We start from the raw sequence: 115343 nt of genomic DNA, 5'->3' as shown, positions 1-115343 counted from the left end.
AGCAAAAGATAATAAAATTCATGTTGCATTTATTTGGGGATATGCGAGTAAACATGGTAAGTTGATTGATGATTTTTACAAAGATACTAATTTACATTTGCTTGTTGAAAATGGTGATTATAAAGCTATTAAAAACTTATTAGCATATATAAAGAGAAAACATCAAAATAAGCTTAGTGGTATCGTTAATGCTAAAAATGGTTGTGATATTGCTCCATTGCATTTAGCTGCTGGGAATGGGGAATTGGACATAGCAAAACACCTGATCAATGAAGGTGCTAATATTGACGCTAGGGACTGTTTTTACCAAACGCCATTGTACTGGGCTGCTAAGAGTGGAGAGTTAGACATGGTAAAATATCTTGTAAATAAGGGTGCTAGTGTTGGTATTAAAGATAATTATGGCTGGACTGTGTTGTACTGGGCTGTTGAAAGTGAAAGTTTTGATATAGCAGAATACCTTATAAAAGAAAAAGGTATGGGTATTGATGTTAGTGCTAAGTACAGCAATGGCAAAACTATGTTACATGAGGCTATCAGGTTTGCAAAACTAGATGCAATAAAGTACCTGATTGATAAAGGAATTGATATTAATATCAAAAACGGATATGGTGATACTCCATTGCATTGGGCTGCTATCAGGGAAAAAGTTGATGTGGTAAGATATTTTGTAGAACAAGGTGCTGACGTTAACGCTAAAAATAATGAGGGAAAGACAGCATTGGATTATGTAACTGATAATCAAGAGCTTGTGGAGTTGCTTTTAACCCATGATGAAAGTGTTGAAGTAGCTTAAGAGAAAATTATTTATCTGTTTATTTTAACGTCCCAAAAATGTTTAACAAAAGTGTGTCAAACTGAATTTTTAGTTTAACTCAATTTTCAATAGATTTCTTGCATAAACAGGTGTCATCCCAGCTGGAACCCAATATCTGGATTCCAGTGTCACGCGCTGGAATGACATCAACTTTTGAATTCGAGTTATGCAAGAAATCCAACATATTAGGAACGACAATATCAGGTTGAGATGTAGTTCATATGTAAAGGTAACCTCTACTTTTCCTCAGCTTTCTTTCTAGGCTCTGTAAACAAAATTTTAAAGAAGCCATATAGTGTAGCTAGAGACATTTTTAGTCAACTGAGTAATTTTGTTCCTCTAGCCTGAGGTCAAAATAAATTTGAATGGGTTTCCCAGTACGTCAACAAGTGCATGAACTTTAGTCGCAAATCCCCGTCCTCAATTAATTTGACCTGCTAACATTTTGTACACAGAGCCTAGCTCTTTTGCTATTTGCTTGACTTGTTTCTTTACATAGCTTCTAATTTAAATTCTGCTGTCTATTCTCTTTCATTCATAACCTTTTGCAAAACGTTTTTGCTTTCTTCTCTGCTGGTCACTATTGCTTATATAAAGCAAGTACAGTACTGAATGATGTTGCAAGCACTCAGTTCGGCAATATTATCGATTTAAGACGAAGTTAAGATTTCGATTTTTTATTCAAACTCTTCTGAAAGTTTTTATACATATTGAAGACATCTTGATAATTTAGGTGAGTGTAAACTTGAGTAGTTTCAAGGCTTGAGTGGCCAAGCAGCTGTTGTATTGATCTTATGTCAATATCTTCCTGAAGCAAATGAGTAGCAAAACTATGGCGAAATGCATGTGGAGATAAAATTTCTGGTAAGTTTAAAAATCTTCTTATTTTTTGCAAACGATTAGCAACATAAGTTCTTCCCAATTTTTTTCCTCTTACCCCGACAAAAAGATGTCCCGCTTCGTCAAAGTGGGGACAAGCTTTTATATATTTTTGTATACACTTTTTTACTACTGGAAGAATAAATACCTGCCTTTGTTTATCTCCCTTACCTGTTACTATTAAACTTTCATTGCTAATATCACTAACCTTAAGATTCAGTGCTTCAGTGATTCTTAAGCCCGTACCATATAGCAGAACGACAATTGCAATTTCTCTTTTTACCACCCAAGGCTCGCCTAGATCAGGCAATTTCATTTCTTTCAATAGAGTTTCTATGTTAGATATTGAAAGTGCTTTAGGTAGAGTTCTTCTCTGAATTGGCCTTGATAAAGAAAATACCGCTTCATTATTTATTTCATAATTGTTTTTTATATATTTGAAAAAATTTCTGATTACTGACAATGCGCGAGTGTTAGATCTCGCATTTACACCTCTTGCATAACGAGAGGTAAACCAACTTCTCAGTTCAGGTATGCTTAATTTTTCTAAAGAGCCAACATTTACTTCTTCACCAATGTGAGTATTTAGGAAACTTATAAGATCCTTGAGGTCCCTCATGTATGACTCCAAAGTGTTTGGTGAGTAAGACCTGTTGTACTTTAGCCAATCATACCATTTTTCAATGATTGAACCGAGGTCCACAGTTACTTTTTAAAGAAAGCATCGATGCACGCATCCCTAAAGGCTTCATTTATATCAGGATGAGAGTGACAAATTCTGTATATATCCTCTGCTGCTGCACCATATGCCATTGCAACCGCTGCTTCATTGATTAGCGTATCAGCGTATGCTCCTATGATATGTACACCGAGTATTGTATCTGCTTTGCTACAAGTCAGAACTTTCACGAATCCCTCAGCATCGTCAGTGACTTTTGCTCTACCGTTTGCAGCAAATTGACATTTACCAACTTTATACTTTCGACCAGCACTTTTTAGTTCTTCTTCAGTTTTACCGATTGAAGAAACTGCAGGGTGGGTGTAAATGACTGACGGTATGATTTCATAATCAACGTGAGGCAATTGCCTTGCTAGTATCTCTGCAACTGCCACCCCTTCTTCCTCAGCTTTGTGAGCAAGCATTGCTCCACCAATCACATCACCAATAGCAAATATTCCTTTTACGTTGGTTTCATAACTATTGTTGACTTTAATAAAGCCACGACTGTCTTTTTCTATTTTTTCAAGACCCTCAGAGCATGGTTTGCGCCCTGCTGCCACCAATACCTTATCCGCCTCTATAGTGTTTGTTTGATTATCTTTTACAGAGCAAACTTTCACACTCAAAGAGTTACTACTTTGTTTTATTCCCTCAACTTTAGTTCTAAGTAAAAATTTTATTCCTTGTTTTTGTAGACTAGAAAGTAGAGACTTACTTAATTCTCCATCCATTGCTGCAGCGATTCTGTCAAAAAATTCTACTACAGTGACTTCAGACCCTAGCCTCCTCCATACAGAAGACATTTCAAGCCCTATTGCCCCAGCTCCAATTACAACAAGTTTTTTTGGTACTTCAGTTAAAGACAATGCACCAGTTGATGAAATGATATTTTTCTCATCAATATCAATTCCTGGTAGAGAACTAACATCAGAACCAGTTGCAATTACTATATTTTTTGCCTTCAGTACCTTACCTTCAACTGAAACTTCAAGATTGCCTTGATCAAAAGAAGTAATTTTTCCAAGTCCATTGATCTTAGTAATTTTGTAAAGGTTAAACAGATATTCTATGCCTTTTCCAAGCTCCTGAACTCTAGCGTCTTTATAGCCTATCATTTCTCTCAAATCGAGACTTACATCCTTAACTTTTATGCCAAGTTTTGATAGATTATTTTTCGCGCTAGCATACTGATAAGAGGAATGGAGTAATGCTTTTGATGGTATACACCCAACTCGCAAACACGTGCCACCAAAAATGCTATTTTTGTCTATACAAGCAACTTTGAGTCCAAGTTTTGCAGCAGCAATAGCGCATTTGTAACCACCTGGACCACCACCTATAATAATCAAATCATAATCAGTCATAAAAAACAAACCTATTTTCTAAAGAATAAACACCATTTCCTTCAGTCGTTATATACATCTTACCATGGGTAAATACTGGAGCATGAAACACATTACCGGGTATTTTAATTACCCTTCCTGTACTTTCAGATCCAGGAAAAGCAAATATTGAACCTTTATTACTTGTTACCCAAAGCGTATGGGCATACATAATTGGAACAAACAATTGCACATTCTCTATAAAATCAGATGTCCAAACTGTTTTTCCACTTTGTATGTCGATGCCAATTACCTTATTATCTTTAGTCACCATGAAAATTCTTCCGCCTTCTTTTTGTTTCTCTGCAGGAATAAGAGGGCTATAATATGACTCAATGTTTGATATACTTTTTACTTGTAGTGGCCTTGACCATAAAATATTTCCTGAGTTTACGTCAATGCTATAAATATAAGAGTTGCTCGTAGCTATTAAGATATTATCGTGTACTCTAGGTGTAGTAGTTACATCTGTAAGCTGTGTGTCTAAAAGATTTGTAGCTAATTTTTGGCTCCATAGTTTTTTACCTTCTTCATTAAAAGCTATTAACTCTCCATTTGAAAATGGTGCCATTATTTTATCATTAGAGACTGCTGGTGAGATGGAATATAAACCTCGAACCTCATTTATACCATTTTGATAAGCCCAAATGGGTCTGCCATCTTTTATATCAAATACATTTAGATAGTTATCAATAGTCAATGCTACCAACTTATTGTTTATTACTATTGCTTTCCCTCTTGCCGGAGCTCTTAATTCTTTTTCCCATTGAATCTCCCCTGTTTTCGCATCTATTGTGTGTAGAATGTTATCCACTACAAAGAAAACATTTTCTTTGTAGCTCGATAAACTCATATTACCAATTTTTTTCCTACTTGAGAGGTATAATTTCCAATTTATAACTCTTGGGTTATCGATATCAAAGGAATATAAGGTACCGTGCTTGTCTGGTAAAATAACGCTATTTTCTGTAAGTATTGGAGCTACATATCCTTGAGATAATTTTTTATCTACTAAACTTATTCGTTCGCTTGCCATTGTATAGTAACTATACAATAACATTATCATGACAATTATTATTTTCATTATTTAGTGAAAACAAGATTCATTAATATACATACTAGAAACGTAAATCACAACGAAAATGTTCTTAATTGTGGATCAAAAGCATTAACGTAATGTCATACCATTATGTAAAGATTCTCTTACTGTAATAACTTTTATCAAGTATGGACTAAAAGAAATATCTATAGCTCAGACTAACGCTGTCAGTAATATTACCATAATATGAAATGGAAATGTACGCAGCATTTTCACGATGAAAGATATTGTTGTAATGTCATTCATTTAAACTATGCATATCAATTTGAAAAATGTACATTGTCTTATGCTATAGTACCTAAAAATAAATGCTCAACATACAAAATAACGCTTCACTTTGCAGGCAATGGATATTCTTGGCAGTACTTGCTCTTGCTTGTTCTGGACTACTGTCAATAATTGTTATTTTTCTACGATTGCCTTTTATTTCTTCTCTCATTCCTTCTGCACAATATATCTTTGATAATGCACTGGTGATACACGTAAATTTGTCAATTTTGGTATGGATGTGCTCTATAATATCTCTGCTCTTCATCATAAACTTAAAAAACACCAATCATTGGTTTAACTTCTCATGGATTCTCTCAATCCTTTCCATGCTGCTAATGTTTATATCTGCATTTGTTCCAAATACTGAAGTTATCAAAAGTAACTATATACCTGTATTACAAAACAAATTATTTTTACTTGGACTCAGTCTTTTCATTACCAGCATATTGATAAATACAGCTCTAGCCTACATATCAAATAAACAAGACTCATATCTTTCAATCGGACAAATTGGCCTGGTCATTATACTTGTGTCATCATTTCTTTGTGTTGTTTTAGCACATAAAAATATGCCTCCAGGTCTATATCACTCAGACAAGAATTTATTTTATGAATATCTCTTTTGGGGAGGCGGACATTTACTGCAGTTTGCCTTTGCTCAAGCAATGTTTTTAGTTTATTTGATCATACTGAATGCTCGCTATATTAGTCTAAATAAAATTACCATTTTACCACTATTTATAAACACAGTTTTGACCGTAGTTGCACCGTTTATATACTTTATTTATTCGGCGGATAGTGCTGAATTGATACAGTTTTTTACCTGGCATATGAGAATTGCTGGAGCAGTTCTGCCGTGCTTTTTAACAATATTAGTGTATTGCAACATAAAAACTCTGCTCAATGATAAGGGCAATTATCTTCTTCACTCGTTTGTATTGTTCATTTATGGAGGTGTGCTTGGAGTGCTAACTATTGAAGGAAATGTCACTATTCCTGCGCATTATCATGGTTCTGTAGTTGGTATTACTATAGCTTTTATGAATTTTGTCTACTGGCTGTTACCAAAATTGGGCTGTAAAGAAATAAAAAGCTCCATAGTAAGATTACAGATTTATGCATATAGCTTGGGACATTTTCTCCACATTACTGGACTTGTTTGGCTTGGTGGATATGGTGCCTTAAGAAAAGTTGCAGATCTGCCAAGTATTTCATCAATGTTGGCACGTGCTTGTTTTATTACGGGTGGAGCTATATCAGTTATTGGTGGAATGTTATTCGTAATAATTGTGATTTTACATCTTCTTAAAGGCAAGGCTCGTACCAACTAACCCACAGAAACAAAACTAAAAATTTTAGTGTAAAATTACTATATTTACTTTGTACTATGGCTCAAACAACCTGCTTCAAATTTGGAAAGGCAGTGAAATGAAAAAAACTATATCAAGCTACACTGAATTCTTATTTGCTACTCCTTGTGGTTCTTGTGTTCCATTTACTTGAGAGCTAGGTTTCATTATTAAATCACCAGCTAAGAATGCAGATACTGTTGCTATAACAACGATTAACCACATGTCCAATTTATTTGTATGTTCAAGTGTAATATACACTACTAACCCAACAGCAAGACCAGTACTAGCAGTAGCGATATATGTTGCTTTTTCTTTTAGTTGTTTATTTGCTTCATTTTTGGTTTCTAATATTTTCTTTTCTTGCTGTAACTGCTGGATTTGAGTATTTATTTTTTGTTTCAGTTCATTCGACATTTCACTTTTGAGTTCATTTCTTATTTTATCTTTCAATGTAGTTATTGCCTCTTCTGGGCTTTTTTTATCTTTTAATTCCAGCACGTCTTCAAGCAATTCTACTAAGTCTACTTTTGCTGGGTGAGGCACATAGTATGGATTACTTAGAATATCTATAAGCTCTTTTAAGTTATGAAAGTTAAGCATAATAAACCTCAATACTAAAAATTTATTATGTAATACATTAAAAATTATAAGATCAAGAAAAATTTGTATCATAACAAGGCTAAATTAAATGGCAGACATTAAAATTGCTGTATTTGCTCAATTGTGATAACTTAAAGCTTAAAACTGAGAAATATTTATGTTAGAAGAAAAGTATAGCTTTAGGGAAATTGAAGACAAATACAACATATTATGGGAAGGGAGTAAAGTTTATAAATGGAATGGTGAAAAGGATAATACTTTCACTATAGATACGCCTCCACCAACGATATCTGGAAAGTTGCATATTGGTCATATATTTAGCTATTGCCATACGGACTTTATTGCAAGGTTTCAACGTATGCTGGGGAAAGATGTATTTTATCCAATTGGGTTTGATGATAATGGGCTTCCCACTGAAAGGTTAGTTGAGCAGACCTATAAAACCCGTGCAAAAGAAGTTGGCAGAGAAGAATTTATAGAGATGTGCCATGAAGTTATTGAGAAGTCAAAGCAGGAATTCAAGGAATTGTTTAAATCAGTCGGTATTAGTTATGACTGGAATTTAGAGTATCACACAATTAGTAAAGAAGCTGTGGCACTTTCTCAAATGTCATTCATTGATCTATATAATAAAGAGTATGCATACAAAAAAATGCAACCTATTCTTTGGGACCCAGTCGATAAAACTGCAATTGCACAAGCAGAAATAGAGGATAAAGTCTTTGAGTCATTTTTGAACACGATAGTTTTTTCCACTGAAGAAAATGAGCAGATTAAGATTGCAACTACACGGCCTGAGTTGCTTCCAGCATGTGTTGCAGTTTTTTGCCATCCAGAAGATGCACGCTACACTCAGCTGATTGGAAAAATAGCCGTGGTGCCAATAACAGGAGCAAAAGTTCCAATAATAGCTGATGATAAAGTTAAAATAGATAAAGGTACTGGGCTTGTTATGTGCTGTACGTTTGGTGATGAGCTCGACATATATTGGCAGCAAAAGCATGGTCTGCCGATGAAAATTATTATCGATCAGGATGGTAGGATAAGTCTAGATTCAGTGTATGGTAATAATAGATCCCAGTGTCAAGGCACTGGGATGACAAAGGGGAGTGACATTCCAGTGCTTGACACTGGAATCCAGCCATTAGAGGAGACACACGCTCCAGCGCGTGACGCTGGAATCTACGATGAAGTAAATGGCCTAAGAGTTAAAGAAGCAAGAAAGAGAATTATTGAAATCCTAACTGAAAAGGGCCTTTTAATAGAAAGCACTAGCATTTCTCATTCTGTTAAATGTGCTGAAAGATCTGGTGCGCCGCTTGAAATATTACCTACTTATCAATGGTTTGTCAAGACTTTAGAGCAAAAAACTCAAGTATTAGATAAAGTGAGTAAATGTAATTGGCATCCAGAATCTATGCGTAAACGTATAGAGGTGTGGATAGAAGGGCTAAGTTGGGATTGGTGCATCTCAAGACAGCGTTATTTTGGTGTACCATTTCCAGTTTGGTATTCAAAACGTAAGGGAGAAGAAGGCAAAATCATTCTAGCTGAAGTAAAGGATTTACCTGTAGATCCACTCAAAGATTTGCCGAAAGGGTATATTAAAGAAGAAGTTACTTCAGATCAAGATGTGATGGATACTTGGGCAACAAGTGCGATCACTCCTCAATTAAGTGCACTGGCAGTAAACAGTGAGCTCGGTTTACCAAGCCATCGGTATGATAAGATATTTCCTGCAGATCTGCGCAGCCAAAGCCATGAGATAATAAGAACTTGGGCTTTTTATACGATTTTGAAGGCACATTATCATGCAGATTCACTGCCGTGGAAAAATATCATGATTAGTGGTTGGTGTTTGGCTGATGATAAAAAAAAGATGAGTAAATCAAAAGGTAATATCATCACTCCTCATGTAATGCTTCAAACCTATGGAGCTGACGTAGTACGCTATTGGGCAGCAAACTCAAGACTTGGAGTTGACACAGTCTACTCTGAAAATATCTTCAAAATTGGCAAACGACTTGTTACGAAACTTTGGAATGCTAGCAAATTTGTTTCCATGTTTATGGAAAAACATCAAGCATTGAGCATAAATTCCATCAGTGAGACGATGGATAAGTGGATATTGTCCAAATTATATAAAGTGATAGAAAAAACGACGAACAACCTATTACAGTTTGAATACTGCGAAGCTTTGAGCGCAATAGAAGAATTTTTTTGGAAAGATTTTTGTGATAATTACTTAGAGTTAGTTAAAAAACGTGCATATGGAGATGCATTGGACAGCGAGGCAAACATGAGTGCGAAACAGAGTTTGGCATATGTACTCAATATTATTTTGCGGTTATTTGCACCATTTTTGCCATACATTACAGAGGAAATATATCATCAGTTGTATAGTTATAACTCCGTTCACAATAAAAGTAATTGGCCTAACAAGGAAGAACTTATCTATGATAAGTATTCTGAAGAAATGGGAGATAATTTCGTGCAGATATTAAACCTTGTGAGAAAAATAAAAGCAGATAATAACGTATCAGTTAAGCATCTTATACAAAAGTTGATGATAAAAGCGAGTGTAAAAGAGGATGAGTTAAATTATTCTGCTCAGCATGATTTGCAGTCAGTTTGCAATGCTGAAGTGATAGAATGGGTTGAGGGTACAGAAGCAGAGCTTATAACTGAGAATGGAAAATTTACTGTAAGTTTATTGATTGATGTAACTTAGCATTCGTATTACTATACTAATTATTTAGTTGTGAGGTAATAATGATTGGTAATTCATATAATAATAAAATTGAAGAGCAAAAAGATGATTATCATGACTTCATTCAAAGGTTTTTGTTTTTGCTCGGTAAGATAAAAGAAAAGAATAAATCAATTCACACTGCTGTAGCTAGTCTTCACATATTATCTTTTTTAATAAAATACAATGCCAATTTTAATGAAGATGAATTGTATAAAGCCGTTATCCAAGATTTCAATAATGTAAAGGAGGCGAGACTAGAGCTTCAAGATAAGGCTAAAAAAGTATTGAATGGGTATATTGAAAGTGGTGTTGAAACAGTGTCAATATATGGTAGTTGTGCAGAAGTTAAATTGGGAGCTAATAAAAACAAATTCAAAGTCAGTGAGTTTTTGAATAGTAATTTCTGTCAAGATAATGGAATTTCAGGGTTTTCAACTCTGCATAGCAATGGAAAAAATGGAATGCACGGTTTTGTTTCTGAAGAAGGAATAAGGCACTATGTTGTAACTGATAGTGCATACGAAATGACTCTGAATTGGTGTGATGAGGACGGAAAAAAGTGCACTATTATAATTAATATTGATGCTAATGGTATAGAACTTATCGAGCGTAATCGTGTTACTGATGATCAATTGAAAGCAAATAAAGATGTAAAAATAGGTAACTTATTCTTGTATCAAATAAAATTTAGAAATAAGGAGAAAGGCAATCATAAATCATCTGAGATTGTGATAGAAAATAGTAATAGAAATATTAACATTCAAACAACTCAAGAAATTGAGCGTGGCATCAAAAAAGCTCAAATAGGTAGTACTAAAATGCAAGACAAAATTGCACAAGTTGTAGATGAAAGCTTAAACGAAAGAATTAATAAATTGGAAAAAGAAAATACAAGATTAACTGGAAATAATCAAACTATATTAGAACAATTACAGCAAAAAATGAGAGAGGTAGAGGAATTAAATGGAAAGGTAAGGGAAAAAGATGAAGTTTTGGCTGAAGTAACACAAAAACTCAAGCAGCTAAGTGATTCGGTAGAGAGTGAATTTGAGGAGAAAAGAATAGAGAAGGAAAAGTTAAATAAGAAGTTAAGGGAAATGCAAGAAAAGATACAACAGTTAAGTAAAGAAAAGCAAAATTTGGAAGAATATGCTGAAGGTCGAGATGTCAGAGTAAAAAGACTAAAGGATCAAATAAGGAAATCAGAGTACGGACTGGCTGAATCAATGAATGAAAATAAAAGGTTAGAACAAGAACTGAATGATGCTCAAAAAAAGTTAAGTAATAAGGACAATGAAATCCAGAGATTAAAAAATCAATCACATGAATTAGAATCTAAAAAAGTAACAGAATTGATGACATGTTTAGAAAAGAAAGAGAAAAAAATAGCAGAGTTAGAAGCGCAGTTGCAAAAAGAAAGTTCTGAAACTTATGATTTAATACTTAAATCATCGGATTTAGAAGAAGAAAAAAGACGATTACAAGAAAAGTTAAATGAAAAAACTCAAGAAGTGATTAAACTAACTGTAGATTTAGAAGAACTAAGTAAGCAATCGGAAGAGAAAGAAACTAAATATTTCAGTAGGATTAAAGAGTTAGAAAAAATTCTTAATAAAGAAAGAAAAAACAGTGAAGAGTTGGAAAATTATAGCATCAATCTGGAGGAAGAAAGTCAAATTCAACATGAAAAGTACAAAGAGTTACTATTTGAGAAGCATTCTATAAAAGAAGAAATTTCAGATTTGAATGATCAATCTTCATTAGTTCATCAGAATCGTGTGAGCTTAGCACAAGATTTGGCAAAAAACATGATATATTTGTTCAAAGAGAATGTAAGAGAAGGAGATAAAGTGATTATATCGCAGGAAACTGTATTAGAGATTTTGAATAGATTGGAGGAATTAATCAAGAATGTTGGAGTCAGTGATCAAGAAATAAAAGGAGTAATTGAAGAAATATCTGTACAAACTAATGATAGCCTTCCTCCTTCAGATATAAGTAATGGAGATTTATCAGCACTACCAAATAAAGAGCTGGATGAAGCTTCATATTCAGAAGATTTTGGATATTCTAGTAGATGTTCTACTCCTAGATGTTCTACTCCTGTCTGATGCCACCTTGCATTTTGAGTTTAGTTAGAATATCAACTAAAGTTTATCACTGGTAAAATTGTGATAAGTGTTCTCCTCTACAGGTAAGACAATTTTAATCAATATATACAAGACTGCTGCAGTTTTGTGTATAGGTGATGAGCAATTTACTTAATAAATATAATACATTTTATTTTATAGCTAGTTCTCTGGCTACTCTCACGTTACTTACATCTTTAGCGCTTATTAATGTACCTAGTTCTTTAATTCTCGCTTTAGCTGTATTATCTGTTTTGGCTTTTATGATTTTGTATAAAATAATTATTGACACTAGTAAAGTGGAGAAGAAATTTGCTCACAAAGAGCGTGAGTTGACTCAAGAAAAGCACAATTTATACGAGGAAGAAAGAAAATTTGGTCAAAAAATAGAAACTGAGAGGAAATCTTTTCTTAAAGAAAAAAAATCTTTGGAGGAGAAATTAGAAGCAAAAATGATCCATATAATTGGAATAACAGACGAATTAGAAAAAGTAACGAAGGAGAAAGATGAGCTTGCTGCACAAGAAAAAGAACTACTCCATAAAATCTCATATTTGTGTAAACAGTTACAGGAAAAAGAAGCTAATCTAACTGAGAGGAAAAAACTTATAATCGAATTGAAAAGAAAAATAGACAATGATAAATATGAGGAATTATATAAGGAAGTAGAGAAATTATCTAAAGAAAAAGAGGAGTTATCTAAGGAAATAGACAAATTACGTAAAGAGAAACATATACTGTATATGAAAAAAGAAGAATTACATAAAAGAAAAGAAGAACTTTGTGTGAAATTAGATGAATTACAATGTAAATTTAAAGAAATTGATCAGAAAAATAAAAACTTATCTCAAGAGTTAAAAAGGAAATTTGAAGAGCTAGATAAAGCAGACGGTTTAATTAAAAATCAATCTTTTGAGTTAGACAGAATAAGACAAGATTGTAATAACGAAGTGAAAAATTTAAGAAATTCACTTTTAGAGCGAGACAGTCAAATAAAACAACTTCAATATGTGATAGATAAGATAGAAGAATCAATAAGAGAAAATGAAACAATTAAAGATTATAGCAAAAAAATAATATTAGGGGAGACTCAGAAAATAAAATTTATATTAGGGCAGCTTGTGCAATTCAAGCCAATGAAAGGTTCCAAAACATCGGAGGAAACGTCTGATTCTTTACAGGAAGATCTTGGATATGCCAGTCGTTCACCCACTCCGACCAGATTATCGTGTTCAGTGTCTGTACAAAGCATTGCAAGTGGACCAATCCCTGAATATGGATTGTAAAATGCAACAATTACTCTTATTATAAAAAAAATTATACAAGATAATGAACCCAATAATATGCGCACTGGATACACAAGATTTGAATGAAGCCATATCTTGGGCTAATGGTCTGCGTGATAAGGTTGGCATGGTAAAACTTGGGTTAGAATTTTTTGCTGCACATGGTCCTTCTGGAGTGAGAGAAGTTGCAAAATGCAATGTACCAATTTTTTTAGATCTAAAATTGTATGATATTCCAAACACTGTAGCTAGAACAGTTGAAGCAATAAAAGCTCTAGATGTTGAAATGCTAACATTGCATATCAGTGGTGGAACAAAAATGCTTAAAGAAGCACTAAGTATAGTGCAAGGAAAGAAAATAAAGCTAATTGGAGTAACAGTACTAACTAGTATGGGCAATGAAGATCTGAGTGAACTCGGAGTAGCAAGGGAGGCAAAATCACAGGTAATTTTGCTAGCAAAGCTTGCAAAAAAGATTGGACTACATGGAGTAGTTTGCTCTGCACTAGAAGCTCAAGAAGTGCGCCAAGAATGTGGTAAAGACTTTAAAATTATTACTCCAGGAATCCGTATGAATCGAGGTCATGATGATCAAAAAAGGACAGCAACACCAAAAGAAGCAATAAATTCAGGAGCTGATTATATCGTAATTGGCAGACCCATTACAGAGAGTAGCAATCCCGCAAGTAGTGCAGAGTTAATATTGAAATCCCTTACTGATTGAAGCAGGGCAGATAAGGTAGCATAGAGTAAAAGCAACAAACGGTATGTATCCGTTCAGCAGGGTGGCAAAACAAGGTAGACGAGAAAAGATAACTAAATGGGTGTCATCCCAGTGCTTGACACTGTTTACTATGCAAATTGCCACAATGTTCGTACAGCTGTGACTGAAATGATAAAAAGAGGATAATCAAAGGATACCATTTATTGTTTTGGCAAATTTGTACAGCTACGTACTTTATTTGCACATTCTTCTGAACAGATACGCAGCGAAAAAAAATGCTTGACACAAAAAAATGGATGCTGTATAGTGCTAACAATTAAGTATAATATTTACCGTGGTGTAATACTACACTACCTTTTTTTACTTCAACAAGTAATCATTATTATTTTTTTCTCACTACCAAGTAGCTTACGTTCATTTGTATCTACCATGAAGCCAATGCTAGAATCGAGAAAAAAGACCGGTGAATGGCAGGCGCGAGCATTATACATATACAGTTGTATGAACGTTGTTTACCATAAGGGCGCCATCCCAGCACTGGGATCCATATTGTAAACAAGCGTTTGAGTTATACTAAGCTGCCATTCACCGGTCTTTTTTCTGAATGCAGTTTGCATGACAACAAAAAGGTACTGAGATTACTGATAAAGATTACCTTCAAACTACAATACTATTCTAATTTTATTTTTAAAGGAGGCTATTATGTCACTTACTGATATCGCTCACCGTGTTAATGAACTCGCTTCATCATGGGAGCAATTTAAATTAATAAATGATCGCAAACTAAAAGAAATCGAAAGCAAAGGACCTGAGCAGCTATGCAAGATAAATAGTAATATTGATAATTGCAAAGAGCGCTTAGATTTTATTGAAACTTCAGCTCAACGCCCAGAGATTAGCACAGATTTTAATACAGGTGATAAATATTTTTCTGATTATATCCGCAAAGGAATGGAAAACAGGTTATCACACAAAACCCTAAGTGGAGATGACAATGATATTGGAGGGTATTTAGTTACTCCTCACATTGTAAAACGGATAAACAAGCGTATAGCTGATTCATCTCCAATGCGGCAAATATGTTCTAGTCAAAGAATCTCTACTGAAACGCTGGATTATATTATAGAAGATTGTGACCGTGCTGGTGCAGGTTGGAGTGGTGAAACAGTAGAAGATGAAGATGGTGGCTATAAATCCAAATATGATTTTGCAAAAGACACAAGTACACCTAAAATTCAAAAGATTTCCATCACAACTTACGAGCTCTATGCTCAGCCGCAAATATCACAAAAATTGCTCGATGATGCATTTGTCAATGTTGAAAGTTGGCTTGTAGAAAAGGTTGCCGAAACTTTCAGTAAGAAAGAGAATGAAGCCTTCATTAAAGGTGATGGCACTTTTCAACCTAAAGGAATTTTAGCTTACGAAAATGGAAATGGTCATAATAAGATAGAGCAAATTAAAGCTGATAAGCTAGACAGCGATGCCATAATGATATTGTACTACTCTCTAAATGAACATTACTCTAAAAATGCATCATTTTTGATGAACAGAAGTACGTTAAAGGACGTGAGGCTACTAAAATCTGAAACAGGTCAGTATCTTTGGCAGCCGAGTTTATCGCTTGAAACTCCAGATACTTTGATGGGAATACCGGTATATCAATCTGCTGATATGCCACCTACAATGATTGCAGTAGCAGATTTTAAACAAGCTTATAAGATCGTGGATAACAGAGGAATGAGAATATTGAGAGACCCTTATACAAACAAACCTTATGTTAGATTTTTTGTTACTAAGCGTGTCGGTGGGGAGGTTGTCAACACCAGTGCTATTAAATTATTGAAAATTGCAAGCAAGTACTAAAATTTTTATGAAATAGTTGACATATTATACTTTTTATGTAATAATTAAATTATTGTTAATTTAAGGAGTAAAATATGTTAGAAAAAATAAAAAACTTTTTTCAGTCGATTGCAGGAAGAATTGCATCAGTCTGGAAGTGTTTGTTTGGTGGTAAACCAAGTAATGCTAAACAAAATCTATCATCAGAGCAAGGAAAGTTTTCAAGCAAGACATTAACAAAAACTTTGGATAATACAGTTAATCATGAGAAGCCAGTAGCTGCAGATTATTCAATCCATAGCAATGGTGATGACAGTCGAGCTGATATTACGCAATCTAAGGAACATGATAAACCACCTATTATTGCCGGTATTTGTGAAAAAATACCTAATAAAAAGCTGGAACTATTTGTAATGATAAACCATACAGGTGAAGTTTTTGGTGGTGATATAGGTCTTAGTGGTAATCCTGATCTTAATTTGACTGAGATTAGTGATCGTTTAAAAGTATATACTCAATACGTCCAGTCCGAAAAAGAAGAAGTATTCCGTATTACTTGTGATGAACCTAAAGTTGAGAAAAATGGTGTATTCTTGAATATAAAGTCAGTAGTATCTGGGGATAATAAAACTTCGTCTAACGAATTGGCCGCAATGAAGAAGATCTTAGGTCTGAATGAAAAGCAAGCAACCGTTGCCATAACTCAGATACCTAAAGATCCGATTATAGTTCCTAAATCAGAAATTGCTAGTTCTACAACAACACCAGCTGCTAGTAATGGTCTATGTGTTAGTGCATAATAATTGCAGTAAACCCTTCAAAAGGAGCACCTCCTTTGGTGCTCTTTTTTCTTTATAAGTTTTCTCCATAGGAGAAAATTGACTAATTAAACTTTATATATAATAATTAAATTATTAATTTAAGGAGTAAAGTATGTTAAAAAAAATAAAAAACTTTTTTAAATGGATTGCTGATCACACAGGAATTTCATGGATTGCAAGAAAAATTTCATCAGGTTGGAATTGGCTGTTGAGTAGTAAAAAAAATACTACTCAAGAAAATACATCACCAGAAAGACCTTCAAGTGAGAATAAAAATAAAAGTAATACAATTCCAATTGTTAGCACCCCTATGCAAAATGAGACTGAAGAATCTGTATCTAAAACAGATATAAACGTCGAGCCAGCAGAAAATTTTCCAGAAAGATTAAATGATGAACCTAAAGCAGTAGGTGAGATTAAATTTAAGGATAACCAATTCTTTCTTTCATTAAATAAACCTTTAGCAGAAGGAGAGTATACAAATCTCAATCGTCTCAGTGCTCAATCTAGTTCATTGATTAAACTACTTGTATATGTAAAGTGCGGTAAAAATGAATATAAAATCGTTGGTAATGATAATGGCTTGAGTGAGATCAAAAATGTACTTATAGAAGAAGTAACAAAAAAGAATGAAAATGGTGTGTATTTAAATCTTAATAAAATTCAGAGTAAAAAAGATAACACCTACCGTATAGAAGAAATATTAGGATTGGAGAATGGTGTAACAAAGGTTAAAGTAGATGATATATCTAATCAGCCGTTTGAAGGTACAGCGTTGGAGCAGCATAATCTCAATCCTACTACGGCACAACAAGATGAAAAAGGTACAAAACCAAGTCCAACAATTGGAGTACCAGAAGCACAAACACATTGTACCTCTAATCCGAGCAAAGTAGGAAGCGGTATTATTAATTAGTAAACAAATCCTTCACAAAAGAGCACCTCCTTTGGTGCTCTTTTTCTTTATAAGTTTTCTCCATAGGGAAAATTGACAAATTAAATTTTATATATAATAATTAAATTATTAATTTAAGGAGTGGACATGTTAAAAAAAATAAAAAACTTTTTTAAATGGATTGCTGATCACACAGGAATTTCATGGATTGCAAAAAAAGTTTTATCAGGTTGGAATTGGTTATTTAGCAGTAAAGCAAATGCTGCTCAAAAAAATATATCACCAAAGAGACCTTTAGATGAGAATGTAAATAAAAATAATACGTTGCCAAAAACTCTAGATGGTAATCAACTAATACTGCCAAAGCAGATAGATAGACCCAAAGTTTGTCTTGAAGTTATCGATGGTGAACTACTATTAACTATGATAAATAAAAATTATACAATCCTTGAAGAGAAATATAAAAATCCATATCAATATGATGAATTTCATGCATTTGTAAGATGTGACAGTGGAGATTTTCATATTACTGGTCCTTATCGCTCACAGAAAAATATAGGTGGTGAGAGGAAGTCTGTGTCAATAACTTCAGTAAAGAAACAAATTGATGAAGGTTCTGTATTAAGTAATCCATTAGAAATGATACGTGTATTAGGCTTAGGTAAAAACAAAGAGTTCGTTAAAGTGAATAAGATAAATTACAAGCCATTAAAAACAAAAAAAACATCAGTAGTAGGTGGGCTTGAATTTGAAGGGAATAACTTTTGGTTAAATTTGGAAGAGTGTATAAACATTAAGGATTATAAAAGTAGTTTAACCAAGAACGCATATCATCCTAAGTTTCTTGTATATCTAAAGTGTAATAAAGGAGAATATTGCATTACTGGTAGGAGTATTAATTCTCCTGAGTTTGCTAAACATTTAATTGTAGAATCGATAATAGAGAAGAACAAAGATGGGAAGTATATCGATAGCGATAAAATATTAGTTCAAGACAGTATTGAGAATGTGAAAAAAATGTTAGGATTGGAGAATGATGTAACAGAGATTAAAGTGGGTAGTATATCTAATCAGCCATTTGAATCTATAACACCTACTATTACGGCACAACAAGCGGGTGACAATACAACTATTGATCCATTGGCAGTAACAAGAGAATCTTCTACTATCAACATTTTTAACGGAAACTTAGAACTACGTCTTGCAGATGATATTCAACAAAATCTAGAGGATTATAAGCATCCAAGAAACAAAGGTAAATATCGTATGAAAATACACTGCAATAAAAATGATTTTAATATTAATTTTAGTAAAAGAGATAACGATGATGGTTCCGTATCTCTAATTATTAATATACTACAAAAAGATAAACTCCAACTTTTTCATGTATGGAAAATGAAAAAGTCCTTAGAACCTGTACATGATCTCAAGAAAAGGATAAATTAAGAGATAGTGAATATAGATTAGGATATATGAGAAGTTTATACCCAAGCGACATAAGTCGAGAAAAATTCAAGATTATTCTACCAGATCTAGAGTCCTGCAGAAGAAAGACAAAGCCAAGAAAGCTTGATTTATATGAAGTATTCTGTGCAGTATTGTATGTCTTAAAAAGTGGCTGCCAGTGGAGAATGTTGCCACAAGAATTCCCAAGATGGAGAAGTTGTTACGACTACTTTAAAAAATGGAGTGAAAAACCAAGCGAAGACAAAAAAAGTACTTTGGAATGTGTGTTAAAAAAAATTAGTTGGCGTGGTCCGACAAAACAATGGTCAGAAAGAGAAAACCAGTTTCTGTATAATTGATGCTCAGAGCGTAAAAAATGCAGATACTGCTCAAAATAAGGGCTACGACGCTGGTAAAAAGATTTCAGGAATAAAACGCCATATTGCAGTTGATACTGAAGGTTTACCACACGCAATTTATATCACAACAGCAGAAATAACTGACCGTAGCAGTGCTGTAAAAATGATCGAAAATGCAAGAGAAAACCTCTCTGAAGTCCAAAATATACTGGTTGATGCGGGTTATACGGGAGAAAAATTTGCAACTCAAATAAAAGATATTATTGGAGCAACTGTTGAAGTGATAAAGCGCAGCGAATTACACACCTTTGCTGTATTGCCGAAAAGATGGGTTGTTGAGAGATCTTTTGCTTGGTTGGAAAAATGTAGGCGATTGTGGAAAAATTGCGAGCGGAAACTCAATACTAGCCTGCAAATGGTTGTTCTAGCCTTTACTGCTTTACTCCTGAAAAGATTATGAACAGGCTCTTAGGCTTCAAGAAAGGTTCAACATTTGTTGTAATAGATTCTATTGAAAGTTTTAAAGCGCCAACAAATAATGGCGTGCCAAGTTCAGAAACTACTAGTCTGGAAGCAAAGAACGCTAACTGTAATAAATCTCTATTAGTTAATGCACATAAAGAAAAAGATGAGCATAATACTGATGCTAGTCACAAGATAATACAACAAGAGGTTAATAATGAGGATAATGAACAAGAGAAGTTTTATGATGCAGAAAAGGAATTAGATGATGATTTTCATGATGCATTTTTTATTCCAGAAGAAGCAAGATTGAAGTTTTCTCAAGAATTATCTAACTACTTATCAAAAGCAAGAAGCTCAGAAATAAGAAGATTGCTTTGCGATGAAGTAGTACCAAATTCGTTACTTATTCGACTAATAGTTGAAGAAAAGCTTGCGAGTAATAATTGTTCTTGCTAGTTAATTTCATAAAAGAGCATCTTCTTTGTTGCTCTTTTTTTCTTTATAAGTTTTATTCATAGGGAAAATTGACAAATTAAATTTTATATATAATAATTAAATTATTAATTTAAGGAGTAAAGTATGTGGGAAAGTATAAAAAACTTTTTTCAGTCGATTGCTTATCGTACAGGAATCTCATGGATTACAAAAAAAGTTTCATCAGGTTGGAATTGGTTATTTAGCAGTAAAGCAAATGCTGCTCAAAAAAATATATCACCAAAGAGACCTTCAGATGAGAATGTAAATAAAAGTCCAACTGTTAGCACCCCTATGCAAAATGAGACTGAAGAATCTGTATCTAAAACAGATATAAACGTCGAGCCAGCAGAAAATTTTCCAGAAAGATTAAATGATGAACCTAAAGCGGTAGGTGAGATTAAATTTGAGGATAACCAATTCTTTCTTTCATTAAAGAAACCTTTAGCAGAAGGAGAGTATAAAAATCTCAATTGTCTCAGTGCTAAATCTAGTTTATTGAAAAAACTACTTGTATATGTAAAGTGCGGTAAAAATGAATATAAAATCGTTGGTAATGATACGGGCTTTAGTGAGATCAAAAATGTACTTATAGAAGAAGTAACAAAAAAGAATGAAAATGGCGAGTATTTAAATCTTAATAAAATTAAGAGTAAAAAAGATAACGCCTACAATATAAAAGAAATGTTAGGATTGAAAGATGATGTAACAGAGATTAAAGTAGATAGTATTATATCTAATCAGCCGTTTGAAGGTACAGCGTTGGATAAGCATAATCCTATTGCGGCACAACAAGATGAAAAAGGTACAAAACCAAGTCCAACAGTTGAAGTGCCAGAAGCACAAATATCTAATCCGATCAAAGTAAGAAACGGTTATTATTAAAATAAACCCTTCACAAAAGAGCACCTCCTTTGGTGCTCTTTTTTTCTTTATAAGTTTTCTCCATAGGAGAAAATTGACTAATTACAATTTTTCGTATCAATTTTCAATAGATTCATCGATGTATAGCTATAGTTTTATCAGTGTAAGGCTAAATATGCTAAGCTTATAAAGATGACAAAGCTTCAAAAAAAGCCTAACATAGTGGAAAAAGCTTTATGAAAATCAGAGTTGGAGTAATAGGCTGCTTAGGCAGAATGGGTAAGAAAATACTCAATGAATTAATTACGAATACCAAAGTGGAAATAGCAGGTGCTGTTGCTCGCTTGGGCAGTGAGTATATAGGCTTAGATATTGGGCCTATTGTAGGCAATAATTGCAATTTAGGAATCAAAGTTACAAGTTCTATTAGTGAGGTATTTGAATCGTCCGATGTTGTAATAGATTTTACAACTAAAGAATGTATGCTAGACTGCCTTAAGGCGGCCGTGAAATTTAAAAAACCGCTAGTTAGTGGCACAACTGGAATAGAAGGTCTAAATTTAAAAGACTATGCTGCTAAAGTTCCAATATTATGGTCAGCAAATATGAGTATAGGAGTTAATGTGTTGCTGAAATTGGTAAAAGAAGCTGCCAAGCTTTTAGGTAATGAGTATGACGTTGAAATTTGGGAAATGCATCACAATTTAAAAAAGGATTCACCATCTGGAACAGCTATAGAGTTTGGTAAAGCAGTTGCTAACGCTGCAAAAGTGGATTTTGAGCTCAATCAATATTCACATAATAATTCAAATATAAGAGGGAAAGGAGGAATAGGCTTTGCAGTATCTCGTGGAGGTGGAGTAATAGGAGATCACAGTGTCATGTTTGTCAATTCCGATGAACGAGTAGAATTAAATCACAAGGCAATTGATCGTACAACGTTTGCTAGAGGGGCGGTTCAGGCAGCAATATGGTTGTGCGAGAATAAAACTCCAGGACTTTATTCAATGCAGGATTTAGTATGAACGATAAATACGCTTTCGTTAAAAATTTAAATCTTTGGTATGGCTCTAAACAAGTTTTATTCGATATAAATTTGAATATTTGCAAAAAGAAAGTCACAACTTTTATCGGACCTTCTGGGTGCGGTAAATCGACATTTTTGCGTTGTTTTAATCGTATGAATGATTACGTACCTGGATGTAAAGCGACCGGTGAGCTGGTAATCGATGGGCTGGGTAATATATATTCACGTGATATGGATGTTGTATTGCTCAGAGCAAAAGTTGGTATGGTATTTCAAAAACCCAACCCTTTTCCAAAGTCAATATATGATAATGTTGCTTATGGGCCTAAATTGCATGGCATGGTGAAAAATAAGCAAAAATTAGATGAAATAGTAGAAAGTAGTTTAACTAAGGTTGGTTTATGGGAAGAGTTGAAAGATAGATTGCAAGATAGTGCACTAAATTTATCTGGTGGCCAGCAACAAAGATTATGCATTGCTCGTGCAATTGCAGTAAAGCCAACTATTTTATTAATGGATGAACCATGCTCTGCTCTTGATCCAATGGCAACCAACGCAATCGAAAACCTTATACAAGAGTTAAAATTGAGGTTCACCATAATTATGGTAACTCATTCGATGAAGCAAGCTAAAAAATTATCTGACAGCATAGTTTTCTTTTGCAATGGCAAGATTGTTGAATTCGGAAGTACTCAAGAAATCTTTGAAAATGCTCAGTCTCCTTTAACGAAGGAGTATATTCTGGATCATTAGCTTAATAATTGATATTTTAATTTTTTCTATGTATAATTTTATCAAGTTTATTGTGATAGGGGGTTAAAATGTTTAGTACAAGTGAAGCAACAAAAAAGTTGTTTAAAGCTATTGAATTTCAAAATGCTAGTGGTGAAAGAATAACACCTGAGGAAGCTTGGAATCATTTTCAACAAGCATTGAAAGAAGGAGCGAATGTTAATGCTTTTGAAGATGGAATGACACCTTTGATGTGCATTATTTCAGCTTTTGTTACTAGTAATAACGAGGAACATCAATATTTAGAGCTTATGGCTAAGTTGCTTGTACAGCATAAAAAAATTGATGTAAATATTAAAAGCAAGCAAGCTGTTATGGAGAGAAGACCAAAGGAACATGATGGTTATCCAGTTTACGAATTTGAGGAGAGAGAAGTAGTAGATAGGAGTCCATATCTTCGCTGCATATACCTTGACAATTCACAACCTGTTAATGAAGGATTTATACCTCAAAATTATGCTCGTGCAGAGGAGGAAATTAAGACCGGCAAGAAGGAAAAAAATACAGCTCTACACATTGCTTGCAAGTTGGGAAATGTAAACATGATAGAAATATTACTTACACATCCAAATATCAAACCTAATATTAAAAACTATGAAAACAAAAGTCCAAGAAATTGTATTGCAGGACATGTCAAGAAAGCAATAGAACCAGAATTCCTAAAGATAGAAGCAGTCGCTCAAAAAAGGAAACAAACTAATTATGCTTGTGCTTTTTTGTTATCTGGAGTATTTGCTGTTGGTCTATGTTTCGTAGTTGACAACCCAGTTCCACTTGCTGCAACTTCGTTGCTTTTTTTTGCAATAGGATGTGGTTTTCTGTATAGAGCAAATACAGTTATTAATGATGTAAGCTTCTCTCAAGTTATTGTGAACGAACGTGCTAGTGATTTATCTGTTCAGGTAAGGTGTCATTCCAGCACTTGATGCTGGTTTTCATTTAATCTCATTGAATTTAGCATAAGCTCAGTTTACTTGTAAATTTTTCTGGATCCCAGTGTCAGCTACTAGGATGACAGGAGTATGAAATGGGGCTACTTGACCATTTAGTTGTCTTTTCTCGTCTACCTTATTTTATCACTCTGCTGAACAGATACCTTTACTTTTTATGATTTCATTGGCAAGAATACGGCTTTCAAAATCGACACTTATTATGTCGGATAGTGAGTTAATATCAGAGTACTTGTCAAAGTTTTCTATTGTTGATTTTACTACCTCTACTACTTCTAAAAAGCCGATTCGTGACTTCAAAAATTCGTTAACAGCTATCTCATTTGCAGCGTTCAAAACAATACTATTTGTATGTGGAGAAGAAGAATTTAACACTTCCATGCTTAGCTTTAGTGAAGAAAAACATTTGTGGTCTGGTTCTTGAAAGGTCAATTTTTTTTGTTTTGTTAAGTCTAACTTGTAGTTCAAAGTTGATCTTTCTGGCCAAGACAAAGCATATGCAATGGGAATTTCCATATCAGTTTCTGCAAGCACAGCAAAGCTAAACCCATCCTGGTAAACTACAACTCCATGTACTATCGATTCAGGATGCACTACTGCTTCAATTCTATTTGGGCTAATTTTAAACAAATGATGTGCTTCTATTATTTCTAGTGCTTTATTCATCATTGTTGCACTATCAACTGATATTTTCTTTCCCATTTTCCAAGTAGGGTGACTTAGTGCCTGATTTACTGTGATATTTCTTAATTGTTCAAGGCTATAATTTAAAAATGGTCCACCAGAGGCAGTGAGTATAATCTTTTCTACACATTTATCATCATTTTGCAAAACTTGAAAAATTGCGTTGTGTTCAGAGTCGATGGGAATTATTTGTACGCTCCTTTCTTTAGCTTTTTTAAGTAGTAACTTACCACCGCAAACAATACTCTCTTTGTTTGCTAGAGCAATAACTTTAGTACCGCTTTCTATAACCTTTATAACTGGCTCAAGGCCTGCGATGCCAACTATTGCAATAACTGAGAGATCAACGGGTAGAGAAGCAACATTTGCTAGACCTGGAGCACCAACTTCTACTTTGACGTTTGTACCAAGTAGATCTTCTTTTAAATCTTTGTAGAACCTTTCATCAGAAATGGCAGCATATTTTGCATTAAGTAGATTTGCCTGTTGTGCTAGCAGAGCAAAGTTAGAATTGGCACTTAGTGCTTCCACCTGATATTCTTCCTTTCTCTTTAAGAGCAAATCTACAGTCTTTTTTCCAATGCTTCCTGTTGATCCTAAAACTGAAACTTTTTTCACTAATTACAATAAAATCTTCTTAGTTATTTAGTAACCAAGCTCATGATCATCACCAACAGATGGTGAAGGACCAGGTGAAAAAGATTGGCCATGATGATCACCTGCATCATGCATATCATGCAAACCATCAGCACTATGAGCCATTTCATTGCTAGCGTGGGGATAATCATCCGGATGATGCCCCTCATCACCGTAGTCCATACCCATTCCTTCTGATGGCATATCTTCTCCACCTCCACCTGAAAAATATTCAGCAAGACTTTCAAGAAATTTTATGCCAAACATATTACCTGATTTCCCAAATAACGTTACTAGACTGCTACCACTTACCAAACCTTCAAACACATTATTATAAGCAGCAATTGCTCCTTCATGAAAGTTGAACATCCACTTCATTCCATCCACAATTGTTGCAACAGAGTCACTATGACCAAGACCGAAACCACTTTTCTCACTAGCGGCTTCCTGGTGTTGCTGCTGTGCCTGCCATTCTGCAATATTTGGACCTTGTGCTTCACTCATAAACTTTTATTCTAAGCCTTAAGCTATTATTTTACCAAAAACACTGTAAAATATCAATTGTTTAAGAGAGGTTATTATAAAAATAGCTAACACTAAGCTATTTTTATGATTCTGAATACCAAAACATCGATAATGTGCTGTAGTAACAAAGTGATGACTTGAGGTTTAAAACAGCTTCTATTTCTTCTTAGAAGACTGCTCCTCTCTCTTTTCTTTTTATTATATATTATCTTAGTATTAACTTACTCATAAATTATTGACAAGTACTAATAATTTAATTATTATTAATATAATATTAATAATAAGGAAGAAAAATGCTTACTAATGATTTATCTAATAGTAACACACCATCATCAGCTCCGCCACCACCCCCACCCCCACCTCTACCACCTGCAGATTGGAGAGAAAATTGGAAGCCAGCGAAAAATAACGATAAAAATGAAAACACTCTTGGTAGTACTCCATCAAAAACCAGCAATAGCACTCAATTAAAAAGAGGTCGATCTGAGGTTACTAATCCAAATTTGTTTGAAGAGTTGAAAAATAAGATAAAACACAGGAAAGAAGAAGAAAATAATGCGAGTGACAAAACTGCAGATAAAGGAAGCAAGAATAGTATTCATGTTAAGAATCCAGAAATAGCGCTCAATCATAAAGAAGAAGATAATGCGAGTGACAAAACTAAAAATGATAGAAGCAATACTAAACAGGTTATGCCGAAAAAACCTATGACTGAACAACATAATGGTGTACACTCTGATAGTGAAAATCAAAAGTCATCTGTAGCAGAACAAAAAAAGGCAACTGCCTTAAAATATTCAATTGCTATTTTGTTATTGTGTACATCCGGTCCTGTAGCTGGAGTATGCACGTATTTTATCATTTCAGCAGTATTAAGTAGTGCTGCAGTGCCAGTTTCTTCTGCAGTTATTGCTTTTGTTTCTGCATCGGTTATGTTGAGCTTAGCTGCATATCTTATCTATTCATACCTTTCTGCAATAAACAGCGAGAAAGGAGTTGATCCTGGTAGAAAACAATCACAAGATTTACAGAAAGCAAAAGGACTTGAACACAGCAATACTCATACATCATCACTTTCAGTAACGCTTGGAACATCCAGTGCACCAACATCACCTACTCTAAAGAATAATGCTAATAATAAATCCATACCCTCAGGAGGTGGCAAGCAACAAGGAAGTGGAGATTTGATGGCTGATTTGCACGAAAGGCTCAAAAAACGAAGAAAAGCAACTGATGGAGAGGACGACGTACAACAGCAAAACAACGAAGTATGTCAAAACCAATCACAAGATTTACAGAAAGCAAAAGAACTTGAACATAGCAATACTCCTACACCATCATTTCCAGTAATGTCTGGAACACCCAGTGCACCGCCACCACCACCTCCTCCATTGCCACAAAATGCTGCACCACTACCATCTCAGCCTCCTCCTCCTACAGCTTCCAAGTGTACGGAGAAACCTAAGAATTGTGCACCAAAAAATGCTAATGAATCTGAGCATGATCGTTCTGCTCTGTTTGCGCAGATAAGAGAAGGACGTTTTAAGTTGAAACATGTTAACAATAAGGACAACGTACAACAGCCAAGTAACCTGGACGGGGCATTCAATAAAATGTCAGCTATGATCCCACCACCACGGAGTCGTAGTAGTAGTGTATCGAGTAGCAGTAGTGAAGAGTATGAACAAGATTGGAGCGATAATGAAAGTACATATTCAACACCTCTAAACCCTCAACTAGACAATAAAAAAAGAAGGGATAGTTCTGACAGTGGTCATGAATCTGATGATAATGTAAAACCTAAATCCACAACTCCACCACGTTCTACACTAAAGGCAGAGAAGCCACCGATATCGCCTAAGCCTGTTAATTCAAAAACGAAATCTGAAGCTTCTTCTCCAACAAAAACAAATACTGTGGAGCTAGCAAGTAGTGAGATGCAAGAATCGTCTACTGTTTCTGTTCAGGAAATCCGAAAGAGATTTGAATAATAAGGAAATGTCAAGAAAAGCACCATACACTTTCCTTCCTTTTTAAAATAAGTTTACCTAAAGGCCTGATTGTACTAAGATTGCTTAGTACAATCAGATTTATCAAATGCGTTTATCTCAATATTACCTGCCAACTTTAAAAGAAACCCCGGCTGGTGCTGAAATTATTTCTCATCAATATTTGTTACGTGCGGGCTTAATCAAGCAGACAGCATCTGGAATTTATTCTTGGCTGCCGCTTGGTCTTTTGGTACTTAAAAATATTGAAAATATTATCAGAGATGAAATTGGTGCGATTGAAGTGTTGATGCCTTGTGTGCAGCCAGCAAGTCTTTGGCGAGAGTCAGGACGTTACGATGATTACGGCAAAGAAATGCTACGTATTAAAGATAGGCATGAAAGCGATATGCTTTTTGGTCCAACACATGAGGAGGTGGTAACTGATTTGATTAGAAATACGGTAAAAAGTTACAAAGATTTACCACTTTGTTTATATCAAATTCAGTGGAAGTTTCGTGACGAAGTAAGACCTCGTTATGGCGTTATGAGAGGCAGGGAATTTCTGATGAAGGATGCATACAGTTTTGATGTAGATTACGAAGGTGCACTGAATTCATATAATTTGATGTATAAAACTTACATAAAAATCTTCAAACGAATGGGGCTTACTCCAATTGGAGTGAGGGCAGATACAGGACCAATTGGAGGAAATTTAAGTCATGAATTTCATATATTGGCAAACACCGGTGAGAGCACTCTATATTATGACAATAAACTTTTTGAATTACTAGAAAGCGAAGATATTGAAAGCCTGAAGAGCATATATGCAGTTGCAGACGATATGCATGATCCTGAAAGTTGTCCTATAACGCAAGAACAGTTAAATGTTAGCAAGGGTATTGAAATAGGGCATATTTTTTATTTTGGTGATAAATATTCGAAACCTATGAAGGCAAGTGTTACTTCTCAAGATGGAAAAAATGTTAACATGCATATGGGTTCGTATGGTATTGGAGTTTCAAGGCTTGTTGGCGCAATAATAGAAGCTTTCCATGATGATAAAGGAATTATCTGGCCAGAGGCAGTAGCTCCTTTTAAAGTTGGTTTGATCAATTTACAAACAAAAGTAACGGAGGCTGCAGATAAAATATACAAAGCTTTGAAAAGCGATGAAGTGCTTTATGATGATACGGACGAAAGTGTAGGAGTGAAATTTGCCAGAATGGATCTGATAGGCTTGCCGTGGCAAATAATTATTGGAAAGAAAGCAGTAACTTCAAATATAGTTGAAGTAAAAAATAGGGCAACTGGAGAGGTACAGGAAATACAAGTTGAAGAAGCAATAAATCGTTTTAGCGCAAAATGATATACGGTATTGGCACTGACATAGTATATATACCCAGAATATTGAGAATATCACAAAAATACGGGGAAAAATTTCTCAATAAAGTCTATACTAAGAAGGAAATAGAGATAAGCAAAAAATATAATAGCCAAGAAGTAAGAGCAAAATATTTTGCTAAACGCTTTGCTGCAAAGGAAGCTTTTGTTAAAGCGCTAGGCACTGGATTCAGCCAAGGAATTATAATGAAAGATATAGAAATATACAGTACTATCAGGGGAAAACCACATCTTGCTATCACAAAGGATTTCATCTCGAAAGACTACAAGATACACCTTTCTCTAAGTGATGATCAAGATTATGCTACTGCGTTTGTTGTAATTTGCGTTGAGTAGATATTGTTTAGTACATATGATTTCAAAAATTTTTTTGAAATTATACTTTGACCTACACAGATCGACCTTTCTGTGAATCCTGGTTTCTGCTTTCTTCAACTTGTTTTGCAAAAGACGTCTCTTGTGTATTCATATGTTGAAGTGGTTTAGCAATTTCGCGCACAACAGCAGCAACTGCAGTTAAAAACGCCTTGAACAATCCACCTAAAACTCCACCAACTGCTTCTCTACCGTACATACGAGCTTGCTTTTCATTGTCATCAGCAGTTTCCCCTGCCCTCCTTCGTGGATCCATTCTATGAGCAATAACTGAAAACAACACCCCCCTAATTGAAGACTTCACTCGTGCTTTTGCCTTCTGAACATCCCCATCACTTGCTACTTCATGTTTTTCCCTACTATTCATTAGCTCCTTTTGTTGTTGAAAACTTAAGATCTCTTCCATCAGTTGTTTCTTTCTCTTTTCCAGAACTCTTTTCTTGGATTCTGATTTATCGCGAGTGTGCTTTGTGGTTTCAAGTTCTACATCAATATCCTCAGATGCTGCTTGGCTATATAAGGTTTCTATGAGCCTATCTATACTTCGCTTTACTTGCATAGTCCTTTCGTAACTATCTAAATTATCAACTCCTTCATCAATTTGACTTAAAATATCCTCGAAAGGTTTTAAATACTCTTTGCACTGCTCTTCAAGCTGATTTTCATTCTTCAAATTCCTTTCTCTTCTGTCATCGCTATTCTCTTCAACATTATCATCGCCTTCTTCGAAAAGATCCTCATCGTTCATAATTTTTTTTAATTTATTCCCACTTATTATTATTGTATATGAAAAAATTAAATTAACACTAATGAAAAGTGTTCACAACTTCAGCACTGGCTAAAACTACAGTGAAGCTGTCAAAAGTGGCAGGATCATAATATCTCTCATACAATTCAACCGAACACCTGAGTTTTATCTTCTCCTTAGCATTAAAACTAATCTCATAATCATTATTAGAGTTTAACATTGCAGAATTACGCAATAATTCATCAGCCAATACTGAATTTAAAATGCCATTAATTTTTATTGTAATCTTTCTACTTCCAGCACAATCAAGCACTTTTCTCCAGCCAAAAGAGGAAATATCTTTCATCTCCTCTTTGTTATTACGCAAAGTAAACCTTAAGTTTCGTATATTATTCAGCACAACAAAATTATTGTCATGACCTTTAATTTTCAGCTGTAATTTGCTCATCGCTACCTCCTTGTATTAAAATATCAAAATTAATTGTTGAATGTAAAACTTCATCATGCTGATTTATAACACAATTACTTTCCAAAATGGTCTCACTACTAATGCTCTTTACCACCAAGCCAACATGCTTTATAGCAGCAAGCATGCTGCTTATATGATAAGTATATATGTCGCATGAAAATCTTACTTTTGTAGCAAAATTAGATAGCATATGCAGGTTAACATAATTTACTATGCGCAATCTCAGATAAGGAATAGTAACCTGCTTAGGCAGGTAATCATAGATGTTAGTAACATATTTCTTTAAATCAGAGTTTGCTTTTAATGCTGCATAAATACTATCATACAACTCATTTATAATTTGAATTTTTTCCATCTCACAGATACGTTTACGAAGATTGCAATTTGCAGGTACAACAGATGGTATCATCCTAGTGCTTACTGCACGAACATTATCTGTCAAGAAGATGTCATCCCATCCCCAGACACTGGTTCACTTTATAATGATGTCGTTCCAGTAGCTCTTTCTTGTAATCCCAGTACTGGGATCCAGGAATTTTATTAAGTTGGTAAGCATAAAAGTAGCCGTTTTATTTTAAAATACAACGTTTTGATGATCATGAAAAAACTGGATCCCAGTACTGGGATGACATCGAAGGGGCTACTCGGATGACACCATCTGTTGTATCTGCTATTGAATGACAAACAGGAACTACAAAACAACCTTTGGTTCGCGAAATGGAGAATACACCTTCTTTACCTCAGATAAATGGCTACTTACTTCTGATTCACGATTTTTATAGAGAGCAGAAACATGCTGTATAATACCTAGCTTTATTTGCTCAGGAACACTATCATAACCAGCTTCATATACAACATCAGCCCTTATTATGTTCAAATAATTGAAAAATTCAATATAGCTTCCTATATCACTAAAATAATAACTAAGTTTTCTATTCTTATCAGTAGCCAATATTATTTTATTCACAGGACCATAGCTTAAATAGATTCTACGAGGTATATAACCTTCATATGAAACTTGCCACGTTTGCTTTACTAGAGACTTTTCCATATGCCACTGAGCATAATCAGTTGCCATAAAAATAAAACTTGAAATCAACTTATCATCTTGATCATTTTCAATTCGTAAAAAAGATTTAACCTCTCCTAAAGTTACTGGAAAAGATTTAGGCTTAGACTTACGTTGTATATTTATAATTGGATACTTTAGTCTTGTTGACATAACAACCCTCCTTTTCTATATATAGCTAAAATAAGTAAGACTTATCCATAAAAAATCTTACTTATTTTAGTTATCACTTAATATTAAATTGCAGCAGCAACTCTATCGTACAAGTATATTGAGAAGAGAACGTATTAACGCTGTTTCTCCTTTTTTATTGATCAAGTTTACTAAGCCAGATTTTAGTAGATTGACATTCTGAGAATGAATGTTATTGAAAGTGGAGTTTATTTCTTTAGCAAGTAGACTGCGAAATTTCTGCACACTTTCATATGCGATATTTTCAAGTTCATGTGCAAACTTATCTTGAGCTACAGCTGCTATGTCTTCAACTTTCTCATTGAACTCTTCTAGCTTTCTTTCCTTACCTTTAAAATTTTTCGTAAAAGTTTTCATATTAATTGGCCTCAACTATTCTTGTAATTATAATGACAATAAAAAGACTACCGAAGTAAAAAATTAGCACTACAATACTGCAAACAACAGCAGCACACCAAACCGGTTCACTTTATAGCGTAAATTCAAGTATGTCATTCAAGTAGCCCTTTTTTGTCATCCCAGTGCCCAGACACTGGGATCCATGTTGCTCACAAGCAAACTAGCATAGAAAGGTGGTACAACGTTTTCGATGAGATTGCAGAAAGGCTGGATTCCAGCATCAAGTGCTATCTCTATAGGACTCCTCACTAATCAAAAATATTAATAAATTTACTAATTATAAAAAAGGCAAAAGGATCCCCACTTAGTGAGTTTGACCCTATAATAATTTAAACTGGCGCTGTAATAATGTGCTAACGCTTAAAATAAGCGCGTTTTGGCTGAATGTAGAAAAAATAAAAAAGACATGCAGCCGCTATAATTTTATGTAATCCGCCAATAAGTACCTTAAGTTTTTTACTGAATTTTTGTTATTGAGCCTGCAGGTCAAAAACAAGTTTTGAGTCATAAATACCCTTAGTGTCATAATAAGGAAAGCTGGCAATATTTGTCAAGTAGTTTTCTTATCTTTTACAGGCATAATTTACATGCTACAATCAAATTTTCATAACTGGTGAATAAAAATGCAAAGAGATAAAATTAAAGTAGAAATAAAAAAGTTATCACATGGCAAAAGCTTGCCTCTTCCCTGTTATGCAACTATGCAGAGTGCTGGCATGGATCTTTATGCTGCATTGGACGACTCTGTTATTTTAAATCCACTTGAAAGGTTACTTATTCCAACTGGCATTGTAATTGCAATACCAAACGGTTTTGAAGGACAAGTTCGCCCACGTTCTGGGCTTGCTGCAAAACATGGAATCACTGTCTTAAATTCTCCGGGCACTATAGACTCCGATTATCGAGGTGAAGTTAAAGTTTGCCTAATCAATCTAAGTAATCAGCCATATGAAATAAAAAGAGGAGATAGAATTGCACAAATTCTTATCACTCCTGTACCTGAGATAATTTGGAACAACATAGAAGAATTCTATGCAAAAGAAACTGCTCGCAATGAAGGAGGCTTCGGCTCAAGTGGTAGATAATTTATTGTTTATAAGTTGACAATAATAATTCTTTACATACAACTTTAATTAATTTAAATGAGGCAATTATGTTAATTTTTAAAAACCACCGTGGCCAGCTCCACAAAACAAATACTGCACTTTTAGTACTTACTTCTCTGTATGTTATAGGCGCAGCAGTAGCACTTTCATCACCATATTTGATGTCTTCAACTTATATACTTGCTCCACTTGCAGCTTTTGCAGCTACACCACTTGGAATGAGTGTTTTAGCATTTGTTACTGTTGCACTGATTAGTTTAGCAATATATTCCTTCATGAAAAATAATGAAATATCTGAACTTAAAGCTCCGAGAATTGTTGCTGGTAGCTCTCAAAGATACCTGATGTTGCAGGTAACAAATAAAGATCTTGAATTTATTGAAAAGAACTATAAGAACGAAAATGGTGAATATACTATAGATTTTACTAACTCAAAAGGCGAAGTATTCAAAGCTGAGAGTTATGGTCAGATCAGATATATTGGTAATCCTGATCCAATCTTGCTTGGCAACACTAAACTCCTTGATATACATCAGCTATACAAGAAGAAAGGGGATAGTACATTTGAACAGATAAATTGTGGACAGGAGTTAAAAACGTTAGGTTTAAACGTTGAAGAAAATAATGTTCAAGAACTAACCATCGAATTTGTGCCAAGCTCAATTGTTAAGTCACCAAAAGTTGAACACGAAAAGCCAGAAAGATTATTAATCAGCCAAGTATAAAAGGAATAAGTCTTCCCTTCATTTTTTAGTGTTAATGACTTAAACTTATTGTAGAAACTGTCTCAAAAAATAGATATTCACATACTTGTAAGAAATTTGCTAAGGATTTTTATTTAGTCTGACTGCATCCTTTACCTTATCTAACAACCCATTAATAAAGCCAATTTTGTTTGGAGCATCAAGTAAATCAGATGCAATGTTAGTATATTCATTAATAACAATTGGTGCTGGTGTATCAAAATCAATTAACTCACATACTGCAATACGCAAAATAGATAAGCTTATAAGATTTAATCGTGAAAGTGACCAGCTTGGGTGTAAATAAGACTCTATTATTTTATCATATTCTTCACTGCTTTTTATAACCTTACATAACAAGTTTTCTAAGAACTGATGTTCAAATTCTTCACATTCAAATATATCTTTCAACGTACTTATGTAGTCCTTAAGCTCACAATTTTCCAATTTAAAAGTGCTTTTGTTGTAACTTACAAAAATATTTGAATAAGCAATTTGTACAGCAAGAAATCTTGCCGTACTTCTTTTTATGCGCCACTTTTTATCTACTGGTTTTTCCTCCATTATTTTAATTTATTGTGTAGATCTATCATATGCAAAACAGTTGAGGCTGCATGGCCACCAACGTTCTTTTTATTTTTGTCAGCTCTAATTAGTGCTTTATCTTTGCTGTCAGCGGTAATTACGCCCATACCAAGGGGTATTGCATAATGCATAATAACTTCATTTAAGCCTTCGATTACTCCTTTACAAACGTATTTATAATGATCAGTTTCACCGCGAATCACGCACCCAAGAGCTAAATAACCGTCATAATTAGCATTCTTGCTTTTTACTGCAAAGAGAATTGTAGCTGGTATCTCAAATGCACCAGGAACTTCAATTATGTCATAGCTTGCATGACTTTCTTTTAATCTATCGACTGCACCTTCAAGCAAAAGGTTCGCTATTTCGGTATAATAAATTGAATTAACTATTAGTATTTTCGACATTTATCCCGACTTTTCTTGTTAAGAAGAACTTTATTAAGTATTGTTGAACCAGAGTTATAATATTACTAAATATCCAATATATTACCAGGCCGGCAGGAAAAGAAGAAAAAATAAAGACGGAAATGTAAGGTAAAAACTTCATAACATTTACTTGAATATCATCTTTACTGGTTTGATCTTTCTCACTTAGCTTCTGCTGAATTATCATGGTAGCGCCGAAAATTATAGGTAAAATGCCTATAGAAATAGGAAAGTTATAATTAAACAACCCAAATAATGTAAAAATGTTTGTTGGATCAGAAGCTGAAAGATCCTTAATCCATAAATAAAAAGGGGCGTGTCTCATCTCTATAGTAACAAATAATACTTTATACAGAGCAAAAAATACTGGTATTTGTATGAGCATAGGGAAAATGCTCGACATTGGATTTACATTGTTTCTCTTGAACAACGCAATTGTCTCTTTGTGCTGCTTTAAGCTGTCATTTTTGTACAACTCTTTTATACGAGTTAATTCAGGCTGCAGGCTTTTCACCTTGAACATCGAAATATATGATCTATTAGATAAGGGAAGCATCAAAAGTTTGATTACTAAAGTTAGCAATAATATTGCTAAGCCAAAATTTTTCAAAACAAAGTTAAAATATTCAAGCAGTAAAAACACCGGCTTGGTTATAAAATAAAGAACACCAAAATCTACAGCCTTATCAAACAAAGGTATATTGAGAGTGTCTTTATAAGAATCAAGTAAATTCAATTTCTTTGCCCCAGCAAAAAAGTAGTTCAGAGTAGAAACACTTGCACCAGGGAGTATGTGTTTGTAAGGTTTAACAAAATCTACTTGAAACTTATCAATGTTATTAACATTCGTATGCTTAATACTTACATTTATTTGATCAGATTTTTCAGGTATGATAGCTGTAAACCAATATTTATCAGCAAAACCAAACCAACTTTTTTCACTTGTGCTGGCCTTTATTAAACGTTTCTTGGAAATATCCTTATATGTCCACTCCTCTAGTTTATTGTTAAATGCACCTAGTACTCCTTCATGTGATATCCAATAGGATTCGTTAATATTATCACGTTTACGATTGATTTTACCATAGGGAACCAAAACTACATTATCTTTTGTATTGTTTTCAATAATTTGCTCAACTTTAAACATGTAGTTATCGTCAAGGCTAATTTTCATTCTAAATAAAATGCCATTTTCATTATCCCAAAATAAATTGACCTCTTTTTGATTGAGTTTATCTGCTTGCCATACTGTTTTAGAATCTGGAACTTTAATCTTTTCATTCGGATCGAGCCACCCAAATTCTGCGAAATATACATCTTTTGATTCTGCAGGTGACAGTAACACCACTTGTGGAGAAGAAGAACTCGGTTCTAAGTGGTAGTTAGTTAAGATTAAGTCATCAAACCTTGCACCTTTCAGAGAAATTGATCCTTCAAGCATGTTATTGGTTAAATTAACTCTCTGTTCTCTAGTAGAATTAATAATTTCAGAACGATTTTGGTATATCATAGGAGCAAGGTCGTTAGAAGATTCGATATGTTCAATATTTTCAATCGATGGTTGGCTTTGGCTCGTGTTAAGAAAATTATCATAAATAATATGCCATAATACTATAATCAATATAGAAAGAATTGTTGCTAAAATTAAATTTTTTGCTTCTGACATGAAATTAAATCGAACATACCTCCTTAAAGTATATATTAAATATTGTACTAAAACAATAAAATTTACTTATTTTTAATAATAGCTTTTAACGCTAATCTTAAAAATTTACTCTTATGGCTTCAAATTTTAATAATATGAATGCAGCAAAAAATCTAGTTATTTGGCTACTGATAATAGTCATTACTGCAATGTTTATTGATTCACAAGGGGATAAACTAAGCAATAGGTTTCTGAGCACTTTTCTACCGTACAAAGGAAGGGTTCAAAATGGCGGAAGTATTGAATTTACAAAGTCATACGATGGACACTTTTATATTCAAGCTCAAGTCAATGATCGTAATATAACGTTTTTGCTTGATACCGGAGCAACTGATATTGTTCTATCGCAAAAAGATGCGTTACATGCTGGTATTAACTTACAAAACATTCAAGACTTTAAAATATATGAAACTGCAAAAGGTCAAATAAAAGCTGGTGTTGTTCACATCCCTCAAGTTAAAATAGGAAATTTTTTAATTAATGATGTACACGCTAGTGTTAATACTCACTCTATGTCCCATTCATTACTTGGTATGAGCTTTTTGAGATATTTTCATTTCACTATTAGGGATAATAAGCTAATATTATATCGTAGTTAAACGTTCTATACTCTACTTATCAACGCTCTGCAGGTCAATATAGGAGCAGAGATAAATATTGCGGAACAGGTGCCGATTGCAATGCCAAAAGAAATGATTAAGCAGAAGTCTCTGACCACACCTGTACAAATCAGCACTAAAGGAAGAGCAGCAAGAAGAGTAGTACCTGAAGTTAACATAGTACGAAATAGTGTAGAATTAATGCTAGCATCAACTATTTCATCCATTTCTACATCTTTTCTATTTTTTTTATACTCTCGAATCCGATCGTATATAACCACTGAATTATTGATTGAATAGCCAATCACGGTAAGTAGAGCTGCAACTGATGAAATATTAAACTCAATACTCGTTAAGCTGATAAAGCCAAGAGTTAAAATCACATCATGGATCAGTGCCATTATTCCACCAAGTCCACACTGCCAGCTAAATCTAAGCCAAACATAAAAAAATATTCCAATAATTGCAATTAACATGGCTGATATCCCTTCAAATATCTGCGTTGAGCCTATTTGTGGACCAACATAATCTATTTTACGATAAGTTACTAAATTACCTAATTTGCTTTCTAATATACTTTTAACCTTTTTAATTTTATCTTCATCTCCCTCATCTTTAAACCGCACAACTAAGTTATCACCAGCTTTTGAACTCTGTATCGTAAATCCACTCTCTTTTAATATACCGAGAATAGCATCATCCTTGCTTGAAGATTTTATCTCTATCAAAATTCCACCTGTAAAGTCTATACCCAAATTCATTCCACGCAGCATAAAAGTAAGCATTGAAAAAATGATAAGAATAACGCTAACAAGTGCTGTCAAATTTCTATATTTACTAAATCTTATATCAAGATTATCTGGAATAAGTCTAATTGCCATATTTCCTACTTAAATTGTGATTTTATATACTTTTTAAGCAATCGACTAGCTATTTTCTCTTAGCTTATACTAATAATGATCTTTGATTTACTTAATCTACTTGAACAAGATATTTGATCAAAAAAATGAAAACAGCCTGGTTGTCATTAATAAAGTGCTACTTAAACATCTTTTTTAATCGATTGATTTCATCAGCAAATTTTGGGTCAGTTCTTATGAAATTTTCCACTTGTTTGACTGCGTGTATAACAGTAGCATGATCTCTACCACCAAAATTTCTTCCAATATCTGGTAAACTTTTTTGCGTAAACTTCTTTGCGAAATACATAGCTATTTGTCTCGGCCTCGCAAGACTGCGGAGCCTTCTATTAGATTGCATATCTGCAATCTTTATATTGAAAAATTCAGCTATTTTTTTCTGTATTTCTTCTATTGTGATTGACCTATGATTTGACCTAAGAAGATCAATTAGGGTCTCACTAGCTGATTCTACTGTCATGCTTCTTCCAATTAAAGAGGTATGAGCAACCTTATTTAATGCTCCTTCTAGTTCTCTTATATTGGATTTTATATTCCTTGCCAAAAATTCTAGGACATCCTTTGGAACATACATATTCATTCGTTCCACTTTCGCCTGCAATATACCAAGTCTTAATTCAAAAGTTGTTTCATTAATATCTGCAACTAATCCCCAACCAAGTCGTGATTTTATTCTTTCTTCTACTCCATCAAGATCACTAGGAGACCTATCAGCTGATATAACCAATTGTTTATTTTGGTCTATCAATGCATTGAAAGTGTGAAAAAATTCTTCTTGTGTACTATCTTTACCACTGATAAATTGCACATCATCTACCATCAATACATCTACTGATCTAAATTGCTCTTTAAATAACATAATATCTTTGCTCCGCAGCGCCGTAATATATTGATACATAAATTTCTCTGCTGATAAATATACCACTTTTCTTTTTGCTGACGGAGAATTGACTATGTCCCAAGCTATAGCATGCATTAAATGTGTTTTACCAAGTCCCACTCCACCATATAGAAATAAAGGGTTGCTTCCTGATATTGGATCTATAGATTCCGCTACACGCTTTGCCGCTGTAAATGCTAACTCATTTGACTTTCCTACCACAAAATTATCAAAAGTGAATCTGGTATCTAGTGGTGAACCAAGATTATGATTATTTTCCTCTCTATTTTTTAGTATCGTATTAGAATTTGAATTTCTTTCTTCAATTAATTGAATATCAATAGAACATACACTTTGATCTTCGCTTTGCCATAATGACAATATTTTTTCCATGTAGTGAACTGTAATCCACTCCTTTATAAATCTTGTTGGTACAGACAACAAAACTTCTCCATTTCTGTTGCTGATAAATCTTAGTGAACTCAGCCAGCTGTTATATGTTGCTTCTCCATAGAGATTATGGAGATAATTTTGGATTTTTTCCCAAGTAACATTGTGGTCCGTTACTGTAATAATCTGATCAAAAAACATAGTAAAAACCTTAGGGTTAGTTAAGTTCATATACCACACCAAGAAAGAACAATAATCAGAAAGATGCAAGATAATCAATAGCTTACTGTAAGATAAAAAGCTAAACTACTTAATACATATCTAAAATTATGAGGATTTTTTGACGAGTTGTAAAGAGTATAAAAGCACTAAAATTGATCATTTTTTTGAAATAAAAACAATCAATTTGTAAATGTCGCTTGTACCGAGGATTAGAAGTATGTTATTAAAAAATAGTAATATATTATGTATAAATAAGATATTAAATTTACTGATAAATAAGTAAAGTACTTGCATAAATATAGCTGATTTAGTATAAATTTATTGAAGTAAATTTGTGATTATATTAAGTAATTTGAGTCATAATACTGTATTCGGTATTGAACTGGAGTTTTACACTGAGGGAATAAAAAAAGAATATTTATTTCTGAATAGCATCAAAAATAAAATAGCTTCTCTTGGATTTTTTTGTGAGAAAGAGAGTTCTTTAAACCAATACGAGATAAAAAGTGATTGTTATACGAGTCCTGATAATTTAATTATGCATTTTGAGTTAGTAAAAAAATTACTGATTGGAACAGCACAAGAGTTCGATGGTAATGTTTCTTTTAAAGCAAAACCTTATTTGGATAGAGCAGGCAGCGCACTAAATGTACATGTTAGCCTCATGGATTCAAATAATAATAACTTATTTTATGGCAATAAGCAAAAATATAGTGACCACCTGATTCACAGCATAGGTGGATTATGTGCAATGATGAAAAAACATATGTTGTTTTTTGCTCCAAATGATGATTCATATTTAAGATTTCAGTACCCAGATATTCATACTCCAACTACGATTAGTTGGGGAGTGAATAACAGAACTGCTGCGATAAGAATTCCCTATTTTGGCAACGATTCCAAAAGATGCCGCCTAGAGCACCGTGTTCCTGGAGCAGATTGTAACCTTGAAAAAGTACTCACAGCAATAATTGAAGGTATAGTTTTTGGTATAGAGAACAAAATTGCTCCGCCAAATAGAGTGTATGGCATTGCATCTGATCCTCAATATAAGATGGAGAGTTTGATATAGCAACTACCTGTTAAACCCTAACCCATTAAACTCCTTTGAGGTAATTGGCCATTCTAGCACTTTCCTCACATCATTATTTACATTCCCATACTGTAATAGCAAGTCTGCAGCAGATAGTTTCTGCGTACTTTTAGATGATCCAGCCCTATATTGGTAAGGTTGCTCGGTGGCTGCTCAGGAAGTGGATTACCAAGTGCATCCATGTGTTTAGGTAAAGGTTCCATAACAATATTTGTAGCACTAGAAACGAAATGACTATCTGTAGTATCAGCACTTTTAGAAAGTGAATTACCTTTGAAATCCATATGTTTAGGTAGTCCATTTTTCATTTCTTCTTCTGCTCTTTTATTTTTTAATTCTTCTTCTAGCTCAGTTTCAGTTCTTTTTGGTTCTTTTACGGTATCTTTTTCTTCACCTTCATCAACACTGCTATACCCTTCATCTTCTGACATATCATCAGTTTTAACAGACTTAGGTCTTGCTTTATTAAGCAATGAAAGTAATGCGTAAGTAACTGCAGCAGCAGTAACTATAATGGCTATCTTTGCAGCAATGTGAATCATTGTTAAAAATACTAAAGTTGATGAAACACCAACCAACCCAGATACGATCGCTTTATTCTTGCCTTCTATCACACTTAAAACTGCTACCACAATAATCCCTCAAATACCATACTAAAGTCATATTATATAGAAATTTTCTTACGCTTGCAAAACTGTAAAAATTTTAATCATTTACATAAAGCTATATGAGGATTAATTAATATATAATTTATCTTAGCTATAATATGATATAAATACGTATAATGTTTGGCATGAAAAGCTTACTTGTAGAGAGGAATAGAACAGTAATATTATTGCTTATCGTGATTTTTACCTTCGGCTCATACACTTATATAAAGATGCCAAGAGAAAGCAATCCTGATATACAGATTCCTATAATTAGTGTATTTGTCGGGTTTCCTGGTATTTCTGTCGAGGATAGTGAAAAGCTATTAGTGCTTCCTATAGAAAATGAACTAAGATCCATCGAAGGTGTAAAAGAATTGAGAGCTTTTGCAACTAATGATGGTGCTCACATGATAATCGAATTTAGAACAGAGTATAATAATAAAGAAGTGCTCGATAATGTCCGTTCAAAGCTTTTAAACATAAAATCAAAATTACCTATTGAAGCAGAATCTCCGATAATCAATGAAATAGACTTGAGCTTATTTCCGATACTAAACGTTGGCTTGATTGGTAATTTGCCGGAAAGAACTTTAACTGAAATAGCACGCAAACTAAAGAAAGAAATAGAATCTCTGCCAAATGTTCTTAAAGTTGAAGTAGCAGGTATGCGTAAAGAAACAGTGGAAGTTATAATTGAGCCCACAGTTCTAACAAAATATAACATTCAATCAAATGAGATATTTCAAGCTATATCAAACAACAACAGATTGGTAGGAGCCGGATCACTAGAAAATGATACCGGTAAATATTCGATTAAAATATCAGGGTTATTAAAAGACATAGAAGATATTATGAATATTCCTATTAGATCTCAAAGTGATGCAGTTTTGAGAATCAAAGATATAGCAAAAGTATACCTTGGGTTTGAGGATCACCAAGGATTTGCTCGTATTAATGGACTACCTAGCATTGTACTAGAAATTTCAAAACGTAATGGAAAAAACATAATAGACACGGTAAATCAAGTAAAATACTTAATGGACAAAGCAAAAGATCAATTACCTGAAAATTTAAAAGTAGTTTATTTGAATGACCAGTCAAAAAATGTACGTGATGTGCTTGACGACTTGGAAAATGGTATAATATTTGCCGTATTACTAATATTAACCATAATAATGCTCTTTATGGGAACAAGGGCTGCTATTCTTGTTGCACTATCAATACCTGGCTCCTTTCTAATAGGAATAATGGCTCTTTACCTCATGGGTATTACTCTAAATATAGTTGTGCTCTTCAGTTTAATTATGGCAGTTGGCATGCTGGTTGATGATGCAATTGTAATCAGCGAATATGCTGATAGAAAGATGATTTGTGGCATGGATAAAGTAGAAGCCTTTTGCACCTCAGTTCATGATATGTTTTATCCAGTTTTATCATCAACATTGACTAAATTAGCAGTGTTTTTCCCTCTGTTACTCTGGCCCGATACAGTCGGTAAATTTATGCAGTACATACCAATTACAATAATTCTAACTTTAACTGGATCGCTAATTATGGCTTTGGTTTTTATACCAACACTTGGTGCAATATTTGGTAAACCTTCAATAACTTCAAAAAAAGAAATAATAAGAATGAGTGCTATAGAAAGTGGTGAGGTAAAAAATACTGGGCTTATAATAAGAACTTATGTACGTATGTTAGAGAAAGTCTTAGATCACCCCAAAAAATTTGTATGTGTTGTTGTGTTTGTTTTATTTTTGTCTAGTATATTATATTTTACTTTTGGTCCTGGATTAAAGTTCTTTCCGAATGTAGATTCAGATAACATTTTAATCAGCGTTAAAGTAAAAGAAAGCTTATCAGCCAAAGAACGAGATTTGATACTTAAGAAAGTAGAAGAACGTATTTTGGGTGTTGAAAAGGAAATTTATGTTTTTTATGCTCGATCAGGAAAATTTTCAGACAACGTTATTGCCAAAATTCAATTGGAACTTGTAGATTGGCGCTGCAGGCGCAAAGCTACGCAAATACTAAATGATATAAGGAGTAGTGTACAAAACATAAAAGGAGTAATAATTGATGTACAGGAACAAAAGTCAGGACCATCAGCTGACAAGCCAATACAAATTAACTTAAGCGGAAGTGCATCCAACTTGAATTCAGTAGCAGAGAAAATCCTAAAAATTATGGACCAACCTTCATCTGGATTTATAAATATTCAAGATAGTAGATCAGCACCTGAAATAGAGTGGAATATGAATATTGATAAGAGTAAGGCTACAAGCTCTGGAGTAAGTGTTGCAACCATCGGTGATTTTATAAAGATGGTTACAAATGGAGTATTAATTGGAAAATATAGACCAAATAACGCAGATGAAGAAATTGATATTGTACTACGCTTTCCCAGAAAGAATCGCAACATGAAAACTATAGATAACCTTTTTATTAATACAGCAAATGGACCATATTCTATGAGTAGCATAGTGAAATACGTTCCCGAAAAAAAGGCAAATAAACTAAGTAGGATTGATGGATCACGCACAGTAACAATCTCTGCTGACGTTGATACTGGCTATCTTGTTGATGAAAGAGTTAAGTTCATTCAAAATTCGATTACTCAAGACTGTAGTAAAGGAGTAAAGATTGATTTCAAAGGTGATAAGGAAGATCAACAAAAATCAGGAGCATTTTTATTAAAGGCTTTTATATTAGCAATTACATTGATGATATTGGTGCTAGTGGCACAGTTTAACAACATATACTATACATTTATCGTAATGACAGCAGTGTTTTTATCAACAACATGTGTATTTTTCATTTTCTTTCTTATTCAGAAAGTTTTTGTAGTTGTCATGTGTGGAGTGGGGATAATTGCTTTAGCAGGAATTATAGTGAATAATAATATACTATTGCTTGATGCCTTTCATCAGCAAATTAAGGTGCGCAAAAATAACATTAAGCAATGTATAATAAACGCTTCAATTTCTCGCATCAGGCCAATACTACTTACCGTTGCAACTACAGTTCTTGGTTTAATACCGATGATTACTAGGTTAAATATCAGTTTTTTTACGCTACAAATCACATATGATGCTCCATCAAGCCAGTGGTGGGTTGATATTTCAGCAACCATAGCAAGTGGAATATTGGCTGCAACGGTCTTAACTTTATTCTTTACTCCGGCATTGCTTATCATACAAAGACATGAAAAAACTTGACTTAAATTAGCAATCATTTAACATTTAAGATAGCGTTCTTTACCTGTTGAAGCTATAATTATAACTAATTAAATTGGATTTATTTATATGATTGCTAATCGTAAAAGCAGTGTTAAGCAGAAAAGCAACAAGAATAACATAGTTGGAAGCCTTGATGTAATAAAAACAGCGGGAGAGCTCTCACTTCAAAAAGGTTTGGATTTTAATATTATAATAAATGCACTTAAAAGTGCTATCGAAGCAGTAGCTCAACAAAAGTATGGTAGCAAAAGTAAAATTGTAGTTAATATAGATAGAAACACAGGCAAAGTTACCTCATATAGACAACTAAAAGTCATTAATGATGAATCAAATGAAAATGAGTGTGACTTAATTAAGTTGACACAAGCTAAGTTAATAAAAGAAGATGCAAAAGTTGGAGATACTATTAGTGAGTTGATTTCTCTTAACACTGATCTTGTTTCAGCAAGAATTGCCCAGCAAAAGATTTCTGAAATAATCAAAAATGAAGAGTTAAAAAAGCAATATGAGGAATTTAAAGATAAGGTAGGAGAAATGAGGTATGGCATCGTTAAACAAGTAGAATATTCAGATCTTATTATAGACATAAACGGAATTGGAGCATACCTCCCTTTACGAAACTTAATTGGTGGTGAGTCATTTCGTGAAGGCGATAAGGTTAAAGCTTACATACAGGCTGTTAAGCGCTCTGACGATGGACGTCAAATCATTCTTTCTAGGACTCATGAAGGCTTTTTAGAGGCATTGTTGAATCAAGAAGTACCAGAAGTTGCTGACGGATTGATAACAATTAAAGGTATAGCTAGAGACGCTGGTTCAAGATCTAAAGTTGCTGTTTTTTCATCTGATAAGAATATCGATCCAGTAGGTGCTTGCGTTGGAGTTAAAGGAGATAGAATAAAAACTATTATACACGAATTAAACGGTGAAAAAATCGACGTCATACATTACTCATCAGATTTGGGTCAATTTGTTATTAAAGCCATTACTCCTGCAGAAGTATCAAAGGTCATTATTGACGAAAATGAAAATTGTATAGAGTTAATAGTTGCTGAAGATCAATTGAGTTTAGCTATAGGAAAAAAGGGTCAGAATGTAAGATTAGCTTCAGAGCTTGTTGGATGGAAAATTGAGATATTAAGCACTCAGCAAGAATCAGAAAGAAGAAACAAAGAATTTAGTCAATGTTCAGTTTTATTTGCTGAAGCTTTAAACTTAGAAGAGATTATGGGCCAATTATTGGTAACAGAAGGTTTTTCAAGTGTAGAAGATATATCTAACACTTCAATTAAGGAACTTGCTTCAATAGAGGGCTTCAATGAAGATATTGCAAATGAACTTCATAATAGAGCAAATAATTACCTGAAAGCAGAGAATGATAGAAAAATAGAAGAGCTAAAAAATTTAGGTATGGAAGACGATGTAATCAACTTAGCCTTATCAATAGATAATAAAATTGCTCTTAGTAAACATAATATTAAAACTTTAGAGGACATAGCAGATTTATCAAATTATGAGTTTTGTAGCATACTCTCTTCCTCAACTAATAATAAAGACAATCTAAAAGATACAGCAGATTTAATAATCATAGAAGCACGTAAAAAGCTTGGATTAATATAAAAACAATATGAATAATGAAGATATCAGTAATAAAAAATTAACCCTACAAGGCTTAAGCAAGCTTAAATTAGACATTAATTTAAACTCTTTAGATAGTCAAAGTACTGGTACTACAATAGTAAAAAAAAGAAGAAAAATTCATTCTGCAGAAGAATATAGTTTATTTGACGAGAGTAAATTAGGCTCTTTAACTGAAAAAGAACAAATTTCCCGCATTAATGCTGTACAGAATGCTACTTTGCTGAAAGAAAGGAATCAGAGAGAACAAGAAGAGAAAATAAAAAAAGAAGAAAGCAATCAAGAAGCTGAAGATAAAAATGAATCACACTCTGTACCTAAAGAAATAAATAAGGAAGTTTTAAGTAATACTAACTCAGTTGAACAAAAAGAAGATAGTATTGAATATGAGAACAATGATAAAAAGTCTTTTAAAGCTAGCAAAGATATATACTCTAAGCATTCTAAGCTAGTAATTACACAGGCAATAGATGAAAGAAATGAATACCTCCCTGTATTTAAGCAAAAATTTGGTATAAGAAGTAAACAATCAAAGTTTACTAAGGGTAAAAATATATCAAGAGAAGTTATTATACCAGACAAAATAACTATCAGGGAGTTATCTATTCGTATGGCAGAAGATAGCAAGAATGTGCTAAAAATGCTCAAAGAAGAAGTTGGGGAGAGCTATAGAGTAGATGATCTAGTAGATCCAGATATAGCATGCGAAATAGCAAAAAAATTTAATCATACGGCTAAACGAGTAAGTGATGCTGATAAAGAAAAGAATTTACTCTTCATAAGCAACAGAGAAAACTTACCTAAAAGACCAAAACCACCTATCGTTACTTTTATGGGACATGTGGATCATGGTAAAACATCATTGCTTGATGCATTTCGTGAATCCAATGTTGCAGAAAGAGAGTCAGGTGGCATCACTCAACATATAGGTGCTTATCAATTAACGACAAAAAATAAGCAAAAAATTACTTTCATTGATACACCAGGGCATGAGGCGTTTACTGCAATGCGTGCACGTGGTGCCAATATTACTAATATAGTTGTGATAGTAGTTGCAGCTGATGATGGAATCATGAAACAAACAGTTGAAGCAATAAACCATGCAAAAGCAGCAAATGTCTCTATTATAGTTGCCATTAATAAAATTGATAAATCACAACCTGGCGATGTAGAAAGAATAATTAATAGTTTGCCTCAGTATGACCTCATCCCCGAAGAACTTGGTGGTGATGTTATAATTGTGCCAGTATCAGCAAAAAAGAAAATCAACTTAGATAAACTAGAAGAGGCAATTTTATTAATTGCTGAATTAATGACGCTAGAAGGAATAGAGGATTGTCGAGCACTTGGATGGGTAATAGAGTCCAAAATAGATAAAGCTAAAGGAATATCAGCTACATTAATAGTTGAAGAAGGAACATTAAAGATTGGTGACATATTGATAGTTGGTACAACATACAGCAAAGTACGCAGTATGGTTAATCACCTTGGTCAAAGAGAAAAAGCGTCACTACCTTCTACTCCAGTTGAAGTTACTGGTTTAAATGGTGTACCAAATGCTGGAGATAAATTTGTTGTTGTAAACTCTGAAAGGCAGGCTCGTGAAATTGTTGAATACAGGTTAGAATTAATCAAGAAAAAGCAAGAAGATTTAGACGACAGTAATTTAGATATATTCAGTCGTAATGATAGTGAAACAGAAGAACTATCTGTAGTTTTAAAGTGCGATGTCACTGGTTCTATTGAAGCAATATCAAGCTCAATTGATAAGCTTGGTAAAGATCAAGTGAAATTAAATATTCTACACAAAGCAGTAGGAGGAGTAACAGATTCAGATGTGCTGCTTGCAGAAGCATCAAGCGCAGTAATTTTAGCTTTTAATGTAAAAGTGGATTCAAAAATCAGAGAATTAGCAAAACAAAAAGGTATAGAAATACATACTTACAATATAATATATGAGCTTATTGAAGACATGAGGATGTATCTAACTAAAATGTTAAAGCCTGTTACACGAGAGGTTCGTGTTGGTTCTGCATCTGTAAGGCAAATATTTAATTCATCCAAAGCCGGTAATATCATCGGATGTTATGTCACTGATGGAGTTATAAAAAAAGATTCTCTAATTAAGGTAGTACGTGGCAGCAAATTGGTGCATGAAGGAAAGTTAAAAGCACTACGTAGATTTAAAGATGACGTTAAAGAAGTGGGTGTAAATTTTGAATGCGGAATATCGCTAGAGGGTAATATCGATATTAAAGTTGGAGACATTTTGGAAGCTTATCAATTAGTGCAAGAAGAAAGGACGTTATAGTAGTTGAATATGAAAAAGGAAATTAGAAACCTAAAAGTAGCATCGGTATTACATAGGGCAATATCAAAAGTCTTAATGGAAGGTAATGTTCTTAATGAAAAAGTAGTAGTATCTGATGTAAAGCTAAGCAAAGATTTGAAGAAAGCAGATGTATATATTGTGTTATCTTCATTAAACATCCAAAATGATAATGATGATATCAGCACTGTTGTTAATGAAATGAACCAATCTGCATGGTCAATACGTAAATCTATATTGTGTTATGTTGATTTGCGATTTATACCTGAGTTAGTTTTTAAGCCTGATTTAGCATTCGATAATTTTGTCAATGTAAGCAAAATATTACATAATCACACTTAATTAATGTATTTCAACCATTATTTCTCATTAATGAGAATACACAGTTTAACAGGTTTGTGGCTTGTGCTATTTTCTAGCTTAAGCGGCATTCTTTTAGCCTCAACTTCTCTATCGTATCAGGCTCTTTTTCTCCTTGTTTTGTTTACTATAGGTGCATTTTTAATGAGACCCGCAGGGTGCATAATCAATGATATCTTCGATAGAGAAATAGATGCGCACGTTGAACGAACAAAATATAGGCCACTTGCAAGTGGTGCATTAAACATAAAGCAGGCTTTGGCTTTACTTTCACTGTTACTGTCTATTGCCCTGGTAATCTTATTATTAACCAATAAAACTACTCTTATACTTGGAATAATTTCAATGTGCATGATAGTTATCTACCCCTTGCTAAAGCGTTACGTTTGGTGGCCACAATTGTTTTTAGGGTTTACTTTCAACATGGGATCACTCATGGGTTCAGCAGCAATAACAAACCAGATTAGCATAGAATCCTTGCTATTTTATATAGGATGCGTCTTTTGGACGCTTAGTTATGATACTATATACGCTCATCAAGATAAAAAAGATGATGAGAAATTAGGAATGAAATCTACTGCATTATATTTTGGCAATACAACAAAATCTTGGTTGAAAAGATTTTATTTAATATCCTTAATGGCATGGTTGTACGCTGGTATACTATCATCATTAAATAACATCTTTTATATTGCTTTACTTGCCATAGGATTCATATTTCACCACCAACACAAAAATTTCAATCCAGACGATTCTAATCAATGCATGTCCATATTTAAAAATAATTCCCAGATAGGACTCCTGCTCTTTTTCGGTATCCTTTTAGATAGAATTCTAAATTCTACTTTTGTATCCGTTCAGATGCATGGCTAATGTGTAAATATCGAAGCAAAAATGGTGTCATTCCAGTGTCAAGTACTGGGATGACAGGGGATGACACCATTTATTTCTATGGCTGTCTTTTCTATCTTATTTTGTCACCCTGCTGAACGGATTCTACTTTTTAGAACATATCTTGAAAGGAAATCAGGAAGATAATATGATAGGATCAGTAAAAAATATATACCAGGTGATGTAAGTGACAAAGAATGGAAATTTCTTGAGCCAAGAGTTGCACAAGGTGTGGCCAAGAAAGCACAAAATAAGAACAATTATTAATGTTATACAATACATAATGAAAGGTATTTGCCAGTAGAGCAAAAGATTTTCCTCTATGGAAGACAGTGTATGATTATTTTTTTAGGTGGCGTAATAGTCACACATTGGTTGAATGCATACAAAACAAAGGCTAGTGTGCCCATTGATGTTATAAGATCAAATTACCAACCTTTTACTAGATGAAATCAAAAAGCTAAGGAATTAAGCCTTACCTTGATTTATTAAACCTCTATCCTGAATTAAATGACCTTGAACAGAAGTATTACTTAAATAACTTTGAGGCTCTAAGTTTATTTGCTGTTCTTCAACTTCTAATGTACTATCTCTATTGTGTAATATCTGCTCTATTGATTGATTTACTATTAAATCTAGTTCCTTATTAAATACAACCATAAATTTGTTAAACTTCTTTGGACTTAACTTACCTGTTTCTCTATCGTGGCATGCTTGCTCTACATATGAGTTTAAAAATCCTGAAATCTCATTAAACTTACCACCCGTGATTTTTGCAGTAACCTCTTTCTGCATTTCTACACAATCAATATTTAACCGATGCATTGATACCCCACTTTTTAATGCAGCTTGTTCTACTACTTTCTCAAATTCCTCTATAATATTTAATGCATAGCCCTGTGCTTCTAATGGTGATATAGACTGAACTACTGTGGAAATATACTTCTGACCTGTGATTTTCCTTATAAATACATCTAATAAAAGAAGTACACCGTTGTTATCAATACCTTGAACTGTAATAGCTTTAGAAGGTTCCATACTTATAGCTGCCCTTACTATTACCCACAAATATAAATGGACATAAAAATAAAGTATTACAACATTAAAGTTTGCAAACATTGAGGGTAAAAAATGGCAAACAGGAATAATGAATGGGCTGAAAATGAATTTGGAGATGCTGTACTTGGAGATAAAAGGTTAACTGACCGATTAGTAAATATTGCTGATAGTTTTACAAGTTTACCTGAAAGCTCAATCAATCAGGCGTGTGGAAGTTGGTCAGAAGCAAAAGCAGCATATCGTTTTTTTCAAAATGAGAACGTGAAAGAAGGCGATATTCTAGCTTCACACGTTGCTAAAACAGTTGAAAGAACAAAAGCCCATAAAAAAATTTTTGTGATCCAAGATACAAGTTATATTTCATACACAGACCATGAAAAAACAAGTGGATTGGGAGTTATTACAAGAAAACATAGTCAAGGTATTATAATGCATACAGCTCTAGCTGTTAGTATAGAAGGTTTGGTACTAGGGATACTAGATCAAAAAATTTATTCAAGACCTGAAGAATCTGAAAACATAAAAAAAAAGAACAATGACAGTATCCGCATTGAAGATAAAGAGAGTATAAAATGGTTAGAAACTTTAAGCAACACAAACAACATTATTGATTCAACTCAAACTGAGACTATAACTATATGCGATAGAGAAGCAGATATATATGAGTTTTTTGAGCTTGCATATAATCTTAATTCGGCAGTGTTAGTTAGAGCTTCCAAAGATAGGGCAGTAAATAGAAAATCTCGATATCCTGAAAAAGGTGAGCAGAAGTTATGGGAATTTATTAAATCCTCTCATTGTGCAGGTACGGTAAAAGTTGAAGTTCCTGCAAAAGATAATAAGCCAAAAAGAACAGCACATTTGGAAGTTAGATTCGGAAAGTTTATTATGCATCCATCTAAGAATAGTATTAGGCATAAGACAGAAGAATTACTTAAATTACCACACTATGCAGTTTACGTTGTTGAAAAAGACTTTCCTTCTGAAACAAATCCGCTAGAGTGGATGCTTTTAACAAATCTTCCAGTCAATACCTTTGATGAAGCTGTTGAAAAAGTTAGGTGGTATTGTCTTAGATGGAAAATAGAAATATTACATAAAATTTTAAAATCTGGTCTCAAAGTTGAAGAATGTAGGCTTGGAACAGCAGAAAGGTTGATGCGATATTTAACAGTAATGAGTATTATTGCTTGGAGAATTTTCTTTATTACAACAATTGCAAGAACTGATCCAACATTACCGTGTACTACCTTATTAGCCGAAGAAGAATGGAAAGTTCTATATGTAAAAATACATAGAAAACCATGTTCAAATGCAACTCCTACTATAAAAGAAGCTGTTTCATGGATTGCTCAACTTGGAGGACATTTGGCTAGAAAAAATGATCTAGAACCAGGCCCCATTACTATTTGGAAAGGATGGAGACGTCTCTTTGATCTAGCAGAAGGATGGCGACTTGCTCACGAACTTTATATTTGTGGGTAATAGTAAGATAGCTGCCTTAAAAGGAGAAGAAATAAACTGAAAAACACCTTTAACAGTATCTACTGTAGTGTAAGCAAAAATATTGATCCATGAAGATGGCTTGCTTGCTCCGCTTGTAACTCCTATTTTATCATTTTGCAATGAATTTTCATCTTCTTTTACAATACTACGGCGATTATGGACACCTATTGATAGAGAACTGCCTTCCTCTTGTGAGTATCGATGACGCCTATGTCTTATAAAATGTTGTGTAGTTTCTTCATTTTTCCTTATTCTTTCCTCTAGAAGGTTTAGTATTTCTGAGCTGTTTTCTTTACTAAGCGTATTTGCTACGGTTAAAGCTCCTCTAGCATCAACATCATTCTCTTCATCAAGAATGAACTTAGCTATATTTAAATTGCCATAAGCAGCTGCAAAGTGCAAAGATGTCCAACTATCTTTATTTTTAGCGTTAACGTCAGCATGTTTACTTATAAGAAATTTAGCTACTTCTAAATGACTGCTTTTAACAGCCCAATGCAAAGGAGTATTGCCATTATTGTTCTTAGCATCAATATCAGCTCCTTTGTTTATAAGCTCTTCTACTATACTTAACCTACCATAACTTGCAGCCCAGTGTAAAGGGATATTACCATATTTGTTTCTTTCATTAACATTAGCTCCTTCCTTTATGAGCTTTTCTAATACATCTAAATGACTATTTTTAGTAGCCAAGTGCAAAGGAGTATCGCCATTACTGGACTTAGCATTAATATCAGCCCCTTTCTCTATAAGCTTTTCTATTACACTTAAGCTACCATAACCTGCAGCATAGTGCAGAGGGACATTGTCATATTTATTCTTCTCATTAACATTAGCTCCTTTCTCTATAAGCTTTTCTACTATATTGACATTCTGATTAAGAGCAGCCCAGTGCAGAGGAGTAGCGCCATGATTATTCTTAGCATTAACATCAGCCCCTCCCTCTATAAGCTTTTCTACTACCTGTAATTTATCTGCAAGAACAGCTAAATGTAGAGGAGTATTGCCTCTATTGTCCCTGGCATTAACATCATCCCCTTTATTGATAAGATCCGCAACTTGATTAGCATCTCCACTACGTACAGCAGCAAATAATTCATTAATCATTTAACCCTCGATAAAAACCACTCAATTTCAAAGTAAGAAAAAAATCTTTTTCTGAATAAAACAGCTACCTCATAATATAAAGAAAAATATTTTCACTATCATATTTATTGTACATAAAAAATTAATAGCTCAATATACTTTTCATAAAATACTCCATCTCTAAAACTTGTCAATCCCTATTTAGAAGTTTTTTTGATAATCTTTAATGAAAGTTCTTAACGAATTAATACTGACTTAATAGTATATATTACTAAAAATTTAAATAAAACAACCATTCCCAACAACTAAAACCGGCTAGTGAGAGAAGAGTTCGTTTTGGGATGGATTGGTCTGTTGCTGGAACTCAAGAACTGCTGCAAAAGGAAAGCCCCAGTTTTCATAGTAATTATGATATTAAAAAATCACGTTTAAAAATACTTTATACAAGTGAGAAACACCTCTTTTTGTTTTTGCAGCAGGTTTCCATGTATCCCTCTTTAATTAAGAGACTGACTAGCTCCTTGAGTTTGTTCAGTGTTTGGGTGATGAAGATTGCTGTTTACACCCTCGTTTCCAATTGTCTCTACAAACGCCTGTAATTTTAGTTTAGGAGCGTACCTCTTTTCAACATTAAAGTCTACAAAGTAAAATAGTGTATTATTTCGGACTCCTACTCTTTCTTCTTTAAAGTCATTTTTGTGCACCTCAAAAAATCTCTCCATGCCAAAGAATTTCGCCTTTTGAAAATCATATCTATAATGTGTTGATAGAAAATCCACCAATGGTTTATTATTGTGCAGGAAAATTTCTTTTTTTACTTCATCAGCCTTATTAATTAAAATATGTGCATATTCTGGATATAGCTTTTTTAAATTCTCTTCATTATCAAATTCATTACGTACGTTTTCATTTTGCTCCCATATGCCAGCCATTTTATTAACGTCATTTTCCCTCAAAAAGTCATATAGTGACTTATTTCTTTCTTTAATCTTTTTAACTTCTTCTTCACAATTTTTAAGATGCTGTAAATAATTGTTATACCTCTCGGTTGAAGTGGTTATAAATTCATTTTTCTTTTGTAAATTTTCCTCACTTACATATAAGCCAGCAACTTCTAGTCTTGCTATGTGATTTAGTATAACCTCACAAATATCTGTAAAGCCTATTTCAGTAGCCCGATGCAAAGGAGTTTTTTTATTCTTATCTTTTGCATTAATATCTGCTCCTAAGTCTATTAGAACTTTTACTATCTCTGTATAACCCTTTACAGCAGCTATATGCAAAGGAGTTCGTTCATTCTTATCTTTTGCATTAATATCTGCTCCTAAGTCTATTAGAACTTTTACTATCTCTGTATAACCCTTTACAGCAGCTATATGCAAAGGAGTTCGTTCATTCTTATCTTTTGCATTAATATCTGCTCCAGCTTCTATCAATCTCACAATTTCCTTCATATTTAGTGTTCTAACAGCATCCAAAAGTTCTGTTGATTTCGTTTCTTCTAGTTGTGGCATAAATTATCTCTAAAAGTTTGCTTGACTTTTCTTTACTATTCCTAAATAAATTATTACTAATTTAGTATATCTTTTTGTTAAGAATTTAAACGATATATCTACTTTCAGCAGCCAAAATCAAGGGCTGTGAGAAGTGTTTTCTTTGGAATCGTATGGTCTACCACTTGTTCTACGCGAATTTATATCAATTTATTACTTTATTTCTCTGTTTTTTTGAAATTCCCCTCATAAAATTAAATAGCTTACTGTAAAATTATAGTCTTAAGTCCTTGTTTGCAGGTTGTACAGAGACGCTGTTAAATGAAGATATAGGTGACCTATGAGTTAAGTTAACTGTGCTTTTATCTTCAAATTGCAATGCTTCACTTATATTTTTTAATTTTCTTTTTTTAGGTAGTGTATGTTCATCAAATGTCTCTAGGTTTCTTTTATGTGATTGTGTTTTTAAGTATGGAGCTGAGTACACAGTAGATTGAGGTTGATAGCAACAAATACTACTTGGGTAATAATTGTTAGTATAATGGTACAAATCATCGTTGAGTTCAAGTTTCACATTAGCTCCTTGTTCTAAAGAAAAAAGGGACCTAGCGCTGTCGTAGCAATGAAACTTAACATCGTAGTTCTGAGAAATATTATTACTAATATCCTCTAGATTCGTATTAACGTTATTCATTACAAGGTAGCGAACAGTGCTTGAGTGACCATATATATCAGCAAAGTGCAAAGGAGTCGTATGATCTTCATTCTGTAAATTTATATCAGCCCCATGCTCTACGAGGTAGCGAACAATTCCTAGGTAACCATACATAGCAGCAAAATGCAAAGGAGTCATACCATCCTCATCCTGTAAATTTATATCAGCCCCATGCTCTACGAGGTAGCGAACAATTCCTAGGTAACCATACATAGCAGCAAAATGCAAAGGAGTCATACCATCCTCATCCTGTAAATCTACTGTAGCCCCGTACGCTAGAAGGTACTCAAAAATCTCCAAGGAATTATGTTCAACAGCATAGTGCAAATAACCTTTACCTTCTCCATCTTGTAAATTTATACAAATCTCTTCTTCCTCTATAAAGTATCTAACGACCTCTAAGCAATTATTTTCAATAGCATAGTATAAAACAGTACTATCAAACTGAAAATGTTCGTTATCAATAAAATACCTAACTATTTCTAGTCGATTATGGAGAGCAGCACAGTCTAAAAGGGTAAGGCTCGGGTCATCACTTACCTTAAAATTAGCCCCTTTTCCTATAAAGTATTTAACTAACGCTAAATGACCATATATAACAGCATATTCTAAAGGAGTAGATCCATCTTTATCACCGATATTAACAATTTTACTTAATTTACTTAGATCTACATTCTCGAATATAAGCTTAATAACTTCTTCATTATCATCTATGGCCAGAAAATGTAAGATATTCATTCCATAATAATCAGATTCAATAAATTCATTAACTAACTTTTTATATTCACTTGCATAATTCCAAATGGATATGATATGGCTTACATTTTTACAGTTATTATTCATCAATGATGTCATTATTTTTCTTAAAAATTCTTCTTCTCTTTTTTCTTTTCTTTGCTCTAACCTTATAATTTTTTGTACTTCTTGATGAATTTTTGCTATCCCTTTCTCTAATCCAATCAATGAGAACTGATTAAGTAGATCAAGTGCATTCAAAACCCTTTGTTGATTTTCTTTTGATTCCCTCTTGAAAAAAATTTCTTTTGTATTAATTTGATTAGGGTCCAGGTAAGCCATGAATACTAAAATAACATATGCTTGCTGTCCAACATTTTTTTCTTCTTTTATTTTATCAATGTTAACCTTCAAAGCTTTAAAAGATTTTTTATTAACAACTTGTGTCTCCAAAAAATCAGTTTTTGATTGCTGAGCTACTCTATATTCCTCCAGATATTCTCTAATACTAAGACCTTTTTGTTTAATGCATGATGTTGCTGCTTTCAAATCTAATGGAAAACAATTAAACTCTTCTATTAACTCTGATATAGATTTACCTTGTGATTCATCTTCCCCTAAGGCTTTTCGAGTAAATTCCTCGGCTTCTTCTTTTTTTAAATTACCCAACTTTATTTCTTCTATATCTTCTATTTCTTCTTTCCAATTCTTGTTAGGAGAAGTAATTAAAACGTAAGGTTTTTCTCTATTAGAAAAAACAGGAAAGCTTGATGGCAAAAAATTTTCAATCTCCTTATAACTACTAGCATCATCGAAAACAAACAAACTTTTTGTGTCTTGAAGATACTCATATACATCCTCGACAATAGATTTAATGTTTCTCTCTCTCCTTTGCTCACTTTTTCTAGAAATCCCTAACCTTTCAGCCAACCCATGAAATGAATTTGAAAGCTTGTTATATGACGAGGCATCTATCCACATAATCCTTGCCCAAGTACCCTTACGCCTTTCACTAAACCCATAGCCTCTAGCAAGTTCGCTTTTCCCTATTCCAGACTTCCCACTAATTAAGACTACTCGTGACATTTTTACTTCTTGACTACTACTGTGTAACCTTAGGTTCAAATTTTTTACCACCTCTTTTCTTTCAATGAAATTTTCTGGTGTCTTGCCAAAACTATAGGAAAATTGACGCCTATCTTCATCTTGTTTTCTAAGATGTTCTTTTACATCTTCTATATCTTTCCTTTTCACAGGATCTTGTCCATTAATCTCCTTTAATATAAAACGAGCTAATTCTTCTTTTTTTTCATCATTTAAAATATACACATATCCTTCTATGGGTGCTTTAATGGATACATACTTTTGTTTTACCTCTTCCCACTTTCTTAACTCCCATTCAAAGGGAAGCCGATAGCCGTATTTTTCAGCACATCTATATTCCTCTAGATTATGTTCCTCAGAATTATATTGATAATAATTAACAGTTTCATCTTCTTCTTTTTTCTTTATTCCTACCCATTCATACAATTCTGAGGTTACTAAACTTTCACCACCTTGCTCATCTTTTATTTCATATCCAGGACGCGTAAAATATCCTTTCTTTTTTGACTTATCTAGAACAACACCTTGTGTTATAAGATCAACAGAAAAGTCTTGTTCCTCAGAAGTTAAAAGGTAATTCATTGTTCTATGTACAGCATCTATTGCTAACTTCTTAACTCTCCTATGATAAAAAGAGGGATTGATATCTACAACCTTTATGAATGGTTCCTCAAACCTGTGAAAAATTTCTAAGCCAGCTTTTACTAAAATCTCTCTCATTTCAGCTTTGTAGCAAGGTATAATTATTGTAAAAATATTTTTCGCTCTTTTCTTATGCTGTTTTCCTATAACACAATAATTGATACTCTCATTAACTTTAACACTAAATAATTTTAGTGGACTTGCTGGAATAGTATTATTCAAAATAGAATTAAAGCTGGCTGAAACTTTACTTATTTTTTGTATATTTGAATCTGGTTCTGCCTCCTCAAAATATTTAGATAATTTTTCCTCGAATTCTTTAACAAAAGTCTTAACAAAAAAAGTTGCTTTTTCCACTACTTCATTATCTGTAAGACTTATAACATTGGCTGTATCATTCGATGCGCTATACCATACACTACCGCTGCTTATAGATGAAGATCTTGTTACTCCAAGACTCTCTTGACTTGGTCCACACTGAAGTTCTCCACTAGATAATCTATCTTCATGATCAAGACCTCCTTTTGCTCCTATTGTTAACTCATCATCTACATAATCAATTCGATCATCTGCTACTTGTTCTCCTTTATTTCCTTTACCTAACATAAAACCCCCTATATTTTAATATTCATACTTGATTATTTTACCGTAAATCTCTTTTCTGAAGATTGGTTTTAATATCTAATTCATTTGATTCTTATACAGCTGTACTAAACTGCTCTACAAATTTACTGTAGAAACCTCACGGTAACCCCAGGTAACTTTAATTGCTGAGTAACAGTGTGCTTTTCTTTTGACTTCTGACTAAATTAGATATACTCTTAAAAAATCGAGAATTGCTTTCTGAGTGATATACATAATACAATGCATCTAACTCACACCTCATGTTTTCATTACGTTAGACTGCATTGTAGCTAAAAAGATCTAGCAAAGCAAGAATTTTTTTGCATACTTTAGCATCTTATTTTAGTTTTTATTTTAAAACTAAAGCAGCTCAGTTTCATGTACTTTTACTTCTTTATTGACTGTTATTTTTCTTCTTCAATGCACCTGTGAGTAATGATAACGTGGCAGTTAAAGCTTGTAAAGCAATTTTTATATAGCAAGATTCAGCTATTTAATAAAAAGATCGTGGCTAGACCAAAAAATATAAGAGCTGAGAGAATATCAGTTGTTGCTGATGTTAAGATTGAAGACGAAACAGCAGGATCGGATCTTAAACGATGAAGCATTATAGGAATAAAAGTGCCGATAAATGTTGCAATGATCGACATTGCAATCATGGAAACTACGAAAATGATCTCTACTTTTAAACTATGGAACCTTATTGCTAATACTACGAGCGAAATTGTAGATAAAATCACTCCATTTATAAGACCTATTAAAAATTCTTTCATCAGTATTCTTTTTGCATTTTGCTCAGTTAGATATTTTGTTGCGATTGCCCGGATAGTTAGTGTTACTGTTTGGGATCCTGCATTTCCGCTCATCGATGCAATGATTGGCATAATTATTGGCAGTACTATAAAACTTTGTATTACGTTATCGAAAAAGCCAACTACTATAGAACATATTGTTGCAGCTAAGAGGTTAAACAGTAACCAAGGTAGTCTTTTAATTATAGTTTTATGTATAGGGGCATTTATATCAGATTTAGAAGATACACCGCTTATTTTAAGCACATCCTCTTCTGCTTCTTGTTGAACAATTTTGATTACATCTTCAATAAGGATTACACCTATAATTTTACCATTCTTATTTACTACTGGAGCTGATAATAGAGAGTAATCTTTAAATATTCTTGCTACTTCTTCTTGGTCCATTCCAGTTTTAATTATTTTTATATCTTGACTCATTATCTCTTTTATTATTGTTTCTCCTGAGTGAGATATTACCTTATTTAAGTTGAAAATGCCTATGGGTTCTAATTTTGAGTTAATGATGAAAATTTGATAAAATGTTTCTGGTATTTTTTTATAGTTGCGCAAGAATTCCATTAGCTGATTTATCGTCCAATAATATGGAGCTATAACCATATTTTTATGTATCAACCTTCCTGCACTTTCTTCTGGGTATGATAACAATTCCTCTACTAATTTTTGAGTTGCATTGGGTAAGTAGTTAAGTATATTTTCTATAGACTTTCTATCTAAATCTTTCACTATAGCTACTATGTCTTCTATATCAAGAAGCATTAGTAACTTTGCTGTATTTTCTATTCCCAATATTTCTATGATCTCTACTTGTAAATCTGGTACTACATGTACTAAGGCATCACTTAACAAATGTTGATCGAGGATATTAACTAATTTCTCCCTGTGATCATTGATCGAAGTAGATAAAAAATAAGCTAACTGAACGCTATCTATCGTTTTTACAATATTACGAACATTCTCTAATTCTTGATTATCGAGAGACTCTATTAAATCATCAATAGCCTTTTTGTCTAAACCATAATGAGAACTTGTTTTAATATTCATTACTTTACCTTATTTTTTTAATAAATATACACACTTGATTTTATTGAACATTCAAGTATAATAAAATTATTTTGAATTAACTATTATATGGTTAAATTTCTATTTTGTTTGCTGTTATTGTTAGTGATAATAAATATATTAAAGTCTAAAGTATAATGAAAACCCATCCAGAAATCCTTGAATACTTTCAAGGCTTAAATAAAAGTATTTCTCTTATCAGGAGGTGTCTTTGACATAGAAAAATTGAAGTTGCGTCTTGAAGAGCTGGATTCTCAAGCGTCGAATGATAATCTGTGGCAAGATAATCAAAAAGCACAAGAGATTTTAAAAGAACGCTCTAAAATTAAGCATGAAATAGAATCGTTTTCAAAGCTAGAAAGCGATTACAACGATTCTATCAGCTTGATGAAATCTGCTATTGATGAGAATGATGAAGAATTTTTTTCTGAAGTTAAAGGTGAGTTAGTAAAGCTAGAGAAATTAATCAAACTTAAAGAGACAGAATCCTTATTTACTGGTGAAGCAGATAACAATAACTGCTTTTTAGAAATCCACTCAGGAGCCGGTGGAACAGAGAGCAATGATTGGACTGAGATGCTCATGCGCATGTATACAAGATGGGCAGAAATTTATCACAATTTTAAAGTTGAAGTTGTAGAAAAATTAGATGGTGATGCAGTTGGTATAAAATCTACAACAATAAAGATCATCGGAGAAAAAGCTTACGGGTGGGCAAAAAGCGAAAGTGGAGTTCATAGATTGGTTAGAATATCACCATTTGATGCAAATGGTAAACGTCATACCAGTTTTGCAAGTGTAGGAGTAACTCCAGTGATTGAAGATTCAATAGATATTGTTGTGGATGAAAAGGATTTAAAGATCGACACTTACCGTGCTTCTGGAGCAGGTGGTCAGCATGTCAATAAGACTGAAAGCGCGGTACGTATTACGCATATTCCAACAGGCGTTGTAGCTCAATGCCAAAATGGTCGTTCTCAACATAAAAATAAAGATGAAGCACTTAAACTACTTAAAGGACGTTTATATCAAATTGAATTGGAAAAAAAAGAACAGAAAATGGCCGAAGAATATGGCAAGAAATGCGATATAGGTTGGGGCAGTCAGATCAGATCGTATGTTATGCATCCATATCAAATGGTAAAGGATTTAAGGACTGGACATGAAGTTGGCAATATAAATTCCGTTTTTGATGGCAATATAGATTGTTTCATAGTTAGTGTATTGGAGTTAAAATGAGATTTATTAAAAAGCTAAGTTTTATGCTCTGCTAATAAGGGGAAAAGAAAACCAAAATCTATTGAGAAAAATGGAACAATTTTGTGAATATATCTATTATCCAAGTAGCTGATGAAAATGGCAACTCGTTTCTTATGGGCACAAAAATGTAATATGAAGAGAAATCTTCGTACATTAAGTTGTAGCGGTTCTGTCGAATCTATAAATTGTGGTACAAGAAGATCGTTAAACTGGGATTATGGGAGTTATAGAGCAATTAGCATAGCAAAATTCTCAAAAGTAGAAACATTATCATTAGCCCCGATAATTTGTCTTTTTTGAATCATACGAATATTTTCTATGCCGGTAATGGTAATCTTTGCGGAGTGGAAGCTCTTAAAACCAAGCATTGGCTTTATTCGTTTTTTGATAAATCTATGATCTTGTTCGACAATATTATTTAGATATTTTATTTGAAAAACCATGATTCTACAATCTTCAGAAATTTCTGTATTCAAATCATCAAGAGCAGCAGTATTACTGCCGCTTTTATCAATTACTACTTTCTCAGGAAGGTTATTCTCTCTAAAGGCTTTACGAAAGAACGCAAGTGCCGCAGACTTGTCTCTACGAGCACACAACAGAAAGTCTACAGTATTACCAATAGTGCTCTGTATAGATAAACCCATTTGCCGTTTAATTTAACGTAGGTCTCGTCCATTCTCCAGCTACTGCCAACCTGCTTCTTCCTTTTCCTTACCGCTTCATCTATCAGTGGCACAAATCTGATAACCCACCTTTGTAACGTAGCATGATCAATTTTTGCTCCCCTTATACTCAGCATTTCTTCCAAATCTCGATAGCTCAAAGAGAATCTACATTTCATATATACAGATAACATTATTATCTCTGCTGAAAAGCTAAATCCTTTGAAATATGGCAATAATTTTGAACTAATACGAAACATCTTTGCTTTTTTTTTAGATGATCATATCACTTCTTTTCTACTTTCCTACAAATGTTACATACCAGGATTTATAGATGCAACAGAACCAATAGAACTACCGGATTAGTAGACTATAAAGAACTAGAATCAAATATTTTATCATCTATAGCTAACCCAAGAAAGGTTTAGCTATATGGCAAAATTGGTTATAATGGTATAATAAGTAATGAGAAAGAAGAAGATGCCAAGTCCATATAGTGAGGATCTGAAAGAACGTGTTTTCAAAGTAGTCGATAAAAAAACAATGACGATAAAAAAATCAGTCAAATATTCAAAGTGAGCATAAAAACAATATATTTGTGGAGGAAAAGGAAAGAAGAAACAGAAACCATCTTCAGGCTATCACAAAGGATATGGCCATAAGATTAAAGATATGGATAGATTTATCAAATTTCTGGATGGATATTAGAATTGAAAAGATAATTGAAGAATTTTGTAATATGTGTAGAAGCACAGTATATAACTACCTTAGCAAAGTAAACTATACATATAAAAAAACTTTTCTTTATCGAGAAAGAGAAACGCAAAGAGTTCATAAAAAAAGTAGAAGAAAGAAAACTTGATATACATAGATGAGTCTGGAATAGAGGACAATGAATTTTATGAATATGGGTAGTCTCAAAGAGTCAAGAGGTTATTTGCCCAGGGTTTAAAAGAAAGAGGTAAGCATGATTGGAGCACTGAATGAAGGAAAAGTTAAAGCACCATGGATAATGGTTCTGTCGCATCTATAAATCCTGGTATGTAACATTTGTAGGAAAGTAGAAAAGAAGTGATATGATCATCTAAAAAAAAAGCAAAGATGTTTCGTATTAGTTCAAAATTATTGCCATATTTCAAAGGATTTAGCTTTTCAGCAGAGATAATAATGTTATCTGTATATATGAAATGTAGATTCTCTTTGAGCTATCGAGATTTGGAAGAAATGCTGAGTATAAGGGGAGCAAAAATTGATCATGCTACGTTACAAAGGTGGGTTATCAGATTTGTGCCACTGATAGATGAAGCGGTAAGGAAAAGGAAGAAGCAGGTTGGCAGTAGCTGGAGAATGGACGAGACCTACGTTAAATTAAACGGCAAATGGGTTTATCTATACAGAGCACTATTGGTAATACTGTAGACTTTCTGTTGTGTGCTCGTAGAGACAAGTCTGCGGCACTTGCGTTCTTTCGTAAAGCCTTTAGAGAGAATAACCTTCCTGAGAAAGTAGTAATTGATAAAAGCGGCAGTAATACTGCTGCTCTTGATGATTTGAATACAGAAATTTCTGAAGATTGTAGAATCATGGTTTTTCAAATAAAATATCTAAATAATATTGTCGAACAAGATCATAGATTTATCAAAAAACGAATAAAGCCAATGCTTGGTTTTAAGAGCTTCCACTCCGCAAAGATTACCATTACCGGCATAGAAAATATTCGTATGATTCAAAAAAGACAAATTATCGGGGCTAATGATAATGTTTCTACTTTTGAGAATTTTGCTATGCTAATTGCTCTATAACTCCCATAATCCCAGTTTAACGATCTTCTTGTACCACAATTTATAGATTCGACAGAACCGTTCTATTTGCTTGACTCATTTCAAACCTTCATTTTTTATATCAATTTATTACTTTTCTTTTCGGCTTGACACACTTTTTTGAACGTTCCCCACTTTTTCTATCAACTTTTCAAATTCTTCTACAGTTAAGCCTGTTATATTACGAAAATTTCTTGGGTGTTTCTTTATATTGTAGTAACTAAAGCTCATTTTTTTACCTTACTCTATCTGCTTATTCCTCTTCTACCTCTCTCCCATCATTTTATCATTACCTTTTGCAGCAGGTCTATTGATGCATGAGTCTGGAATCTAGGAATTCTGATTATATATTAAGTTAGTAAGTATAAAAGTTATGTAAAAATACAACGTTTTTAGTGAGATTACGGAAAGCCAGCGTCACACGCTGGAATGACATCTTTCTTGGTGGACTCAAACCATAATGTTTGTACGGTTGTGGACTTATAACTAAAGCAATCTAGAAAATTAATGATATTTTATTCCCCGGAGAACGCTCTATTTTGTTTTCCAACTCTAGTTCTAAAAGAGCCATTAGAGCTATGTTGGCAGAAAGTCCGCTTGCTAATATAAGTTCATCTATATCAACAGGTACAGAGTTAATATGATCAACTATAACATATTTTGCCTGTTGCAATTTTTCTTGTTTTTGGTTAACAGCATAGTGCTCAACATTAAATAGGTTTTTTTGCTGCGGAGGTAAACTAAACCTAATACTCTCTATTATGTCATCAGCGGATTCGATAAGCTTAGCACCGTTTTTAATTAAATAATTACTACCACTACAGCGTGAATCTAGAGGGAAACCAGAAACTGCAAATACCTCTCTCCCTTGATTTAAAGCAAAATCTGCTGTTATTAGAGAGCCAGAACGTTTCGATGCTTCAATCACTACAACACCCAGCGATAGACCAGATATAATTCGATTCCTTTGAGGAAAATACTGAGGTTTTGGTTTAGTAGCAAATGGAAGCTCAGTCATTACTAATCCGCCATTTTCAGTAATTTTTTTGTATAGATCAAAATTTTCTCTTGGGTATACTACGTCAATTCCGCTTGCTGTAACAGCAATAGTGGGGTAATTTTTGTATATTACACTGTTTGCTGCAGTATCAATCCCTCTTGCAAGCCCAGAAATTATGATGAAACCAGCTTGGCTTAAATCGAGTGCCAACTTATTGGCAAAATTTCTTCCATTCATTGAAGAATTACGTCCACCGATTATTGCAATTATCTCACGACTTAATAATGATACATCACCAAGTGTAGTTATTACAGGAGGAAAACCAGAGATATTCCTTAAAATGTCAGGGTAATCTGGATCACATGCTGGTGTTATTTTAGCTCCAATTTTTTCTGCATTCTTAATTTCTTCTCGTGCATTTTGAATTCCATAATCCTTGTTAGTCAACTTATTAAGATATTTAAGCACTTCATATAGCGACCCACATGCTCTAAGTATACTAAAGAACTTTACTGGTCCCACAGTTCTAGCCAAGCTTAGCCATATTTCTAATTCTTCGTTATTTAATTTATTTATCTTCATAAAAGGCTTGAATTTCTTATCAATTTAGTGTACCCAAGATAATGTAAATATACAGTGTTTTATGACGCATTTTGTTACAGATAAATGCATAAAATGTAAATATACAGACTGTGTGGAAGTATGTCCAGTTGACTGCTTTTATGAAGGTAAAAATATGCTCGTGATTAACCCAGATGAGTGTATTGATTGTGGAGTGTGTATACCTGAATGTCCAGTAGATGCAATTGTAACTGATGATTCCATAAAAGATATTCTAGAGCTAGATGAAGGCTTACTGAATAATGAACAAAAAATCTTTAAATCATTTTACAATATAAACGTAGAATATTCGCAAAAATGGCCAAACATTACAGCTAAAAAGCAATCCCTAGATACAGCAGAAGAGTATAAAGAAAAAAAGGATAAGACAGCTTATTTTGATGAAAATTTAGGGTCATAGAGTACAAAAATAGACTTACATTTTTTTGATTAAATAGACATTGAATTGTAAGCGTCTATTTCATCTGCCATAGACGATAATTGTGCACTCTCAAAACGGAGATTGTTTGCAATATCTATTAATTTCTCACTAATTTGTGAACGAGGTTCAGGCACTGGAAAGAAAACGTCACATCTAGCCTTGCATAGAGGTTTGTCTGTTTCATTGAACGCCTCTTCACATTTTTTGTGGCAAATATGAGATAGGTTACGTGCCTGAAACGTTAATGAATTCGAGTTTTGTGTAGGTATAACCATAATATACTCCTAAATTAAAAAACTAACGCCACGGTAGCATTTATGTGTTAATAAAATTGTAATATTTATATCAGCATAATTACTTTCCAGATAAGTTTACTTTATTGAAAATTTCAGGAAAATATTGTACAATTACTCATGAACTTTGGTAAAACTTACGGCAAACGCTAATGTATCTTTCAGTAAAAAAACCGGTTCTGTCGCATCTATAAATCCTGGTATGTAACATTTGTAGGAAAGTAGAAAAGAAGTGATATGATCATCTAAAAAAAAAGCAAAGATGTTTCGTATTAGTTCAAAATTATTGCCATATTTCAAAGGATTTAGCTTTTCAGCAGAGATAATAATGTTATCTGTATATATGAAATGTAGATTCTCTTTGAGCTATCGAGATTTGGAAGAAATGCTGAGTATAAGGGGAGCAAAAATTGATCATGCTACGTTACAAAGGTGGGTTATCAGATTTGTGCCACTGATAGATGAAGCGGTAAGGAAAAGGAAGAAGCAGGTTGGCAGTAGCTGGAGAATGGACGAGACCTACGTTAAATTAAACGGCAAATGGGTTTATCTATACAGAGCACTATTGGTAATACTGTAGACTTTCTGTTGTGTGCTCGTAGAGACAAGTCTGCGGCACTTGCGTTCTTTCGTAAAGCCTTTAGAGAGAATAACCTTCCTGAGAAAGTAGTAATTGATAAAAGCGGCAGTAATACTGCTGCTCTTGATGATTTGAATACAGAAATTTCTGAAGATTGTAGAATCATGGTTTTTCAAATAAAATATCTAAATAATATTGTCGAACAAGATCATAGATTTATCAAAAAACGAATAAAGCCAATGCTTGGTTTTAAGAGCTTCCACTCCGCAAAGATTACCATTACCGGCATAGAAAATATTCGTATGATTCAAAAAAGACAAATTATCGGGGCTAATGATAATGTTTCTACTTTTGAGAATTTTGCTATGCTAATTGCTCTATAACTCCCATAATCCCAGTTTAACGATCTTCTTGTACCACAATTTATAGATTCGACAGAACCAAAACCCATACTCACCCAACCTAATCAATTACTTGCAATCTGGATTCCAGTTTTAAGCTACTCGGATGACAGAGAAAGGGCTACTTGCATGAAATGAAAAGGAGCACCGAGCAGATCACTTCTTCACAAAGATCTTATCAGCAACACGCATATCAATTATGCTCCAATTGCTAAAAGTAAAGTCGGTTGTATTTTGCAAGTGGCTTAAATAATCCCATGCGCTATAAGGATTATCTTCAGGCAATTTTACTGTGGAACTGTCATCGAGTATGATATTCCATCTTCTATTTCCTACATAAATACAAGAAGAAATATGATCACTTAATTGAGTTTTTCTCTCTAGTATATCTTTAATGAATTTTAGATTTGATAACGAATTTTGTCCTTTAATTACAACGAGGTTATCTATCGGGTAGTCATTTACGATCACTTTACCTTCAGAATCAATTACTGAAGTTCTGTTATCATCTTTCCAAAGAGCGAAAGGTGTATGTTCATCTACATCAATGTGTAAGGTATTAGGTAAAATTCTATAAATTTTTACATATTTTATCCATTTGCTTACAGATTGTATATTATCTGTTAGTTTTGAGAGTGATACATACATGATAGGTTGCGTTCTATCTACTAAACTTAGAATGTCCTTTTCATTTGTAAATTTGTTTCCAGTAACGGTTACTTTGTCGATTAAAAATCCATTGCTAAGTAATAAGCTCGATAAGCGATTGTTACACCAAGTAAAGTAGTAATTGAATCGATTTGTTATTTTATCAAGTGAACTATAAAGTACTAATGTGAGAAAAAGTGCAGTGATAATAACAAGAGCGCACTTGCGCAAAAAACTTCTTTGGCTTCTAGTAACATTGTTCAACATCGGCTTGATCTCTAATATTCCTGTGGTGTAAACTGTCTTCGACAATAATTTTGACTAATTCATTAAAATCAATTCCTCTTGTCAATTTTGCAATTTCTGGTACTAACGACAATTCAGTAAAGCCAGGATGTGTATTAACCTCAAGCATTTTTAAAGTGTTATTTTGGGGATTATAACGGAAGTCTGAGCGGGAAACAGTTTTACATCCTAAAAATTGATGAACTTTTAACGCGTGTTCCAAGGTTATTCTATATATGTTGTTAGGAATTTCAGCAGGAAATATATGTTCTGCAAATCCATCTGTATACTTTGCTTCATAATCATAGAATTTATTTTTCGGTCGTATTTCCATAGTGCCAATTGCTTCATTCAGTAATACAGCAGTATGTAACTCTATACCCGGTATGTATTCTTCTATGATCATCTTTTCCATTATAGTAGAACTATTATTTTTCAGCTCTAAGTAATCCTCATGTGAGAAAATCATGTGTACTCCAATGCTTGAGCCTTCGTTAATCGGTTTTAAGACGTACGGATAATCAACTTTAATATTATTTTTTAGCACATCTTCTCGACTAATTACATAGCCTCTTGGAGTGTCGATATTAAGAGAATGGAATATATGCTTTGACATCACTTTATTCATAGCAACAGCCGAAGCCATAACTTCTGAGTGTGTATATTTTATACCTAAAATCTCCAGTAAACCTTGAATACAGCCATCTTCACCATAAGGTCCATGTAGGGCAATAAAAGCAAGAGCGGGATTAGTTTTTTTAAGCTTTTGAGCAATGTTGCTATCAACATCTATTTCTATTGCATTATATGAAAGGCTATCAAGCGCCTTCTTTACTGCTTTTCCGCTCATAAGCGATATTTCTCTTTCGCAAGAAAATCCACCACTTAAAATTGCTATATTTGGAACCATAAGCACCCTAATATTTTGCTATATATCATATATAAAAGATACTTTTATCTTCAATAGAAAAAACGCTTTGAAAAATTCCACAGCTGTACAGATATTGAAACTTGCAGATGGTGTCATGCAAACTGGTTCCTTTATGATCAGACACCAGATTGCAAGTAAAACTGGAAGATCTTTTTCAGTAATATTCTTTAAAAATTTAATTTTGTAATCCACTTGATTTCCACTGGTTCTGTCGCATCTATAAATTGTGGTACAAGAAGATCGTTAAACTGGGATTATGGGAGTTATAGAGCAATTAGCATAGCAAAATTCTCAAAAGTAGAAACATTATCATTAGCCCCGATAATTTGTCTTTTTTGAATCATACGAATATTTTCTATGCCGGTAATGGTAATCTTTGCGGAGTGGAAGCTCTTAAAACCAAGCATTGGCTTTATTCGTTTTTTGATAAATCTATGATCTTGTTCGACAATATTATTTAGATATTTTATTTGAAAAACCATGATTCTACAATCTTCAGAAATTTCTGTATTCAAATCATCAAGAGCAGCAGTATTACTGCCGCTTTTATCAATTACTACTTTCTCAGGAAGGTTATTCTCTCTAAAGGCTTTACGAAAGAACGCAAGTGCCGCAGACTTGTCTCTACGAGCACACAACAGAAAGTCTACAGTATTACCAATAGTGCTCTGTATAGATAAACCCATTTGCCGTTTAATTTAACGTAGGTCTCGTCCATTCTCCAGCTACTGCCAACCTGCTTCTTCCTTTTCCTTACCGCTTCATCTATCAGTGGCACAAATCTGATAACCCACCTTTGTAACGTAGCATGATCAATTTTTGCTCCCCTTATACTCAGCATTTCTTCCAAATCTCGATAGCTCAAAGAGAATCTACATTTCATATATACAGATAACATTATTATCTCTGCTGAAAAGCTAAATCCTTTGAAATATGGCAATAATTTTGAACTAATACGAAACATCTTTGCTTTTTTTTTAGATGATCATATCACTTCTTTTCTACTTTCCTACAAATGTTACATACCAGGATTTATAGATGCGACAGAACCGTTGTAGCTGCGCAACGTCTGCCATTGATGATTATTTCACCTACTGTAACTGCTGCTAAAATAAAGCAGTAATAAACCTGTGTTAACAAAGAAATAGGTGAGACAGAAGCAATGCTACCTGCTAGCAGCAGCTGGGAACCATAAGGCAAAATGCCTTTTGTAACGCAAGCAAAAATGTCTAACAAGTATGCACTACGGTATGACGGAATATTATGCTTTTGCGCGAGCCTTTTTGCAATATCGCCACTTAATAAAATAGCAATGGTATTATTAGCAACTAAAACAGTAAACATAGATGCTATGCCCGCTATTACAAATTCAGCTTTAGTTTTTGTGATATTGCTTTCATCGATAAGTTTGTGTAATGCCTTTTGACCCTGCTTGTACATTATATGACTCAATCCGCCAATAAATAGAGCAAATATCACTATCTCGTTTACTTTTTTGAAACCGTCATATATGTCATGAGAGAGTTGAATGATAGTATAGTCAAAAAAAGTCATCCCTAATACACTAGCAACAATTATATTTATAGTTATTGTTACTAAAGTAGTAACTTCAAATAACCCCATGATTATTAAAGAAATATAAGGAATAATCTTTATTACTGATAAATAATCTAAATTTGATGTAGGAATAATTTTTGTACTATCTGCCATAATTGCCAGATAGACAAGCGTTATAATGCTGGCAACAAATGCTACTTTAGAATTCACTTTAAGTTTATCCTTTATCGTGGCCCCCTGTGAAGAAACAGATGCAATAGTAGTGTCAGATATCATTGAAAGATTATCACCAAATACGGCACCTCCAACTACAGTTGCAGTTCCTATTTCAAGACCAAAAGCCCCATTTTTTGCTAAGTTAACAGCTATTGGTACCATTAATACAACAACTCCCATAGACGTACCAATTGCAGTTGATATCTTACTATTACCCACAAATATAAATGGACATAAAAATAAAGTATTACAACATTAAAGTTTGCAAACATTGAGGGTAAAAAATGGCAAACAGGAATAATGAATGGGCTGAAAATGAATTTGGAGATGCTGTACTTGGAGATAAAAGGTTAACTGACCGATTAGTAAATATTGCTGATAGTTTTACAAGTTTACCTGAAAGCTCAATCAATCAGGCGTGTGGAAGTTGGTCAGAAGCAAAAGCAGCATATCGTTTTTTTCAAAATGAGAACGTGAAAGAAGGCGATATTCTAGCTTCACACGTTGCTAAAACAGTTGAAAGAACAAAAGCCCATAAAAAAATTTTTGTGATCCAAGATACAAGTTATATTTCATACACAGACCATGAAAAAACAAGTGGATTGGGAGTTATTACAAGAAAACATAGTCAAGGTATTATAATGCATACAGCTCTAGCTGTTAGTATAGAAGGTTTGGTACTAGGGATACTAGATCAAAAAATTTATTCAAGACCTGAAGAATCTGAAAACATAAAAAAAAAGAACAATGACAGTATCCGCATTGAAGATAAAGAGAGTATAAAATGGTTAGAAACTTTAAGCAACACAAACAACATTATTGATTCAACTCAAACTGAGACTATAACTATATGCGATAGAGAAGCAGATATATATGAGTTTTTTGAGCTTGCATATAATCTTAATTCGGCAGTGTTAGTTAGAGCTTCCAAAGATAGGGCAGTAAATAGAAAATCTCGATATCCTGAAAAAGGTGAGCAGAAGTTATGGGAATTTATTAAATCCTCTCATTGTGCAGGTACGGTAAAAGTTGAAGTTCCTGCAAAAGATAATAAGCCAAAAAGAACAGCACATTTGGAAGTTAGATTCGGAAAGTTTATTATGCATCCATCTAAGAATAGTATTAGGCATAAGACAGAAGAATTACTTAAATTACCACACTATGCAGTTTACGTTGTTGAAAAAGACTTTCCTTCTGAAACAAATCCGCTAGAGTGGATGCTTTTAACAAATCTTCCAGTCAATACCTTTGATGAAGCTGTTGAAAAAGTTAGGTGGTATTGTCTTAGATGGAAAATAGAAATATTACATAAAATTTTAAAATCTGGTCTCAAAGTTGAAGAATGTAGGCTTGGAACAGCAGAAAGGTTGATGCGATATTTAACAGTAATGAGTATTATTGCTTGGAGAATTTTCTTTATTACAACAATTGCAAGAACTGATCCAACATTACCGTGTACTACCTTATTAGCCGAAGAAGAATGGAAAGTTCTATATGTAAAAATACATAGAAAACCATGTTCAAATGCAACTCCTACTATAAAAGAAGCTGTTTCATGGATTGCTCAACTTGGAGGACATTTGGCTAGAAAAAATGATCTAGAACCAGGCCCCATTACTATTTGGAAAGGATGGAGACGTCTCTTTGATCTAGCAGAAGGATGGCGACTTGCTCACGAACTTTATATTTGTGGGTAATAGTAAGAGTTGATATAAAAGCGGAAGCCAAAAATACTCCAGGCAGTAGTAATCTTGCTGGAAGGAATTTGAGAATTAAATCAGCAACAGTATCTGCACTACCAATTGATTGAGTCACCACAGAAAATGCTCCAGAAAATAGAAAAGTTAAACACATAGTAAGGGTGTTTTTATCGCCCATACCCTCGATGACAGTATCGATGTGACGTTGAATTTTACCTGCACTGCATGCAACAGCAAAAAATAGCGCCGGTAGTAGGCAAATTACCGGTGAAACTTGGCGAAGCGGATTATCAATTCCAATAAAGAAAAAATAGACACCACTTCCAAGGTATAAGATTAAAAAAATAACCAAAGGAAAAAAAGCTGTCATTTTACTGCCTTAAAAGCTATGATTATAATCAATTAAGTGATTTCAGGCAAGCTTGATTTTCTGTAAGTTAATAACAGTCCTTTTAGACTCTCAAGTTACGCTATGGAAAATGCGTTGACTATTCTACCATAATATATAGCATCAAAAAATACTCTATAGTATGAGGTAAAGCCATGGTAATGACATATGAACAGTGGAACATAATATTAGGTGTAATTGATCAAGAGGTAAATTTAAGTGAAGACAATGTAATTGAAAGAATAAAAGAGCTATTAAAGGAAGTAAAGATACTAGGGCAAGCAGAAATATTAAGAATGTTAGAAGAGATATCGCATGGATTAGAAGTACCAAGCAAGATTCCAAGAGTACAAGAGACACAAGAGCCATTAAAAAAGAGACTAAAGGTGGTAAATGTACCGCAGACAAAAGAAGAAGCAAAAAAGATACTAAAGGAGTCAAGGGTATCAAATGCTCAACAGATGGTAAAAAGAATGCTAAAAAGGTTAGGTGTACAAGAGACATCAGAAGAATCAAAAGCAGTGGCGCTAGAGGATGTGCTAAATGCACGAAAGATCTCAGAAAAGGTACCAGTGATGCTAGATGTAGGAAAGATATTAGAGACACTAAAGGCACTAAAGAGAGCAAGTAAAAATGTGTATAGAGAGTGGGAGAAAAATAAGTTTGATGTAAATCATTGGTTTAAAGTAGATTGTTTGCATGAACGCTTTTCATACACGTTATTGTATTTAGCTATTGATTTTAAGCTGAACAATTTAATAAATGCTATGCTTAAAGTAAAAGGAATCGATATTAATGCACCAAGTCCGTTTTCCGAATGGACTGCTTTACATTGGGCTGTTGAAGATAGGAACACAGAAGTAGCACGCAAGCTAATAGAAAAAGGGGCAAATGTTAATCAGTTGGATTCATCTCAACGAACTACTTTATATCAGCCAGCTGTAAATGGCGATATAGAAATAACAAAAATCTTAGTAAAAAATAATGCAGATGTTAATGCAGAGGATCTAGCGAGATTGACTGCTTTATATAAGGCTGCCGATAATGGCCATGAAGAAGTAGCAAAGTACTTAATGGAGAATGGAGCAGATGTTAAGAAGAATGGAGCGCTTAAACTTACTCCTTTACATATTGCTGTTGCAAATGTTGATGAAGCAATGGTGAATTGTATAATAAAAAATGATAAGAATATTGTTGAAAATATTGAGATAGTAGATGTATTTGGATGGAGTCCTTTATATTGGGCTGCTGCAAAGAATAATACATTAATATTAGAGATCCTATTACAGGCCACATCACGATATAGAGCAAGTGTTGATATAGAGGATAAGTTAATTGGGCGATCTCCCTTACATATTGCTGCTACGAATGATAATGTGGAAGCAGTAGAGCTCTTAATAAACTATGAAGCAAATGTTAACCATAAGGATGCATGGGGATGGACTCCTTTTAATTGTGCTGCCGCAAAAGGCAATAGAAAAGTAATGAATTATCTAATAGCCCATGGAGCAAGTATTGAGACAAATGATCCACAGAAAATATTACTTTCTATTTGTCCATATAATTATCTAGAAGCAGTAACTACTATAACACAACTTGGAATATGGAAGGATGTGATGAAATTGATGGTAGCTGAGTTTTTACGTTGTGCTGCCGGACATGGTGATACACTAATGGTACATGCTCTATTAGAATCTGGAATAAATGCTAATGCACGTGACGATTTAGAATCAACTGCTTTACATAAAGCTGCCAAAGGTGGCCATGCGGAAGTAGTAAGGACCTTAATTTTATATGGAGCAAATGTTAATGCACAGGATAGCTCAGGGCAATCTCCTTTAGCTTATGCTTTCGAACATAGACACTGGATAGTAGTAATGACTTTACTATGTTATGGCGCAAGTACTTTATTGCCTGATCACTGTGGTGAAACTGTAAGAGATTTAGCTGAACATCAAGGCATAAGTAATCTTCTAGTGGAAGCAGAACAAAGAGCACTAGATATACTTACGCGGCTTAACTTAGAATCAAGTATACTCAGAAACAAAAAATTAATGACAGTGCAACACATAGAATCACATATGTTGAGAGAAATAGAATCACATAATCTATCTATCAGCTTTGAACGTATGATAAGAGATCAAGCTAATCAAATTGAACAATTACAGTATAACGCTAAACTTAATGAAAAAGGAGTAGCATTTATAACTGACCACATTAAATGTGTGCAGTTAGAGACTAACACTAAAGCGTGTTCAGCTGAAATGGATGGAGTAAAAGAACAAATATTACATAGTCCTTGCAGGTGGTCATATCGCACTAAAAATGTTAATGTAAGAAGAGTAACATCTTTAGCTAACGGCATTGAGTGTATGAAGTTAGGGCCTAACACTGAAGCGTGTCAAGGCCCTAGTACTAAAGAGCCTAATACTCACCTCTCTATGATCGAGAAACTATCATTGTTACCACTTTACTCAGCTGTAGGAAAATATGAAGCCGTTATAAATAGTTAAATAATCCTCTAAATTCCAGCACGTAGCACTCGATGCAAGTAGCTGAAACTGAGAAGTACATTAGGTATGTTAGATTTTAGTTTACACAATAAAATTTTTATAAGTAAGATGTCAGAAGGTATCAAAACCATATTAGTAGAAGACAATAATGTTAGGCTCGATAGGTACATTAGAAGAATTTTTCCCAATTTGAAACAATCTGCAATTGAGAAGTCTTTAAGGAAAGGATTAATCAAGGTTGATAATTGCACGGCAAAATCCAGCGATAGGGTAAGCTCTGGGCAAACTATAATGATAAGATACTTAGACTATATTGAGAACACTAATTCTGACTGCAAATATAATGAAAAGTTAGTGAATCTACTAAGAGAGAACATATTATATGAAGACGAATATATACTAGCTATAAACAAACCCGCAGGGGTCATTGTTCAAGGCGGCATAAAGGTAAAAATTAGCATTAGTGATTTACTTGACCAAATAAGAGAGAGAGAAATATTTAAAATTGTTCACAGGCTGGATAGGGATACAAGCGGAGTAATAATATTCGCACGCAATGCCAGCGTTGCCAAATACCTTATGGAAGAATTTAAAGGACGGAGGATAAAAAAAACTTACCTAGCATTAACTTTTGGTATACCGAGCAAAGATAATGGAACAATAGACTATCCGTTGGTGAAAAAATATATTTCAGGGCAAGAAAAAGTAGTCGTTGATGAAGATTCACCTCAAAATGCCACTACGCATTTTTTAATTATAGCAAGGTTAAAACATAATGTTGCTTATTTAAAATTACAACCAATTACTGGCAGAACTCATCAATTACGTGCACATTTAGCTCATATAAATTGTCCTATTCTTGGTGACGGTAAATATGGCGGTAAAAAAGCTTTTATTGATGGAGTAGCAAATCAGATTCACCTACATTCATATTCTTTGTCTTTAAAATTGCCAAATAATAAAGAAGTCACTATTACTGCTCCTGTCCCTAAACATATCGAAAAATCTATTGAAGCGCTATCTTTTGACTAAAGCGATTTCACCAATCAATTTTTTTGTCTTTGGCTTTAATTTGAAGTACAGATATTAGGCTAATCAATGCACAAACAGTAAGGTAAATCCCTGCGGCAAGTTTTGTTTCGGTTTTTTCTATAAGCCACATGCATATCGATGGAGAAAGGCCGCCAAAAATACCTGCAGATATGTTATGTGCGAGGCTAAAGCCGGTGCACCTAACTTTTGTTGGAAATAACTCGCAGGCAAGAGAATTATATATTCCAAAAGATGCACCTATCGGCACACTTATCAACAGAAAAGAGAGCGTGACAATATAGTGGTTATCATTTGATAATAGCGAAAGTACCGGCAAACCAGCGCAAGCTAGAGCTACTAATGTAGGAATCATTACATTTTTTCTTCCAACTTTATCAGACAGTATTGCAAATAGCACTGCGGACGTTCCAAATGTAATTTCAACTATAATCCTTACTACATTTTTAATATCAATACCTGACAGAGTAAGCGCTTTTACAGATATGTTATAAAACATTATTACCGAATAAACGATTGCATTTTGAGCGATACCAAGCCCAATTGCTAATATAAATGCTTTTTTGTAGGTTTTGATTAATTCTAAAAATGGAGAATCAGATAAGCTTCTATTTTGATCATGAATTTTATATGCTAAGCTCTCTTCCATTATATATCTTGTTAAAAAGCCTATTATGCCCATAATGAAGCAGAAATAGAAGGGCAACCTCCAGCCCCAAATTTCATAATTTTCACCTGTAAACTTTTTGCAAATAGCTATCATTACAAAGCATGTGATAGAACCGAGAGCACCACTAAACGCTTTCATGCTCCCTAAGAATCCTAGATTTTTTTTATCGCTTGAATGCTCTATTAAAAAAGCAGAGTTAACACTTGTTTCTCCACCTGCTGCCATTCCTTGTACTATCCTACAAAACAGAAGCAGTATAGGAGAAAATATTCCTATTTCTCTAAAGCTAGGTATAACCGCAATTGCAGTAGACGATATCGAAGCTAATATTACGGAAGTCAGTAAAATTTTCCTCCTGCCATACTTATCTCCAATGTAACCAAAAATAAACGCACCAAGTGGTCTAAATCCAAAGCCAATTGCAAAACTGCCAAGGAATTTGATTTTTTTTATGTAGTCGCTTTCTGATGAAAAAAAAACGTCACTTATTATATGCGTCAAAACTCCAAACAGAGTTATTTCATACCATATAATCATATTGCAGATTATACTTGATAGTATTGCTTTTTGAATATCGCTCATAATTTTTAACTCACTATAATTTAACTTACTAATAACAAGTATTTTTGTCTATAGATTGTAGTTTAGAACTTTGTAACTGTTTTAGTATAAAATTGTTTACAATATGCTCACAAGATATTCATTAAATTTTCACTATTATATTCTATATTCAACATTTATTGTAATTATGAGGTTAGTATGAGTGAAAAAGGTATAGACGTATCTCATTGGAATGGAGAGATTGATTGGTTGAAAGTTGCAAAGGATGAGGTAAGGTTTGCATTTGCCAAAGCAACTGAGGGAGAAACTTTTCAAGACACTAAATTTGGACAAAATTTTCAAAGTATGAAAGATAATAATGTGCAAGCTGGGGCATATCACGTATTTAGGATGACCTCAACACCTGAAGGTCAGTTGAATAACATAGTTAACGAACTTAAAAAAGCTAATTTTGAGCCAGGTACAAATAAGTTAGCTGTTAGTGCTACAACTGGTATTTGCGAAGGAAGAACAACAAAATGTGATGATCCTACAAAACACACTAACACACAGAGAGCCGAAAAACTTCATTCTTTATTGACTCAATTGAATGAAAAAGGATACAGTCCAATTGTATATGCTTCACCAAAAACGTGGAATGATTACTATACACAAGAAGAACATAATTTTTCTCACTACCCATTATGGGTTGCTGATTGGAGAGGAAGATCGGAGCCTGAATTACCTAAAGATTGGAAGGATGCGGGTAAAAACTATACTTATTGGAATTACACCTCTCAAGGAGAAGTAAACGGAATAGAGGGCCAAGTCCCGCTAGACCAAACTTTTTGATATCCTAAAACTATAAAGTAGTGCTAGGGCCTAGCACTACTTTAACAGAATTCAATATTCTTGTTTTTTCCCCACCTAAACTCAAGTTATATACAACTTTATTCAACAACCTTTAAAGACAACTCACGTAAATGCTTATCATCTACTTTAGAAGGAGCGCCCATTAGAACATCTTCTCCTTGCTGATTCATAGGAAAACAGATTACTTCACGAATATTCGGCTCATCTGCAAGTAGCATAACCATTCTATCAACCCCTGGCGCTATTCCACCATGAGGTGGCGCTCCAAACCTGAATGCACGCACAAGCGCGCCAAATTTTGTATCAACTTCCTCTTTACTGTAGCCTGCAATGGCAAAAGCTCTGTACATAATATTCAGTTTGTTATTACGAATTGCTCCACTTGACAGCTCTATTCCATTGCAAACAAGATCATATTGGTAAGCAAGGATATCCAGCGGATCTTTTTCTTCTAAATCTTTCAAGCCACCATGTGGCATAGAGAATGGGTTGTGAAAGAAATCTATTTTTTTGCTCTTATCGTCATATACAAAATATGGAAAATCAATAATCCAACAGAATTTGAAGATATCGTCATCTATTAATCCCAATTCTGAACCTAAAAGAGTGAGCACTTTCCCTGCAATTGTTGCTGCTTCATTTTCCTTATCAGAAGCAAAAAATACACTATCTCCGGGCTTTACATTCGTTATTTCTTTTATGGAATTTAGCCTATTGTCATCGAGGAATTTAGCAATTGGCCCTTTTGCGATGCCATCTTTATCAAACGTTATATATCCAAGACCTTTAGCACCGAATTCTTTTTGCGCATGTTCTATTTTTTTATCAAAAAAACTGCGTGGTTCCTCTGCTGTTTTAGGAGCAGGGATGGCTCTGACTACCATACCTCGCTCGATATTGCTTTTGAAAATATTGAACTCTGAATCACGGAAAATCTCTGTAACATCGCTGATTAATAATGGATTACGCAGATCTGGCTTATCAGATCCATATTTGAGCATTGCTTCTTTGTATGTAATACGTGGAAAATCTTTATCAACTGATTTGCGAGAAAATTTGGCAAACACTTTATATAAGGTAGATTCAATAACCTGAAATATATCTTCTTGAGTTACAAAAGACATTTCAAGATCTAGCTGATAAAACTCCCCAGGAGAACGGTCAGCCCTTGCGTCCTCATCACGAAAACAAGGTGCAATTTGAAAATATTTATCAAACCCTGAAACCATAAGCAACTGCTTAAAAATCTGTGGAGCTTGTGGTAATGCATAGAATTTACCAGGATTTAGTCTGCTTGGCACTAAATAATCACGTGCTCCTTCAGGAGAAGAGGCAGTAAGTATGGGAGTTTGAATATCTAAGAATCCTTGCTCTATCATGAGCCTCCTGAGCTCTGAAATGATCTGTGAACGTAGAATAATGTTATTACGAACCTTTTCACGTCTTAAATCAAGAAAACGATATTTAAATCTCATGTTTTCTGGGTATTCTTGCTCACCGGCGATACTTGCTAATATACTCCTTTCTTCTTTTGCTATTTCTTCATCACAGTGGAACTCAACTTCAGATTCAACTTGTAAATTACTAACTATAACTTCAATTTCTCCTGTGGAAATAGAGCTATTTACCGTATCTTCAGTTCTAGCTTTGACTATTCCTGTGACAGTAATCACACTTTCTGATTTTAAATTCGAAATTTCATCAAAAAAATCTTTATCGTTATTGAATACCAACTGAGTAATCCCATGAAAATCTCTTAAATCAACAAAGATTAGGTTACCATGGTCACGTTTACGGTACAGCCACCCAGAGAGAGTAACTTCCTTTTCTACATCATTCTTCCTTAATTCATTACACTCGTGAGTTTTATAACAGTTCATTTAATTGAAATTTCTAGAATACAAAAAGATTATAAAATAAATTAACCTTTGGGCAAGATAATATCTAAAGATCCTTTACAAGCAATTCTGATTTAGATATACTTTTTTATTATGTGTGTTGAGGTGTATTTATGAACCCTGAAGAATTAAAAGAAATTTTAGCTAAAAATAGAGAGGGTGAATGCTGTAATAAAAGATCTTGTTGATACTGTCACCAAAAATGATTTAGAAAAAGTAAAGTCAATTTTTGAGGAAAATAGTTCCATTATTCGAGATGTTGTCACTGAGGTTAATTCCCAAAGCGGTACAAATTTATTAAAGTGTTCTACTAATAACAAAATGGCCGAATATCTAATAGAAAAGGGTATAAGCTTTAGCGCTGCAGTCACAAAGGCAGTTAAAAGAAGAGATTTAGAGTCAGTAAAATCAATCTGTCAGATTAACAGCTTAATAGCTAAAGATGAGTTATCGCAAAATCCTGAGCCACTAGAATCTGCAACTTATGATCACAAATTTAATGATAAAATTGCAAGGTATTTGATTGAACAAGGTGCAAATCCTAATGCAACTGATCATCTTGGTCGTTACTTACTTCATCTGCAAACTGCACAAGGCAATTTCGAAGGAGCTAAGGCTTTAATAGAAAACGGTGCGGATGTTAACTTAATAAATCAAGAGGTAAAAAGCTATCAGAACTTAATTATTGGTGGTAGTGCGTTAAAGGGTCAAACTGCGTTGAATTTTGCAATTAGAATATATTACAGACATAAAGACATAGACGATCAAAAATCTGATAAAACCTTAAAATTTATAAGTTATTTAATAGAACACAAAGCAAACTTAAATATCAAAGATTGTAATGAGATGGTCCCTTTAGATATTGCTATATTTCATAATTCTCCAAAGATAGTAGAATTATTGATAAAAGCTGGTGCTGATCTTAATGTTGGAAGGAAAAAAGCAGAAGGTGTTTTAAAGTATGCAATTACTGAAGGGCATATAGATATAGGGAAAGCTACAATTCGATATATTTTGGAACATGACTCACACTGGTTAACAACTTCAAATAAACCAGATCTTCTCAATGACCAACAAGAGTTATCAAACTATTGGGATGAATATAAAGCTCAAGTTAAAGAGCTTCATGATATAGTGGAAGATAGAATTGACTTGACTGGTGACGGCTCTACCCGTCCTATAATGAGAACAGTGAGTGGCTTTTTAGATCATGAAAGTAGAAAAAATCTAGTAAAATCATCATTTATATCTAGTGCTGAGGCACCAGAAAATTTTTGTCCGAGAAAGCTGGCTGTTATAAGTGTAGCTGCAATAACTTGCGCTTTAGCATTATATTTTCTTGCTCCATTAATCATTGGGTCTTCTGCTGGAATTGGTACTCAACTAGCATTAGGAGCTGTAGGTGCAGTTGTAGGTGGTGGAATTGGAATCTTGACTAATGTGGCAATCGATCAATGCTACGTTAATTCAGTTACTCAGAAAGCTGACTAAAATTAAAGCGCCATAGATTGCTAAAATCCATAATTGTGGAGTAATATAATGTTACTTTCCTCAAGCCTTTAGCTCCTCAAATACTTCTCTTGCTCTGTTTAAAACAGAATCAGGAAAACCAGCAAGTTTTGCTACATGTATTCCATATGACTCATCTGCAATGCCTTCAATTACTTCATGTAAAAAGATGACTTCTCCTTTCCATTCTTTTATTTTCATACAAAAACATTTCACATTTTCTAAGTATTCACCTACTTTAGTCAATTCATGATAATGAGTTGCAAAAATGGCGCGGCACTTATTTACATTGTGAATATGTTCAATCACTGCCTGTGCAATAGATAATCCATCATACACCCCTGTGCCCCTACCAATTTCATCAAGTATCACCAAGGAACGGTCCGTTGCCTGATTTACTATCGTTGCTGTTTCGATCATCTCTACCATGAAGGTAGAATAACCAGCTGTTATATTATCCGTTGCGCCAACCCTGCTGAATATCTTGTCAATCACTCCTACATGCGCACTCTCTGCTGGCACAAATGACCCCATGTGAGCTAAAACTGCAATGAGAGCGTTTTGCCTCAAGAAAGTGCTTTTTCCAGCCATATTAGGACCAGTAATTAGATGTATACCAGCTAAATTGATGCTATTTGCAATGAATTTATCGTTAACTTCAACCACTGGGTGTCTTCCGCTACAGATATTGAACTCTTTGCTGTCATCAATAATGGGTTTTACGTAATTATTTTGCACTGCAAGCTCTGCAAATGCGGTTCTAATATCAAGTTTTGCCAAAGCATTTGCAGCAAGAGCAATTTTTTCAGATTCTTTAGCGACTTCACTACACAGTTCACTAAAAATTTTCATTTCTAAGCCGATTGCAGCATCACGTGCCGTAAGAATTTTATTTTCTAGTTCTTTCAATTCATTAGTAGTGTAGCGCATGCTATTTGCTAAGCTTTGTCTATGAATAAATATATCCGAAGTTATTTTGTGATTTGCCGACACTTCAACGTAATAACCAAGTATATTGTTGTGTAATATTTTGAGTGCAGCAATGCCAGTTAGGTCGCGATAAGATTCACGGAGCTTAGTTACCAACTTGTTACTGTTGTTCAATATATAAGATAACTCAGATAATTCTGAGTTGTATTTTGGATTGATAAATCCTCCTTCTTTTACGGAACTGAGGTTGTTATCAAGTATAGCGCTGTTTAGAAGCTCGAATAGATCTTTATGATTACCAAGACTTTTATGTATTGTGCTTAGTTCACTCTCGTCACTACTTATCACCTGAACTGGTTCCTTTTCTCTGGTCAAGCACTGGAATGACATCTGAGAGTTAATTTCTGATTTTTCACTTAAACAATAATTATGCAAGGTAGACAGAAACTCAGACAATTCTAAAGTCTTTCCTAGGCCTATTTTCAATAGGTTCATATCCTTTGGTGAACCACGCCCTAGTATTAAGCGCGATAAAGACCTTTCAATATCCGGAATGTTAGATAATATCTCTCGTATTTTTCTGCGTGAATCATGATTATTTACAAAAAATTGAGCGGTGCTGAGCCTCAAATTAATTGCCTTAGAGCAAGCAAGGGGTGAAGCGAGCATTTGTTTGAGCAGGCGTCCACCAGAAGCTGTAACTGTATGATCAATAACTGAAATTAGTGAACCTTTCTTTTCACCAAATTGAGTTGAAAACAACTCAAGATTTCTCCTTGCTGAAGCATCAATAAGCATGAAATTTTGTTGCTTATAGGTTTTTGGGAATTCAAGCCTTGGAATGGAGCCCCTTTGCGTTACTCTGACATATTCAAGCAGTGCACCACACGCCATGATTTCTACTTTGCTGAAATTTCCTATACTCCCAAGTTCCCTGATTTTATAAAACTCGCATAATGTTCTGTGAGATTTACTATACTCAAAAAAGCTCTGTGCGTGTTGCGTAATTGATATTTTATAATTTTTTAAAATCGATCTAATTTTTTCATCCTCAGTGAATTTTTCAGAAATTAATAATTCTCTTGGTGATATACGCAATAAATCACTATCTAGAGCTTTCAAACTCGTTAAAGTGTGAAAAAATTTTCCCGTCGATAATTCAAGCCAACTAATAGCATATTCGTCATTTTGTTCAACTATGGATGCGAGATAATTATTGCTTTTATCCTCCAGTAGTGAATCTTCTATAATTGTACCTGGAGTTACAACTCGCACTACATCACGCTTTACTATGGATTTATAGCCCCTCTTTTTTGCTTCATCAGCAGTTTCTAATTGGTCACAGATTGCTACTTTGAATCCTAAATCTATTAGCTTGTGTAGGTAAGATTCGCTACTGTGTGCTGGCACTCCACACATTGGTATTTCTTGCCCATTTGAATTGCCCCTCTTGGTTAGCACTATATTCAGCAATTTCGCAGCTTTAATAGCATCATCGAAAAACAATTCATAAAAATCGCCCAGTCTATAAAACAATAGATGATCCGTGTATTGAGCTTTCAAATTTAAATATTGCTCCATTACAGGGGTATTTTTTTCTCTTATTAAGTTCATAACATTTTTAAATATGTTAGCAGCAAACCACTTACTCTGGTGTTGGTTATTTTATTATGGATCAATAATTTTTTTTAGCTATAGTACAAAAACAAATAGTTTGAGGTAGAATTATGAAATATGAACGGTTGTTAAAAATATTAAGGACAATAAGTGACTTAAATGAGAACAATATAATCGAAAGGGTAAAAGAGGAATTGGAAAAAGAAGATCCAGACACGTATAAAAAGTGGCAAGATAATGGATTTAACATAAATTATACATTCGATGATCAAAGTACATTGTTACATATAGCTGCTAGAAATGATCTTGTAAAGATAGCAGAGCTTTTAATAAAAAAAGGGGGTAATGTTAATACAGCAGATCAAGATGGATGGAATACTTTACACTTTGCTGCTGCAAGTAGCAGTATAGGAGTGGTAGAGATTCTCATAGCAAACGGGGTTAATGTTAATGTAGCAGATCAAAATGGGTTTACTCCTTTGCATTGTGCTGCTCACAATGAAAATAAAGAGATAGTAGAACTCATATTAGACAAGGGGGCTAATGTTGATGCAGTAAATCAAAATGGGTGTACTCCTTTGCATTGTGCTACTATCAATGGACATGAAGAAATAGTAGAACTCCTATTAGAGAAAAGGGCTAATGTTGACGTAGCGGATGAATACGGGCGTACTCCGTTATGCTGGGCTATTAGAAATGGCTATTCAGAAATAGCAAGAATTCTACTTGAAAACAAAGCAGATCCTTTATTGGGACATAAAAGTTTTAACACATTAAAGCTTTTGATTGAATTAATAAAAAATGATTTTAAGCACTCTAAGAAAGCAGAAGAAACACAGCAACAAGAAGATGATGAATATGAATTGATTAAATACTCGTTGCTACTTCGCAATGACTGCTCCTTAACGGATGTTGTCGAAAGAAGTGCATTTGGCAAGCTGATATCTACGTGGCTTGTTGACATGTCCAACTTAACAGAGAGTCAGAAGGAATTGAATAAAAAATTCTTAAGTACTTTTAAAGACTTTCCACATGTTACTTATAAGGATTATAAGAACGATGTTGAAAAAATTAAAAAATTTTTACTAGATCATAAAAGTAATCAAGATCTAAAAACCATTCTCAACCTTAAAAGAGGAGAATCTAAACTGACAATACTGCATATTCTATCAAGTATGGAATGTAGCAATTCAGAAGAATGCATAGATTTACTGTTGAATTCAGGTGCTGATCCTAATGAAAAGGACGACACAGGAAGGACGCCTTTGCATTATGCTACTCGTTCTGGTCATTGTGATACAATTATCAAATTGCTTCTAAGGAAAGGAGCTAATCTTGATATAAAGGATAAAAAAGGTAAAACCCCAATAGAATTTGCAGTTAATAACCCCCACCTTAATATTAAAGAGTGCTTTTTAACTGATGATGTTATTTATGGAACTTTTCGTAAAAAAACACAAGCTGACTATAATGGAAAAAAGTATTTGCGCAAAAGTGTAAATCTATGGGGGAATGATTTTCTACTAGATGAGCAAGATCCAGATAAATATTTTTGTAAATTAGATGAAGTTCAAGACATAAATCAGCTAGAACAGGTTGTAAATGAAGCTATAAAATCTAGGGTAAGGTTCAATCTTACTTGTGAGGGAAATATATATGAAAATACTTATGAGAATAAGTATAATTTTACAGATTATGTAATAAGAAGAATTAGTGAATTAAAGATTTTTCAAGTTGAAAGGGACATAGAAGTTGCTAGTCGCATAGTATGTAATTTGGTAAAAAGAGGTGCAGTACTTGAAACTCTAAGTAGTATAATTGTAATTGATAAACTAGAGAAGTTTAAAGACCACAAAGCTAATCTGAAAGAAGCACGTAAAAGCTATATACATTATTCTCTAAGGTTTTTGGAAGCTGCAAAAAACGCAACTACTGGTAAGGTAAAAGAGGCAAAAATGGACAACTTCACTTTCTGCTTGAAATACTCAAAGAATAGTATAGTCGAGGTTGCAAAAATCATAAATGGAACAGATGAAAGCACAGAATTTCGAAGAGACGTGATAGCAATCGGTGAAAGCGAGATAGAAATTTTAACGGAAGGTGGGGTAAGAAATTATACTGACCTTATAGGTAATATAGTACTGACTTTTCATACTGATTTGGGAAAAGTAGATGCTAGATTGTATTCTGATGTGCAAGATGAAGGAAAAATTATAGTAGAAGTGAGTAACAAGGAGGAAATATTGGAAAAGTTTAAAAATTATAAAGAAGAGTTAGGTGAGAACTGCTTGCTTGGTGGTTCTTCTGTCTACGACGCTATTAAGCAGGGATATTTTAAAAGGCCTGAGGAAGTAGATTCCATATATCATGTAAGTTCTTCATTAGAAAATATATCTTTATTTCCTATTGTACAACAGAACACAGAGAAAATTCGCTAGCGAGGTTAGTGTTGCTTAGCTTAAGTTTAAATTGCCAAAAAATGCAAACTTTATGATACTGAAGGAACTACTTTTTTGGTAGAAGGCAAAGCAGCAAGGAGCGAGCCAAAAGCGATAAGAAAGGATCCTAGCCAGATTATAGACATTCCAGGTTTATAGTGCACTTTAGCTGCGATTTTGCTCTTACTCTTATCAATCTCTCCAATTACAACATAAATATCAGAAAATAAATTGTGGTAGATACTGCTTTCAACATTTTTCTGACCTTCCGCAAGGTAAAATCTATATTCAGGAGTTACTTCACCTAATATCTTATTATTCAGCAAATTCCTGATATCCATTGTACCCCTCACTGCATGGAAATTTTTTTCTTTTATTAGCTCAATATTTCGTAAAGTAACTTTAAATTTATTGACTGTTATGCTGTCTCCTATTCCCAAGTAGTTTTCTTTTTTCTTCTGCCAACCAACGGAATAAGATATACCAAGCACTAGAATTGCCACTCCAGCATGAGCAAGCATCATTCCATAGTAGGACTTAGAAACTCTTCTTGCTAATAAAATTGATTCACCAAATGCTACCTTAAATAAACAAATTCTTTTACTATATGCTTCTAAAACAAAGATTAATAATGCTATGGAGATGGTAATTGATAGCACAATCATTAGCTCCATGTGAAAGATAAACGGCAAAATAGCTGCAGCACTACAAAATGAAAATCTATATTCACGGAATATTGGCAATAGACTATTTCCCTGCCAACTGCAGTATTGCCCTATCATGGTGAGTACTAGAATAGCTAGTGCAATAGAGTTAAATAAAGAATTGTAATATGGTGCTCCAACTGAAATTAATTCACCGGTTAAATACTCAAGCACTGTAGGGTATAAAGTGCCAACGAACACGATGAAAAAGGCAGTGATGAATAATAAATTGTTCATCAGCATCATCGTAAGGCGTGAAAAGAATCTTCTACCTTCTGTCACTTGAGTAGCAGATTTCTTTTCAGATTCCAATATCGAATACTGGAAAGATGTGTGATTCTTTCTCGTAAACACTACAAATATTACTAAGCTACTGACTGTAATTACACCAAGTAGAGCTAATATATACAGTCCATATCTTGGGTCATCTGCAAACGTGTGCACTGAGGTAAGTATTCCTGAGCGGACTAGAAATGTTCCAGTCACACTCAATATAAAAGTTGTAAGCGTAAGTAAAATAGCGAAATTCCTTAAAGTATTGAAATTTCGTACAACGAGCAACAAATGTGTCAGCGCCACTGCAATTAGCCAAGGCATCAAAGAAACGTTTTCCACTGGATCCCAGAACCAAAATCCACCCCAACCGAGTTCACGATATGCCCACCAGCTACCCAAGCTGATGCCCAAAGTGAGCAGCGACCAAGAAATAAGTACCCAAGGCCTGACAATTTTAGCCCAAACATTTCCTTCAGTATTTAAAATTAATCCAGCTATAGAGAGCGAAAAAGGAATGCTAAATCCAAGGTACCCCAAATATAATACCGGTGGATGAATAGCAAGGCCTATATCCTGCAATATCGGATTAAAACCCAGTCCATCTGTTTCAATGCCTGGCATTTTAGTGAAGGGGCTGGATTCAAGTAAAGTGAACAGTAAAAAACAAAAGCAAATCAAGCCTTGGGTGATAAGAGATATTTTTTTTAATTTACTACCATTAGTTCGTTCTGGTGTCATGCAAGTAGCTGACACTGGAATCCAGTTTTTATTACACTGCCATTTGATGTACTCATTTGCAATTAAATTGTCTGGATCCAAGTAGTCAAGCACTGGGATGACAGAAGGTATATAAATATCCATTAGTAATAAATACATGACAAGCACTAAGGTCCAAAGCAACATAGACCCTTCTTTATTTCCCCAAACACCACAAATCTTATAGATTAAAGGTTTTGTTGTGTGTGAGTGGTAATATACGTTTTCAAGTGAGAAATCATTTTTAATGTGGCAGTAGATCAAAATAGCCATTGATGCTGACACACAAAAAAATATGGCAGAGGAGACGAATCGGTAAGAACTAAACGGTAGAAACAAATACGTTAAAGATAACAAACAGGCTACCAATAACAATATATTCCCAAATTCAGGCATAAGATTCATATAATGATATTACTAATAATAAATTGGGAGTTAAAGTTTTAATATAGGAACAAAGTTAATCTTCAATTATATTAATAGTAAGTAAAAATTAAGCATTAAGCTTTTATACTTTATATTATATAACATTAATATTGTGAGGTAATATTATGGGCACAACTAAGATTAGTGAATTTCTATTCAATATAAAAGGTAAAGTGGCAAAACAACATGCTGAACCAATAATTGAAAAAAATCTCTATACTATTTTAGGATTCAAAGATGTAGAAGATTTAGAACATAAGACAAGTAAGTCCGTTAACAAAAAAATTTGGCAGCTATTTATTGATTGCTTTACAAAGGAAATAGATTATGTAGCAACTAAGCAAGTTGTAAAAAACGTTGTTTGTAATATTGCCAAAAGTGCCCAAGGCAATGCTTTTACTGAAGCTGAAAGCTTAATCTTAAACGAAAAACAAGATAATAAAAAGAGAGAAAGAGCGATTAAAAAAGCTACTAGTATTTTAAAAAAAATCAATCCAGAAAAAGCCTTCAATGAACTTTCAGTAATAAAAAAACAAGCCGAAGATTTTTTACAAACCGATTTTTATAAGGCGCAGAGCAAACCACTGCCAGGATTTGCTACATCTGGTGCACAGCTTTTTGCGGAAACTTTGAAATATATAGAAACACTAGAAAAATTATCAGAAGTTAAAAAGGAAGATTTAACTAAGAGTTTCCTATTAAATTATATTAGTTCACTGAACAAAAAGTATCCTAAATCACAAGGTAAAAGGGAAGATGCTATACGAATACTATCAAGCGATGAGTTGAAGAATTTTTATAATAAAGGTGTAGAGGAAGGAATACTACAACCGCTGGTATCATATAAAGAATGCAGAAATCTGTATGATAAAATGAGCCAAACAAAGGATGAATGTATAATCAAAAAAGAAGAACATGAGAAAGCAAGTAAGTCAATAACCAGTATAATTAGTGACATAAAAAAATGTAGAGAAGCAGTCCTTAGTTGCAAAAATTTTCAGAGCTCCTACATAAAGGAAAAAGCAGAACACCCATTTAGAGGCACCTCATGTCAAAAAATGATTGATATATATCAAGAGAGAATTGCTGGATATCAGGAAAAAATTCGTCAAAACCTAAACCAAATAAGAGCAATATTAAAAGATACGCCGCAAGATGTGGAAAAATTTAAGGAAATAATCAATTGTGTGCATGAAGCAGAGCAGTATGATGAAATTTTTGATTCGGCTTTAATTTGTTTATCGAACATACAGAATAAGCTAGATATTCAACCAGAAAATCCCCTAACAGAACTCAGAGCTTCACAAATCAACGTTGAAATTGAGCTAACTAGGCTCTGTGAACAAAATATTAGAGTAAGCATGTGAGTGCTTCAACAAAATTCAAAAAACCAATAAAGACCTCATAAGTCTTATCAAAATAGGAGATTTCTAATAGTGGCAAATACCATGTATTTCTTTCAATTTGCCACTACCTAAATCACACATTGTCTTCCAGAAGGAAAATTTTTGTTCCACTGGCAACCACCTCATGTATAGCTTTACTTTCATAATAAGAAAAATGGCAAAAGCAATTTTAGATCTACTCTAATAAAAGCCTATTTTCCTTGAAACTAAAATAGCTACTAAATGTGATAATAATATGATCTATTAATTCTATTCCTATGCTTTTGCAAGCTTCTGCAAGCTGTCTAGTGAGAAACATATCGCTACTTGAAGGCTGTATATCTCCACTTGGGTGATTGTGGGATATTACAATCGATGTTGAGCCAATCAAAAGAGCGCGTCTTATGATCTCTCTAACGTAAATAGGAGTTTGATCTACTGTACCAAAGTTCTGCAGATCTTCCGCTATTAGACGATATCTTTTATTCATATAGATGACGCGAAAATTTTCTTTATTAAGGCTTCCTATACTTACTTTTAAATAATCAAGCAAATTTTCCCAGTTATTGATTATAGGTAGGTCCTTTATTTCTTCTCGTGCAGAACGAACAAAAGCCTGTTTCACACAAAAGATAGCAGATATGGCTGCATTATTAACTCCTTCAATATTTTGCAGTGCTTCTAAATCGGCATTAAAAACTTTATTTAAACTGCCCAAATTTTCTATCAAACTCTTTGCTACTGGCTTTACATCGATTCTACTATATGCTGAATATAAAATGTGTTCTAAAATCTCATAATCAAGCAATGATTGTCCGTTATCTAAAATAATTCTCTCTCTTAGGCGCTTTCTATGACCTTTTTTGTAATCTTTCATTATTCATGAATTGCTTATCTCTTATAATAAGAAATTGAATTTTTAAGTAAAATATTTAATAAAACACATGAAGCATAATTGTAAATTTTTGAAGACAGCAAATGAAAGTAGCCCCTCTCTTGTCATCCCCTGCTCCCTCCTTCTTGTCATTCAAGTAGCCTCATCCCAGTGTCCCTTCTATATATCATCCCAGTGCTCCTTCTATGTCATCCCAGTGCTCCTTCTATGTCATCCCAGTGCTCCTTCTATGTCATCCCAGTGCTTGACACTGGTTTCTTACCAACAAAAACCTAGCATAACTTTTGTGCTCAAAAAATTTCCAGCATCAAGTGCTGGCCTGAAGCTTTAGCTGTAAATGTTAAGAAATTTACCAAGCGAAAAAAAAGGCAAAAAAATCCCCGTGTAACGAGTTTTGACCCTATAATAATGTAAATTGGCGCTGTAATAATGTGCTAACGCTTAAAATAAGCGCGTTTTGGCTGAATGTAGAAAAAATAAAAAAGACATGCAGCCGCTATAATTTTTATGTAATTTGCCAATAAATATCTGAGTTTTTTACTGAATTTTTGTTGTTGAACCCGCGCGGATCGAAAACAAGGATAAATACTCTTATTGTCATAATAAGGGGGCTGGCGCAGTTTGTCAAGGAAGTTTTATGCGAGAGATCTATTGAAATGCTCGTGCAAAATCATACTATTAATTAGTACACTATAAATTTAAAATTATAAATATGTTAAGCAAATTAGTAACTTTGCTATTAATTTTTATATTTCCTTTTTACTCATACTCATATCAGTTTAGAACCAAAGCAAAGCAAGCAATTGTCTTAGATTTAGCTTCAGACTCGTTCATTTTTGAACACAATTCCAGGGAAAAAATGGCCCCATCTTCAATGAGTAAGTTAATGACTTTATATGTAGCTTTTGACTATCTAAAAGCTGGAATAATAAAAATGGAAGATAAATTTCGAGTAAGTAGAAAAGCATGGGAAAGGAAAGGCTCTTCTATGTTTTTGAAAGAAGGTCAATTTGTTACGGTAAAAGAACTACTTGAAGGAATTACAATTGCCTCAGGTAATGATGCATGCATAGCGCTAGCCGAGGGTATCGCAGGATCAGAAGAGAATTTTGTTGCTGAAATGAATGAAGTTGCACAAGATTTAAATCTTAATGATAGTCATTTTGTTAACTCAAGCGGGTGGCCAGATGAAAACCATTTTATGAGCGCAAAAGACTTGGTAACACTGGCAAAAAGGATTTTTACTGATTTTCCTGAATACTATGATCTATTCTCTGAACAATATTTGACATATAACGATATTGTACAAAAAAATAAAAATCTTTTACTTTTCCATGATATTGGAGTTGATGGTCTAAAGACAGGTCATACAAGTGCTGGTGGTTATGGAATTATAGTATCTGCAAAACGGAACGATAGGAGAATTTTTGCTGTTGTGAATGGTTTGGACACCGAGAAAGAGCGAATAGAGGAAGCAAAAAGACTAATACAATATTCCTTAAATCATTTTAATACCAAGAAAATATTTGCTAAGGATAGCGTAGTTGAAGAAATAAATATTGTTTATGGAAAAGATAAAAAGGTGCCCGTTACAGTTGCAAACGATGTTACCATAACTTATAACCGCAGATTACATGATAAAATTAAAGTGCGTATTGAGTATAAAGATATGGTACCCGCACCAATTAAAAAAGGTCAAGAAGTGGGCAAAATTTTTGTAGAAATACCTGGTACTGAGCAACAAACTATACCTGTTTATACAGCAAATGATGTGCAGAAATTGAGCTATATAAAAAAAATTTTTAGAAAGTTGTTTTAATCAGCAAATGTAAGTTAAGGAGACCTGAAATACTAATCTACTTTCAACCTCTCAGCATGTAAACTGCGTGGTAAAGATTCCAACTCTTTTGCAGCAGTGAGTTCTTTATTTTTTGCATGTATACCAAGCTTATTGAATTCTCGGGCAGCAGGAAACACTCTTGCCTCAAGCGAACCAGCAGTTTTATTGTAATGATCAACAGCACTTTTTAAGCTTCTGCGTAAATTATCAAAATTTTCGCCCATTGTGCAGATTCGCTCATATAAAATATGGCCTAGTTCACTTATTTTCTTTGCATTTTCAGCTATCATCTCTTGCTTCCATCCATAGGCTACTGCCCTAAGTAGCGCGATTAAAGTGATTGGTGTTGCAATAATTACTTTTTTTTCTATTCCAATTTCTATCAAAGCTGGTTCACATTCTAGTGCTGCACTGAAAACCCCTTCTCCTGTTAAAAAAAGTACCACAAGCTCTGGCGTATTTTCAAATTGGTTCCAATATTCCTTTCTGCCTAGATCATTTATATGTTTTTTTATTGCCAGAGAATGATTCTTCAATTTTTCCTTTTGTATCTGTAAATCATTTTGCGACATAGCATCCATGTAAGAATCAAGTGGTACTTTAGCATCTATTATTATTTGCTTTCCTGATGGCATTTTTATTATCAAATCAGGACGCAACAAATTGTCCTCATTTTTATCAATTACTGAAGCTTGAGTCAAAAAATCGCAATATTCAATCATTCCCGCCATTTCTACTACTCTTTTTAGCTGCATTTCACCCCATTTTCCCCTAATGTGAGGCTTCCTCAGGGCGTTAGCAAGGCTAGAAGTTTGACTCATTAATGCTCCAATTTGCTCCCTTAAACCTTCATAGGCCCCTACCCTCTCCTTCTCTAGGTCACGTATTTCACTATCGAATTTTTCTAACTTTTCTTTTATTGGAGTGACAACTTCGTTGATCGTTGCTTGCCTTTTTTTGAAATCACTTTCTGTTTCTTTTAGCTTACTATCGATTACTTCCTTCGCTAAATTCAGAAAATTATTGTTGTTTACCTGCAAAGCATCAAGAGAGAGAGCTTTAAAAGTGTTTGTAAGCCTCTCCTCTGCTTTTGTCAGTAATTCTATTTCCTTTTTCTTTTCCTCACGCTCTTTTTGTAGAATTACTTCAAGCTCTGCTTTTTTGACTTTCAACCCAACTATCTCTTCATCCTTATTCAGTAAAGTTCGCTTTGCCTCTTGAAGCTCACGCTCTAATTTAAGTTCAAGATTTGCTTTCTCCTCACTTAGCTTTCTATTCTTTTTTACGACGAAAAAGAGAAATAACAGTAAAAAAAGAAAATTTAACCCGAGAACTATAGAATTGAGAAGCATCAGAATACAGAAAAAACCGCACTCACAATACTATCTAATTTTTCTATATATAAAAAAGAAAAAAGAGAATCAAATGAGGTACTCTTTTGTGAAGGATTTGGTTTACTAATTAATAATCGCCTACACTTGGATTAGTGACATAATGTCTTTTTATTAAAAATCTTATATAATAGTTATTTTTATCATATCAAATAGCACATATATTAACAACTCGATTTTACTCTCATTGCTTACTATTTACCACATTACAACACTTACAAACCGGTTATTTCATTAAAAACTTAGCTTCAGCCCAGCCAAAAGCACATACCCGGAGTTATTACTTTCGATTTCAGGTTCTTTGGTACTAAATTTTACAATATCGAAGTAGTATGAAGTGCCAAGAGCTAATGGATATTCAAGACTGAAAGCCTGTGATGTTAATTCGTTTGTACCTTTGCCTACAATATCCCTGCTACTACTAAAATATGTTAAGCTCACTTTACGAGAATCAGAATGATAAGCAACACCTGCATTTATATAATTCATATTACTTGTTTCAGGACTACGTTTCTCACCAGATTTACCGCCATTACCGTACGAAAAAATGCAATCAAGTTCAAAAAGTTTTAGCTTCAAGCCAAAATTCCAGTGTAGCAATTGATTACGGCATTTATAATTTTCAGAAGTACCATCCGAGCAATCAGTTAAATTTTCTCTTGCAAACTCACCAGTAAAAGCAGTAGTAAAATTTATTTCATCTGATAAGCCATTTTTATAGGAAAGACCAGCGGCTATTAGATTGTTATATTGCAAATTATTTTTTCCTGGAACATAACTGAGTCCAAGTTGAAAGTTATAGATTTCAGGAGAAATATAGTTTATCGTTGGTTGTTTTAACTTCAGCTCTAGTCCATTATAGTCGCTGTAAATATTGGGTTTTACCCAAAATACCTCATCTTTATCATACCCAGGATCATTATCTTTTTTTTCATTACCGCGCAAATTTGAGTAATTTGTCCAATGACCATTTATTCCTCCGGCAGCTGTGTAAATTTTTGAAGTGTTAATTAACATACTCTGACTAACTAAACTTCCTTTACCATATTCAATTGATCCAAATTCCTGGTTCTTTATGATAAAATACCACTTCTCCATTTCTAACTTTTCTATGTCTAGTGCCTTTAAGTTTGCAATACCAGAAACTCCTACCTTAACATTAAACCCCAGTTGTGTATTTGGATAAACTTGCTGCAAATAAAGAAAGCGCAGGTCTGAATAGCTTGAGGTCTTGTCTTTTGTAGAGCTAAAAGAATCTTTATTGAAAGCGTAGCCAAATCTTAAATCTACTTTTCCATCTAGTTCTACATAAAACATCTCCTTATCCAGAATTACCCTAGCGTTAGCACTTCCTCCCACAAGTAATGATAAAAATAGTGTGATTAGTAACCTCATAGGTAAGCTTAAATTCTTAATATAAGCTTAACAGAAATAAAAAACAATCCTTATATTGTGTAGAACTTAGATACTACAAACCAATTAATGACAAAAGCGTTTAAGCATTCTTCACACTATGTTTTTGAATTATATTTCCATAAATAATTGATATGCTTGATAGTTTTCGCTTTAATAACTGCTTGTTAATGGAAGAATGTATACGATTAACTATTTTAGATGTGTTATTTGCATCACAGTTCATCAAAATAAAAAGTACCTTATTCTCATCAATACATCCTAAAAAATCATCACTACGGCAATTTTTATAAAAATGTTCTATGATAATTTTTAGTGTATCATTTTCCTTATTACAACTGCTGTTTAAACCTATTATTCCTATAACTGCATTAATTTGATATTCAAAGGCAAAATTCAATATGACATATAACTCCAAAATCGTTGAATCATTGTCTGGTATATCAAACAAGTTGTGTTTTCTATATTTCTTACCCATCAGATATTTATCCCTAAACATTGCTAGCTTATGAAACAGGCTAATGTCACGTATCAATAGCTCATAATTAATCTTGCTATTAGTAAATTGCGTTGTGCGAAAAACTTTTACCTTTGTTTTTATATCTTCTCCTTTAGCGTCGATTAAAGAAAAGCCTATCACTTTTGGCAATATATCGGGCAAATCGCGCCCATCTTCAGTATACTCCAAATAGCTTTTCATATCTTCAGCTGCTCTTGCACTTAAAATATTGATTAACGGCTTATTAAGTAAATTCCCTTCTTCACATTTTAATAAATTCCTTGCTGCTTGATTGAGTCCCAAGATTAACACGTTTTTTTTCTCATTATCCTGAGAAACAGATATCACAGCATCATCTTTCCTTCTTGCCGTTATAAAATCTTCCATGCTTTCATTCTATAAAATGTATTTACCAGTATAATAAAGTTGTATTAAGATTTATTTACCTATTGATATACTTAATCAAGTATAGGCAAGCATAACATAACCAGCTATTTCTAAGTGATGATAAAGGAAGCAAAATTACAAATGTAATTTTGCTTGTTTTCTTTAATACCTTCATCACAACAACTGATTTTGCTGTATTGGATTAGATGGTTGAATATAACCTAAACTACTGTGACACGATTCTTCGTATGACGGTGGTGATGAACACGATTCCTCGTATGAAGGGGTTCTGTCGCATCTATAAATCCTGGTATGTAACATTTGTAGGAAAGTAGAAAAGAAGTGATATGATCATCTAAAAAAAAAGCAAAGATGTTTCGTATTAGTTCAAAATTATTGCCATATTTCAAAGGATTTAGCTTTTCAGCAGAGATAATAATGTTATCTGTATATATGAAATGTAGATTCTCTTTGAGCTATCGAGATTTGGAAGAAATGCTGAGTATAAGGGGAGCAAAAATTGATCATGCTACGTTACAAAGGTGGGTTATCAGATTTGTGCCACTGATAGATGAAGCGGTAAGGAAAAGGAAGAAGCAGGTTGGCAGTAGCTGGAGAATGGACGAGACCTACGTTAAATTAAACGGCAAATGGGTTTATCTATACAGAGCACTATTGGTAATACTGTAGACTTTCTGTTGTGTGCTCGTAGAGACAAGTCTGCGGCACTTGCGTTCTTTCGTAAAGCCTTTAGAGAGAATAACCTTCCTGAGAAAGTAGTAATTGATAAAAGCGGCAGTAATACTGCTGCTCTTGATGATTTGAATACAGAAATTTCTGAAGATTGTAGAATCATGGTTTTTCAAATAAAATATCTAAATAATATTGTCGAACAAGATCATAGATTTATCAAAAAACGAATAAAGCCAATGCTTGGTTTTAAGAGCTTCCACTCCGCAAAGATTACCATTACCGGCATAGAAAATATTCGTATGATTCAAAAAAGACAAATTATCGGGGCTAATGATAATGTTTCTACTTTTGAGAATTTTGCTATGCTAATTGCTCTATAACTCCCATAATCCCAGTTTAACGATCTTCTTGTACCACAATTTATAGATTCGACAGAACCGTATCAATTGCATATGGTGACCATGTTGTGAGATATGCTGAAGTTCAGATAAATGACCTGCTAAGCTTAAGACAACGTATTAAAGCTGAACTGAAAGTTGCAGGTGTGAGACCGAAGAGAAGAATTGTGATTGCGACAAGTAAGGGGATTGACAAAATTGTGTAAAAATGTTATAGTTTAAAATTGGTATTTTCTAGTTAAAATATGGATCAAAGTCAAGAAAGGCTTAATGTTAATGTAAATTTTGAGGGGGAATTTGCTCACTACCTTATAGAAATGGCAAAAGTTCAAAATAGAACTATAGGAGAAGTTGTAAAGGACCTAGTGGAAGAAGAAATTGAAGCAAGCAAATTATCTGAAGAAGATGATGAAATAGATGAAGTAGATATAAAGTTGGCTAAGCTTTCTCTTGAGCGTGATGCTAGAGGTGATGAAGAAATTAGAAGTGAGGATGTAGATTGGAATAGAATATTATCTGCAAAAACAGTCTAAAGGTGGAGATACAAGCTGGGATACGATATTATCTATTCAAAAAGAGTTCTTGAGGAGGACTTTCTTGCATTACCACAAACGATAAGATCTAGAGTGAGAAGAGCTGTAGATAGTCGTCTTGCAACCAACCCTAAAGCAATAGGTAAAGCATTATCGCATGAATTCAAAGGGTATTTTAGGATACGAGTAAGTGATTATCGTGTAATTTATAGGATAAACTACTTAAAACACACAGTAACTATTACTGCAATGGGACATCGGAAGGACATTTATGAACGCAGCCCAGAATAAGCGTTGGTATTTGTGCAAGAGCCTCATGCATAATTTATAAAGTGTTAACAGCCAGACTCTCCAGCAGCTTGCTGTAATTTTTTAATGTCAAATTGCGCAACAAACTGCTGCATAATCAAAGAGGCAAAATGCTATTAAAATCGTTCAAACAACTATTTAGTAAGCCAAAGATAAAAGGCTCAGCGTGGGATGCAGCAGACTCAGGAAGAAGATTTTTTCACTTTCAACCAGAGTTAGGAAGTATAAACAATTTGCTGTCTCAAAGCCTTGAAACTTTACGTAGTAGATCACGTGATATGGTGAGAAAAAATCCTTACGCTGCAAATATAATTGATACGATAGTAAGTAACTCTATTGGAACAGGAATAAAACCACAATCAAAAGCAAGAGATGGAGAATTTCGAAAGAAAGTACAAGGATTGTGGCTGAAATGGACAGATGAAGCAGATAGCTGTGGAATAAGTGATTTTTATGGATTACAAGCTCTAGTATGCAGAAGTATGATAGAGGGAGGAGAGTGTTTTGTACGTTTAAGAACGAGAAAGCTGGAAGATAAATTTTCTGTACCATTACAACTGCAAGTACTTGAGTCTGAACATTTAGATAATAAAACAAATCAAACTTTAGGAAATGGTAATGTAATAAGAAACGGGATTGAGTTCAATAGACTTGGGCAAAGAGAAGCATATTACTTATTTAGAGAACATCCAGGAGAAGGCTCATTTGGAGAATCAGTGAGAGTGCCAGCAAATGATGTTTTACATATCTATAGACCATTAAGACCTGGGCAAATTAGAGGAGAGCCATGGCTTTCGAGTATACTTCTGAAACTTTATGAGCTTGATCAATATGATGATGCAGAGCTGGTGAGAAAGAAAACTGCAGCAATGTTTGCTGGATTTATTACGAGACTCGATCCTGAAGCAAATATTTTAGGAGAAGGCGAAGCAAATGAGCAAGGAGTAGCACTATCAGGTTTAGAGCCAGGAACAATGCAGCTTTTAGACCCAGGAGAAGACATAAAATTTTCAGAACCATCTGATGTTGGTGGAAGTTATGAAGCGTTCATGAGACAGCAGCTGAGAGCTATTGCAATAGGCACAGGAATAACATATGAGCAACTAACAGGAGATTTAACAGGTGTTAATTATTCATCTATTCGTGCAGGGTTAATAGAGTTCAGAAGAAGATGCTCAATGTTGCAGCATAATATTATGGTATATCAGTTTTGCAGACCTATATGGAATAGATGGCTAGAGCTTGCTCTTTTATCTGGAAAACTTTCTACAACAGATGATCAAACGCTGAAAGAAGTAAAATGGATATCTCAAGGGTTTGATTGGGTGGATCCACTGAAAGACCAACAAGCACAACAGATGGCAGTAAGAAATGGATTTAAGAGTCGCTCAGAAGTTGTTTCAGAATTGGGTTACGATGTAGAAGAAATTGATCAAGAAATAGCAGAAGATCAAAAGCGTGCTGATTCTTTCAACCTTCTCTTTGATTCTGATGTCAGGACACAAACAAAATAAATCTCATTTACATTATGAAAATTTTACAAACCAACTGGCTATGTAGGCCGATGATGATAGAGCAAAAAAGCTTTGACCTGTTGTCACTATATAACGGAAAACAACCTATCTTTAAAAATATAAAACATGCAGTAAATCAGAATATAGAAAAAACAGCAGTAATAGCAATACATGGAATTTTGACCAAAAAACCAGGGGCTTTTGACGATTTTCTGGGAATGACATCATATGAGAAAATTCAAGAAGAAATAGAAGAAGCATTATCAAACAAAGATATAGAAACTATTCTGCTTGATATAGATAGCCCCGGAGGAGAGGTAAACGGTATATTTGACCTAGCTGACTTTATTTATGAATCAAGAGCAAAAAAGAGGATAATAGCGATAGCAAATGATGATGCATACTCTGCTGCATATGCTATAGCCTCTAGCGCTGAGAAGGTATTTGTGAGCAGAACTTCTGGTATTGGCAGTATAGGAGTAATAGCAAGTCATATAGATCAAAGTGGGTTTGATGAAAAACAGGGAATAAAATATACCACAGTATTTGCAGGAAGTAGAAAAAATGATTTAAATCCACATGAGCCAATGACGTCTGAAAGTCTGGAAAGCTTACAAAAAGAAGTAGACCGACTATATGAAATGTTTGTGCAGCTAATAGCGAGGAACAGAGGTCTTTCAATTGAAAAGATTCGATCAACGGAAGCAGGGCTATATTTTGGGGAGAAAGCAGTAGAGATAGGTCTTGCAGACGGAATTACAATTCTTTCATCTATTAATAAAAACAGGAGTATTACTATGAATGAACAAACTACAACTGACCTAGAAACTGATAATTTAACTAATAAAATCAAAAATGACAGTTATCATGCTGAAGTTCTTGAATTAATACGTTTATGCAACTTATCACGAATGCCAGAGAAAATAGGAGAATTTATAGAGCAGAATGTTAGCAGCAAACAAGCACAAGAAATATTAATGTCGATACTTGCAGAACGAACAATGAAGACTGAAATTTTAAGCACATTACCACAGAATTCGTCAGAAGATTTAATGATGCAGGTAGCAAGAAGTCGTGCACAATCTGGCATTTAGAATATTCGTAGTATAACAAAAGTAAAAAATAAAGGGGAAAAGCAAAATGAGTACTATAACAGAACAAAATAACCTTGGGGATCTTCTGAAATACGAAGTTTCAAATCTATATTCAAGAGACCAAATAACAGTAGCTAAAGGTCAAAATCTTAAGCTTGGTGCAGTAGTTGCCAAAAAGACGGAAGATGGTTTTATTAGAAAAAGGAGCTAGGATTGATGCCCAAAACAATGATGACTCCACTCCTCTACATCTGGCTGCTCTGAATGGTCATTTGAGCGCAGTAAAAAAACTCTTAGAACCTGTACATGATCTCAAGAAAAGGATAAATTAAGAGATAGTGAATATAGATTAGGATATATGAGAAGTTTATACCCAAGCGACATAAGTCGAGAAAAATTCAAGATTATTCTACCAGATCTAGAGTCCTGCAGAAGAAAGACAAAGCCAAGAAAGCTTGATTTATATGAAGTATTCTGTGCAGTATTGTATGTCTTAAAAAGTGGCTGCCAGTGGAGAATGTTGCCACAAGAATTCCCAAGATGGAGAAGTTGTTACGACTACTTTAAAAAATGGAGTGAAAAACCAAGCGAAGACAAAAAAAGTACTTTGGAATGTGTGTTAAAAAAAATTAGTTGGCGTGGTCCGACAAAACAATGGTCAGAAAGAGAAAACCAGTTTCTGTATAATTGATGCTCAGAGCGTAAAAAATGCAGATACTGCTCAAAATAAGGGCTACGACGCTGGTAAAAAGATTTCAGGAATAAAACGCCATATTGCAGTTGATACTGAAGGTTTACCACACGCAATTTATATCACAACAGCAGAAATAACTGACCGTAGCAGTGCTGTAAAAATGATCGAAAATGCAAGAGAAAACCTCTCTGAAGTCCAAAATATACTGGTTGATGCGGGTTATACGGGAGAAAAATTTGCAACTCAAATAAAAGATATTATTGGAGCAACTGTTGAAGTGATAAAGCGCAGCGAATTACACACCTTTGCTGTATTGCCGAAAAGATGGGTTGTTGAGAGATCTTTTGCTTGGTTGGAAAAATGTAGGCGATTGTGGAAAAATTGCGAGCGGAAACTCAATACTAGCCTGCAAATGGTTGTTCTAGCCTTTACTGCTTTACTCCTGAAAAGATTATGAACAGGCTCTTAGAACCTGTACATGATCTCAAGAAAAGGATAAATTAAGAGATAGTGAATATAGATTAGGATATATGAGAAGTTTATACCCAAGCGACATAAGTCGAGAAAAATTCAAGATTATTCTACCAGATCTAGAGTCCTGCAGAAGAAAGACAAAGCCAAGAAAGCTTGATTTATATGAAGTATTCTGTGCAGTATTGTATGTCTTAAAAAGTGGCTGCCAGTGGAGAATGTTGCCACAAGAATTCCCAAGATGGAGAAGTTGTTACGACTACTTTAAAAAATGGAGTGAAAAACCAAGCGAAGACAAAAAAAGTACTTTGGAATGTGTGTTAAAAAAAATTAGTTGGCGTGGTCCGACAAAACAATGGTCAGAAAGAGAAAACCAGTTTCTGTATAATTGATGCTCAGAGCGTAAAAAATGCAGATACTGCTCAAAATAAGGGCTACGACGCTGGTAAAAAGATTTCAGGAATAAAACGCCATATTGCAGTTGATACTGAAGGTTTACCACACGCAATTTATATCACAACAGCAGAAATAACTGACCGTAGCAGTGCTGTAAAAATGATCGAAAATGCAAGAGAAAACCTCTCTGAAGTCCAAAATATACTGGTTGATGCGGGTTATACGGGAGAAAAATTTGCAACTCAAATAAAAGATATTATTGGAGCAACTGTTGAAGTGATAAAGCGCAGCGAATTACACACCTTTGCTGTATTGCCGAAAAGATGGGTTGTTGAGAGATCTTTTGCTTGGTTGGAAAAATGTAGGCGATTGTGGAAAAATTGCGAGCGGAAACTCAATACTAGCCTGCAAATGGTTGTTCTAGCCTTTACTGCTTTACTCCTGAAAAGATTATGAACAGGCTCTTAGACAAAGGAGCTAGGATCAATGCTAAAAACAATGATGATTGTACTCCTCTACACTTGGCTGCGAGCTATGGTCAGTTAAAAGTAGTAAAAGAGCTTTTAGACAGAGGAGCCAATGTTGATGCTAAGAGTAATGATAGTTATACTTCTTTGCATTTTGCTGCTAAATTTGATCACTTGAATATAGTAAAATATCTCATAAAAGAAGGAGCTGATGTTAATGTTAAAAACAGTGATGGCGACACTCCTCTGAACATAGCTACTAAGCTTAATCGTTTAGATATAATAAAATACTTTAAGTCAGAAGGTGCTCTTCGTAGCCGTCGTAGTATCGAATCTAAAGAATTACCAAAAGAGATTGAAGATTTGCACTACTATTATAATGAGCTTGTATCAGATAATTCATTACAGAGTAATAAGATAGACTATAACAGGGAAAATAATAATCAAGCTGCAAGTGGGGCAAGTAAGCCATCTTCGTGGATAAACTGTTTATTTAGTTGGGTGAAAAGCTCTATGAGTGGGTTATTAGGTTCGAGAGCTACTCTGTCTGAGGAAAAATTAAATACTAAAAGTTCAATATCACAACCGATGGATGTAGATGGTACAATACTATTACTTGATGTGCTGGTTAGAAAGGTCACGGGTCAAAAGTATATTTCCACGGTAGGTCAGTCTATACCACCATTAGAAGCACAGGGCTATGCATTAAATATTACAGAGGGATTTGAGAAAGTAGTAAATCAAGCTGCATTAAGAAGTGGCATATCAATGCATCGATTAAATATTGATTTTGTGGAAATACAGCAAGAAGTTAAAAGAAAAATCATAAGAGGTAAATATAATGAGATTTCAGGAATTTTAAACTCACATATAGAGAAAGCATGTCCTGGCGGAGAAGCTGGTAAATTAAGTCCGAAGAAATTTGACAAACTTATAGCGCAATTTGATAAGGGCCTGCTAAATCAATCAATAGAGCAGATATTACACAACAGAGATGGTAGATTAGAAGTTGATGATACAAAGCAAATGAGTTTAGAGCCTCAAAGTTATTTAAGTAATGCTTCAGTTCACAGCCATTCAAAAGTATCAACTTGTCTTTCTGAGATAGGAGTAACCAAACTTGGAGGTAATATCAATAGGTAGGTTATAATATAAGAGGTGCAGCTATAATATGCCAAGTAGTGGAAAATTTAAAGTGAAGGTAGCCAAAATAATTAGGGATACCAGACCAAGTTTGATGGTCCTAATACTAAAATGGATGAAGTAGACATAAAATGCTAAGTGGTTAATGTGTTTTCCATATTGAACTTACAGCACGTAGCTTTGATATAGAAATTTGGGTAACGTTATGATATTAATTTATATAATTCTATGTGCAATCTTTATAGCTATTTTAGACAGTTCATTAGACTCTTAATTGGGGGTATGTTCGACTTAGGAAAGGTTTTCATAAATGTTGGAGTGAATAAGTAGGAATATTATGTTTTTTCTTTGAGTTGTGAAATTTCAGAATGAGAGAGGCCAGTTGTCTGGGAAATAACATCAATGGGGATATGTGTGATTCATATAAATTGCCATAATTTTTCTTCTCGAGAATACCTAGATGTTTTATTTACGTTTCGGTTTCTACAAGCTCTTATCAAAACCGCTGAATTAAGACGGTAAGCAAGCTCAAAAAAATCATAAATATCTGCTTCTCTATCACATACCGTTATAGTTTCTGTTTGAGTTGAATCTATAATTTCATTTGTTTTCTTTAAACTTTCTAGCCACTTTATGCTTTCTTTATCTTCAATACTAACGTTTCTACAACGTCTTCTTTTTTCTAGCTCTTGGTCTTCTTTAGATATAGATGGTCTCGAGTAAAGCTTTTGGTCTAGTATTCCTAATGTCAAGCCTTCTGTACTAATCGCAAAAGCTGTGTGCATCATAATACCTTTACTTTGTTTTTTTGAAACAACTGCCAATCCTCTTATTTTTTCATGTCCCATATATGAAATGCAACTTGTATCCTGAATCACAAGAATCCTTTTATGAGTTTTTGTTCTTTCAACAGTTTTTGCAATATGCGATGTTAAGATATCACTTCCTTTTACATTCTCATTTTGAAAAAAACGATAAGCTGCTTTTGCTTCTGACCAACTTCCACATGCTTGATTGATTGAACTTTCAGGTAAACTTATTAAACTATCAGCAATATTTACTAATCGATCTGTCAGTCTTTTATCTCCAAGTGCAGCATCCCCCAATTCATTTCTAGCCCATTCATTACCCTTGTTTGCCATTTTTATACCCTCAATATTCACAAACTTTAATATTCTAATCCTTTATTTATAAGTCCATTTACATTTGTGGGTAATAGTAAGGGTATAGGGACATAGCATCGCATGTAGAGGAGATGTATGACCACAAAATATCTGCAGCAGAGATATCAAGTATTACCGACAAATTACTGCCGTTAATCAATGAATGGCGCAGTCGTCCACTGCAATCTGTATATCCAATAGTATTCATGGATGGCATGTTTTTCAAAGTCAAGGAGGACGGGCATTGCGTAAGTAAATGCATGTATAATATATTAGGCATAGATCAAAATGGCAGAAAAGAAGTACTAGGCTTTTATTTAGCCGAAAGTGAAGTTCTGGTTAGGAGTGTTAAATGACCTAAAAGAGAGAGGGGTAGAGGATATTCTGATTGCATGTGTTGATGGTCTAAAAAGTTTTCCTGCGGCTATAAATAGTGTATTTCCCAAAGCAGAAGTACAAATATGTATAGTGCATCAGATAAGAAATTCATTGAAATATGTATCCAGCAAAGATGTGAAAATTTTCATGAATGATTTGAAAAAAATATATCGTGCTTCAAGTAAAGAAATCGCTGAAAATTATTTGCTTGAGCTGGAAGAAAAATGGGGTGAAAAATATCCTTTGGTCATAAAATCGTGGCAAAACAATTGGGAAAATTTGTCTGGTTATTTTAAGTATTCTGGCCCTGTTAGAAGGCTAATTTATACCACCAATCCAATTGAGGGGCTTACTATTACCCACAAATATAAAGTTCGTGAGCAAGTCGCCATCCTTCTGCTAGATCAAAGAGACGTCTCCATCCTTTCCAAATAGTAATGGGGCCTGGTTCTAGATCATTTTTTCTAGCCAAATGTCCTCCAAGTTGAGCAATCCATGAAACAGCTTCTTTTATAGTAGGAGTTGCATTTGAACATGGTTTTCTATGTATTTTTACATATAGAACTTTCCATTCTTCTTCGGCTAATAAGGTAGTACACGGTAATGTTGGATCAGTTCTTGCAATTGTTGTAATAAAGAAAATTCTCCAAGCAATAATACTCATTACTGTTAAATATCGCATCAACCTTTCTGCTGTTCCAAGCCTACATTCTTCAACTTTGAGACCAGATTTTAAAATTTTATGTAATATTTCTATTTTCCATCTAAGACAATACCACCTAACTTTTTCAACAGCTTCATCAAAGGTATTGACTGGAAGATTTGTTAAAAGCATCCACTCTAGCGGATTTGTTTCAGAAGGAAAGTCTTTTTCAACAACGTAAACTGCATAGTGTGGTAATTTAAGTAATTCTTCTGTCTTATGCCTAATACTATTCTTAGATGGATGCATAATAAACTTTCCGAATCTAACTTCCAAATGTGCTGTTCTTTTTGGCTTATTATCTTTTGCAGGAACTTCAACTTTTACCGTACCTGCACAATGAGAGGATTTAATAAATTCCCATAACTTCTGCTCACCTTTTTCAGGATATCGAGATTTTCTATTTACTGCCCTATCTTTGGAAGCTCTAACTAACACTGCCGAATTAAGATTATATGCAAGCTCAAAAAACTCATATATATCTGCTTCTCTATCGCATATAGTTATAGTCTCAGTTTGAGTTGAATCAATAATGTTGTTTGTGTTGCTTAAAGTTTCTAACCATTTTATACTCTCTTTATCTTCAATGCGGATACTGTCATTGTTCTTTTTTTTTATGTTTTCAGATTCTTCAGGTCTTGAATAAATTTTTTGATCTAGTATCCCTAGTACCAAACCTTCTATACTAACAGCTAGAGCTGTATGCATTATAATACCTTGACTATGTTTTCTTGTAATAACTCCCAATCCACTTGTTTTTTCATGGTCTGTGTATGAAATATAACTTGTATCTTGGATCACAAAAATTTTTTTATGGGCTTTTGTTCTTTCAACTGTTTTAGCAACGTGTGAAGCTAGAATATCGCCTTCTTTCACGTTCTCATTTTGAAAAAAACGATATGCTGCTTTTGCTTCTGACCAACTTCCACACGCCTGATTGATTGAGCTTTCAGGTAAACTTGTAAAACTATCAGCAATATTTACTAATCGGTCAGTTAACCTTTTATCTCCAAGTACAGCATCTCCAAATTCATTTTCAGCCCATTCATTATTCCTGTTTGCCATTTTTTACCCTCAATGTTTGCAAACTTTAATGTTGTAATACTTTATTTTTATGTCCATTTATATTTGTGGGTAATAGTAAGATATAAATTGGCATTGGTTTTCTCCGTTTTTAATTCCAAATTTTATGAGTGGCATCTAATCCTGGGCATTGCCAAGCTCTTAGCGTTCTCTCTACGTCCACCTCAAGTCCTGTGGTGAGAAAATTGCTACGTATGTTATAAATTCCCCACTGAATAAATTGACCATAGGTGTACACATCACCTGAAAACGCACCTTCACTAACTTTTGTTCTGGAATATAGATAAGATGATGTATAAAGTAATGTTGCAACTGTTTTTCCTGCTGGAATCTCCACATTACCAGATCCGGCTAACTTGCTATCAGAACTCGTGTATTGGTAAACATTTTTCCATATTATTCTTGAAATACTTGATTTATTAGAATTAGTGTTATCAGGAGTTCCCACAAATAATCCTGCTCCCCCATACTCCGTACTCGAATACGATGATCCGAGAAATTCCATTGTCTTATTTATGTTCACATTGGTTGTATTTTTTACAAATACTACTCCAAGTGCAGCATACGGGTAATAGTATATCTCATCATAACTACCCGAAAAACTTTTTGTGCATAACTCTCCGTAAATAAATGTTCCTTTACTTCCCTCTATAAAACTTAGTTGTCTTGGCCGATAAAAACTAACGTAATCTGTATCGTACGTATGGCTACCTGCTAGTAGTTGTAACATATAGTCAGTTTTTGTTATATCACTACTCCACTTTCCAAGCTCTGTCGTAAAAGTTCCGTGGCCAAAATAATTATTTTTTCTGCCAAGTACACCAAATAAGAAAGGTAATGACCCTGGTTCAACCATGTTGCGCTTTCTTATTTCATTTATAAGAGACGCTTTTAACTGTTCATCCCGAGTTTTTACCTCATTAGAGATGTTTTCAATTCGAGTTTCTATTTCTCCTATAATTGATGAGCCAGGTGGTACATTATTAACAGCACGAAAATCTTCTACTAAACCTTTAAGACCATCTTTATGACTGTTACTAATGCTATTTATTGCTGCAATATTGGCATTCTTTCTCGTATCAAGTAGCGATAAATTTGTTGTTCCTTTTTCATCAATTCTCTTTAATAACTGCTTCTCTGATTCAGAGATCATTGCTAAAGAGCTAGTTTTTTTAGTATCAAGATCAGTTAAGTGTTTTTTTGCACTATCAAGAAGTTCTTTTAGCTTACCATCAGTCATCTGCACAATTTCAGAAACTGAACTTTTATCGACTATTGATTCCAATGCTTTAGCAAGATATGCTAATTGATCTGGAGTACTGTTTGCTACTAAATCCTTAAGTCTTTTTTGTAGTGCATCAATTATCTCTTTTACCTCAGTCATCTGCACAATGTCAGCAATAGCTTTTTTATCTGCTATCAATTCCAGAGATTTTGCAAGATATGCCAGTTGATCAGGTGTGCTGGTTGCTGCTAAATCCTTTATCCTTTGGTATATTGCTTCCTTCATTCCCAAAAATTCAAAAAAGTTTCAAATCTAAATCGTTTAAAATTATTTTTTAGTTGATTATGCTCATCTTCTCTTTCGGTAATATCTTCATCTATTTTCTCAATTGTGGTACGGATACGAACAACATCTTGCACAGCAATGTTTTCTGGATGAGGCAAAGAGTATCCTCTACTTGTTTTATCATCTGACATTCTGCTACGTGACAATGATTCGTAGATTTTTGACTTTAGGACGATAAACAACCGTTCCACTTAAAACCAATTTTGTCCTTGTCTCATTGCCATTAAAGTTTGTCAGTACGTGAGTTCTTTCTACCCAATTTTCCCCAATAGGTTTTCCTGATGTTAAATTTACTAATTGCCAATCCACGTTTTTTTGTACATATGCTTTAACATCTGCAGTGCCAGGTATTATCGCATCATACGTTATGGTGATTTTAGTGTTAGCTCCTGCTGTAATGCTTCTTGTTACATAATCTCCAGACTCTGAAAGATTACCTAGAACTAGCTGTAACCCAGGATATAGCACTGGACTTTTTTCTCGCCCTCCTTTTAGGCTTGCCTTTACTGTTAGCTCTCCAGATAGTCTTTCACGCAGTGCAAGTGGCAAATTATCAGACAAAAAGTTCTCTTTTCCCTCTTCATCTGTTAAGATAAACTCTACATTGGTATCAAATGCTACTTTTTCGACGTTCGTCAAAACAATTAAATCTGAAGTATTGTTTGCAGTAACTTTACCAAGATCAATAACGTGAGAATTTTCAGTAAACTTCGCTGCTAAAAGCCTAAAAGTTAGATCTAAATTTTGATGTGGTGTCCAAGTACTTGCGTTGCTAGATGAAAGTAATACTCCTACTTGATATGGCTGACTTGTTACCCAACGGCTATTTACTGCATCATATTTGCCAAGTTCTGCTATCTTTACTGCAGTACCAGGATCATCAGTAAGCAGTACTATTGCATACTCCTCTCCTGCATGGCAAAACACTGGTGACCACTCTATACGTGTTGCTGTGCCATCTATCTTTATATCTTTTGGCTCAATATAACTTTCAGCAATGACAGTCTGCGAGGGCATGCCCACTGCTGTTTCTCTAATCTGCACAACAACACGTTTTTTGCCGCTATTTGTGAACCATAAATCTAGACCTCCTATGTGCCTACTCTCATTCAGAGTAAATGTTTGCGCTAAAGGATCAACTCTTCTTGCTGCGATAACTCTTCTTCTTTCCTCTATGATAATAGTTTTTTTACCAGTATAAGTTGCTTCTCCATAACTTCCTTTATCCCCGTAAAATTGCACTAATTTAGTGCCTGCTGGAATATTTGCTGGGATTTTTATCTTTCCACTTATTCGTCCTTGATTTTCCACTTTTTTTCTTTTTATTTTTACATAGGTTGGATACTGATGCCGTCAAATCTTACTTCTTTAAGCCTTTCACCTAGCTCAAAACCTTCAATTTTAAAATCTTGTACTGCTTCTCTCATAAATCTTGACAATAGCTCTGTGGTCTCTCTAGTATTAAATTCTCTAGTTACTGGACTGTTCCAATTTGTTTTTACCTCCGTCCAGTGATCAATGTTTTTATTTAGGGTAATTTGTGCTGGTACTGGATCAAAAGCTTGATACGGATTAATTTTTTCTCCTTTAGTCTGTAAAAGCTGCTCCAGTACTGGCTCAAGTTTATACGGCAATAAATAAGGTTCTTTACCTCTTTCAACATCAATAATTTCCACGTCTATCGGTAAAATTAGTTCCTTATTTACTATTGCTGCAGACTGAACAATTCCCTGATCACGCATATCATCATCAAAGAACGAATCTACAAATACTCCTTTTTTGGTGGTAGGTTCTCTTGAATTTGCATCACTGCGTAAACGCTCCTGTGCAACCAGCGCATAAAGATCATTTATTCCTTTTTTCATTGCTTCAAGCTCATTCATCGGTACAGCATGAATAGCATTATTCACTATTTTTACCCCTTCGCCTTTTTTCCACGTCTGATGAATGTAGCAGAGCAAAAGCTGTCCAGAGGGAGCTTTAGGCATCGATGGTCGCCAAGGGTGAGAAATTCCTTTTATTCTCCTTACCACTCCTTTGCTATCGATAGTAATTAAATCAAAGCGTGGCATTTTCCAGGTATAATCAATCAGAACCAAGCTGTTATCAACTGCTCCCCTTACTTTACATCCTTGTTCATTTATATCTTCAGGGCTCACCTGAGTACGACAGCGATAAGTTATTTGATAACTACTTCCAGGCGCTGGTTCTTTCCCTGCCAATGACCAATCAATGTTTCCTGCGTTTAGTTTATAATCTACACTATTTTCATAAATTACATCACCTTGTTTTATTTGAATAATCTCCAGTACTGCAGAGTCAGGTATCGGATCAATGGCTCCTGAATATGAACCGTGAGTAACAGTGATGGTTTTTTGAATGGTGATATCTACTTTCTTGATTTCATTAATTGGAAAATCATTAACTTTTAGCTCCATTACTCTTTGGCTATTTGGCTGAAAAGTATGTGGTTCTGATTCAACTGATTTTATATTCGGATCTTCATCAAAAGAAACACGAATACTATGAGGTAACTCAATCTCATAACCATCAACATGAGCTTTGCCCTCATTAATCACGAATACTTCTTTTCCACCTTCTTTATGTAGAAACATTACCTCTAGGCCATTTACAACGTAGGAACCATTGGCTTCTTTATCATAACGAGCAAGAGCTGTAGTTACTATATTTGCTTGTGGTGGCGGTGAATGTTCTATCAATACTCCATTTTCAATATTGTAAATTGGGTAAAATTCCCCATTTGTAGAGTTAACAGTAACACTCTCTGCTTGATGACCCCAAATGGTGGAAACTTTAAGCCTTGCTGCCCCTACTTCTTGATAATTACGTGTACCAACAGCAGGATCACGAAGATTTTCATCCTCAAGTTCTGTAATGGTAGATTCTACGTAATAAACACCGATACGAACTATAGTATTAAGAGGAATAACAAACTCTTCTTTTTCGACTTTTCTAACTGCTCCACGAAGATAGATTTTTCCTCCTTCAAGTGTAACTTTACCAGTTTCTCTATCTATAATACAATTGCTTCCTGTTATAACATCACCATCACGAAATATTGCATCGCCTATGCCTTTAAGCTTAGAGAGAGCATATTCTTGCGTCTCGTTTAATTCTGCTGACTGTAGACCTCTTCCTGCTAGAAACAAGCTTTTTTCGTATTCTTTGTCAGGATTAAAGCGATTATAATAATTTTTAAGTGTCATTTTTTTCTAAAACGTTACAACGAAGGAAAAAGTCTCTCTTGTAGCAGAAGTCCTGATTAATGGTACTGTATGTTCCAAAATCAATAAAATCCCATGGTCTTCTATATCTTGTGGTTCAAAATACCTTTGTCCAGGAGGCAATGTTTCTTTTACCCTTGTACCAACCATAACTCCTAGTTCCCTTATCACTTGATTTGCTGCATCCGTGAAATCGAAAGTAAATTTAAGGTACAAGTTATTAGTTGGTACATTTAAGGGCCTAAACCTTCCAGAAGGAGTTATAAGTTCGCCATTTTCATCACCTGTGCAGAATAGCACTTCATCCGCAGTACGTCTGCCAAGTTCATTCAAGAGCTTTATAGAATTTATAGGTTCAGGTGGTGTGCTTTGAGTATATTCTACAGTAACTGCACTATTTGCCGTGATAGAGCTATTTTCCGTAAGTTTTATTACACCACTACTGCTATCAACTGTATAGTCAACACTTGACTGATACACTGTTTGTCCTGTAAAAACCCTTACATCTTTAATAGTGTGGTGATCTAGAGCTATTTCATCCTCAACAAAAACTTTTTCGACTTGATGACTACTTTCCCAGCTTGCATCACCACTGCCCCAGGCGAGATGTAGAGACTGCTCTTTTATACTTGCTGCTATTGCTGCTCTTCCTGATTGTGTGAGAATTGACATTTGAAAGTTTGACCCCTGTATTATATATATACACGGTTGCTCAACAATTCGTCCAAACAATATAAAAAAAGTTTAAATAATTTTAAGGCAGCTTTTGAAAATCAACTAAACCATAGAAAAGTAGTGCACCAATACAATATTCCACTGTTTAAATAAGATTTTTGGAAATTAGCCAATCTTTCTAACTAGCTTATATCAATTTTCGTTATTGGGAAGACCAAGGTGAATATATTTTACATTTCAGCAATTCACTGGAAATCAAATCCTCTCTTATTCGATTTTCATCTGTCTTATTTAATTTTAGAGAAGTCTTATTTGATCTATTAATAAAATAACTATTGTCTTATTCTATTTTTCATAATAGACAAATTACTCTTATTTAAATTCTGCAGGGTCTCGAAAGAAGAATTAGTAATAAATCTTTGATTATTCGAGGTTTTTATGAAATCTAAAAATTCTTTTTCAGGCGTTGATCCGATAATTGTTAAATATATAAAGTACTATGCTAGCTGTCTTAATTATACTAACTGTTTTATTGATAGGAGTCTTGAAGATATAGAGCTGGAACTTTTTTGTGAGGTTTGGCCTTGCCTTAGTTTGTATGATAAAACAAGAAGTAGCTTTAATACTTTTGTTGCTAATTTAACTAGACGTCGTGCTCGTAACCTCTTGCGTAACCAACTATGCACTAAACGTCAGATTAACTTTGGTATTGATGATAACATACCAGATTCTAAATATCTTGAAGATGATATAATGGTATACATTGACGTAAAAAATATAATCTCAAAATTACCGAAATCTCATAGAAAACTATGTGAGCTGCTTAAGGTTTCTACTATTACTGAAGCTGCAAAAATAACAGGTATACCAAAAACAACTGTCTACAACATTTTAAGGCAAATACGCGATAAATTTTCATCTTTAAAATGAGATTTGCTCGATAAGTTTTGGACGAATTACCTAG

General features: G+C 33.9%; 87 protein-coding genes and 12 pseudogenes (1 of these 99 cut by a window edge). 54 read left to right on the top strand and 45 right to left on the bottom strand.

Annotated elements, in window-relative coordinates; genetic code table 11:
* Nucleotides 1–796 carry the 3' portion of an ankyrin repeat domain-containing protein gene (locus MJ631_RS02200; RefSeq protein ID WP_214303376.1) on the top strand. 2081 nt of this gene lie to the left of the window's left edge, so only the last 796 of its 2877 coding nucleotides appear in the window; its start codon lies off the left edge, out of view; the stop codon is at nucleotides 794–796.
* A gap of 682 nt (nucleotides 797–1478) precedes the next feature.
* Here the strand turns inward: MJ631_RS02200 and MJ631_RS02195 are convergent.
* The 3 genes from MJ631_RS02195 to MJ631_RS02185 are packed head-to-tail and all read right to left on the bottom strand — an operon-like array spanning nucleotide 1479 to nucleotide 4883.
* On the bottom strand, nucleotides 1479–2399 hold the full coding sequence (locus MJ631_RS02195) for a tyrosine-type recombinase/integrase (RefSeq protein WP_010401376.1): 921 nt from the start codon (nucleotides 2397–2399) through the stop codon (nucleotides 1479–1481).
* 2 nt (nucleotides 2400–2401) lie between these two features.
* Nucleotides 2402–3781 (bottom strand): dihydrolipoyl dehydrogenase, encoded by a 1380-nt coding sequence (gene lpdA, locus MJ631_RS02190; RefSeq protein ID WP_052264753.1) that lies wholly within the window; start codon nucleotides 3779–3781, stop codon nucleotides 2402–2404.
* Nucleotides 3774–4883 (bottom strand): outer membrane protein assembly factor BamB family protein, encoded by a 1110-nt coding sequence (locus MJ631_RS02185; protein WP_214303375.1) that lies wholly within the window; start codon nucleotides 4881–4883, stop codon nucleotides 3774–3776. The genes lpdA and MJ631_RS02185 overlap by 8 nt, the downstream gene beginning before the upstream one ends.
* A 323-nt stretch (nucleotides 4884–5206) precedes the next feature.
* Here MJ631_RS02185 and MJ631_RS02180 point away from each other — a divergent pair, with 323 nt between their 5' ends.
* Nucleotides 5207–6499 (top strand): cbb3-type cytochrome c oxidase subunit I, encoded by a 1293-nt coding sequence (locus MJ631_RS02180; protein ID WP_214303374.1) that lies wholly within the window; start codon nucleotides 5207–5209, stop codon nucleotides 6497–6499.
* Between the two features lie 117 nt (nucleotides 6500–6616).
* Here MJ631_RS02180 and MJ631_RS02175 read toward each other — a convergent pair whose 3' ends face one another.
* The gene (locus tag MJ631_RS02175; RefSeq protein ID WP_007302751.1) at nucleotides 6617–7120 is read right to left on the bottom strand and encodes a hypothetical protein; all 504 of its coding nucleotides are present in this window, start codon (nucleotides 7118–7120) and stop codon (nucleotides 6617–6619) included.
* A 157-nt stretch (nucleotides 7121–7277) separates the two neighbouring features.
* On the opposite strand from MJ631_RS02175, the gene MJ631_RS02170 reads away from it, so the two are divergent.
* The 14 genes and pseudogenes from MJ631_RS02170 (at nucleotide 7278) to MJ631_RS02105 (ending at nucleotide 23925) form a co-directional block, all read left to right on the top strand.
* Entirely contained in the window at nucleotides 7278–9851 is a 2574-nt protein-coding gene (locus MJ631_RS02170) for a valine--tRNA ligase (RefSeq protein WP_214303373.1), read from the top strand.
* Between the two features lie 41 nt (nucleotides 9852–9892).
* A complete protein-coding gene (locus tag MJ631_RS02165; RefSeq protein WP_262986591.1) occupies nucleotides 9893–11983 on the top strand; it encodes a coiled-coil domain-containing protein in 2091 nt (696 codons plus the stop codon).
* 137 nt (nucleotides 11984–12120) lie between these two features.
* Entirely contained in the window at nucleotides 12121–13287 is a 1167-nt protein-coding gene (locus MJ631_RS02160) for a hypothetical protein (protein ID WP_214303371.1), read from the top strand.
* Between the two features lie 43 nt (nucleotides 13288–13330).
* Nucleotides 13331–14011 carry an orotidine-5'-phosphate decarboxylase gene (gene pyrF / locus MJ631_RS02155; protein WP_012481735.1) on the top strand — a complete coding sequence of 227 codons (681 nt, stop codon included), beginning with the start codon at nucleotides 13331–13333 and terminating at the stop codon, nucleotides 14009–14011.
* A gap of 702 nt (nucleotides 14012–14713) precedes the next feature.
* Nucleotides 14714–15877 (top strand): phage major capsid protein, encoded by a 1164-nt coding sequence (locus MJ631_RS02150; protein ID WP_052264865.1) that lies wholly within the window; start codon nucleotides 14714–14716, stop codon nucleotides 15875–15877.
* A gap of 74 nt (nucleotides 15878–15951) precedes the next feature.
* Nucleotides 15952–16656 (top strand): hypothetical protein, encoded by a 705-nt coding sequence (locus tag MJ631_RS02145; protein ID WP_214303370.1) that lies wholly within the window; start codon nucleotides 15952–15954, stop codon nucleotides 16654–16656.
* A 133-nt stretch (nucleotides 16657–16789) separates the two neighbouring features.
* Nucleotides 16790–17593 carry a hypothetical protein gene (locus MJ631_RS02140; protein WP_007302743.1) on the top strand — a complete coding sequence of 268 codons (804 nt, stop codon included), beginning with the start codon at nucleotides 16790–16792 and terminating at the stop codon, nucleotides 17591–17593.
* Between the two features lie 126 nt (nucleotides 17594–17719).
* Nucleotides 17720–18982: pseudogene (locus tag MJ631_RS02135) on the top strand (hypothetical protein); the annotation flags it as partial.
* A 62-nt stretch (nucleotides 18983–19044) separates the two neighbouring features.
* Nucleotides 19045–19837 (top strand): IS5 family transposase gene (locus MJ631_RS02130; protein ID WP_395460333.1). Its coding sequence is split into 2 segments (ribosomal slippage): nucleotides 19045–19308 and nucleotides 19310–19837, totalling 792 coding nucleotides; the frame shifts between segments, so codons are not numbered across the junction.
* Nucleotides 19834–20298, top strand: a pseudogene (locus tag MJ631_RS02125) (hypothetical protein); the annotation flags it as partial. The gene MJ631_RS02130 and the pseudogene MJ631_RS02125, both read left to right, overlap by 4 nt.
* 123 nt (nucleotides 20299–20421) lie before the next feature.
* A complete protein-coding gene (locus tag MJ631_RS02120) occupies nucleotides 20422–21201 on the top strand; it encodes a hypothetical protein (protein WP_019236315.1) in 780 nt (259 codons plus the stop codon).
* A 215-nt stretch (nucleotides 21202–21416) separates the two neighbouring features.
* Nucleotides 21417–22205, top strand: coding sequence for a 4-hydroxy-tetrahydrodipicolinate reductase (gene dapB, locus MJ631_RS02115; RefSeq protein WP_214303368.1), 789 nt, complete (start codon nucleotides 21417–21419; stop codon nucleotides 22203–22205).
* Nucleotides 22202–22960 carry a phosphate ABC transporter ATP-binding protein PstB gene (gene pstB / locus MJ631_RS02110; protein WP_012481738.1) on the top strand — a complete coding sequence of 253 codons (759 nt, stop codon included), beginning with the start codon at nucleotides 22202–22204 and terminating at the stop codon, nucleotides 22958–22960. The genes dapB and pstB overlap by 4 nt, the downstream gene beginning before the upstream one ends.
* Before the next feature lie 68 nt (nucleotides 22961–23028).
* Nucleotides 23029–23925, top strand: coding sequence for an ankyrin repeat domain-containing protein (locus MJ631_RS02105; RefSeq protein ID WP_019236312.1), 897 nt, complete (start codon nucleotides 23029–23031; stop codon nucleotides 23923–23925).
* 150 nt (nucleotides 23926–24075) lie between these two features.
* Here the strand turns inward: MJ631_RS02105 and dxr are convergent, their stop codons facing one another.
* Together dxr and MJ631_RS02095 are read right to left on the bottom strand one after the other, a co-directional pair.
* Entirely contained in the window at nucleotides 24076–25251 is a 1176-nt protein-coding gene (dxr, locus tag MJ631_RS02100) for a 1-deoxy-D-xylulose-5-phosphate reductoisomerase (RefSeq protein WP_214303367.1), read from the bottom strand.
* A 27-nt stretch (nucleotides 25252–25278) separates the two neighbouring features.
* Entirely contained in the window at nucleotides 25279–25773 is a 495-nt protein-coding gene (locus MJ631_RS02095; RefSeq protein ID WP_007302735.1) for a hypothetical protein, read from the bottom strand.
* Between the two features lie 314 nt (nucleotides 25774–26087).
* Between MJ631_RS02095 and MJ631_RS02090 the strand changes: the two genes are divergently transcribed.
* The 3 genes from MJ631_RS02090 (at nucleotide 26088) to MJ631_RS02080 (ending at nucleotide 29522) form a co-directional block, all read left to right on the top strand.
* A complete protein-coding gene (locus MJ631_RS02090) occupies nucleotides 26088–27785 on the top strand; it encodes a WH2 domain-containing protein (RefSeq protein WP_262986587.1) in 1698 nt (565 codons plus the stop codon).
* Nucleotides 27786–27891: 106 nt separating this feature from the next.
* Entirely contained in the window at nucleotides 27892–29151 is a 1260-nt protein-coding gene (gene proS / locus MJ631_RS02085; protein WP_052264936.1) for a proline--tRNA ligase, read from the top strand.
* On the top strand, nucleotides 29148–29522 hold the full coding sequence (locus tag MJ631_RS02080) for a holo-[acyl-carrier-protein] synthase (RefSeq protein WP_010401163.1): 375 nt from the start codon (nucleotides 29148–29150) through the stop codon (nucleotides 29520–29522). The genes proS and MJ631_RS02080 overlap by 4 nt, the downstream gene beginning before the upstream one ends.
* 52 nt (nucleotides 29523–29574) lie before the next feature.
* Here the strand turns inward: MJ631_RS02080 and MJ631_RS02075 are convergent, their stop codons facing one another.
* From MJ631_RS02075 to MJ631_RS02055, 5 genes are all read right to left on the bottom strand, one after another.
* Nucleotides 29575–30309 carry a hypothetical protein gene (locus tag MJ631_RS02075; protein WP_214303365.1) on the bottom strand — a complete coding sequence of 245 codons (735 nt, stop codon included), beginning with the start codon at nucleotides 30307–30309 and terminating at the stop codon, nucleotides 29575–29577.
* A 58-nt stretch (nucleotides 30310–30367) separates the two neighbouring features.
* Nucleotides 30368–30757: a phage tail tube protein gene (locus MJ631_RS02070; protein WP_007302803.1), complete on the bottom strand. Its 390-nt coding sequence runs from the start codon at nucleotides 30755–30757 to the stop codon at nucleotides 30368–30370.
* Nucleotides 30732–31187, bottom strand: coding sequence for a DUF3168 domain-containing protein (locus MJ631_RS02065; protein ID WP_012481716.1), 456 nt, complete (start codon nucleotides 31185–31187; stop codon nucleotides 30732–30734). The genes MJ631_RS02070 and MJ631_RS02065 overlap by 26 nt, the downstream gene beginning before the upstream one ends.
* Before the next feature lie 282 nt (nucleotides 31188–31469).
* Nucleotides 31470–32000: a head-tail connector protein gene (locus tag MJ631_RS02060; protein WP_007302801.1), complete on the bottom strand. Its 531-nt coding sequence runs from the start codon at nucleotides 31998–32000 to the stop codon at nucleotides 31470–31472.
* A 102-nt stretch (nucleotides 32001–32102) separates the two neighbouring features.
* Nucleotides 32103–32396 carry a hypothetical protein gene (locus MJ631_RS02055; protein ID WP_214303364.1) on the bottom strand — a complete coding sequence of 98 codons (294 nt, stop codon included), beginning with the start codon at nucleotides 32394–32396 and terminating at the stop codon, nucleotides 32103–32105.
* Between the two features lie 665 nt (nucleotides 32397–33061).
* On the opposite strand from MJ631_RS02055, the gene dut reads away from it, so the two are divergent.
* Nucleotides 33062–33523, top strand: a complete 462-nt coding sequence (dut, locus tag MJ631_RS02050; RefSeq protein ID WP_007302799.1) for a dUTP diphosphatase — start codon at nucleotides 33062–33064, stop codon at nucleotides 33521–33523.
* A 68-nt stretch (nucleotides 33524–33591) separates the two neighbouring features.
* Nucleotides 33592–34269, top strand: a complete 678-nt coding sequence (locus MJ631_RS02045; RefSeq protein ID WP_214303363.1) for a hypothetical protein — start codon at nucleotides 33592–33594, stop codon at nucleotides 34267–34269.
* 99 nt (nucleotides 34270–34368) lie between these two features.
* Here MJ631_RS02045 and nusB read toward each other — a convergent pair whose 3' ends face one another.
* The 3 genes from nusB to yidC are packed head-to-tail and all read right to left on the bottom strand — an operon-like array spanning nucleotide 34369 to nucleotide 36966.
* A complete protein-coding gene (gene nusB, locus MJ631_RS02040) occupies nucleotides 34369–34851 on the bottom strand; it encodes a transcription antitermination factor NusB (protein WP_006014794.1) in 483 nt (160 codons plus the stop codon).
* Nucleotides 34851–35279 carry a 6,7-dimethyl-8-ribityllumazine synthase gene (locus tag MJ631_RS02035; RefSeq protein WP_052264871.1) on the bottom strand — a complete coding sequence of 143 codons (429 nt, stop codon included), beginning with the start codon at nucleotides 35277–35279 and terminating at the stop codon, nucleotides 34851–34853. Before MJ631_RS02035 ends, nusB begins: the two co-directional genes overlap by 1 nt.
* Nucleotides 35257–36966, bottom strand: coding sequence for a membrane protein insertase YidC (yidC, locus tag MJ631_RS02030; RefSeq protein ID WP_019236304.1), 1710 nt, complete (start codon nucleotides 36964–36966; stop codon nucleotides 35257–35259). The genes MJ631_RS02035 and yidC overlap by 23 nt, the downstream gene beginning before the upstream one ends.
* A gap of 113 nt (nucleotides 36967–37079) precedes the next feature.
* Between yidC and MJ631_RS02025 the strand changes: the two genes are divergently transcribed.
* Nucleotides 37080–37604 (top strand): TIGR02281 family clan AA aspartic protease, encoded by a 525-nt coding sequence (locus tag MJ631_RS02025; RefSeq protein WP_007302795.1) that lies wholly within the window; start codon nucleotides 37080–37082, stop codon nucleotides 37602–37604.
* A 5-nt stretch (nucleotides 37605–37609) separates the two neighbouring features.
* On the opposite strand, the gene secF is transcribed toward MJ631_RS02025, so the two are convergent.
* Complete coding sequence (gene secF, locus MJ631_RS02020; RefSeq protein WP_007302794.1) at nucleotides 37610–38485, bottom strand: protein translocase subunit SecF; 876 nt, start codon at nucleotides 38483–38485, stop codon at nucleotides 37610–37612.
* A gap of 157 nt (nucleotides 38486–38642) precedes the next feature.
* Nucleotides 38643–40025: a chromosomal replication initiator protein DnaA gene (dnaA, locus tag MJ631_RS02015; RefSeq protein ID WP_213863681.1), complete on the bottom strand. Its 1383-nt coding sequence runs from the start codon at nucleotides 40023–40025 to the stop codon at nucleotides 38643–38645.
* A gap of 325 nt (nucleotides 40026–40350) precedes the next feature.
* Between dnaA and MJ631_RS02010 the strand changes: the two genes are divergently transcribed.
* Nucleotides 40351–41088, top strand: coding sequence for a type I glutamate--ammonia ligase (locus MJ631_RS02010; RefSeq protein ID WP_007302792.1), 738 nt, complete (start codon nucleotides 40351–40353; stop codon nucleotides 41086–41088).
* Nucleotides 41089–41091: 3 nt separating this feature from the next.
* Here MJ631_RS02010 and MJ631_RS02005 read toward each other — a convergent pair.
* Nucleotides 41092–41741 (bottom strand): annotated as a pseudogene (locus tag MJ631_RS02005) (hypothetical protein).
* Nucleotides 41742–41902: 161 nt separating this feature from the next.
* Between MJ631_RS02005 and MJ631_RS02000 the strand changes: the two are divergent.
* From MJ631_RS02000 to ubiA, 5 genes are all read left to right on the top strand, one after another.
* Nucleotides 41903–44977 (top strand): efflux RND transporter permease subunit, encoded by a 3075-nt coding sequence (locus tag MJ631_RS02000; RefSeq protein WP_214303362.1) that lies wholly within the window; start codon nucleotides 41903–41905, stop codon nucleotides 44975–44977.
* A gap of 87 nt (nucleotides 44978–45064) precedes the next feature.
* Nucleotides 45065–46618, top strand: coding sequence for a transcription termination factor NusA (gene nusA, locus MJ631_RS01995; RefSeq protein WP_010407241.1), 1554 nt, complete (start codon nucleotides 45065–45067; stop codon nucleotides 46616–46618).
* A 7-nt stretch (nucleotides 46619–46625) separates the two neighbouring features.
* A complete protein-coding gene (infB, locus tag MJ631_RS01990; RefSeq protein WP_052264741.1) occupies nucleotides 46626–48947 on the top strand; it encodes a translation initiation factor IF-2 in 2322 nt (773 codons plus the stop codon).
* A gap of 9 nt (nucleotides 48948–48956) precedes the next feature.
* Complete coding sequence (locus MJ631_RS01985; protein WP_006015187.1) at nucleotides 48957–49307, top strand: ribosome-binding factor A; 351 nt, start codon at nucleotides 48957–48959, stop codon at nucleotides 49305–49307.
* 3 nt (nucleotides 49308–49310) lie between these two features.
* Nucleotides 49311–50198, top strand: coding sequence for a 4-hydroxybenzoate octaprenyltransferase (gene ubiA / locus MJ631_RS01980; RefSeq protein WP_007302787.1), 888 nt, complete (start codon nucleotides 49311–49313; stop codon nucleotides 50196–50198).
* A gap of 486 nt (nucleotides 50199–50684) precedes the next feature.
* Here the strand turns inward: ubiA and MJ631_RS01975 are convergent, their stop codons facing one another.
* Nucleotides 50685–51284, bottom strand: a complete 600-nt coding sequence (locus tag MJ631_RS01975) for a latrotoxin-related protein (RefSeq protein ID WP_262986586.1) — start codon at nucleotides 51282–51284, stop codon at nucleotides 50685–50687.
* A 63-nt stretch (nucleotides 51285–51347) separates the two neighbouring features.
* Between MJ631_RS01975 and MJ631_RS01970 the strand changes: the two genes are divergently transcribed.
* Entirely contained in the window at nucleotides 51348–52760 is a 1413-nt protein-coding gene (locus MJ631_RS01970) for an IS4-like element ISWosp2 family transposase (RefSeq protein ID WP_214303148.1), read from the top strand.
* On the opposite strand, the gene MJ631_RS01965 is transcribed toward MJ631_RS01970, so the two are convergent.
* From MJ631_RS01965 to mgtE, 4 genes are all read right to left on the bottom strand, one after another.
* On the bottom strand, nucleotides 52713–53888 hold the full coding sequence (locus tag MJ631_RS01965) for an ankyrin repeat domain-containing protein (protein ID WP_262986585.1): 1176 nt from the start codon (nucleotides 53886–53888) through the stop codon (nucleotides 52713–52715). The genes MJ631_RS01970 and MJ631_RS01965 overlap by 48 nt on opposite strands.
* 476 nt (nucleotides 53889–54364) lie before the next feature.
* A complete protein-coding gene (locus MJ631_RS01960; RefSeq protein ID WP_262986584.1) occupies nucleotides 54365–55381 on the bottom strand; it encodes an ankyrin repeat domain-containing protein in 1017 nt (338 codons plus the stop codon).
* Nucleotides 55382–55634: 253 nt separating this feature from the next.
* Nucleotides 55635–59162: an ankyrin repeat domain-containing protein gene (locus MJ631_RS01955; protein WP_214303358.1), complete on the bottom strand. Its 3528-nt coding sequence runs from the start codon at nucleotides 59160–59162 to the stop codon at nucleotides 55635–55637.
* Between the two features lie 503 nt (nucleotides 59163–59665).
* Nucleotides 59666–61036, bottom strand: coding sequence for a magnesium transporter (mgtE, locus tag MJ631_RS01950; protein ID WP_007302783.1), 1371 nt, complete (start codon nucleotides 61034–61036; stop codon nucleotides 59666–59668).
* Between the two features lie 155 nt (nucleotides 61037–61191).
* Here mgtE and prfB point away from each other — a divergent pair.
* Nucleotides 61192–62293 (top strand): peptide chain release factor 2 gene (prfB, locus tag MJ631_RS01945; RefSeq protein WP_230440360.1). Its coding sequence is split into 2 segments (ribosomal slippage): nucleotides 61192–61257 and nucleotides 61259–62293, totalling 1101 coding nucleotides; the frame shifts between segments, so codons are not numbered across the junction.
* Nucleotides 62294–62538: 245 nt separating this feature from the next.
* Here the strand turns inward: prfB and MJ631_RS01940 are convergent.
* Nucleotides 62539–63239: pseudogene (locus MJ631_RS01940) on the bottom strand (IS6 family transposase).
* An 841-nt stretch (nucleotides 63240–64080) separates the two neighbouring features.
* Between MJ631_RS01940 and MJ631_RS01935 the strand changes: the two are divergent.
* Nucleotides 64081–64781, top strand: a pseudogene (locus MJ631_RS01935) (IS6 family transposase).
* A 108-nt stretch (nucleotides 64782–64889) separates the two neighbouring features.
* Here the strand turns inward: MJ631_RS01935 and MJ631_RS01930 are convergent.
* Both MJ631_RS01930 and dprA read right to left on the bottom strand, forming a co-directional pair.
* Nucleotides 64890–65030, bottom strand: a complete 141-nt coding sequence (locus tag MJ631_RS01930; RefSeq protein ID WP_019078789.1) for a hypothetical protein — start codon at nucleotides 65028–65030, stop codon at nucleotides 64890–64892.
* A 265-nt stretch (nucleotides 65031–65295) separates the two neighbouring features.
* Entirely contained in the window at nucleotides 65296–66381 is a 1086-nt protein-coding gene (gene dprA, locus MJ631_RS01925) for a DNA-processing protein DprA (RefSeq protein ID WP_007302781.1), read from the bottom strand.
* Between the two features lie 61 nt (nucleotides 66382–66442).
* Here dprA and MJ631_RS01920 point away from each other — a divergent pair, with 61 nt between their 5' ends.
* A complete protein-coding gene (locus MJ631_RS01920) occupies nucleotides 66443–66820 on the top strand; it encodes a ferredoxin family protein (protein ID WP_007302780.1) in 378 nt (125 codons plus the stop codon).
* Nucleotides 66821–67396: 576 nt separating this feature from the next.
* A pseudogene (locus MJ631_RS01915) lies at nucleotides 67397–68097 on the top strand (IS6 family transposase).
* Between the two features lie 174 nt (nucleotides 68098–68271).
* Here the strand turns inward: MJ631_RS01915 and MJ631_RS01910 are convergent.
* The 4 genes and pseudogenes from MJ631_RS01910 to MJ631_RS01895 form a co-directional block, all read right to left on the bottom strand.
* On the bottom strand, nucleotides 68272–69030 hold the full coding sequence (locus MJ631_RS01910; protein ID WP_007302888.1) for a cell division protein FtsQ/DivIB: 759 nt from the start codon (nucleotides 69028–69030) through the stop codon (nucleotides 68272–68274).
* Nucleotides 69011–69964, bottom strand: a complete 954-nt coding sequence (locus MJ631_RS01905) for a D-alanine--D-alanine ligase (protein ID WP_012481821.1) — start codon at nucleotides 69962–69964, stop codon at nucleotides 69011–69013. The genes MJ631_RS01910 and MJ631_RS01905 overlap by 20 nt, the downstream gene beginning before the upstream one ends.
* 278 nt (nucleotides 69965–70242) lie before the next feature.
* Nucleotides 70243–70943 (bottom strand): annotated as a pseudogene (locus MJ631_RS01900) (IS6 family transposase).
* 68 nt (nucleotides 70944–71011) lie between these two features.
* Nucleotides 71012–71977, bottom strand: coding sequence for a Na+/H+ antiporter NhaC family protein (locus MJ631_RS01895; protein ID WP_395460398.1), 966 nt, complete (start codon nucleotides 71975–71977; stop codon nucleotides 71012–71014).
* A 59-nt stretch (nucleotides 71978–72036) separates the two neighbouring features.
* Here MJ631_RS01895 and MJ631_RS01885 point away from each other — a divergent pair, with 59 nt between their 5' ends.
* On the top strand, nucleotides 72037–73449 hold the full coding sequence (locus tag MJ631_RS01885; protein ID WP_214303148.1) for an IS4-like element ISWosp2 family transposase: 1413 nt from the start codon (nucleotides 72037–72039) through the stop codon (nucleotides 73447–73449).
* Between the two features lie 7 nt (nucleotides 73450–73456).
* Here MJ631_RS01885 and MJ631_RS01880 read toward each other — a convergent pair.
* Nucleotides 73457–73822 (bottom strand): annotated as a pseudogene (locus MJ631_RS01880) (Na+/H+ antiporter NhaC family protein); the annotation flags it as partial.
* 173 nt (nucleotides 73823–73995) lie between these two features.
* Between MJ631_RS01880 and MJ631_RS01875 the strand changes: the two are divergent.
* Together MJ631_RS01875 and MJ631_RS01870 are read left to right on the top strand one after the other, a co-directional pair.
* Entirely contained in the window at nucleotides 73996–76353 is a 2358-nt protein-coding gene (locus MJ631_RS01875; RefSeq protein ID WP_149168896.1) for an ankyrin repeat domain-containing protein, read from the top strand.
* Nucleotides 76354–76461: 108 nt separating this feature from the next.
* On the top strand, nucleotides 76462–77385 hold the full coding sequence (locus MJ631_RS01870) for an RluA family pseudouridine synthase (protein ID WP_007302901.1): 924 nt from the start codon (nucleotides 76462–76464) through the stop codon (nucleotides 77383–77385).
* Nucleotides 77386–77392: 7 nt separating this feature from the next.
* Here MJ631_RS01870 and MJ631_RS01865 read toward each other — a convergent pair whose 3' ends face one another.
* Complete coding sequence (locus MJ631_RS01865) at nucleotides 77393–78655, bottom strand: MFS transporter (RefSeq protein ID WP_007302900.1); 1263 nt, start codon at nucleotides 78653–78655, stop codon at nucleotides 77393–77395.
* A gap of 177 nt (nucleotides 78656–78832) precedes the next feature.
* Here MJ631_RS01865 and MJ631_RS01860 point away from each other — a divergent pair, with 177 nt between their 5' ends.
* The gene (locus MJ631_RS01860; protein WP_007302899.1) at nucleotides 78833–79465 is read left to right on the top strand and encodes a glycoside hydrolase family 25 protein; all 633 of its coding nucleotides are present in this window, start codon (nucleotides 78833–78835) and stop codon (nucleotides 79463–79465) included.
* A gap of 98 nt (nucleotides 79466–79563) precedes the next feature.
* Here MJ631_RS01860 and aspS read toward each other — a convergent pair whose 3' ends face one another.
* The gene (gene aspS / locus MJ631_RS01855) at nucleotides 79564–81366 is read right to left on the bottom strand and encodes an aspartate--tRNA ligase (protein WP_214303317.1); all 1803 of its coding nucleotides are present in this window, start codon (nucleotides 81364–81366) and stop codon (nucleotides 79564–79566) included.
* 177 nt (nucleotides 81367–81543) lie between these two features.
* On the opposite strand from aspS, the gene MJ631_RS01850 reads away from it, so the two are divergent.
* Nucleotides 81544–82875 (top strand): ankyrin repeat domain-containing protein, encoded by a 1332-nt coding sequence (locus MJ631_RS01850; RefSeq protein WP_262986582.1) that lies wholly within the window; start codon nucleotides 81544–81546, stop codon nucleotides 82873–82875.
* A 60-nt stretch (nucleotides 82876–82935) separates the two neighbouring features.
* Here the strand turns inward: MJ631_RS01850 and mutS are convergent, their stop codons facing one another.
* Complete coding sequence (mutS, locus tag MJ631_RS01845) at nucleotides 82936–85437, bottom strand: DNA mismatch repair protein MutS (protein ID WP_052264659.1); 2502 nt, start codon at nucleotides 85435–85437, stop codon at nucleotides 82936–82938.
* A gap of 113 nt (nucleotides 85438–85550) precedes the next feature.
* On the opposite strand from mutS, the gene MJ631_RS01840 reads away from it, so the two are divergent.
* Nucleotides 85551–87878, top strand: coding sequence for an ankyrin repeat domain-containing protein (locus tag MJ631_RS01840; RefSeq protein ID WP_052264658.1), 2328 nt, complete (start codon nucleotides 85551–85553; stop codon nucleotides 87876–87878).
* A gap of 50 nt (nucleotides 87879–87928) precedes the next feature.
* Here the strand turns inward: MJ631_RS01840 and MJ631_RS01835 are convergent, their stop codons facing one another.
* Nucleotides 87929–90010 (bottom strand): heme lyase CcmF/NrfE family subunit, encoded by a 2082-nt coding sequence (locus MJ631_RS01835; protein WP_458694724.1) that lies wholly within the window; start codon nucleotides 90008–90010, stop codon nucleotides 87929–87931.
* A gap of 155 nt (nucleotides 90011–90165) precedes the next feature.
* Here MJ631_RS01835 and MJ631_RS01830 point away from each other — a divergent pair, with 155 nt between their 5' ends.
* Complete coding sequence (locus tag MJ631_RS01830; protein ID WP_007302893.1) at nucleotides 90166–91407, top strand: hypothetical protein; 1242 nt, start codon at nucleotides 90166–90168, stop codon at nucleotides 91405–91407.
* Nucleotides 91408–91621: 214 nt separating this feature from the next.
* Here MJ631_RS01830 and radC read toward each other — a convergent pair whose 3' ends face one another.
* Nucleotides 91622–92302: a RadC family protein gene (gene radC, locus MJ631_RS01825; protein ID WP_019078756.1), complete on the bottom strand. Its 681-nt coding sequence runs from the start codon at nucleotides 92300–92302 to the stop codon at nucleotides 91622–91624.
* A 730-nt stretch (nucleotides 92303–93032) separates the two neighbouring features.
* On the opposite strand from radC, the gene MJ631_RS01820 reads away from it, so the two are divergent.
* Complete coding sequence (locus MJ631_RS01820) at nucleotides 93033–94139, top strand: D-alanyl-D-alanine carboxypeptidase family protein (protein ID WP_012482049.1); 1107 nt, start codon at nucleotides 93033–93035, stop codon at nucleotides 94137–94139.
* A gap of 32 nt (nucleotides 94140–94171) precedes the next feature.
* Here MJ631_RS01820 and MJ631_RS01815 read toward each other — a convergent pair whose 3' ends face one another.
* The 3 genes from MJ631_RS01815 to MJ631_RS01805 all read right to left on the bottom strand — a co-directional run bounded on the left by MJ631_RS01815 (nucleotide 94172) and on the right by MJ631_RS01805 (nucleotide 97850).
* A complete protein-coding gene (locus tag MJ631_RS01815; RefSeq protein ID WP_007302846.1) occupies nucleotides 94172–95512 on the bottom strand; it encodes a DNA recombination protein RmuC in 1341 nt (446 codons plus the stop codon).
* 273 nt (nucleotides 95513–95785) lie between these two features.
* Complete coding sequence (locus MJ631_RS01810) at nucleotides 95786–96946, bottom strand: porin (protein ID WP_007302847.1); 1161 nt, start codon at nucleotides 96944–96946, stop codon at nucleotides 95786–95788.
* Nucleotides 96947–97046: 100 nt separating this feature from the next.
* The gene (locus tag MJ631_RS01805; RefSeq protein ID WP_007302848.1) at nucleotides 97047–97850 is read right to left on the bottom strand and encodes a hypothetical protein; all 804 of its coding nucleotides are present in this window, start codon (nucleotides 97848–97850) and stop codon (nucleotides 97047–97049) included.
* A 372-nt stretch (nucleotides 97851–98222) separates the two neighbouring features.
* Between MJ631_RS01805 and MJ631_RS01800 the strand changes: the two are divergent.
* The 11 genes and pseudogenes from MJ631_RS01800 (at nucleotide 98223) to MJ631_RS01760 (ending at nucleotide 105562) form a co-directional block, all read left to right on the top strand.
* Nucleotides 98223–98923: pseudogene (locus MJ631_RS01800) on the top strand (IS6 family transposase).
* A 38-nt stretch (nucleotides 98924–98961) separates the two neighbouring features.
* A complete protein-coding gene (locus tag MJ631_RS07995; protein ID WP_263858715.1) occupies nucleotides 98962–99147 on the top strand; it encodes a hypothetical protein in 186 nt (61 codons plus the stop codon).
* A gap of 39 nt (nucleotides 99148–99186) precedes the next feature.
* Complete coding sequence (locus tag MJ631_RS01795) at nucleotides 99187–99474, top strand: hypothetical protein (protein ID WP_007302904.1); 288 nt, start codon at nucleotides 99187–99189, stop codon at nucleotides 99472–99474.
* 15 nt (nucleotides 99475–99489) lie between these two features.
* Nucleotides 99490–99765: a type II toxin-antitoxin system RelE family toxin gene (locus MJ631_RS01790; RefSeq protein WP_080600785.1), complete on the top strand. Its 276-nt coding sequence runs from the start codon at nucleotides 99490–99492 to the stop codon at nucleotides 99763–99765.
* A 128-nt stretch (nucleotides 99766–99893) separates the two neighbouring features.
* Complete coding sequence (locus MJ631_RS01785; protein ID WP_213863747.1) at nucleotides 99894–101297, top strand: phage portal protein; 1404 nt, start codon at nucleotides 99894–99896, stop codon at nucleotides 101295–101297.
* A 14-nt stretch (nucleotides 101298–101311) separates the two neighbouring features.
* On the top strand, nucleotides 101312–102391 hold the full coding sequence (locus MJ631_RS01780) for a S49 family peptidase (protein ID WP_262986580.1): 1080 nt from the start codon (nucleotides 101312–101314) through the stop codon (nucleotides 102389–102391).
* A 46-nt stretch (nucleotides 102392–102437) separates the two neighbouring features.
* Nucleotides 102438–102590 (top strand): annotated as a pseudogene (locus MJ631_RS01775) (head decoration protein); the annotation flags it as partial.
* The gene (locus MJ631_RS08105) at nucleotides 102577–102723 is read left to right on the top strand and encodes an ankyrin repeat domain-containing protein (protein ID WP_399488955.1); all 147 of its coding nucleotides are present in this window, start codon (nucleotides 102577–102579) and stop codon (nucleotides 102721–102723) included. The pseudogene MJ631_RS01775 and the gene MJ631_RS08105, both read left to right, overlap by 14 nt.
* A 26-nt stretch (nucleotides 102724–102749) precedes the next feature.
* Nucleotides 102750–103542 (top strand): IS5 family transposase gene (locus MJ631_RS01770; RefSeq protein WP_395460333.1). Its coding sequence is split into 2 segments (ribosomal slippage): nucleotides 102750–103013 and nucleotides 103015–103542, totalling 792 coding nucleotides; the frame shifts between segments, so codons are not numbered across the junction.
* Between the two features lie 73 nt (nucleotides 103543–103615).
* Nucleotides 103616–104408, top strand: a protein-coding gene (locus tag MJ631_RS01765; protein ID WP_395460333.1) for an IS5 family transposase whose coding sequence is annotated in 2 segments (ribosomal slippage) — nucleotides 103616–103879 and nucleotides 103881–104408 — 792 coding nt in all. Because the reading frame shifts where the segments join, the coding sequence is not laid out codon by codon here.
* Nucleotides 104405–105562, top strand: a complete 1158-nt coding sequence (locus MJ631_RS01760) for an ankyrin repeat domain-containing protein (RefSeq protein WP_262986579.1) — start codon at nucleotides 104405–104407, stop codon at nucleotides 105560–105562. The genes MJ631_RS01765 and MJ631_RS01760 overlap by 4 nt, the downstream gene beginning before the upstream one ends.
* Nucleotides 105563–105984: 422 nt before the next feature.
* Here MJ631_RS01760 and MJ631_RS01755 read toward each other — a convergent pair.
* Nucleotides 105985–106704: pseudogene (locus tag MJ631_RS01755) on the bottom strand (IS4 family transposase); the annotation flags it as partial.
* A gap of 80 nt (nucleotides 106705–106784) precedes the next feature.
* Between MJ631_RS01755 and MJ631_RS01750 the strand changes: the two are divergent.
* Nucleotides 106785–107454: pseudogene (locus MJ631_RS01750) on the top strand (IS256 family transposase); the annotation flags it as partial.
* A 4-nt stretch (nucleotides 107455–107458) separates the two neighbouring features.
* Here MJ631_RS01750 and MJ631_RS01745 read toward each other — a convergent pair.
* From MJ631_RS01745 to MJ631_RS01720, 6 genes are all read right to left on the bottom strand, one after another.
* Nucleotides 107459–108871 (bottom strand): IS4-like element ISWosp2 family transposase, encoded by a 1413-nt coding sequence (locus MJ631_RS01745; RefSeq protein WP_214303148.1) that lies wholly within the window; start codon nucleotides 108869–108871, stop codon nucleotides 107459–107461.
* Nucleotides 108872–108980: 109 nt separating this feature from the next.
* Nucleotides 108981–110399 (bottom strand): hypothetical protein, encoded by a 1419-nt coding sequence (locus tag MJ631_RS01740; protein WP_262986578.1) that lies wholly within the window; start codon nucleotides 110397–110399, stop codon nucleotides 108981–108983.
* Nucleotides 110396–110590 carry a hypothetical protein gene (locus tag MJ631_RS01735; RefSeq protein ID WP_007301885.1) on the bottom strand — a complete coding sequence of 65 codons (195 nt, stop codon included), beginning with the start codon at nucleotides 110588–110590 and terminating at the stop codon, nucleotides 110396–110398. The genes MJ631_RS01740 and MJ631_RS01735 overlap by 4 nt, the downstream gene beginning before the upstream one ends.
* Nucleotides 110591–110594: 4 nt before the next feature.
* A complete protein-coding gene (locus tag MJ631_RS01730) occupies nucleotides 110595–111770 on the bottom strand; it encodes a hypothetical protein (RefSeq protein WP_262986577.1) in 1176 nt (391 codons plus the stop codon).
* A gap of 17 nt (nucleotides 111771–111787) precedes the next feature.
* Nucleotides 111788–113686 carry a DUF4815 domain-containing protein gene (locus MJ631_RS01725; protein WP_262986576.1) on the bottom strand — a complete coding sequence of 633 codons (1899 nt, stop codon included), beginning with the start codon at nucleotides 113684–113686 and terminating at the stop codon, nucleotides 111788–111790.
* A gap of 6 nt (nucleotides 113687–113692) precedes the next feature.
* Entirely contained in the window at nucleotides 113693–114376 is a 684-nt protein-coding gene (locus MJ631_RS01720) for a hypothetical protein (RefSeq protein WP_262986575.1), read from the bottom strand.
* Between the two features lie 441 nt (nucleotides 114377–114817).
* Here MJ631_RS01720 and MJ631_RS01715 point away from each other — a divergent pair, with 441 nt between their 5' ends.
* On the top strand, nucleotides 114818–115309 hold the full coding sequence (locus MJ631_RS01715) for a sigma-70 RNA polymerase sigma factor region 4 domain-containing protein (protein WP_262986574.1): 492 nt from the start codon (nucleotides 114818–114820) through the stop codon (nucleotides 115307–115309).
* The last annotated feature ends 34 nt before the right edge of the window (nucleotides 115310–115343 follow it).

It is taken from the genome of Wolbachia endosymbiont of Oryzaephilus surinamensis (assembly GCF_025617515.1).
In the GTDB taxonomy this organism is placed as follows: domain Bacteria; phylum Pseudomonadota; class Alphaproteobacteria; order Rickettsiales; family Anaplasmataceae; genus Wolbachia.
Note: the sequence above shows the minus strand (reverse complement) of the source record. Positions and strands in the feature narration are given on the sequence as shown.

Excerpts from the sequence above, each read along its gene's own strand:
- lpdA (WP_052264753.1), bottom strand. The coding sequence starts at position 3,781 with ATGACTGATTATGATTTGATTATTATAGGTGGTGGTCCAGGTGGTTAC.
- MJ631_RS02185 (WP_214303375.1), bottom strand. The coding sequence starts at position 4,883 with ATGAAAATAATAATTGTCATGATAATGTTATTGTATAGTTACTATACA.
- MJ631_RS02180 (WP_214303374.1), top strand. The coding sequence starts at position 5,207 with ATGCTCAACATACAAAATAACGCTTCACTTTGCAGGCAATGGATATTC.
- MJ631_RS02175 (WP_007302751.1), bottom strand. The coding sequence starts at position 7,120 with ATGCTTAACTTTCATAACTTAAAAGAGCTTATAGATATTCTAAGTAAT.
- MJ631_RS02170 (WP_214303373.1), top strand. The coding sequence starts at position 7,278 with ATGTTAGAAGAAAAGTATAGCTTTAGGGAAATTGAAGACAAATACAAC.
- MJ631_RS02165 (WP_262986591.1), top strand. The coding sequence starts at position 9,893 with ATGATTGGTAATTCATATAATAATAAAATTGAAGAGCAAAAAGATGAT.
- MJ631_RS02160 (WP_214303371.1), top strand. The coding sequence starts at position 12,121 with ATGAGCAATTTACTTAATAAATATAATACATTTTATTTTATAGCTAGT.
- pyrF (WP_012481735.1), top strand. The coding sequence starts at position 13,331 with ATGAACCCAATAATATGCGCACTGGATACACAAGATTTGAATGAAGCC.
- MJ631_RS02150 (WP_052264865.1), top strand. The coding sequence starts at position 14,714 with ATGTCACTTACTGATATCGCTCACCGTGTTAATGAACTCGCTTCATCA.
- MJ631_RS02145 (WP_214303370.1), top strand. The coding sequence starts at position 15,952 with ATGTTAGAAAAAATAAAAAACTTTTTTCAGTCGATTGCAGGAAGAATT.
- MJ631_RS02140 (WP_007302743.1), top strand. The coding sequence starts at position 16,790 with ATGTTAAAAAAAATAAAAAACTTTTTTAAATGGATTGCTGATCACACA.
- MJ631_RS02120 (WP_019236315.1), top strand. The coding sequence starts at position 20,422 with ATGTGGGAAAGTATAAAAAACTTTTTTCAGTCGATTGCTTATCGTACA.
- dapB (WP_214303368.1), top strand. The coding sequence starts at position 21,417 with ATGAAAATCAGAGTTGGAGTAATAGGCTGCTTAGGCAGAATGGGTAAG.
- pstB (WP_012481738.1), top strand. The coding sequence starts at position 22,202 with ATGAACGATAAATACGCTTTCGTTAAAAATTTAAATCTTTGGTATGGC.
- MJ631_RS02105 (WP_019236312.1), top strand. The coding sequence starts at position 23,029 with ATGTTTAGTACAAGTGAAGCAACAAAAAAGTTGTTTAAAGCTATTGAA.
- MJ631_RS02095 (WP_007302735.1), bottom strand. The coding sequence starts at position 25,773 with ATGAGTGAAGCACAAGGTCCAAATATTGCAGAATGGCAGGCACAGCAG.
- MJ631_RS02090 (WP_262986587.1), top strand. The coding sequence starts at position 26,088 with ATGCTTACTAATGATTTATCTAATAGTAACACACCATCATCAGCTCCG.
- proS (WP_052264936.1), top strand. The coding sequence starts at position 27,892 with ATGCGTTTATCTCAATATTACCTGCCAACTTTAAAAGAAACCCCGGCT.
- MJ631_RS02080 (WP_010401163.1), top strand. The coding sequence starts at position 29,148 with ATGATATACGGTATTGGCACTGACATAGTATATATACCCAGAATATTG.
- MJ631_RS02075 (WP_214303365.1), bottom strand. The coding sequence starts at position 30,309 with ATGAACGATGAGGATCTTTTCGAAGAAGGCGATGATAATGTTGAAGAG.
- MJ631_RS02070 (WP_007302803.1), bottom strand. The coding sequence starts at position 30,757 with ATGAGCAAATTACAGCTGAAAATTAAAGGTCATGACAATAATTTTGTT.
- MJ631_RS02065 (WP_012481716.1), bottom strand. The coding sequence starts at position 31,187 with ATGATACCATCTGTTGTACCTGCAAATTGCAATCTTCGTAAACGTATC.
- MJ631_RS02060 (WP_007302801.1), bottom strand. The coding sequence starts at position 32,000 with ATGTCAACAAGACTAAAGTATCCAATTATAAATATACAACGTAAGTCT.
- MJ631_RS02055 (WP_214303364.1), bottom strand. The coding sequence starts at position 32,396 with ATGAAAACTTTTACGAAAAATTTTAAAGGTAAGGAAAGAAAGCTAGAA.
- dut (WP_007302799.1), top strand. The coding sequence starts at position 33,062 with ATGCAAAGAGATAAAATTAAAGTAGAAATAAAAAAGTTATCACATGGC.
- MJ631_RS02045 (WP_214303363.1), top strand. The coding sequence starts at position 33,592 with ATGTTAATTTTTAAAAACCACCGTGGCCAGCTCCACAAAACAAATACT.
- nusB (WP_006014794.1), bottom strand. The coding sequence starts at position 34,851 with ATGGAGGAAAAACCAGTAGATAAAAAGTGGCGCATAAAAAGAAGTACG.
- MJ631_RS02035 (WP_052264871.1), bottom strand. The coding sequence starts at position 35,279 with ATGTCGAAAATACTAATAGTTAATTCAATTTATTATACCGAAATAGCG.
- yidC (WP_019236304.1), bottom strand. The coding sequence starts at position 36,966 with ATGTCAGAAGCAAAAAATTTAATTTTAGCAACAATTCTTTCTATATTG.
- MJ631_RS02025 (WP_007302795.1), top strand. The coding sequence starts at position 37,080 with ATGGCTTCAAATTTTAATAATATGAATGCAGCAAAAAATCTAGTTATT.
- secF (WP_007302794.1), bottom strand. The coding sequence starts at position 38,485 with ATGGCAATTAGACTTATTCCAGATAATCTTGATATAAGATTTAGTAAA.
- dnaA (WP_213863681.1), bottom strand. The coding sequence starts at position 40,025 with ATGAACTTAACTAACCCTAAGGTTTTTACTATGTTTTTTGATCAGATT.
- MJ631_RS02000 (WP_214303362.1), top strand. The coding sequence starts at position 41,903 with ATGAAAAGCTTACTTGTAGAGAGGAATAGAACAGTAATATTATTGCTT.
- nusA (WP_010407241.1), top strand. The coding sequence starts at position 45,065 with ATGATTGCTAATCGTAAAAGCAGTGTTAAGCAGAAAAGCAACAAGAAT.
- infB (WP_052264741.1), top strand. The coding sequence starts at position 46,626 with ATGAATAATGAAGATATCAGTAATAAAAAATTAACCCTACAAGGCTTA.
- MJ631_RS01985 (WP_006015187.1), top strand. The coding sequence starts at position 48,957 with ATGAAAAAGGAAATTAGAAACCTAAAAGTAGCATCGGTATTACATAGG.
- ubiA (WP_007302787.1), top strand. The coding sequence starts at position 49,311 with ATGTATTTCAACCATTATTTCTCATTAATGAGAATACACAGTTTAACA.
- MJ631_RS01970 (WP_214303148.1), top strand. The coding sequence starts at position 51,348 with ATGGCAAACAGGAATAATGAATGGGCTGAAAATGAATTTGGAGATGCT.
- MJ631_RS01965 (WP_262986585.1), bottom strand. The coding sequence starts at position 53,888 with ATGATTAATGAATTATTTGCTGCTGTACGTAGTGGAGATGCTAATCAA.
- MJ631_RS01960 (WP_262986584.1), bottom strand. The coding sequence starts at position 55,381 with ATGCCACAACTAGAAGAAACGAAATCAACAGAACTTTTGGATGCTGTT.
- MJ631_RS01955 (WP_214303358.1), bottom strand. The coding sequence starts at position 59,162 with ATGTTAGGTAAAGGAAATAAAGGAGAACAAGTAGCAGATGATCGAATT.
- mgtE (WP_007302783.1), bottom strand. The coding sequence starts at position 61,036 with ATGAATATTAAAACAAGTTCTCATTATGGTTTAGACAAAAAGGCTATT.
- MJ631_RS01930 (WP_019078789.1), bottom strand. The coding sequence starts at position 65,030 with ATGAGCTTTAGTTACTACAATATAAAGAAACACCCAAGAAATTTTCGT.
- dprA (WP_007302781.1), bottom strand. The coding sequence starts at position 66,381 with ATGAAGATAAATAAATTAAATAACGAAGAATTAGAAATATGGCTAAGC.
- MJ631_RS01920 (WP_007302780.1), top strand. The coding sequence starts at position 66,443 with ATGACGCATTTTGTTACAGATAAATGCATAAAATGTAAATATACAGAC.
- MJ631_RS01910 (WP_007302888.1), bottom strand. The coding sequence starts at position 69,030 with ATGTTGAACAATGTTACTAGAAGCCAAAGAAGTTTTTTGCGCAAGTGC.
- MJ631_RS01885 (WP_214303148.1), top strand. The coding sequence starts at position 72,037 with ATGGCAAACAGGAATAATGAATGGGCTGAAAATGAATTTGGAGATGCT.
- MJ631_RS01875 (WP_149168896.1), top strand. The coding sequence starts at position 73,996 with ATGGTAATGACATATGAACAGTGGAACATAATATTAGGTGTAATTGAT.
- MJ631_RS01870 (WP_007302901.1), top strand. The coding sequence starts at position 76,462 with ATGTCAGAAGGTATCAAAACCATATTAGTAGAAGACAATAATGTTAGG.
- MJ631_RS01865 (WP_007302900.1), bottom strand. The coding sequence starts at position 78,655 with ATGAGCGATATTCAAAAAGCAATACTATCAAGTATAATCTGCAATATG.
- MJ631_RS01860 (WP_007302899.1), top strand. The coding sequence starts at position 78,833 with ATGAGTGAAAAAGGTATAGACGTATCTCATTGGAATGGAGAGATTGAT.
- aspS (WP_214303317.1), bottom strand. The coding sequence starts at position 81,366 with ATGAACTGTTATAAAACTCACGAGTGTAATGAATTAAGGAAGAATGAT.
- mutS (WP_052264659.1), bottom strand. The coding sequence starts at position 85,437 with ATGAACTTAATAAGAGAAAAAAATACCCCTGTAATGGAGCAATATTTA.
- MJ631_RS01840 (WP_052264658.1), top strand. The coding sequence starts at position 85,551 with ATGAAATATGAACGGTTGTTAAAAATATTAAGGACAATAAGTGACTTA.
- MJ631_RS01835 (WP_458694724.1), bottom strand. The coding sequence starts at position 90,010 with ATGCCTGAATTTGGGAATATATTGTTATTGGTAGCCTGTTTGTTATCT.
- MJ631_RS01830 (WP_007302893.1), top strand. The coding sequence starts at position 90,166 with ATGGGCACAACTAAGATTAGTGAATTTCTATTCAATATAAAAGGTAAA.
- radC (WP_019078756.1), bottom strand. The coding sequence starts at position 92,302 with ATGAAAGATTACAAAAAAGGTCATAGAAAGCGCCTAAGAGAGAGAATT.
- MJ631_RS01820 (WP_012482049.1), top strand. The coding sequence starts at position 93,033 with ATGTTAAGCAAATTAGTAACTTTGCTATTAATTTTTATATTTCCTTTT.
- MJ631_RS01815 (WP_007302846.1), bottom strand. The coding sequence starts at position 95,512 with ATGCTTCTCAATTCTATAGTTCTCGGGTTAAATTTTCTTTTTTTACTG.
- MJ631_RS01810 (WP_007302847.1), bottom strand. The coding sequence starts at position 96,946 with ATGAGGTTACTAATCACACTATTTTTATCATTACTTGTGGGAGGAAGT.
- MJ631_RS01805 (WP_007302848.1), bottom strand. The coding sequence starts at position 97,850 with ATGGAAGATTTTATAACGGCAAGAAGGAAAGATGATGCTGTGATATCT.
- MJ631_RS01795 (WP_007302904.1), top strand. The coding sequence starts at position 99,187 with ATGGATCAAAGTCAAGAAAGGCTTAATGTTAATGTAAATTTTGAGGGG.
- MJ631_RS01785 (WP_213863747.1), top strand. The coding sequence starts at position 99,894 with ATGCTATTAAAATCGTTCAAACAACTATTTAGTAAGCCAAAGATAAAA.
- MJ631_RS01780 (WP_262986580.1), top strand. The coding sequence starts at position 101,312 with ATGAAAATTTTACAAACCAACTGGCTATGTAGGCCGATGATGATAGAG.
- MJ631_RS08105 (WP_399488955.1), top strand. The coding sequence starts at position 102,577 with ATGGTTTTATTAGAAAAAGGAGCTAGGATTGATGCCCAAAACAATGAT.
- MJ631_RS01760 (WP_262986579.1), top strand. The coding sequence starts at position 104,405 with ATGAACAGGCTCTTAGACAAAGGAGCTAGGATCAATGCTAAAAACAAT.
- MJ631_RS01745 (WP_214303148.1), bottom strand. The coding sequence starts at position 108,871 with ATGGCAAACAGGAATAATGAATGGGCTGAAAATGAATTTGGAGATGCT.
- MJ631_RS01740 (WP_262986578.1), bottom strand. The coding sequence starts at position 110,399 with ATGAAGGAAGCAATATACCAAAGGATAAAGGATTTAGCAGCAACCAGC.
- MJ631_RS01735 (WP_007301885.1), bottom strand. The coding sequence starts at position 110,590 with ATGTCAGATGATAAAACAAGTAGAGGATACTCTTTGCCTCATCCAGAA.
- MJ631_RS01725 (WP_262986576.1), bottom strand. The coding sequence starts at position 113,686 with ATGACACTTAAAAATTATTATAATCGCTTTAATCCTGACAAAGAATAC.
- MJ631_RS01720 (WP_262986575.1), bottom strand. The coding sequence starts at position 114,376 with ATGTCAATTCTCACACAATCAGGAAGAGCAGCAATAGCAGCAAGTATA.
- MJ631_RS01715 (WP_262986574.1), top strand. The coding sequence starts at position 114,818 with ATGAAATCTAAAAATTCTTTTTCAGGCGTTGATCCGATAATTGTTAAA.